The 113283-nt window shown below is 72.9% G+C and carries 102 protein-coding genes and 4 pseudogenes (1 of these 106 only partly in view); 60 read left to right on the top strand and 46 right to left on the bottom strand.

Annotated elements, in window-relative coordinates:
• The 4 genes from O7622_RS00530 to O7622_RS00515 all read right to left on the bottom strand — a co-directional run.
• A protein-coding gene (locus O7622_RS00530; RefSeq protein ID WP_282311350.1) for a hypothetical protein crosses the window boundary here: on the bottom strand, positions 1-2296 show its 5' portion. The gene continues 287 nt to the left of window position 1, outside the view; the window shows 2296 of its 2583 coding nt (coding positions 1-2296); its start codon is at positions 2294-2296; its stop codon lies beyond the left edge, outside the window.
• A 74-nt stretch (positions 2297-2370) separates the two neighbouring features.
• Positions 2371-2679 carry a cupin gene (locus O7622_RS00525; protein ID WP_013288595.1) on the bottom strand — a complete coding sequence of 103 codons (309 nt, stop codon included), beginning with the start codon at positions 2677-2679 and terminating at the stop codon, positions 2371-2373.
• Positions 2676-3626 (bottom strand): LLM class F420-dependent oxidoreductase, encoded by a 951-nt coding sequence (locus O7622_RS00520; protein ID WP_282314269.1) that lies wholly within the window; start codon positions 3624-3626, stop codon positions 2676-2678. Before O7622_RS00520 ends, O7622_RS00525 begins: the two co-directional genes overlap by 4 nt.
• A gap of 2 nt (positions 3627-3628) precedes the next feature.
• Positions 3629-4411 carry an ABC transporter ATP-binding protein gene (locus O7622_RS00515; RefSeq protein ID WP_282311349.1) on the bottom strand — a complete coding sequence of 261 codons (783 nt, stop codon included), beginning with the start codon at positions 4409-4411 and terminating at the stop codon, positions 3629-3631.
• 285 nt (positions 4412-4696) lie between these two features.
• Here O7622_RS00515 and O7622_RS00510 point away from each other — a divergent pair, with 285 nt between their 5' ends.
• Together O7622_RS00510 and O7622_RS00505 are read left to right on the top strand one after the other, a co-directional pair.
• The gene (locus tag O7622_RS00510; RefSeq protein WP_282311348.1) at positions 4697-5725 is read left to right on the top strand and encodes an ABC transporter substrate-binding protein; all 1029 of its coding nucleotides are present in this window, start codon (positions 4697-4699) and stop codon (positions 5723-5725) included.
• A gap of 162 nt (positions 5726-5887) precedes the next feature.
• Positions 5888-6658 carry an ABC transporter permease gene (locus O7622_RS00505; protein WP_282314268.1) on the top strand — a complete coding sequence of 257 codons (771 nt, stop codon included), beginning with the start codon at positions 5888-5890 and terminating at the stop codon, positions 6656-6658.
• Positions 6659-6796: 138 nt separating this feature from the next.
• Here the strand turns inward: O7622_RS00505 and O7622_RS00500 are convergent, their stop codons facing one another.
• On the bottom strand, positions 6797-7978 hold the full coding sequence (locus tag O7622_RS00500) for an ABC transporter substrate-binding protein (RefSeq protein WP_282311347.1): 1182 nt from the start codon (positions 7976-7978) through the stop codon (positions 6797-6799).
• A 447-nt stretch (positions 7979-8425) separates the two neighbouring features.
• Here O7622_RS00500 and O7622_RS00495 point away from each other — a divergent pair, with 447 nt between their 5' ends.
• The 4 genes from O7622_RS00495 to O7622_RS00480 all read left to right on the top strand — a co-directional run bounded on the left by O7622_RS00495 (position 8426) and on the right by O7622_RS00480 (position 12906).
• On the top strand, positions 8426-11479 hold the full coding sequence (locus O7622_RS00495; protein ID WP_282311346.1) for a nitrate- and nitrite sensing domain-containing protein: 3054 nt from the start codon (positions 8426-8428) through the stop codon (positions 11477-11479).
• Positions 11476-11883, top strand: a complete 408-nt coding sequence (locus tag O7622_RS00490; protein WP_013288588.1) for a roadblock/LC7 domain-containing protein — start codon at positions 11476-11478, stop codon at positions 11881-11883. The genes O7622_RS00495 and O7622_RS00490 overlap by 4 nt, the downstream gene beginning before the upstream one ends.
• Positions 11884-11945: 62 nt before the next feature.
• Positions 11946-12308: a DUF742 domain-containing protein gene (locus tag O7622_RS00485; protein ID WP_013288587.1), complete on the top strand. Its 363-nt coding sequence runs from the start codon at positions 11946-11948 to the stop codon at positions 12306-12308.
• Positions 12289-12906, top strand: a complete 618-nt coding sequence (locus tag O7622_RS00480; RefSeq protein WP_013288586.1) for an ATP/GTP-binding protein — start codon at positions 12289-12291, stop codon at positions 12904-12906. Before O7622_RS00485 ends, O7622_RS00480 begins: the two co-directional genes overlap by 20 nt.
• 11 nt (positions 12907-12917) lie before the next feature.
• On the opposite strand, the gene O7622_RS00475 is transcribed toward O7622_RS00480, so the two are convergent.
• From O7622_RS00475 to O7622_RS00460, 4 genes and pseudogenes are all read right to left on the bottom strand, one after another.
• Positions 12918-14006 carry a uroporphyrinogen-III synthase gene (locus O7622_RS00475; protein ID WP_282311345.1) on the bottom strand — a complete coding sequence of 363 codons (1089 nt, stop codon included), beginning with the start codon at positions 14004-14006 and terminating at the stop codon, positions 12918-12920.
• Positions 14006-14353, bottom strand: a complete 348-nt coding sequence (nirD, locus tag O7622_RS00470; RefSeq protein WP_282311344.1) for a nitrite reductase small subunit NirD — start codon at positions 14351-14353, stop codon at positions 14006-14008. Before nirD ends, O7622_RS00475 begins: the two co-directional genes overlap by 1 nt.
• Positions 14350-14541: pseudogene (locus tag O7622_RS00465) on the bottom strand (hypothetical protein); the annotation flags it as partial. The pseudogene O7622_RS00465 and the gene nirD, both read right to left, overlap by 4 nt.
• A 12-nt stretch (positions 14542-14553) precedes the next feature.
• Positions 14554-14790: pseudogene (locus O7622_RS00460) on the bottom strand (nitrite reductase); the annotation flags it as partial.
• A gap of 146 nt (positions 14791-14936) precedes the next feature.
• Between O7622_RS00460 and O7622_RS00455 the strand changes: the two are divergent.
• The gene (locus tag O7622_RS00455; RefSeq protein WP_282311343.1) at positions 14937-15647 is read left to right on the top strand and encodes a class I SAM-dependent methyltransferase; all 711 of its coding nucleotides are present in this window, start codon (positions 14937-14939) and stop codon (positions 15645-15647) included.
• Here the strand turns inward: O7622_RS00455 and O7622_RS00450 are convergent.
• Both O7622_RS00450 and O7622_RS00445 read right to left on the bottom strand, forming a co-directional pair.
• Entirely contained in the window at positions 15620-16219 is a 600-nt protein-coding gene (locus tag O7622_RS00450; protein WP_282311342.1) for a PIN domain-containing protein, read from the bottom strand. The genes O7622_RS00455 and O7622_RS00450 overlap by 28 nt on opposite strands.
• A gap of 40 nt (positions 16220-16259) precedes the next feature.
• Positions 16260-16727: a helix-turn-helix domain-containing protein gene (locus tag O7622_RS00445; protein WP_282311341.1), complete on the bottom strand. Its 468-nt coding sequence runs from the start codon at positions 16725-16727 to the stop codon at positions 16260-16262.
• Positions 16728-16902: 175 nt separating this feature from the next.
• Between O7622_RS00445 and O7622_RS00440 the strand changes: the two genes are divergently transcribed.
• The 6 genes and pseudogenes from O7622_RS00440 (at position 16903) to glmM (ending at position 20577) form a co-directional block, all read left to right on the top strand.
• On the top strand, positions 16903-17160 hold the full coding sequence (locus O7622_RS00440; protein ID WP_030501570.1) for a DUF6364 family protein: 258 nt from the start codon (positions 16903-16905) through the stop codon (positions 17158-17160).
• The gene (locus O7622_RS00435) at positions 17150-17443 is read left to right on the top strand and encodes a type II toxin-antitoxin system PemK/MazF family toxin (RefSeq protein WP_282311340.1); all 294 of its coding nucleotides are present in this window, start codon (positions 17150-17152) and stop codon (positions 17441-17443) included. The genes O7622_RS00440 and O7622_RS00435 overlap by 11 nt, the downstream gene beginning before the upstream one ends.
• 101 nt (positions 17444-17544) lie before the next feature.
• Positions 17545-17872 (top strand): annotated as a pseudogene (locus O7622_RS00430) (MFS transporter); the annotation flags it as partial.
• Positions 17873-18176: 304 nt separating this feature from the next.
• Complete coding sequence (gene rplM, locus O7622_RS00425; RefSeq protein ID WP_282311339.1) at positions 18177-18620, top strand: 50S ribosomal protein L13; 444 nt, start codon at positions 18177-18179, stop codon at positions 18618-18620.
• A gap of 20 nt (positions 18621-18640) precedes the next feature.
• A complete protein-coding gene (rpsI, locus tag O7622_RS00420) occupies positions 18641-19105 on the top strand; it encodes a 30S ribosomal protein S9 (RefSeq protein ID WP_030501567.1) in 465 nt (154 codons plus the stop codon).
• 116 nt (positions 19106-19221) lie between these two features.
• Positions 19222-20577 (top strand): phosphoglucosamine mutase, encoded by a 1356-nt coding sequence (glmM, locus tag O7622_RS00415; protein ID WP_282311338.1) that lies wholly within the window; start codon positions 19222-19224, stop codon positions 20575-20577.
• 44 nt (positions 20578-20621) lie between these two features.
• Here the strand turns inward: glmM and O7622_RS00410 are convergent, their stop codons facing one another.
• Both O7622_RS00410 and O7622_RS00405 read right to left on the bottom strand, forming a co-directional pair.
• Entirely contained in the window at positions 20622-21806 is a 1185-nt protein-coding gene (locus O7622_RS00410; protein ID WP_282311337.1) for a pyridoxal phosphate-dependent aminotransferase, read from the bottom strand.
• Between the two features lie 31 nt (positions 21807-21837).
• On the bottom strand, positions 21838-22749 hold the full coding sequence (locus O7622_RS00405; protein WP_282311336.1) for an MmpS family transport accessory protein: 912 nt from the start codon (positions 22747-22749) through the stop codon (positions 21838-21840).
• 272 nt (positions 22750-23021) lie between these two features.
• Here O7622_RS00405 and glmS point away from each other — a divergent pair, with 272 nt between their 5' ends.
• Positions 23022-24935: a glutamine--fructose-6-phosphate transaminase (isomerizing) gene (glmS, locus tag O7622_RS00400; protein ID WP_282311335.1), complete on the top strand. Its 1914-nt coding sequence runs from the start codon at positions 23022-23024 to the stop codon at positions 24933-24935.
• Positions 24936-25076: 141 nt separating this feature from the next.
• On the opposite strand, the gene O7622_RS00395 is transcribed toward glmS, so the two are convergent.
• On the bottom strand, positions 25077-26699 hold the full coding sequence (locus O7622_RS00395; protein WP_282311334.1) for an alpha/beta hydrolase: 1623 nt from the start codon (positions 26697-26699) through the stop codon (positions 25077-25079).
• The gene (locus O7622_RS00390) at positions 26696-26995 is read right to left on the bottom strand and encodes a type VII secretion target (RefSeq protein ID WP_282311333.1); all 300 of its coding nucleotides are present in this window, start codon (positions 26993-26995) and stop codon (positions 26696-26698) included. Before O7622_RS00390 ends, O7622_RS00395 begins: the two co-directional genes overlap by 4 nt.
• A 219-nt stretch (positions 26996-27214) precedes the next feature.
• On the opposite strand from O7622_RS00390, the gene O7622_RS00385 reads away from it, so the two are divergent.
• From O7622_RS00385 to ung, 5 genes are all read left to right on the top strand, one after another.
• Positions 27215-28684, top strand: a complete 1470-nt coding sequence (locus O7622_RS00385) for an NAD(P)H-hydrate dehydratase (protein WP_282311332.1) — start codon at positions 27215-27217, stop codon at positions 28682-28684.
• An 84-nt stretch (positions 28685-28768) separates the two neighbouring features.
• Positions 28769-29887, top strand: a complete 1119-nt coding sequence (gene alr / locus O7622_RS00380) for an alanine racemase (RefSeq protein ID WP_282311331.1) — start codon at positions 28769-28771, stop codon at positions 29885-29887.
• Positions 29884-30969 (top strand): alpha/beta hydrolase, encoded by a 1086-nt coding sequence (locus tag O7622_RS00375; RefSeq protein ID WP_282311330.1) that lies wholly within the window; start codon positions 29884-29886, stop codon positions 30967-30969. The genes alr and O7622_RS00375 overlap by 4 nt, the downstream gene beginning before the upstream one ends.
• Complete coding sequence (gene tsaE, locus O7622_RS00370) at positions 30966-31454, top strand: tRNA (adenosine(37)-N6)-threonylcarbamoyltransferase complex ATPase subunit type 1 TsaE (RefSeq protein WP_282311329.1); 489 nt, start codon at positions 30966-30968, stop codon at positions 31452-31454. Before O7622_RS00375 ends, tsaE begins: the two co-directional genes overlap by 4 nt.
• Before the next feature lie 85 nt (positions 31455-31539).
• A complete protein-coding gene (gene ung / locus O7622_RS00365; protein ID WP_282314267.1) occupies positions 31540-32238 on the top strand; it encodes a uracil-DNA glycosylase in 699 nt (232 codons plus the stop codon).
• 575 nt (positions 32239-32813) lie between these two features.
• On the opposite strand, the pseudogene O7622_RS00360 reads toward ung, so the two are convergent.
• Positions 32814-32951 (bottom strand): annotated as a pseudogene (locus tag O7622_RS00360) (helix-turn-helix transcriptional regulator); the annotation flags it as partial.
• 118 nt (positions 32952-33069) lie between these two features.
• Here O7622_RS00360 and tsaB point away from each other — a divergent pair.
• The 6 genes from tsaB to O7622_RS00330 all read left to right on the top strand — a co-directional run bounded on the left by tsaB (position 33070) and on the right by O7622_RS00330 (position 39030).
• Complete coding sequence (gene tsaB / locus O7622_RS00355) at positions 33070-33747, top strand: tRNA (adenosine(37)-N6)-threonylcarbamoyltransferase complex dimerization subunit type 1 TsaB (protein WP_282311328.1); 678 nt, start codon at positions 33070-33072, stop codon at positions 33745-33747.
• Positions 33744-34184, top strand: coding sequence for a ribosomal protein S18-alanine N-acetyltransferase (gene rimI, locus O7622_RS00350; RefSeq protein ID WP_071097785.1), 441 nt, complete (start codon positions 33744-33746; stop codon positions 34182-34184). Before tsaB ends, rimI begins: the two co-directional genes overlap by 4 nt.
• Positions 34185-34189: 5 nt before the next feature.
• Entirely contained in the window at positions 34190-35236 is a 1047-nt protein-coding gene (gene tsaD / locus O7622_RS00345; protein WP_282311327.1) for a tRNA (adenosine(37)-N6)-threonylcarbamoyltransferase complex transferase subunit TsaD, read from the top strand.
• Positions 35237-35253: 17 nt separating this feature from the next.
• Positions 35254-35508: a hypothetical protein gene (locus tag O7622_RS00340; RefSeq protein ID WP_282311326.1), complete on the top strand. Its 255-nt coding sequence runs from the start codon at positions 35254-35256 to the stop codon at positions 35506-35508.
• Between the two features lie 70 nt (positions 35509-35578).
• Positions 35579-37285 (top strand): ABC transporter ATP-binding protein, encoded by a 1707-nt coding sequence (locus O7622_RS00335; RefSeq protein ID WP_282311325.1) that lies wholly within the window; start codon positions 35579-35581, stop codon positions 37283-37285.
• Positions 37282-39030, top strand: a complete 1749-nt coding sequence (locus O7622_RS00330; RefSeq protein ID WP_282311324.1) for an ABC transporter ATP-binding protein — start codon at positions 37282-37284, stop codon at positions 39028-39030. The genes O7622_RS00335 and O7622_RS00330 overlap by 4 nt, the downstream gene beginning before the upstream one ends.
• A 50-nt stretch (positions 39031-39080) precedes the next feature.
• Here O7622_RS00330 and O7622_RS00325 read toward each other — a convergent pair whose 3' ends face one another.
• The 7 genes from O7622_RS00325 to O7622_RS00295 form a co-directional block, all read right to left on the bottom strand.
• Complete coding sequence (locus tag O7622_RS00325) at positions 39081-39818, bottom strand: DUF4142 domain-containing protein (RefSeq protein WP_282311323.1); 738 nt, start codon at positions 39816-39818, stop codon at positions 39081-39083.
• Between the two features lie 98 nt (positions 39819-39916).
• Positions 39917-41092: an ROK family protein gene (locus tag O7622_RS00320; protein ID WP_282314266.1), complete on the bottom strand. Its 1176-nt coding sequence runs from the start codon at positions 41090-41092 to the stop codon at positions 39917-39919.
• Between the two features lie 31 nt (positions 41093-41123).
• Positions 41124-42383: an ABC transporter permease gene (locus tag O7622_RS00315; RefSeq protein ID WP_282311322.1), complete on the bottom strand. Its 1260-nt coding sequence runs from the start codon at positions 42381-42383 to the stop codon at positions 41124-41126.
• Positions 42380-43192: an ATP-binding cassette domain-containing protein gene (locus tag O7622_RS00310; protein ID WP_282311321.1), complete on the bottom strand. Its 813-nt coding sequence runs from the start codon at positions 43190-43192 to the stop codon at positions 42380-42382. The genes O7622_RS00315 and O7622_RS00310 overlap by 4 nt, the downstream gene beginning before the upstream one ends.
• A 103-nt stretch (positions 43193-43295) precedes the next feature.
• The gene (locus O7622_RS00305) at positions 43296-44399 is read right to left on the bottom strand and encodes a substrate-binding domain-containing protein (RefSeq protein ID WP_282311320.1); all 1104 of its coding nucleotides are present in this window, start codon (positions 44397-44399) and stop codon (positions 43296-43298) included.
• Positions 44400-44602: 203 nt separating this feature from the next.
• Complete coding sequence (gene ybaK, locus O7622_RS00300) at positions 44603-45082, bottom strand: Cys-tRNA(Pro) deacylase (RefSeq protein ID WP_282311319.1); 480 nt, start codon at positions 45080-45082, stop codon at positions 44603-44605.
• Positions 45083-45137: 55 nt separating this feature from the next.
• Positions 45138-46370, bottom strand: a complete 1233-nt coding sequence (locus tag O7622_RS00295) for a methyltransferase domain-containing protein (protein WP_282311318.1) — start codon at positions 46368-46370, stop codon at positions 45138-45140.
• Positions 46371-46624: 254 nt separating this feature from the next.
• On the opposite strand from O7622_RS00295, the gene groES reads away from it, so the two are divergent.
• From groES to O7622_RS00280, 3 genes are all read left to right on the top strand, one after another.
• Positions 46625-46939, top strand: coding sequence for a co-chaperone GroES (gene groES, locus O7622_RS00290; protein ID WP_018222648.1), 315 nt, complete (start codon positions 46625-46627; stop codon positions 46937-46939).
• 70 nt (positions 46940-47009) lie between these two features.
• Entirely contained in the window at positions 47010-48653 is a 1644-nt protein-coding gene (gene groL, locus O7622_RS00285; RefSeq protein ID WP_282311317.1) for a chaperonin GroEL, read from the top strand.
• A 123-nt stretch (positions 48654-48776) separates the two neighbouring features.
• Positions 48777-50420: a molybdopterin-dependent oxidoreductase gene (locus O7622_RS00280; RefSeq protein ID WP_282311316.1), complete on the top strand. Its 1644-nt coding sequence runs from the start codon at positions 48777-48779 to the stop codon at positions 50418-50420.
• Between the two features lie 79 nt (positions 50421-50499).
• Here the strand turns inward: O7622_RS00280 and O7622_RS00275 are convergent, their stop codons facing one another.
• On the bottom strand, positions 50500-50883 hold the full coding sequence (locus tag O7622_RS00275; protein ID WP_013288543.1) for a WhiB family transcriptional regulator: 384 nt from the start codon (positions 50881-50883) through the stop codon (positions 50500-50502).
• Positions 50884-51134: 251 nt separating this feature from the next.
• Here O7622_RS00275 and O7622_RS00270 point away from each other — a divergent pair, with 251 nt between their 5' ends.
• Complete coding sequence (locus tag O7622_RS00270; RefSeq protein WP_282311315.1) at positions 51135-51953, top strand: response regulator transcription factor; 819 nt, start codon at positions 51135-51137, stop codon at positions 51951-51953.
• Positions 51954-51965: 12 nt separating this feature from the next.
• Here the strand turns inward: O7622_RS00270 and O7622_RS00265 are convergent, their stop codons facing one another.
• Positions 51966-52370, bottom strand: a complete 405-nt coding sequence (locus O7622_RS00265) for a DUF5319 domain-containing protein (RefSeq protein WP_194801374.1) — start codon at positions 52368-52370, stop codon at positions 51966-51968.
• Between the two features lie 197 nt (positions 52371-52567).
• Between O7622_RS00265 and guaB the strand changes: the two genes are divergently transcribed.
• From guaB to O7622_RS00245, 4 genes are all read left to right on the top strand, one after another.
• Positions 52568-54130, top strand: a complete 1563-nt coding sequence (gene guaB, locus O7622_RS00260; protein ID WP_282311314.1) for an IMP dehydrogenase — start codon at positions 52568-52570, stop codon at positions 54128-54130.
• A 30-nt stretch (positions 54131-54160) separates the two neighbouring features.
• Positions 54161-55279 (top strand): GuaB3 family IMP dehydrogenase-related protein, encoded by a 1119-nt coding sequence (locus O7622_RS00255; RefSeq protein ID WP_013288539.1) that lies wholly within the window; start codon positions 54161-54163, stop codon positions 55277-55279.
• A gap of 77 nt (positions 55280-55356) precedes the next feature.
• Entirely contained in the window at positions 55357-56754 is a 1398-nt protein-coding gene (locus tag O7622_RS00250) for a M1 family metallopeptidase (protein WP_282311313.1), read from the top strand.
• A gap of 90 nt (positions 56755-56844) precedes the next feature.
• Positions 56845-58302, top strand: coding sequence for a M1 family metallopeptidase (locus tag O7622_RS00245; RefSeq protein ID WP_282311312.1), 1458 nt, complete (start codon positions 56845-56847; stop codon positions 58300-58302).
• Between the two features lie 4 nt (positions 58303-58306).
• Here O7622_RS00245 and O7622_RS00240 read toward each other — a convergent pair whose 3' ends face one another.
• Positions 58307-59407, bottom strand: a complete 1101-nt coding sequence (locus O7622_RS00240; RefSeq protein ID WP_282311311.1) for an LCP family protein — start codon at positions 59405-59407, stop codon at positions 58307-58309.
• A 140-nt stretch (positions 59408-59547) separates the two neighbouring features.
• On the opposite strand from O7622_RS00240, the gene O7622_RS00235 reads away from it, so the two are divergent.
• Entirely contained in the window at positions 59548-61230 is a 1683-nt protein-coding gene (locus O7622_RS00235; protein ID WP_282311310.1) for a GMC family oxidoreductase, read from the top strand.
• Positions 61231-61349: 119 nt separating this feature from the next.
• A complete protein-coding gene (gene guaA, locus O7622_RS00230) occupies positions 61350-62906 on the top strand; it encodes a glutamine-hydrolyzing GMP synthase (protein ID WP_282311309.1) in 1557 nt (518 codons plus the stop codon).
• Between the two features lie 6 nt (positions 62907-62912).
• Here the strand turns inward: guaA and O7622_RS00225 are convergent, their stop codons facing one another.
• Positions 62913-63254 carry a PspC domain-containing protein gene (locus O7622_RS00225; protein WP_269704074.1) on the bottom strand — a complete coding sequence of 114 codons (342 nt, stop codon included), beginning with the start codon at positions 63252-63254 and terminating at the stop codon, positions 62913-62915.
• 144 nt (positions 63255-63398) lie between these two features.
• Here O7622_RS00225 and O7622_RS00220 point away from each other — a divergent pair, with 144 nt between their 5' ends.
• The 3 genes from O7622_RS00220 to O7622_RS00210 all read left to right on the top strand — a co-directional run bounded on the left by O7622_RS00220 (position 63399) and on the right by O7622_RS00210 (position 66658).
• On the top strand, positions 63399-64346 hold the full coding sequence (locus tag O7622_RS00220) for an NUDIX domain-containing protein (RefSeq protein ID WP_013288532.1): 948 nt from the start codon (positions 63399-63401) through the stop codon (positions 64344-64346).
• A gap of 140 nt (positions 64347-64486) precedes the next feature.
• Positions 64487-65398 carry an NUDIX domain-containing protein gene (locus tag O7622_RS00215; RefSeq protein WP_282311308.1) on the top strand — a complete coding sequence of 304 codons (912 nt, stop codon included), beginning with the start codon at positions 64487-64489 and terminating at the stop codon, positions 65396-65398.
• Between the two features lie 345 nt (positions 65399-65743).
• Positions 65744-66658 carry a CDP-alcohol phosphatidyltransferase family protein gene (locus O7622_RS00210; protein WP_282311307.1) on the top strand — a complete coding sequence of 305 codons (915 nt, stop codon included), beginning with the start codon at positions 65744-65746 and terminating at the stop codon, positions 66656-66658.
• A 62-nt stretch (positions 66659-66720) separates the two neighbouring features.
• Here the strand turns inward: O7622_RS00210 and O7622_RS00205 are convergent, their stop codons facing one another.
• From O7622_RS00205 to O7622_RS00195, 3 genes are all read right to left on the bottom strand, one after another.
• Positions 66721-67968, bottom strand: coding sequence for a phosphatidylserine decarboxylase (locus tag O7622_RS00205; protein WP_282311306.1), 1248 nt, complete (start codon positions 67966-67968; stop codon positions 66721-66723).
• Between the two features lie 156 nt (positions 67969-68124).
• Positions 68125-68526: a hypothetical protein gene (locus O7622_RS00200; RefSeq protein ID WP_282311305.1), complete on the bottom strand. Its 402-nt coding sequence runs from the start codon at positions 68524-68526 to the stop codon at positions 68125-68127.
• Positions 68523-70364, bottom strand: coding sequence for a PspC domain-containing protein (locus tag O7622_RS00195; protein WP_282311304.1), 1842 nt, complete (start codon positions 70362-70364; stop codon positions 68523-68525). Before O7622_RS00195 ends, O7622_RS00200 begins: the two co-directional genes overlap by 4 nt.
• Positions 70365-70539: 175 nt before the next feature.
• Here O7622_RS00195 and O7622_RS00190 point away from each other — a divergent pair, with 175 nt between their 5' ends.
• From O7622_RS00190 to O7622_RS00160, 7 genes are all read left to right on the top strand, one after another.
• On the top strand, positions 70540-71790 hold the full coding sequence (locus tag O7622_RS00190) for an ATP-binding protein (RefSeq protein ID WP_282314265.1): 1251 nt from the start codon (positions 70540-70542) through the stop codon (positions 71788-71790).
• Between the two features lies 1 nt (position 71791).
• Positions 71792-72469, top strand: a complete 678-nt coding sequence (locus O7622_RS00185) for a response regulator transcription factor (protein ID WP_030501521.1) — start codon at positions 71792-71794, stop codon at positions 72467-72469.
• A 586-nt stretch (positions 72470-73055) separates the two neighbouring features.
• Positions 73056-74699, top strand: a complete 1644-nt coding sequence (locus tag O7622_RS00180; protein WP_282311303.1) for an ABC transporter substrate-binding protein — start codon at positions 73056-73058, stop codon at positions 74697-74699.
• A gap of 144 nt (positions 74700-74843) precedes the next feature.
• Positions 74844-75770, top strand: coding sequence for an ABC transporter permease (locus tag O7622_RS00175; RefSeq protein ID WP_121685977.1), 927 nt, complete (start codon positions 74844-74846; stop codon positions 75768-75770).
• A gap of 75 nt (positions 75771-75845) precedes the next feature.
• The gene (locus tag O7622_RS00170) at positions 75846-76829 is read left to right on the top strand and encodes an ABC transporter permease (RefSeq protein WP_282311302.1); all 984 of its coding nucleotides are present in this window, start codon (positions 75846-75848) and stop codon (positions 76827-76829) included.
• A gap of 25 nt (positions 76830-76854) precedes the next feature.
• A complete protein-coding gene (locus tag O7622_RS00165) occupies positions 76855-77883 on the top strand; it encodes an ABC transporter ATP-binding protein (protein ID WP_282314264.1) in 1029 nt (342 codons plus the stop codon).
• A complete protein-coding gene (locus O7622_RS00160; RefSeq protein WP_282311301.1) occupies positions 77876-78892 on the top strand; it encodes a dipeptide ABC transporter ATP-binding protein in 1017 nt (338 codons plus the stop codon). Before O7622_RS00165 ends, O7622_RS00160 begins: the two co-directional genes overlap by 8 nt.
• A 65-nt stretch (positions 78893-78957) precedes the next feature.
• Here O7622_RS00160 and O7622_RS00155 read toward each other — a convergent pair whose 3' ends face one another.
• On the bottom strand, positions 78958-79311 hold the full coding sequence (locus O7622_RS00155) for a chorismate mutase (RefSeq protein WP_282311300.1): 354 nt from the start codon (positions 79309-79311) through the stop codon (positions 78958-78960).
• Positions 79312-79599: 288 nt separating this feature from the next.
• Between O7622_RS00155 and pcrA the strand changes: the two genes are divergently transcribed.
• Complete coding sequence (pcrA, locus tag O7622_RS00150; RefSeq protein WP_282311299.1) at positions 79600-81993, top strand: DNA helicase PcrA; 2394 nt, start codon at positions 79600-79602, stop codon at positions 81991-81993.
• Between the two features lie 60 nt (positions 81994-82053).
• Here pcrA and O7622_RS00145 read toward each other — a convergent pair whose 3' ends face one another.
• Together O7622_RS00145 and O7622_RS00140 are read right to left on the bottom strand one after the other, a co-directional pair.
• Complete coding sequence (locus O7622_RS00145; RefSeq protein ID WP_282311298.1) at positions 82054-82827, bottom strand: M23 family metallopeptidase; 774 nt, start codon at positions 82825-82827, stop codon at positions 82054-82056.
• Positions 82828-83077: 250 nt separating this feature from the next.
• Positions 83078-83788 (bottom strand): M23 family metallopeptidase, encoded by a 711-nt coding sequence (locus O7622_RS00140; RefSeq protein WP_282311297.1) that lies wholly within the window; start codon positions 83786-83788, stop codon positions 83078-83080.
• Positions 83789-84189: 401 nt separating this feature from the next.
• On the opposite strand from O7622_RS00140, the gene O7622_RS00135 reads away from it, so the two are divergent.
• The 3 genes from O7622_RS00135 to sucD all read left to right on the top strand — a co-directional run bounded on the left by O7622_RS00135 (position 84190) and on the right by sucD (position 87114).
• The gene (locus tag O7622_RS00135; RefSeq protein ID WP_269704087.1) at positions 84190-84594 is read left to right on the top strand and encodes a cobalamin B12-binding domain-containing protein; all 405 of its coding nucleotides are present in this window, start codon (positions 84190-84192) and stop codon (positions 84592-84594) included.
• A gap of 451 nt (positions 84595-85045) precedes the next feature.
• Positions 85046-86224, top strand: a complete 1179-nt coding sequence (gene sucC / locus O7622_RS00130; protein ID WP_282311296.1) for an ADP-forming succinate--CoA ligase subunit beta — start codon at positions 85046-85048, stop codon at positions 86222-86224.
• Between the two features lie 2 nt (positions 86225-86226).
• The gene (sucD, locus tag O7622_RS00125; RefSeq protein WP_282311295.1) at positions 86227-87114 is read left to right on the top strand and encodes a succinate--CoA ligase subunit alpha; all 888 of its coding nucleotides are present in this window, start codon (positions 86227-86229) and stop codon (positions 87112-87114) included.
• Positions 87115-87170: 56 nt separating this feature from the next.
• Here the strand turns inward: sucD and O7622_RS00120 are convergent, their stop codons facing one another.
• Positions 87171-87440, bottom strand: a complete 270-nt coding sequence (locus O7622_RS00120) for a DUF4190 domain-containing protein (protein WP_282311293.1) — start codon at positions 87438-87440, stop codon at positions 87171-87173.
• A 158-nt stretch (positions 87441-87598) separates the two neighbouring features.
• Between O7622_RS00120 and O7622_RS00115 the strand changes: the two genes are divergently transcribed.
• Positions 87599-88915 (top strand): DUF6350 family protein, encoded by a 1317-nt coding sequence (locus tag O7622_RS00115; protein WP_282311292.1) that lies wholly within the window; start codon positions 87599-87601, stop codon positions 88913-88915.
• Between the two features lie 71 nt (positions 88916-88986).
• On the opposite strand, the gene O7622_RS00110 is transcribed toward O7622_RS00115, so the two are convergent.
• Positions 88987-89523, bottom strand: a complete 537-nt coding sequence (locus tag O7622_RS00110; RefSeq protein ID WP_282311290.1) for a DUF4190 domain-containing protein — start codon at positions 89521-89523, stop codon at positions 88987-88989.
• A 35-nt stretch (positions 89524-89558) separates the two neighbouring features.
• Positions 89559-89855 carry a CD225/dispanin family protein gene (locus tag O7622_RS00105; protein ID WP_282311289.1) on the bottom strand — a complete coding sequence of 99 codons (297 nt, stop codon included), beginning with the start codon at positions 89853-89855 and terminating at the stop codon, positions 89559-89561.
• Between the two features lie 178 nt (positions 89856-90033).
• Here O7622_RS00105 and purN point away from each other — a divergent pair, with 178 nt between their 5' ends.
• The 3 genes from purN to O7622_RS00090 all read left to right on the top strand — a co-directional run bounded on the left by purN (position 90034) and on the right by O7622_RS00090 (position 92803).
• Complete coding sequence (gene purN / locus O7622_RS00100) at positions 90034-90654, top strand: phosphoribosylglycinamide formyltransferase (RefSeq protein ID WP_282311288.1); 621 nt, start codon at positions 90034-90036, stop codon at positions 90652-90654.
• Entirely contained in the window at positions 90651-92225 is a 1575-nt protein-coding gene (gene purH / locus O7622_RS00095) for a bifunctional phosphoribosylaminoimidazolecarboxamide formyltransferase/IMP cyclohydrolase (protein ID WP_282311287.1), read from the top strand. The genes purN and purH overlap by 4 nt, the downstream gene beginning before the upstream one ends.
• A gap of 146 nt (positions 92226-92371) precedes the next feature.
• A complete protein-coding gene (locus O7622_RS00090; RefSeq protein ID WP_282311286.1) occupies positions 92372-92803 on the top strand; it encodes a hypothetical protein in 432 nt (143 codons plus the stop codon).
• Between the two features lie 220 nt (positions 92804-93023).
• Here O7622_RS00090 and O7622_RS00085 read toward each other — a convergent pair whose 3' ends face one another.
• The 5 genes from O7622_RS00085 to O7622_RS00065 all read right to left on the bottom strand — a co-directional run bounded on the left by O7622_RS00085 (position 93024) and on the right by O7622_RS00065 (position 98682).
• Positions 93024-94052: a dipeptide ABC transporter ATP-binding protein gene (locus O7622_RS00085; protein ID WP_282311285.1), complete on the bottom strand. Its 1029-nt coding sequence runs from the start codon at positions 94050-94052 to the stop codon at positions 93024-93026.
• A complete protein-coding gene (locus O7622_RS00080) occupies positions 94036-95073 on the bottom strand; it encodes an ABC transporter ATP-binding protein (protein WP_282311284.1) in 1038 nt (345 codons plus the stop codon). Before O7622_RS00080 ends, O7622_RS00085 begins: the two co-directional genes overlap by 17 nt.
• A 7-nt stretch (positions 95074-95080) precedes the next feature.
• The gene (locus tag O7622_RS00075) at positions 95081-96037 is read right to left on the bottom strand and encodes an ABC transporter permease (protein WP_282311283.1); all 957 of its coding nucleotides are present in this window, start codon (positions 96035-96037) and stop codon (positions 95081-95083) included.
• An 18-nt stretch (positions 96038-96055) separates the two neighbouring features.
• On the bottom strand, positions 96056-96994 hold the full coding sequence (locus tag O7622_RS00070; protein WP_135241983.1) for an ABC transporter permease: 939 nt from the start codon (positions 96992-96994) through the stop codon (positions 96056-96058).
• A gap of 89 nt (positions 96995-97083) precedes the next feature.
• A complete protein-coding gene (locus O7622_RS00065) occupies positions 97084-98682 on the bottom strand; it encodes an ABC transporter substrate-binding protein (protein ID WP_282311282.1) in 1599 nt (532 codons plus the stop codon).
• A gap of 390 nt (positions 98683-99072) precedes the next feature.
• Here O7622_RS00065 and O7622_RS00060 point away from each other — a divergent pair, with 390 nt between their 5' ends.
• Together O7622_RS00060 and O7622_RS00055 are read left to right on the top strand one after the other, a co-directional pair.
• Complete coding sequence (locus tag O7622_RS00060; RefSeq protein WP_282311281.1) at positions 99073-99936, top strand: bifunctional methylenetetrahydrofolate dehydrogenase/methenyltetrahydrofolate cyclohydrolase; 864 nt, start codon at positions 99073-99075, stop codon at positions 99934-99936.
• Between the two features lie 98 nt (positions 99937-100034).
• Positions 100035-100985: a malate dehydrogenase gene (locus tag O7622_RS00055; protein ID WP_282311280.1), complete on the top strand. Its 951-nt coding sequence runs from the start codon at positions 100035-100037 to the stop codon at positions 100983-100985.
• A gap of 122 nt (positions 100986-101107) precedes the next feature.
• Here the strand turns inward: O7622_RS00055 and O7622_RS00050 are convergent, their stop codons facing one another.
• A complete protein-coding gene (locus tag O7622_RS00050; RefSeq protein WP_282311279.1) occupies positions 101108-101929 on the bottom strand; it encodes an MBL fold metallo-hydrolase in 822 nt (273 codons plus the stop codon).
• 138 nt (positions 101930-102067) lie between these two features.
• On the opposite strand from O7622_RS00050, the gene O7622_RS00045 reads away from it, so the two are divergent.
• Positions 102068-103285 carry an NADP-dependent isocitrate dehydrogenase gene (locus O7622_RS00045; protein ID WP_013288497.1) on the top strand — a complete coding sequence of 406 codons (1218 nt, stop codon included), beginning with the start codon at positions 102068-102070 and terminating at the stop codon, positions 103283-103285.
• Between the two features lie 314 nt (positions 103286-103599).
• Here O7622_RS00045 and galT read toward each other — a convergent pair whose 3' ends face one another.
• The 3 genes from galT to cysC form a co-directional block, all read right to left on the bottom strand.
• Entirely contained in the window at positions 103600-104673 is a 1074-nt protein-coding gene (gene galT, locus O7622_RS00040; protein ID WP_282311275.1) for a galactose-1-phosphate uridylyltransferase, read from the bottom strand.
• Complete coding sequence (locus O7622_RS00035) at positions 104670-105458, bottom strand: DeoR/GlpR family DNA-binding transcription regulator (protein WP_013288495.1); 789 nt, start codon at positions 105456-105458, stop codon at positions 104670-104672. Before O7622_RS00035 ends, galT begins: the two co-directional genes overlap by 4 nt.
• A gap of 178 nt (positions 105459-105636) precedes the next feature.
• A complete protein-coding gene (cysC, locus tag O7622_RS00030; RefSeq protein WP_282311274.1) occupies positions 105637-107166 on the bottom strand; it encodes an adenylyl-sulfate kinase in 1530 nt (509 codons plus the stop codon).
• A gap of 429 nt (positions 107167-107595) precedes the next feature.
• Here cysC and O7622_RS00025 point away from each other — a divergent pair, with 429 nt between their 5' ends.
• From O7622_RS00025 to O7622_RS00010, 4 genes are read left to right on the top strand one after another with little or no spacing between them, the layout of a single operon-like run.
• Positions 107596-108510 (top strand): ABC transporter ATP-binding protein, encoded by a 915-nt coding sequence (locus O7622_RS00025; RefSeq protein WP_282311273.1) that lies wholly within the window; start codon positions 107596-107598, stop codon positions 108508-108510.
• A complete protein-coding gene (locus tag O7622_RS00020; RefSeq protein WP_282311272.1) occupies positions 108503-109381 on the top strand; it encodes an ABC transporter permease subunit in 879 nt (292 codons plus the stop codon). The genes O7622_RS00025 and O7622_RS00020 overlap by 8 nt, the downstream gene beginning before the upstream one ends.
• Entirely contained in the window at positions 109378-110337 is a 960-nt protein-coding gene (locus tag O7622_RS00015; protein WP_282311271.1) for an ABC transporter ATP-binding protein, read from the top strand. Before O7622_RS00020 ends, O7622_RS00015 begins: the two co-directional genes overlap by 4 nt.
• Positions 110337-111047: an ABC transporter permease gene (locus tag O7622_RS00010; RefSeq protein WP_282311270.1), complete on the top strand. Its 711-nt coding sequence runs from the start codon at positions 110337-110339 to the stop codon at positions 111045-111047. Before O7622_RS00015 ends, O7622_RS00010 begins: the two co-directional genes overlap by 1 nt.
• A 73-nt stretch (positions 111048-111120) precedes the next feature.
• Here the strand turns inward: O7622_RS00010 and valS are convergent.
• On the bottom strand, positions 111121-113283 hold a 2163-nt coding region (gene valS, locus O7622_RS00005; RefSeq protein WP_282311277.1), incomplete at its 5' end, for a valine--tRNA ligase.

Here is a 113283-nt window from a genome sequence, read left to right as displayed (position 1 = left end):
CCTCGCCCGGTACGGCGGTCGCCGCCTCGGGCCGGGCGGCCGGCCTTGCCGCCTCCGGCAGGGCGGCCGGTCCCGCCGGGCGGGCGTTCGTGGCGAGCGCGTCCCAGCCGGTGCTCGCGCCCGGCTCGGGCAGGCCCCGGTGGCGGGGGCGCGGCGCCGGCTCGGCCGGAGCGGACGCCTCCGCGCCGTCCCGGGCCGGTACGTCCGGTTCGGTGGTGGCGCGGTGCGGGCGGGCCGCCGGGGTGATCGGCCAGGCCGGGCGCACCTCGCCGGGCGCTCCGGTGACGTCCTCGAACATCGGGAACCGGGGCCGGGACGACGGGTCGGGCGCCGGGTCGTCGAAGAAGAAGTCGCGTCCGGTACGCCCGGCCGGTGCGACCTCGTTCGAGTCGGTGCTCGTGTCGTCCCGGTCCGGGTTCGTGGCCTGGGGGATCGGGGCGGTGCCGGCCGGCCCGGAGTCGGGGGAGGCCGGGGCGGTGGCGCGCGGGGCCTTCGGAGTGCGGGTACGCCGGGGGCGGGTGGTACGGCCCGTCGCGCCGGTGGCTTCGGCCGGGGGCGCGGCGGGGGTGTCGCTGTCCGCGTCGGCCGTGACCGGTCCGGCGAGGGCGCCGCTGTCCGTACGCGGGCCGGGAACGTGACCGTCGGCGGTGCCGCCGGTGGCCGGTGACGTGTCCGCGCCGGCGCTCGGGGAGGTGTCGTCCCCCGCGCGGGGTGCTGTGCCGTCGGCGGGTGACACCGGCCCGTCGGTCGTCCCGCCGGGCCGGCCGGCGCGGGTACGGCGCGGCCGGGTCACCCGTGGCGAGGTTGCCGCCGCTTCCGGCTTCGACGCGGCATCGTCCGTGCCGGCTGCCGAGCCGGTGCCTGAGGCGGTGGCGGACCCGGCGCCGCTGTCCGACCGGACACCGGTCGCCTGCCCGGACGCTCCATCGGCGGGTTCGGAACCGGCGGCCGGGTCGAGAGCGGTCGCACGGTCCGTGGTGGCCGCCTCGCCGGTGCCGCCCGCGTGGGCCGTGCCCGTGCCCGGACCTTCGACCGTGCCCGGACCCGTGCCCGGAGCCGGGAGCGGGTCGGGGCGGCCCGCGGCAAGGACGTCGATGGCCGAGGTCCGGCGCCCCGGAGGCAGCAGACCCGGCATGGGCTGGCCGTGGCTCGCATCGGCGACAGCCGAGCGCTCACCCGCCGGCCGTTCCGCGGCAACGGTCGGCTGATCGACGGCGGGCAGATCCGTGAGGGCCAGTCGACCGGCGGCGGGAGGATCGGTACCAGCGGCCGGCGCCGTCGCCGTGGCCGAGCCGCCGGGCTCCGGCCAGTTCCAGTGCGCCGGCGCGGCGGCGCCGCTCGTCACCGGAGGCACGGGCGGGGCGGCCGGGACGCCCGGAGTGGACGAGTGCGGCAGCGGCGCGAGGATGTCGGTGGCCTCGACGGCGTCGGGGTCACCGGTGGCGGTGACCGGCCGGGGCAGCACGGTGGTGGCGGTCGAGCCGAGTGCACCGGCGATCACGGCGATCAGCGCGCCGTAGTAGGGCGCGACCTGGTAGCGGTCGGTCGCCGAGCCGGGACCGGCGGTCAGGTAGGCGAACGCGACGAGCACCGGGCCGGCGGCCCCGGCCGCGCCGCCGATCAGCGGCGGCCATCCGGCCCGGCGGGCGAGCACGCCGACCGCCCCGCCGGCCAGCAGCGTGAGCACCGGCAGCAGCAGCATGGACAGGCGTTGCGCCGCCTCCGGATCCAGCCAGGAGGGTTCGAGGACGCCGAGCCGTACCGTGGCCAGCGGCCGGCTGGAGACGATCGTGGGCGCGACTGAGATCAGCGCCATCAGCCAGACGATCCCGGCGATGATCGCCACGCCCCAGCCGAACGGCGGCTTGAGCAGGACGGCGATCGCGGCGCCCGCTCCGACCACCGCGCCGAGGGCGGCGCAGATGCCGGCGGCCCAGACCGGGTCGACGGACCCGCCCAGCTCGGCCGCGCGGGCCGGCTGCATGCACAGCGGGGCGACCACCATCGCGCCCAGCGCGCTGACGCCGGCGGTGGAGAGCAGTTCGGTGGTGCCGCCGGGACTGTCGTCGCGGCGGGCGAAACGCTCGGTGAGGACGGCTCCGGCGACCGTGGCGACAGCGGCGAACCAGCCCACCCAGACGAGCTGGGCGGGCCACCGGTTGACCGAGACGTCCACGAACGCGCCGTCGAGGCGTACGACTCCGAAGCCGTACGCGATGCCCAACTGGCCGGCCCCGGCCAGCACGCTCACCCCGAGCGCCGTGAGCAGCAGCCTGCCCCACGTCCGAAAGGCCATGTCGGGCACGTTACGGCCCGGTGCCCCCGATCGCCACCTTGCCGCCGCGCGGCGCGGCGAACCTGCCGGTGTGGCTACTTCAGCTCGACCAGGCGCGCGAGGTAGGTGGTGTCGCCGACGTTCGTCAGCATGTGCACCGCGCCCGGGTCGCGGTAGACCACGCCGCCGGTCGGCTCGTCGGCGTCGATGGTGGTGCCGTCGATCGTCTGCACCACGTTCTTGGCGCCCTGGATCGCCACCACCAGGTACGGGTGGTCGTGGCGGTGCAGTGGCTGCCGCTCACCCGGCTCCAGCCGGATGTGCCAGACGCGTACGCGGTCGTTCTCGTACACGATCTCCTGGCCCACCGGGCCGAGTTCGAGGTCGGCGGAGAGTTCGGTCATCGTGGTCCGTCCAGTCGGGGGAGCACCTCGGCGGCGATGAGCTCCACGTGGTCGAGGTCGTCGAAGTCGATCAGGCGCAGGTGTACCCGGGTGGCCCCGATCGCGGCGAACTCGTCGATCCGGTCGACCAGCTGGGCGGGGGAGCCGACCACCGGGTCCTCCGGCGGCAGCGCGCTCGTGACGCGCAGCGGCGCGGCCCGGCGCCGCGCCTCGGCGTCGGTGCGTCCGATCGCCACCACGATGCCGGCGGAGAGCGTCAGTGGCGCGCGGCCGGAGGCGTCCCGCCCGGCGCGGTCGCACGCCTCGCGCACCCGCTCGTACGCGGCGGCGGTCTCGGCCACGCTCTTGAACGGCATGTTGAACTCGTCGGCGTAGCGGGCGGCCAGCTCGGGGGTGCGCTTCGGTCCCCGGCCGCCGACGATCACCGGCGGGCCGGGCTGCTGCACCGGCTTGGGCAGCGCGGGCGCGTCGACCAGCCGGTAGTGCTTACCGGTGAAGCTGTACGTCTCGTCGGACGGGGTGCGCCACAGTCCGGTGACGATCTCCAGTTGCTCGGCGAGCCGGTCGAAGCGCTCGCTGACCGGCGGGAACGGGATGCCGTACGCGGTGTGCTCGCGCTCGTACCATCCGGCGCCGATGCCCAGCTCGACCCGGCCGCCGCTCATCCGGTCGACCTGGGCGACCATGACCGCGAGTGGCCCGGGGAGCCGGAACGTGGCCGACGTGACGAGCGTGCCGAGCCGGATCCGGGAGGTCTCCCGGGCCAGCGCGGCGAGCGTCAGCCAGGCGTCGGTGGGGCCGGGCGGCGCGGGCTCGTCCCCCATGGCCCGGTAGTGGTCGGCCCGGAAGAAGCCCTCGAAGCCGGTCTCCTCGACCAGCCGGGCGAACCGGAGCTGGTCGTCGTAGTCCGCGCCGCGGTGGGGTTCGGTGAACACCGAGACCCGCATCGTCATCGTCCTCCCACGGGTACGCCCGGGGCGTCCCGCTCCATCAGCAGTTCGTGCAGCTCGGCGCTGATCCGCGCGACGTCGGCCAGGTGCTCGTGGCGGCCCAGCGTGCGGGGCCGGGGAACGTTCACCCCGACCACCTCGCGGATGCGGCCGGGGCGCGGACTGAGCACGACGACCCGGTCGGCGAGCAGCACCGCCTCGTCGATCGAGTGGGTGACGAAGACGATCGTCGCCTTCGTCTCCATGTGCACCCGCTGGAGTTCGCCGGAGAGTTCCTCACGGGTGAGCGCGTCGAGCGCGGAGAACGGCTCGTCCATGAGCATCACCCGGGGCGAGCCGATCAGCGACCGGCACAGCGATACGCGCTGCTGCATGCCGCCGGACAGCTCGTGCGGGAGGCGCTTCTCGAAGCCGCCCAGCCCGGCCATCTCCAGCAGCCTGCGGGCCCGGTCCCGGTGCTCGGCGCGGCGCCAGCCGAAGATCTCCACCGGCAGCAGCACGTTGTCCAGCACCGAGCGCCAGGGCAGCAGCGCCGGCCGCTGGAACAGCATCGCCACGTCGCGGCGGGGCTTCGTGATCGGCGTGCCGTCCACTGTGATCTGACCGCCGGTGACCGGCAGCAGGCCGGCGATCATGCGCAGCAGCGTGGACTTGCCGCAGCCGGAGCGGCCGAGGACGGCGACGAACTCGCCTTCGGCGACGTCGAGGTCGATGCCACGCAACGCCTCCACCCGCCCCGAACGGCCGTCGAAGGTGCGGGACACCCCGGACAGTCGGATCATCTCCCGCCGGCTCCCTTCCACGTCGTTCCGAACGTGAGCCGGGCTAGCGTAGCGGACCTTGCTCATAGCACCGTCCGGGGTGGACGTCAGTCCGCTTTCCGTCACGCAACTTCGTTTCCGTTCCGCAACCGGGACGGCGGCGGAAGGTCATCTGCCTTCTCGTACGCTATTGCGCGCGAAGAGTCCCCTCACGACGGTCCAGTCGGCCGAACTCACCTGCCGACCCCGTCGGACCCACGACCCGACCGGCGAAGAAGTCCTGGTCGGAAAGGACATGGTGCACTGATGAGAAGGCTGACCCGTACGGTCGCCGCCGCGGCTATGGCCACCGCCCTCGCCCTGGTGGGCGGCTGCAGCAGCGACTCGGAGAAGTCCGAGAGCGGTGGCGGCAACGGCGCGGCGCTGGAGAAGGTGACGTATCTCACCTCGTTCGGCAACTTCGGGCGTGACTCCTACGCCTGGGTGGCGAAGGACAAGGGCTTCTTCAAGGAGGCCGGTTTCGACGTCGACATCAAGCCCGGTCAGGGCACCGGCTCCGTGATCCAGACCATCACCGGCGGCCAGGCCGACTTCGGCCCGATCGACCTGACCGGTGGCATCCTTCAGCTCGGCAACGGCCAGGCGAAGGACTTCGTGGCGGTGGCCGCGATCCAGCAGCGCACGATGGCCGCCATCGTCACGGTCGAGGGCAAGAACATCGCCACGCCGAAGGACCTCGAAGGCAAGAAGCTCGCGGACACCCCGACGTCGGTCGTGCGCAACCTCTTCCCGACGTACGCGCGGCTCGCCGGTATCGACGGCAGCAAGGTGACGTGGGTCAACGGTGAGGCACAGGGCCTGATCGGCATGCTCGGCTCGGGCTCGGTGGACGGCATCGGCCAGTTCGTCGTCGGCCAGCCGACGGTGGAGACGGTGACCAAGAAGAAGCCGGTCGTCCTGCCGTACAGCAACGTGATGCAGGACCTCTACGGCAACGCGCTGATCACGTCCTCGAAGATCGCCAAGGAGAAGCCGGAGATGGTGAAGAAGTTCACCGCCGCGCTGCTCAAGGGCCTGGAGTACTCGCTGGCCAACCCGGACGAGGCGGCCGAGATCCTGAAGAAGAACGTGCCGGCCGCCGTGCCGGCCGCGGCCTCCGCGGAGCTCCAGCTGATGGCCGCGTACGTCCGGTCGAGCAACTCCGGCACCGCGATCGGCACGCTGGACAGCGGCCGGGTGGCCAAGAGCATCGCGCTGCTCCAGGGCGCCGGTGCGCTGAAGCAGAACCTGACCCCGGACCAGATCATCGACTTCAACCTCGCGCCGAAGGCCTGACCGGTCCGCTCGGGCCAACGGGGGTGCGACCCGCCGGACACCCGGTGGGGCGCACCCCCTTCCCGTGCCGGTCACACCGATCGGCGCAGAGAGGAGGACACGTTGACACAGTCGACCGAGGCCCGGCCGGAGGCGCCGCCGCGCCCGGCGGTCCGGCGCGGGATCGCCGTGAGCCCGGCGGCGGCCGGATTGCCGGCGCTGGGACTGGTGATCGCGGTGGCGGCCTGGTGGCTGGTCACCTCGGGCCTGAACCTGGTGCACCCGGCCGCGCTGCCCCCGCCGCAGGCGGTGGGGAAGTCCCTCGCCGGCACCACCGAGGTGCTGTTGCCCGCGCTGGGCATCACCACCTGGATGACGGTGTTCGGCTTCCTGCTCTCGTCGGCGGCCGGGGTGCTGATCGGGATGGCGCTGGCCGCCTCCCGCCGGGTGGAGCGGATGTTCGCGCCGCTGCTGGTGGCGGTGAACGCGGTTCCGAAGATCGCGTTCGGGCCGCTGCTCGTGGTGGCCGTGGGCTGGGGGCAGAAACCCATCCTGACCATGGTGTTCCTGCTCTGCTTCTTCCCGATCGTGCTCTCCACCGCCACCGGTCTGACCACCACTGCGGCGGACCTGGCGGAGCTGGGCCGGTCGCTCAACGCCTCGTGGTGGCAGTCGTTCCGCAAGGTGCGCTTCCCGGCGGCGCTGCCGCAGATCTTCGTCGGGCTCAAGGTGGCCATGCCGCTGGCCGCGATCGGCGCGGTGATCGGGGAGTTCTATTCCGACCGCCCGGGTCTGGGTTACCAGATCCTCCAGTACAACGGCGTCGGTGACACCGCGACCGCCTGGGCTGCGATCGTGCTGGTGGCGCTGATGAGCATCGTGCTGTACGCCGGCCTGAGCCTGGTCGAGCGCCTGGCCCTGCCCTGGGTGCGGGCCACCACCTCGGCCCGCTGAGCGCACCGACAAGAGAACCTCAACCCACGGGCGGCGGCCGCCCGAGACAGGTGTGGCCCCACCGCAACCGGCGCAGGGATCGAGCTCGACCGCCCGGAGCCGGTTGCGGTGGGGCCACACCCCACCGCAACCAAGCAATCAGCCAGCCAGCCGCCAACGACCACCACGAGCCACGAGCGTCGTCAACGCCTGCGGCATCAACCCGGAGTGGTTGTCCGGCGTCATCCGGATCGGCCCGGACAGCCCGTCGAGCTGCGAGGTCTCCAGCACGTCACGCAGCGCGTCCCGGTCGACCTTGCCCGGCTCGCCGCCGGCCCGCTGCTCGGCGTCGGCGATCAGCTGGACCGCGTCCGCCGCGAACGAGGAGAAGCCGTTGTAGCCGCCGAACCGGGCGGTGTAGTCCTGGAACCACTGCCGGCGCGCGGCCTTCGCCGGGGTGGTGGCGATCACGTCGTCGATCACCATGGTCTGGGTGAAGATCAGCGTGGCCTCCTCGGTGGAGCGGGCCGACGGGCCCAGGAAGAGGTCGCCGGCGGCCGTGGCGTCGAAGAACAGCGAGCCGCGGAACTTGCTCTGCCGGGCGGTGGTGGCGGCGAGCGTCGCCTGCTCCGGCGTGGTCCACAGGACCAGGGCCTGCGGCTTGCGGGCGATCAGCTCGTTGATCTGCGTGCCGACCTCGGTGTCGGTGGCGCGCACCGACTCGTTGCCGACCAGCTTGACCGTGGTCTTGCTCAGTTCGCGGCGCAGGGCGGTGAGCCCTTCCTGGCCGTAACCCTCGGCGCTGTGCAGCAAGGCCACCTTGCGGACCCCGCGCCGGTCCAGTTCCGCGGCGAGCGCGGCGGCGCTGTCGGTGGCGTTCGGGGCGAGCTTGAAGACATATCGGCGCTCGGCCACCGGCTCGGTGACCGCGCTCGACGACGCGAGTGCGATCGTCGGAATGCGCTTCTCACCGATCGTGCGGGCCGCGCCGACGGCGCATTCGTTGCAACCGCCCATGATGACGGCGCTCACCCGCGAGTCACCGCTGAAATCATTGATGTTCCGCAAGGATTCCGCGGCGTCCGAGCGGTTGTCCTTGACCCGCAGATCGATCTTCCGGCCGCCCAGTGCGCCGGAGGCGTTCAACTGCTCGACCTTCAGTTCCAGAGCCCGTTGGTAGACCTTGCCGACGGGCGCCGACGCGCCGGAGAGTTCCAGGTCGGCGGCGATCACGATCGGGCTGGTGTCCTGCGGTTCCCCGCCGATCCCGCAGCCGGTGAGCGTGGTGGCCAGCACGGCCGATGCGAGCGCCGCGATGCTCGCGGAGCGGATGGGGCTCAACTCAGTCCTCCAGGTGCGGCGCGGGCCGACGCCCGATCACCGCCGCTCGTCCGTCCTCAGTGGAGGAACGGGATTGGTTTGCCGTACGGTGTGCGCGAAGCCTGCAAAACCTTGCCAATGCCGGGGCCTGTGGTCAAGCGGGGATGTCGAGCGCTGTTTCGGGACAGTCATCCCACATGCTGGGGACACGGAACATTAACCGACAATTACTGCACAGATGCAGGCGACCACTCTGGAGTGACATCCCCTGTTCAGGGGGTTGGAGAAAAGAAGGTATTAGGTGATCGGATCCCGGGTTGCGTCGGCCGCGACCGTTTCCTGCCCCACTGCGGCTTCCCAAACAGGATCTCGTCTGATGAAATCGCGGCCGTGCCGCGCGTGGCGCTGGCCGCTGCACCAGGCACGGGTCAGCGGGTCGCGCGTGGAAGAAACGACGGAGGCGATGTCGTGAGCACCGGACCTACGACCCTGCCCGGGAGCCCCAACGCCGAACAGCGGAACCGGCGCCGGCGCCTGCCCAGGCTGCGCGACGCGCGGATCCGCTCCAAACTCGCCCTCATCCTGGTCGTTCCGGTCGCGGCTGTCATCGCACTGGCAACTATCCGACTCGTTTCGGTCGGCCAGGGCGCGTACGAGGCGGATCAGGTCCGGTCGCTGAGCGCGGTGTCGGTCGATATCGCGGCCCTCACCCAGGACCTGCACAAGGAGCGGATGGCGGCGGCGGTCTTCCTGGCCGACCCGAACCAGAAGCCGGACGCGTACAACCTGCGGGTGCGACAGACCGACGAGCGCATCGCGGCGTACCAGGACGAGCGGGGCAAGCTCGGCGACGTGACGGGCGCGATCAGCGACCAGCTCAAGGTGATCGACGCCCACCTGTCCACGTTGAACGGCACCCGCCAGGAGGTGCTGGACCGGCTGCAGATGCCGGTGGCCGAGGCGAGCCTGCGCTACGGCATCGTGCTGGACGACCTGGTCGCGTACAGCGACGCGCTGGCCCAGCAGCCGGGCGCGGACAGCCTGGCCGACGCCCGCCGCGCGGTGGCCGCGTTCGCCCACGCCAAGGCCCAGGTGGCCGAGGAGCAGGCGGTGGCCTTCACCGCCCTCGACGGCGGCCAGGTCGGCGAGGAGCAGTTCTCGTCCTTCGTGGCCACGCTCACCGGTCAGCAGGAGGCGCTGCTCACCTTCTCCCGGTCCGCGACGCCGGGCCAGCGGGCCCTGGTGGACCGCACCGTCTCCGGTGACGCCGTCCAGCTCGCCGACCGGGTCGCCGGCGACGTCTCCCGGTCCATCGGGCGTCAGGCGCTGGTCACCCGCGACGAGGCGTCAGCCGCCATCGGCGCGGTCGACGACCTGATGCGGTGGGCCGAGATCCAGCTCCTGGACGACATGCTGGCCGACGCCGACGAGGCACGCGCCGACGTGATCCGGCAGGCGATCGTGGAGAGCCTGCTCGTGCTGCTCACGCTCGCCGTCGCGGTGACGCTCGCCGTGGTGCTGGCCCGCTCGCTCAACGACTCGCTGCGCCGGCTGCGCGAGGGCGCGCTCGCCGTGGCCAACCACGACCTGCCGGACGCGGTGAGCCGGCTGCAGAACGTCAACGCCATCGGTGACGGCGGCGTGGACGAGATCGTCCAGCAGGTACGGGATCCGATCAAGCTGAGCAACCGCGACGAGGTCGGCCAGGTGGCGGTGGCCTTCAACGTGGTCCACCGGGAGGCGGTCCGGGTCGCGGCCGAGCAGGCCGCGCTGCGGACGAGCGTCTCGGCGATGTTCCTCAACCTGGCCCGCCGCTCGCAGAGCCTGGTCGACCGCATGATCGGCGAGCTGGACGCGATCGAGCGTTCCGAGGAGGACCCGAAGCGGCTGGCGCAGCTGTTCGAGCTGGACCACCTCGCCACCCGGATGCGCCGCAACGACGAGAACCTGCTGGTGCTCGCCGGCGCCGACTCGGCCGTACCGCGCCGCGACGACGCGCTCCTGGTCGACGTGCTGCGCGCCGCGCAGTCCGAGGTCGAACTCTACAACCGGATCGAGTTCGGCACCGTCGACACCGACATCTCGGTGGCCGCGCACGCCGTCAACGACGTCGTCCGGCTGGTCGCCGAGCTGCTCGATAACGCCACCCGGTTCTCGCCGCCGAACACCATCGTGGTGGCCGACGGCCGCCGGATCCGCGACTACGTGCTGATCCAGATCGAGGACCGCGGTCTGGGCCTCAGCGACGACCAGCTCGACTCGCTCAACCGGCGACTGGCCGCGCCGCCGACCGTCGACGTGGCCGCGTTCCGGCTGATGGGTCTGGCCGTGGTGAGCCGGCTCGCCTCCCGCTACGGGATCCGCGTCGAGCTGCGCCGCAACGTCGAGGGCGGCACCGTCGCCCAGGTCACGCTGCCGAACTCGACAGTGGTGCTGCCGGCCAACCGGGGCCAGGCCCCGCTGACCCGGCCGCGTCAGCCGCTCGCCGTCGAACAGTCGCCGCTCAGCCAGGTCGGCGCCGCCGACGCGCTGGCCGGCGCCGGGCGGGGCGCGGCCACGGCGACGCTCGCCGACCAGTGGCGCGGGGCGACCACCGCTCCGCCGTCGCGGTGGCAGACGCCCGGCGAGACGCGCGACACCACGCCCGGCGTACAGCTGGGCGGGGCGACCGGCGCGCTGCCCACCGTGGCGGCGCCCGCCCCGGTGGCCGCGGCACCCGCCGCGCCGGCTCCGGTCTCCGGAGCGGGCTGGTCGGCCGGGGGACCGACGGTGGCGTACCCCGCGCTGGACCCGCTGCCCAAGCGGACGCCCGGTGTCGAGACCGCGCAACCCGCGACCCAGGCCGCACCTCCGGCCTACCAGCCGCTCGCCGCGGCGCCGGCGGTGGAGAGCACCCCGGCGACGCCGGTGGTGGCCCGGCCCGAGCAGCGGGCCGAGGCGCCGATATTCCGTGAGATGGAAGCGGTCTGGTTCCGTTCGCACGGAGAGGACGAGACCACCATCTTCACCCGTCCCACGTTCGGCGAGCCGCCCGCGCCGGCACAGCCGCCGGTGGCGCCCCCCGTGGCGCCGGCGCGTCCGAAGCTGCCCACCCGTACCCCTGGGGCCCAGGCGTCAGGGCTGACCACGTCGACCACGCCACCCGCGTACAGTCCGCCGGAGGTCCCGTCCACGCCGCCGGCGGCCGCGACGCCGCCCCCGGCGCCACCCGCCGCCCAACCCGCGCCCGCGCCGTCGATCGACCCGGAGGCCTGGCGTACGGCGGCCGACGAGGGCTGGTCCCGGGCCAACCGTGCCGCCGAGCCCACCACCGGCGGGACCACCCGCTCCGGCCTGCCCAAGCGGGTGCCGCAGGCTCAGCTCGTGCCCGGCGGGATAGAGCCGAAGAGCGGCCGGGACCGCAGCCGGCGCACGCCGGACGAGGTACGCGGCCTGCTCTCCGCCTACCACCGTGGCGTCCAGCGGGGCCGTACGGCCGGCGCCGACCTGAACAGCACCTCGACCAAGGAGACGAACCGATGAACAGGCCGGCGGCCATGCAGGACATGGGGTGGCTTCTCACCAACTTCGCCGACAGCGTTGCGGGTATCGCGCACGTGGTGGCGGTGTCCGCGGACGGGCTGCTGCTCGCCTCCTCCCGGGACCTGCCCGGTGACCGGGCCGACCAGCTCGCCGCGATCACCTCCGGCGTGGTGAGCCTGACCGAGGGCGCGGCGCGGATGTTCAGCGCCGGCGGGGTGTTGCAGACCGTCATCGAGATGGACAGCGGCTACCTGTTCCTGATGTCCATCAGCGACGGTTCCTCGATGGCCGTGCTCGCGGCGCGCAGCTGCGACGTCGGCCAGGTGGGCTACGAGATGGCGCTGCTGGTCGAGCGGGTCGGTCAGGCACTGGTCCCGCTGCCGAGAGACGCGGTCCGGTCCTGATCGGACCGGGGAGCTGACGACCGGAGCCGGTGCGGCTCCGAACGAGGGGAGGTGATCGCGAGATGGACCCGCGACGTGATCCACGTGGCGCGCTGGTGCGGCCGTACGCGGTCACCCGGGGCCGCACCGAGCCGTTGCAGAACATCGCGCTCGAAGCGGTGCTGTCGAGCACGCCGACGCAGTCGGCCGAGGCGCGCTTCGCCGGGCACGACAAGTACCGGATCTCCTCGGTCTGTGAGGGCCGGGCGCAGTCGCTCGCGGAAATCGCCGCTTACACCCGGATGCCGCTGGGCGTCACCCGGGTGCTGGTCGCCGACATGGTGGCCGAGGGCCTGCTGACGCTACACACTGCCGCTCCCGCGACGGGTTTCGCGGCGCGGATGAACCTGCTTGGAAGGGTGCTAAGTGGACTTCGCGAACTATGACCCCGACGGGGTGAACCGCGGCCGGGAGATCATCTCCGCGAAGATCGTGATCGCGGGTGGCTTCGGCGTGGGCAAGACCACGCTCGTCGGGGCGATCTCCGAGATCCAGCCGCTGACCACCGAGGCGCTGATGACAGCGGCCGGCGTGGGCATCGACGACGCGTCGAAGGTGCCGGGCAAGGAGACCACCACGGTCGCCATGGACTTCGGCCGTATCACCATGGCCGAGGACCTGATCCTCTACCTGTTCGGCACGCCGGGCCAGACCCGCTTCTGGTTCATGTGGGACGAGATCATCAGGGGCGCGGTCGGCGCGGCGGTGCTGGTGGACACCCGCCGGATCACCGACGCGTTCGCGCCGCTGGACTACTTCGAGAACCGCAAGCTGCCGTACGTCGTGGCGTTGAACCGCTTCGGCGACGCGCCGCACTACGAGCTGGAGGAGGTCCGGGAGGCGCTCGCCATCTCCCCGGACGTGCCGATGGTCCTGTGCGACGCCCGCCAGCGGGACTCGGTCAAGCAGGTGCTGGTCACGGTGGTGGAGCACGCCATGCTCCGCCTCCAGGCCGAGCACGGCTACCCGGCCTCGGTGGGCTGACCGCCTGCGGGTCAGTCGACCCGCAGGCGGTACCCCCGCTTGACCACCGTCTGCACCACGCGGGGCGCCTTCAGCCCGGCCCGCAGGCGGGCGACCGCCATCTCCACCGCGTGCTCGTCGGCGCCGCGCGGCAGCGTCCGCAGCAGTGCGGTGCGGGAGAGCACCTTCCCCGGTGACGCGGCCAGCGCCCGCAGCACCGCCATCGGCGCCGGCGCCAGCTGGCGCAGCTCCCCGTCGACCACCGCGGCGTGCCCGCGCAGCGTCAGCACGTGCCCGGCCGCCTTCACCGAGACCGTGCGCCGGGGCAGCTCCTCGACGATGGTGCGGACCAGCGCGCCCAGCCGGGCCCGGCTCGGCGCGCTCACCGGCACCCCGCGCCGCACCAGCGGCTCGGCGGTGACGGTGCCGACGCACCCGGCCAGCACGTCACCGCGCAGCGCCTTCAGCACCGTCTCGGTACGGTCCCCGGCCGCCCGCAGCAGCGCCTCGGCCGCCGGGGCCGAGGTGAACGTGACCGCGTCGACGAGACGCCCGGCCACCAGGTCGATGAGCCGGTGCAGCGGCGCCGGGTCGGCCGGCGGCGCCCACCGGTACACCGGCACCTCGATCACCGTGGCGCCGGCCGCCACCAGCGCGTCGGCGCACTCGGGCTGCCGCTCGCCGTGCAGTTGTATCGCCACCACCTGGCCGGCCACCCCACGCCGGACCAGGTGCTCGACCACCTCGTCGCAACTCTCCGAATCCGGTGACCAGTGCTCGCGCAGCCCGGCGGCACGGATCGCGCCGGTCGCCTTCGGACCGCGGGACACCACGTACGCGCGGGCGAGCGTGGTGCGCAGCGGCTCGGCCAGCCCCCAGCCCTCGGCCGCCTCCAGCCAGCCCCGCATGCCGATGCCGGTGTTGGCCATCAGCACGTCCGGCGGGTGTTCCAGGCAGGCCCGGGTGGCCTCACGCAGGTCGGTGTCGTCGGCCAGCGGGACGATCCGCAGCGCCGGGGCGAGCACCACCCGCGCACCGCGCCGCTGGAGCAGCGCGGCCAGTTCGTCGCGCCGCCGGTCGGCGGTGACGCCGATGGTGAAGCCGGCCAGCTCGTCCCGCATCATTCCTCCTGCCGCAACCGCACCTCGACCAGGCCGTCCCGGCAGCGCACCGGGTGCCGGCGCAGCGTCACGCCCGGTAGGTCCAGGCACCGTCCGGTGGTGAGCTCGTAGACCTGCTTGTGCAGCGGCGAGGCGAGCGTGGGTACGCCGCCCCGGCTGCCGACCAGGCCCCGGGACATGACGTACGCGCCGCCGACCGGGTCGAGGTTGTCCACCGCGTACAGCCCGTCTGCGGTACGGAAGACCGCCACCTGTACGCCGTCGACGAGGGCGGCCACGCCCCGGCCGGGGTCGAGCCGGTCCAGCGGGCAGACCGGGGTCCAGTCCAGCGTGACGACGGGGCTCATCGGCGTACCTCCGGCAGGCCCAGCGCGACGGGCTGGCGGCGGTGTCCGCCGCCCGGGGGTGCGCCCCGGGCCGGCACCGGCTGGCCCCGCTCCTGGATGAACGTGATGGACGGGTCGGGCACCTCGGGCGCGTTGACGAAGGAGGTGAAGCGGCGGAGCCGGTCCGGGTCCTCCAGGATGTCGCGCCACACGCCGCGGGGCCGGTCGCGCAGCAGCGGGGTGGTGAGCCGGTCCGGGTGGTCGAGCAGGTCGGCGGCGGTCCAGCCCTTCTGGCACAGCCCGCCCCGGTTGGTGGGGAAGTCGCGGGCGCCGACCTCGACACCGTCGCCGGTGGCGCGCAGCACCATGCCGCACTGCAACGCGCAGTACGGGCAGTGCGTGGCGGCCTCGACGGGGCGTGACCCCGTTCGTGTCGCCGGGCGTGCACCGTCTGTCATGTCGGAAAAGCGTGCCGTCGGGCGGTTTCCGGTCCGGGTCTGCTCTGTTTCGGTCCTGTCACGAGCGCTTCACACCGCACGCGCGTGACGAGACGTTTCGCAGGGCTTAGAATACGGGACGAGAATCTCATATATCGGGAGGCGTGATGAGCGTGGCGGACGCGTTCGACGCGGTGGCCGGCAGCTACGACCAGGCCCGACGCCGCCTGGTGCCCTGCTTCGACGCCTTCTACGGCACCGCTGTCGAGGTGGCCGCACCCCCGCTGCGCGCCGCGCTCGCCGCCGGGCGTACCCCCGAGGTGCTGGACCTGGGCGCGGGCACCGGCCTGCTGTCCCTGCTGCTGACCGCGGCCGTCCCCGGGGTCCGCCTGACGCTCGTGGACGGCGCCCCCGGCATGCTCGCGGTGGCCGCCGGGCACCTGGACGCCCGTGGCGTGGCACACCGCACCGTCCACGCCGACCTGGCCGACGCGCTGCCCGCCGGCCGGTGGGACGCGGTGGTGTCCGCGCTGGCCATCCACCACCTCGACGACGAGGGCAAGCGGACGCTGTACAAGCGGGCCGCCGACGCGCTCGTCCCCGGCGGGGTGTTCGTCAACGCCGAGCAGGTGGCCGGCCCGACCCCGGCGCTGGACCGCCGCTACGACGAGGTGTGGACGGCACGGATCGCCGAGCTGGGCTCCGACGCCGAGGAGATCGCCGGCGCCCGGGAGCGGATGCGGCACGACCGGCCGGCCCCGGTGGCCGAGCAGTGTCGCTGGCTGACCGAGGCGGGCCTGGTGGACGTGGACTGCTTCTTCAAGGAGTGGCGTTTCGCGGTCTTCGGCGGTCAGCGGCCGGGCGGATCGGCGAGGTGATTCTCGAGCCGTTCGGCGAAACGGGGTGCGCCGGCCTTCCGTAGGTGGGCGATCAACTCGACCGTGTCCTTGTCCTCTGAGACGAGGCTGCGCCGGTAGTAGTCGATCTGCCGCGCCAATGCCCGCAGAACCAGGGGCATCGAACGGTCGGCCGCCCAGTTGAGGAACTCGTCGCCGGTGAGGACCGACAGTGATTCCCGCACGCATTCCGGAGGAAAGGCGCGCCGGTCGTCGGTCACCAGGATGTCGGCGCGGCCATGGACGGCGGCGGCCAGGACATGCCGGTCGTCCGGGTCCGGCGGGCACGGCACGTCGTTCGGCGAATAGCCGGTGACGAGGCCGTACGGAAATGCCTGGACGAAACGACGCCGCTGCCCACCGATCGCCTGTTCGGAATGCTCGGGCCGCTTGCGGCGCAGGCGGTACATCCATTCCGCCAGGACATCCTCGCTGTACCGCAGATCGAAGACGGCGCAGTCGCCTTCGAGCGCGAGAAGGCTGATCCAGTCGCGAAGGGTCCTGGAAAAGAGAACGTTCGCGTCCAGGAACACCAGTGGGGCGCTGGGGATCACAGTGGACACCCTACCCAGCGCCCCTTTGCCGGTCCGGGAACTACACGTCGTCGGTGAAGCCCAGCGCGTCGGACTCCCACATCAGGGCCTCGTACGACTTCCGTCGCTCTTCCATCTGTCGTTGCCGGAAAGCGAGGACGTCGCGGAGAAAGAGGCGCCGGTGGCTCCCGACCCGGTGGGACGCTATCGACCCGTTCTCCAGAAGGCGGACGAGTGTGGGGCGGGACATACCGAGCAGCTTCGCCGCCTCGGTCGTCGTCAGTTCGCGGGAGATGGCGCTGATCGCGACGCCGTCGCCGCGGGCGAGCATCGCCGAGATCTGATGGAGGACGTCGAACATCTGGGCGGGAACCTCGACCTCTTCGCCGTCCGCCGAGACGAGGCGGGCCACGCTCCCGCCTGCGGCAAGGGGGTGCCGCACGAGGAACTCCTCCATGGCGGCTGCCTTCTGGCGCTCCGCCCCCTCGGTGGGCATGAAAGAGGCGGCCATGCCGGTTCTGAGGCTCATGACGGCTCCCTGTGGCAGACGTGGCTCGCGTCCTAACCGCTCGGACTCACACCATCGTCGCTTCCAAGTGCAATATCCGCAACCAGCTTCGGTTGTTCCACGTGATGATGTCCTAATCCCTGATCGGTGGGGACGCGGATGACTGGTGGTCATACCGATGGGTAGTCTTTCCGGCATGACCGCCAAGGTGACGCTGTCGTTCTCCGACGAGACGATCGAGGAAGCACGCCGGTTCGCCAAGCGGGAAGGGCTCTCCCTCTCCGCCTGGATGGACCAGGCCGCCCGGGAGAAGGCGCTCCGCGAGGTCTTCACCGCGCACGCCGACGCGGTCGGCCGTGCCGGTCTGGACCTGGAAGCCGCCGCCCTGGCCGACGCCCAGGAGGCCGCGCTCGTCGACGACGCCCTGTTCGGCGGGCGTCCGCGTGCTGCGTAGGGGCGAGATCTGGCGCATCTCCGGCGCCCGGGAGCGGTTCGGCCTGGTGATCAGCTCCGACGTCTACAACGCCACCGCGGTACCGATCGTGATCGTGGCCGAGGTGGTAGAGGAGTCGCTGCTGCGCGACTCGCCGCTCGCCGTGCGGATGGGCGCGTACGTGGTGATGCCCGACCGGATCTCCTCGCCGATGAAGAAGTGGTTCACCGAGTGCGTGGACGTGGCCGACACCGAGACCATGCAGCGGGTCGGCCGGGCGCTGCGGATCCTTCAGGAGCTGTGACCGCCTCACCGGCGCCGTCCGGCGGACGTGCGATCTCCGTTGCCGCGCCGACGCGTGCGGGGCACGCGGGGGAGACCACAGGCTGAGAGCGTCGCCTCGTCATCGACGAGGAGGAGCCGCCCGTCAGCACGCTCGTTTCCGCACCCACACCACCGCCGGCCACCACCGCCGGCCGGCTCACCGAATGGCGGCCGGAGGACCCGGCGTTCTGGGCGGCCGGTGGCGCCCGGGTGGCCCGGCGCAACCTGTACGTCTCGATCTTCGCCGAGCACGTCGGCTTCTCGGTGTGGAGCCTCTGGTCGGTGACGGTGCTGTTCCTGGGCCCGCTTCGGCGGCCGGAACTGGACCATCGTGAGCGCCCTGCTGCTGCTCGTGCCGGCGGTGCCGATGGCGGTGCTGATCGAGCCCGGGGTGTCGTACGCCACGCTGACTACCTGGCCTTCATCGCCTGGTACGCGCTCTGTTTCCTGGTGACCTGGGTGGTCTACCTGCGCCCCGGGCCGCGTACGCCGGTCGGCGTGTGACCTGTGCCATGACGAACCCGCAGGCCACGCGCGGCGCGACCCCGTTTTGACCTGCCGCCGGGCGGCCGGGTATCGTTGCCTGCTGTTGTACGACATTCTTAGGCGTGCCGCATCAGGTACGCTTGGTCGTTCGTGCGCGCTGGTCCGGCTGGGTACTCCTGGTCACCTCGGCGCGCGACCCCAGACCGACGACGAGACAAGGTAGACCTGTGCGTACGTACAGCCCGAAGCCGGGTGAGATCGAGCGTCAGTGGCACGTCATCGACGCCTCTGACGTCGTGCTGGGCCGCCTGGCGACCCACGCCGCCACGCTCCTGCGTGGCAAGCACAAGCCGACTTTCGCGCCGCACGTCGACACGGGCGACTTCGTCGTCATCGTGAACGCGGGCAAGGTCGCGCTGACCGGCAACAAGCGTCAGACCAAGATCGCTTACCGCCACTCCGGATACCCGGGCGGCCTGAAGCGGGTCGGCTACGACGAGCTGCTGACCAAGCGGCCCGAGCGGGCCATCGAGCTGGCCGTGAAGGGCATGCTCCCGCACAACAAGCTGGGCCGTCAGCTTCTCAAGAAGCTGAAGGTCTACGCCGGTGCCGAGCACCCGCACACCGCGCAGCAGCCGGTGCCGTTCGAGATCAAGCAGATCGCGCAGTGAGCGCGGGCGAAGGAAGCAGCATGACCGACATCACCGCCACCGAGGTCGCCCCCGAGGCCACCGAGGCGCCGGCGCCCGTCGCGCGCGCGCCCCGTGGTGACCGCCCGATCCAGACCGTGGGCCGGCGCAAGGAAGCCATCGTCCGGGTCCGGATCGTCCCGGGTAGCGGCAAGATCACCTGCAACGGCCGCGACCTCGAGGCCTACTTCCCGAGCAAGGTGCACCAGCAGCTCATCAAGGACCCGCTGGTCACCGCCGAGAAGGCCGAGGCGTTCGACGTGATCGCCAACCTGCGTGGCGGCGGCACCACCGGCCAGGCCGGCGCGCTGCGGCTCGCCATCGCCCGGGCGCTGATCGTCAGCGAGCCCGACGACCGCCCGGCCCTGAAGAAGGCCGGCTTCCTGACCCGTGACGCCCGGGTCAAGGAGAGCAAGAAGTACGGCCTCAAGAAGGCCCGCAAGGCTCCCCAGTACTCGAAGCGCTGATCACCACAAGCGTCTTGTACTTCTGACGGACGGCCGGTTCGCCTCCCCCATCCGGGAGGCGGACCGGCCGTTCCGCGTTTCTCCTCTCATCGGCAGTTCCACGGAGGTTGGCGGGTATGGGCCGGTTGTTCGGCACGGACGGCGTACGCGGGCGGGCGAACGCGGATCTCACCCCGGAGTTGGCGCTTGCGGTCGCGGTGGCCGCGGCCCACACGCTGGCCGAGACCGACAAGAGCCATCCGCCGCTCGCGGTGGTCGGCCGGGACACCCGGGCCAGCGGCGAGATGCTGGAGGCGGCGGTGGTCGCCGGGCTCACCAGCGCCGGCGCCAACGTGGTACGGGTCGGCGTGCTGCCCACCCCGGCGGTGGCGTTCCTCACCGCCGAGGCCAAGGCCGACCTGGGCGTGATGCTCTCCGCCTCGCACAACCCGATGCCTGACAACGGCATCAAGCTGTTCGCCGCCGGTGGGCACAAGCTGCCCGACGAGATCGAGATGCGGATCGAGGAGGCGGTGGAGGCCAACGCCACCACCGCCTGGAAGCGTCCCGTCGGCGCCGGTGTCGGCCGCGTGCACGACCTGCTCGACGGCGCCGACCACTACGTGCAGCACCTGGTCGGCACCGTGCCGCACCGCCTCGACGGGATCAAGGTCGTGGTCGACTGCGCCAACGGCGCGGCGGCCGACGTCGCACCGGTCGCCTACCGGGAGGCCGGCGCCGAGGTGATCGCCATCCACGCCGAGCCGGACGGGCTCAACATCAACGACGAGTGCGGCTCGAACCACATCGAGGCGCTGTGCGCCGCTGTGGTCGAGCACGGCGCGCACCTCGGCATCGCCCACGACGGTGACGCCGACCGCTGCGTCGCGGTCACCGCCGACGGGAACGAGGTCGACGGCGACCAGGTCATGGCGATCCTCGCGCTGGCCATGCGGGACGCCGGCGAGCTGACCCAGGACACCCTGGTCGCCACAGTGATGAGCAACCTCGGTCTCCGCCTGGCCATGTCCGAGCACGGCATCCGGCTGGTCGAGACCAAGGTCGGCGACCGGTACGTGCTGGAGGAGCTGCGCGCCTCCGGCCTGGCGCTCGGCGGCGAGCAGAGCGGGCACATCGTGCTGCCCGCGTACGCGACCACCGGCGACGGCGTGCTGACCGGCCTGCACCTGATGGCGCGGATGGCCGCCACCGGTGTCTCGCTGGCCGAGCTGGCCGCAGTGGTCACCAAGCTGCCCCAGGTGCTGATCAACGTGCCGGTCGGCGACCGTACCGTCGGCGCCGCCGCGCCGGCCGTCCGGGCCGAGGTCGAGCGCGCCGAGGCCGAGCTGGGCGAGACCGGCCGGGTGCTGCTGCGCCCCTCCGGCACCGAGCCGCTGGTGCGGGTCATGGTCGAGGCGGCCACCGAGGACACCGCGCGCGAGGTCGCCGAGCGCATCGCCGAGCAGGTCCGCACCGCCAGCCCGATCGCCTGAGCCACGCCGCCCGCCCGCTGGGGGATCTCCCTCCAGCGGGCGGCTCAGTTCGCGCGCAGGCGGCGCAGCCGGGTCACCGCCTCGGCCAGCACCTCCGGCCGCTTGCAGAATGCGAACCGGATCAGCCGGCGGCCGGCCTCCACGTCGTCGTAGAACACCTGCGTCGGCACCGCCACCACGCCGCAGCGCTGCGGCAGCGCCCGGCAGAACTCCACCCCGTCCCGGCCGCCGAGCGGCGTGACGTCGGCGGTGACGAAGTAGGTGCCCTCCGGCGCGAGCACGCCGAACCCGGCGTCGGCCAGCCCGGCGGCGAGCTGGTCCCGGCGGCGTTGCATGTCGTCCCGGAACCCGGTGAAGTACGCGTCCGGCAGCCCGAGCGCCACAGCCACAGCCGGTTGCAGCGGCCCGGCGTTGACGAACGTCAGGAACTGCTTCACCCGCAGCACGGCGGCCACCAGCGGCGCGGGGCCGCTCACCCAGCCGACCTTCCAGCCGGTGCAGGAGAACGTCTTGCCGGCCGACGAGATGCGCAGCGTCCGCTCCCGCATGCCCGGCAGCGTGGCCAGCGGTACGTGCGGCGCGGCGGCGTCGGTGAACACCAGGTGCTCGTAGACCTCGTCGGTGACCGCGTACACGTCGTGTTCCCGGCACAGCTCGGCCACCGTCGTCAGCTCGTCGGCGGTGAAGACCTTGCCGGTCGGGTTGTGCGGTGAGTTCAGCAGCACCAGCCGGGTACGCGGCCCGAACGCGGCGCGCAGCTCGTCCGGGTCGTACGCGTACCGGCCGTCGGCGCCGGGCCGCAGTGTCACCGGGCGGCGTACCGCACCGGCGAGCGCGATCGAGGCGGCATACGAGTCGTAGTACGGCTCGAAACAGATCACCTCGTCACCCGGCTCGCAGAGCGCGAGGATGCTCGCCGCGACCGCCTCGGTGGCACCGGCCGTCACGACGATCTCGCCGTCCGGGTCGTACTCCAGACCCCAGAACCGGCGCTGGTGCCCGGCGACGGCGGCGCGCAGCGCGGGGATGCCGGGGCCGGGCGGGTACTGGTTGTGGCCGGTGCGCAGCGCCTCGGCGGCGGCGGCGAGCATCTCCGGCGGGCCGTCGGTGTCCGGGAAGCCCTGCCCGAGGTTGACCGCGCCGGTGCGCACGGCGAGCGCGGACATCTCGGCGAAGACGGTGGTGCCGAACGGCCGCATCCGGGCCACCAAGGGATCGGTCGTCGTCACGGCGGCCAGCCTACGGCCCGCCACCGAGTGCTCACCAGCCGAAGCAGGTCGCGCCGTACGCGCCCGAGTCCTTGGAGACGACCTTGCCGTTGACGGTGATCCGGCAGGTCACGTCGCCGGACTCGACCGGGCTGGCGATGATCTGCACCCGCTCGCGGTCGTTCGCCGTGAAGCTCAGCCGCCAGGGCGTGTCAACGGCGCCGGGCTGGTGGAAGTTCGCGTCCGCGTCGTAGAACTGCACCTCGGCCTCGCCGTCGGTGGCTGTCACCTCATAGAGAACGGTGAACCTGCCGGGTCCGCCGGACGGGGTGGTGACCGGTCTGGCCGGGGGACGGGTGGGATCGTCGGCCCACCCGCCGGGCTCGCCGTACAGCGGCTCGCCGTACCGGTCGCCGGAGGCCGTCCCCTCGTTCAGGGATCGGCCGAGGAAGGACAGCCCGACGCAACCGCAGACGATGAGCGCCAGGACGGTGACGATGCCGATCACCAGGCCGACCACCCAGCCACCGCCGCCACCGCGGCGCGGCGGCATGCCCGGATACGCGTACGGCGGCGGGTAGGGCCCGGGCGGGTAGGACCCGGATTGGTAGGGGCCGGGCGGATAGGCCGGGAAGCCTGGGGCATGCGGAGCGCCGGAGGCCGGTGGGACGGCCGGGCGTGGCGTGGCGGCCGGGTCGGCCGGAGCCGCCCACCCCGGTTCGCCCACCGGCCGGCCCGTGCCGCTCGGGGACGTGGCCGGGTCGGTTCCAGACGCGGTCTCCGGGCCGGCTGCCGCCGACGGGCTCGGTGCCGGGGGCGGCGACCAGGGCGCGGGCGGCGTCCACGGCTGCGGGGCGGCCAACGGGTCCGGCGGCGTCCAGGACGAGGGCTGCGGCGTGGCCGGCGCGGCGGTCGGGTCGCTCGGTCCGGGGGCCGGTTCGGGGGCGGGGGTCGTCTCGGACATGGGCTCAGCTCACAGGGGTACGGCGCGGACGACCGCGGAACGGTGGGCCCGGGGGACGGCGCCCGGCCTCAATGTAGGCGGTGGCGGCCAGCCGCGCGGACCCGGCCGGCGGTCCGCGCGCCGCGTCCCGAACCGGTCCGGACGGGCGGAACGAGCTGGATGGTGCTTTGTCCGGTAATGGCTACCCCGGCGTTCGGTTCGCTCAAATTCAGTGATCGTTAACCGGCTTTCCGAGCACGCACGATGAGCGAAACTCGGTTAGGCTGCGGACCATGTGTGGAATCGTGGGTTACGCCGGTGCGCGCCCGGCGCTCGGCATCGTGCTTGACGGACTGCGGCGTCTCGAATACCGCGGCTACGACTCGGCCGGCGTCGCCGTGGTCTGCGAGGACGAGCTGCTGACCGAGAAGAAGGCCGGCAAGCTCGCGAACCTGGAGAAGGTCCTCTCCGAGCGGGCGGCCGACAACCCCGAGGACTGCGCGGCCAGTCCGATCGGCATCGGCGACGGCACGACCGGCATCGGCCACACCCGCTGGGCCACGCACGGTGGCCCGACCGACCGCAACGCCCACCCGCACCTCTCCCCGGACGACCGCGTCGCGGTGATCCACAACGGCATCATCGAGAACTTCGCGAAGCTGCGCGCCGAGCTGGAGGACGAGGGCGTCGAGTTCGCCAGCGACACCGACACCGAGTGCGCCGCGCACCTGATCGCCCGCGCGCTGGCAGACCTGCGCTCGGCCGGTGAGACCGACAGCCCGCAGCTCCTCGCCGCCGCCATGCGCGTGGTCTGCGCGCGCCTGGAGGGCGCGTTCACGCTGCTCGCCGTCGACGCCGGCATCCCCGGCGCGGTGGTCGGCGCCCGGCGCAACTCGCCGCTGGTCGTCGGCCGGGGCGACGGCGAGAACTACCTGGCCAGCGACGTCGCCGCGTTCATCGAGCACACCCGGGACGCGGTCGAGCTGGGGCAGGACCAGATCGTCCTGATCACCCCGGACAGCATCGACATCACCGACTTCCACGGTCAGCCGGCCAGCGGTACGGACTTCCACATCGACTGGGACTCGTCGGCCGCCGAGAAGGGCGGCTACGACTGGTTCATGCTCAAGGAGATCGAGGAGCAGCCGCAGGCCATCGCCGACACGCTGCTGGGCCGGCTCACCGAGACCGGCGAGATCGCCCTCGACGAGGTCCGCCTCAGCGAGCAGGACCTGCGCGACGTCGACAAGATCTTCATCGTCGCCTGCGGCACCTCCTACCACGCCGGCCTGGTCGCCAAGTACGCCATCGAGCACTGGACCCGCATCCCCTGCGAGGTGGAGCTGGCCAGCGAGTTCCGCTACCGCGACCCGGTGCTGGACCGCTCCACGCTGATCGTGGTGATCTCGCAGTCCGGCGAGACGATGGACACGCTGATGGCGCTGCGCCACGCCAAGGAGCAGAAGGCCCGCGTGCTGGCGATCTGCAACACCAACGGCTCGACCATCCCGCGCGAGTCCGACGCGGTGCTCTACACCCACGGCGGCCCGGAGATCGCCGTCGCCTCCACCAAGGCGTTCCTCACCCAGGTCGTCGCCTGCTACCTGATCGGCCTGCACCTGGCCCAGGTGCGCGGCATCAAGTTCGCCGACGAGGTGGGCGCTGTGGTGGCCCAGCTCCAGGAGATGCCGGGCAAGCTGCGGGAGCTGCTGGACCGCATCGAGCCGGTCCGCGAGCTGGGCCGCGAGCTGAAGTCCGAGCCGACGGTGCTGTTCATCGGCCGGCACGTGGGCTACCCGGTGGCGCTGGAGGGTGCGCTGAAGCTCAAGGAGCTGGCGTACATGCACGCCGAGGGCTTCGCCGCCGGCGAGCTGAAGCACGGCCCGATCTCGCTGATCGACCAGGGCACCCCGGTGATCTGCATCGTGCCCTCCCCGGTCGGCCGGGGCATGCTGCACGACAAGGTCGTCTCCAACATCCAGGAGGTCCGCGCCCGCGGCGCCCGCACCATCGTGATCGCCGAGGAGGGCGACCAGGCGGTGGTCCGCTACGCCGACCACCTGATCTACGTGCCGCGTACGCCGACACTGCTGGCGCCGCTGGTGACCACGGTACCGTTGCAGGTGCTGGCCGCCGAGATCGCCGCCGCCCGCGGGCACGACGTCGACCAGCCCCGGAACCTGGCCAAGTCGGTCACTGTCGAGTAGCCGATCTCGCCCACGGTCCCTCCGCCCGTCCACCGGGCGGAGGGACCGCACCGTCTCCGGCCTGCCTCGCCGACGGTCGCCGGAGGACCGCGGGCGGCCGCCGGATCGCCTCGGGCGGTCGCCGGACGGTCGCCGGGCGGGTCAGCGGCCCAGCACGATCCGGGCCATGCCGTCCAGCGCCGGGTTGTCCGGATCCCAGTAGCCGGTGTGGCCGTGCGGAGCGCTCGGAAAGCGCCTCCCGCCGAAGCCCGGCGCGCTCGGGTCGGCGCCGAACCAGAGCCGCTCGCCGTGCGGGTCGAGCACGGCGAGTGCCGGACCGAGCGGCGTACCCGCGAGCAGCGCGCGGCGGGCCAGCTCGTCCGGCGGGCGGGCGAGCCGGATCACGTCGTCCGGCGCTGTCGACGACCAGACCTGACCGGCCGGCATCCGCAGGTCGGCGGCGTGGTCGACGCCGACCCCCGGCGAACCGACGAAGACCAGCGCGTCGGCGCCCAACCCGTGGTCGCGGGCGGCGGTGCCGACCACGAGCGAGCCGTAGCTGTGCCCGAGCACCGTCTGCCGGGCCGGTGGGCCCTCGTGCGCGGCCCGCAGCCCGTCCTGGAACCGGTGCAGCGCCGGGCCGGCGTCCTCGGCCTGCCGGGTGCCGGCCGCCTCGGTGAGGAAATCCGGCGCGTCGTAGTCCAGCCAGAGCACCGCCGCCGCCTCCTCACCCGGCCCGAGCGCCGCGCACCGCTGCAACACCCGTGCTGCCCGGCCCAGCTCGGCCGGCGCGTCGGCGAGATCCGAGGTCATGCCCGGGACGTAGGTGAGCACCGAGGCGACGCGGTCCGGGTTGCCGAGCGCCACCACCGCGCGGCCGTCGCCGGCCGGGTCGAGCCCCAGCAGATACGCCCGGGGCGTCCCGCCCGCGGCCAGCCGCTCGCCGAGCCCGTCCAGCCCGCGCAGCGCCGCCTCGACGGCGGCGAGCCGGACCCGCCGGGAGGCCTCCAGCGGCCCCGCTGGGAGTGGGTGCAGCAGGGCGAGCCGCCGCGCGAGCAACTGCTCCCGCCGGTCGCCGAGCAGCAGCCGGTTCGCCTGGTCCCGGGCGGCGGCCGGAAGCCCGTCGAGGCGGCCGATCCGGCCCGGTTCCCGCCCCACCAGCCAGCGCTGCTCGGCCGCGCTCAGACCGGCCCACCACCGGCTCACCTCGGCCGGCCCGGCGCCGGGCCCGGGTCGCCACGCGGGCGGGACGCTCACCCAGCCGCGTACCGAAGCGGTGGTCAGCTCCGCCAGCCGGCCGGCCGCCTCCCGGTCGGCGGCACCGGCGAGCGTCAGCGCGCCCCGGATCCCGGCCCGCGCGTCGACCACCGCCGCCCCGGTCTGCGCCACCGGCCGTGCCGGGTCGGGCCGGACCGCACCGGTGCGGTCGACGAGCAGGCCACCGGACTCGGCGCGGGCCACCTCGGCGCCGAGCCGGGCCTTCGCCGCGCGCAGCCGGGCGCCGAACTCGGCGAGGACCTGGTCGACCTCGACCAGTGCGGGCAGCACGTCGGTGAGGTCGGTGCGCAGACCCCCGATGCGCCGCTGCGCGGCAGTCGAGGCCGCACCCGACCAGCCGGGGCGGAGCGTGCCGATCCGGGCGGTCAACGCGTCGGCGCGCTGCCGTACCGGCGTGGTGAGGCCCCGCCACGCCGCCCCGGCGGTGGGCCAGGCGCCCGGGTCGGCGCGCCAGAGCTGCGCGTAACCGACCGGCACGTCCACGGCGTCGGCCGGACCGCCGCTCACCGGAGCACCCCGGTGAGGCGGCGGGCGGCGCGTTCGTCGACCGCCTCGTAGCCGTCCGCGCCGCGGCGCAACGCCTGAGCGGTGTCGGCCACCCGGGCGCCGAGCGTGCCGGACCAGCGCCGCACGGCCGACTCCAGTTCGGTCAGCGCCACCGCGGATCGCCAGCCGTCCGGCACCGTCACCAGCAACGACTCCGGTGCCGCGCCCGGCCCCCGGGCCAGCCGGTACGCGTCGTCGGCCAGCTCGCGCGCCACCGATCGCAGCAGCTCCGGATCGACGTCGAACGGTTTCTCCACCACGTGCCCTCCCTCGCCCGGCGCCACCGGCCGGCTCCGGACACCGGGACGCTAGGCGGCACGCGGCAGTGGCCGCCGACCCCTGTGGACAACGGTCCGGGTTATCCACAGGGCTTGTCCGCCAGCCGGTCCCGGGCGCGTACCGCCGGTAGGGTGAGGCCGTGATCGGGGGAGCCGCGAGCGGATGCTGAGCCGGCGCGACGAGCGGGGCGGGGTGGCATGAGACAGGTGTGGCGGGTCGCGGACGTTCGCGCGGCGGAGGCGGGCCTGATGGCCACCCTCCCGCCCGGTGCGCTCATGCAGAGGGCCGCGGCCGGGCTGGCCCGCCGCTGCGCGTTGCTGCTCGCCGACCGGGGCGGCGTCTACGGCGCCCGGGTGCTGGTGCTCGCCGGGTCCGGCGACAACGGCGGCGACGCCCTGTTCGCGGGCGCGCATCTGGCCCGCCGGGGCGTGGCGGTGACCGCGCTGCTCCTCACGCCGGGCCGGGCACACGCCGAGGGCCTGGCCGCCCTGCGCGCGGCCGGCGGGCGCGTGGCCGACCGGCCGCCCGCTGTGGTCGACCTGGTGCTCGACGGCATCGTGGGCATCGGCGGCACCGGAGGGCTCCGCGAGACGGCCGAGCAGCTGGCCGCGAGCCTGACCGGGCAGCGCGGGCGCGACGGCACGCCCGCCACGGTGGTCGCTGTCGACGTGCCGAGCGGCGTCGCTGTCGACACCGGCCACGTCCCGCTCACCGACGCCGGGCGGCCCCGGTCGGTCTGTGCCGACGTGACGGTCGCCTTCGGCGCGCTCAAGCCCGCACTGGTCGTCGGCCCGGCCGCCGAGCTGGCCGGCGAGGTCGAGCTGGTCGACATCGGGCTGACTCCGTGGCTGCGCGGCACGCCTGCGCTTCAGGTGATCGAGCAGACGGACGTGGCCGGCTGGTGGCCGGCGCTGGGCGCGTCGTCGGAGAAGTACACCAGGGGGGTGGTGGGCGTCGCCACCGGGTCGGCCACCTACCCCGGCGCCGCCGTGCTCTCGGTCGCCGGGGCGCTCGCCGGTCCCACCGGCCTGGTCCGCTACGCCGGGAGCGCCAAGGGCGAGGTACTGCACCAGCACCCGTCGGTGATCGCCACCGGCCGGGTCGCCGACGCCGGCCGGGTGCAGGCGTGGGTCTGCGGCTCCGGGCTCGGCACCGGCGAGGACTCCGCCGCCGAGCTGCGCGCGGTGCTCGCCGCGCCGGTGCCGGTGGTGCTCGACGCGGACGCGCTGACGCTGCTCGTCGACGGCAAGCTGGCCGACCGGCTGCGCGGCCGGGACGCGCCGATCGTGGTGACGCCGCACGACCGGGAGTACGCCCGTCTCTGCGGCGAGATGCCGGGGGACGACCGGGTCGCCGCCGCGCTGCGGCTGGCCGCCTGGATGAACGCGGTGGTGCTGCTCAAGGGCGACCACACGATCATCGGCACGCCCGACGGCCGCGCGTACGTGAACCCGACCGGCACCCCGGTGCTCGCCACCGGTGGCACCGGCGACGTGCTGGCCGGGCTGCTCGGCTCGCTGCTCGCCGCCGGGCTGGCCCCGGAGCGGGCGGCCGCCGCGGCGGCGTACCTGCACGGGCTGGCCGGTCGGGAGGCGGCGCGCGGCGGTCCGGTGACCGCGCCCGACGTGGCCGCGGCGTTGCGTCCGGTACTGGCCCGGCTGGGCTGATCGGGGCGGCGGCGCCCGGTGGCGACAGGCACCGCCCGCACGGCTCACGGCGCTGATGATCACTGACGGAAGTAGGCTGAGGACATGTGGCAGTCGGAGGTGCGCGTCGACCTGGACGCGATCCGGGAGAACGTGACCCGGCTCAAGGCCGGCACCAGCGCCGAGCTGATGGCTGTGGTCAAGGGCGACGGGTACGGCCACGGCATGGTGCCGGCCGCCCGCGCGGCGCTCGACGCCGGGGCGGACCAGCTCGGCGTCTGCACGCTGGACGAGGCGTTGCGGCTGCGCGAGGAGGGCATCACCGCGCCGGTGCTGGCCTGGCTGCTCAGCCCCGGGCTACCGCTGCACGACGGGATCACCGTCGGCGTCGACCTCGGCTGCGCCGGCCTCACCCAGCTCGACGAGATGATCCAGGCGAGCCGCCGGGCGGACCGCCCGGCCCGGCTGCACCTCAAGATCGACACTGGCCTGGCCCGGGGTGGCGCCACCGTCGCCGACTGGCCGGCGCTGCTGGAGGCCGCCGCGAAGGCCCAGGCCGACGGTCTGGTCGAGGTGGTCGGCGTGTGGAGCCACTTCGTGTACGCGGACTCGCCCGGCCACCCCACCACCGACCGCCAACTCGTCGTGTTCCAGGAGGGGCTGGAGATGGTGGCGCGTGCCGGTCTGCGTCCGCGCTACCGGCACCTGGCCAACTCGGCCGCCACGCTGACCCGGCCGGACACCCACTTCGACCTGGTCCGACCCGGCATCGCCGTCTACGGCCTGTCGCCGGTCGCGGGCGAGCAGTTCGGCCTGCGTCCCGCCATGACCGCCCGCGCCCGGGTGATGCTCACCAAACGGGTGGCGGCCGGCACCGGCGTCTCCTACGGCCACACCTACCTCACCGAGCAGGAGGCCAACCTCGCGGTGGTGCCGCTCGGCTACGCCGACGGGGTGCCGCGGCACGCCTCCAACACCGGCCCGGTGCAACTCGCCGGCAAGCGCCGCACCATCTCCGGGCGGGTCTGCATGGACCAGTTCGTGGTCGACTGCGGCGACGACGAGGTGACCGACGGCGACGTGGCGACGCTGTTCGGCAGCGGCGCGGACGGCGAGCCCACCGCCGACGACTGGGCCGAGGCGGTCGGCACCATCAACTACGAGATCGTGACCCGCTTCGGCGGTGTGCGCGTGCCCCGCGTCTACGACGGCGAGCGCGCATGAGTGTCCGGTTGCCGCGACCGCGTACCGCCGCCGGCAAGGTGGCCGGGCTGGTCGGCGCCGCCGTCGGCGTTGCCGCCGCCGGGCTCGCGGCGGGCGTGGTCAGTGAGCGGGTGCTGGTCCGCAGACTCAAGAACGACCCCACCGACCGGTACGCCGACGAGGTCTTCGGCGAGCAGCGCTACGACGAGGCGTACCGGCTGGAGATGCCGGACGGCACCGACATCCACGTCGAGGTGGTCGAGCCGACCCGCCCGGTCCCCGGGCACCCGACGGTGGTGCTCGTGCACGGGTTCTGCCTGGACATGGGCACGTTCCACTTCCAGCGCAAGCGGCTCGCCGAGCGCGGCGACTACCGGGTGGTCGCGTACGACCAGCCGGGGCACGGCCGTTCCGGCCGGCTGGAGAGCGGCGAGTACGACCTGACCGCGCTGGGCAACACGCTGCGCCGGGTGCTCGACGAGGTGGCCCCGGAGGGTCCGCTGGTGCTGGTCGGGCACTCGATGGGCGGCATGACGATCATGTCGCTGGCCGAGCTGTACCCGGAGATGTTCGGTGACCGCGTGGTCGGCACCGTGCTGATGGCGACCTCGGGCGGCCTGGCGGCGGAGACCAAGCTGGTGGCGCCCGCGCTGCTCGGCCGCGTCGGCTCGCCGGTGCTCTACATGATGAGCAACGCCACCCGGTACGGCGGCACCGTTATCGACCGGGCCCGCCGGTCGACCTCGAACGTGGCCTGGCTGCTCACCCGCAAGTACGGCTTCGGCACCTCGAAGCCGAGCCCGGCCCTGGTGTCGTACGTCGAGATGATGAACTCGCTTACCTCGGCCGACACGGTCACCCGCTACCTGCGCACGATCGCGACCCACTCCCGGTTCCCGGCGCTTGCGGCGCTGGCCGGCACGCCGGTACTGGTGATCGTGGGCGACAAGGACATGATCACGCCGGTGACGCACTCCGAGGAGATCGTCCGGCGGCTGCCGCACGCCGAGTTCGTGAAGATCGACGACAGTGGGCACGTGGTGATGCTGGAGCACGCCGACGAGGTGAACGTGGCGCTGGAGAGGTTCCTGGACTCGCTATGACAGTGGTCGTGGAGCTGAAGACGGTCGACGACACCCACGAGTTCGGGCGGCGGCTGGCCGGTGTGCTGCGCGCGGGTGACCTGTTGTTGCTCAGCGGCCCGCTCGGCGCCGGCAAGACCGCGCTGACCCAGGGCATCGGCGCCGGTCTCGGCGTACGCGGGGACATCACCTCGCCCACCTTCGTCATCGCCCGGGTGCACCGGCCCGACCCGGCGCGGGGCGGCCGGGTGACGCTCGTGCACGCCGACGCGTACCGCCTGGGTGAGGCCGCCGACCCGCGCGCGGAGATCGACGACCTCGACCTGGACGCCTCGGTGGACGAGGCGGTCACCGTGGTGGAGTGGGGCGAGGGCATGGTCGAGCAGTTGGTCGACGCGCACCTGCGGGTACGCATCGACCGCCGCGACGACGACACCCGGGCGGTCACGCTGGAGCCGGTCGGTGGCGACTGGGCCGCCCGGGTCGCCGAGCTGTCCCAGGGCTGAAGGGGCCAGTTCCCGGCCCTGCCGCCGCCCGGGAGTGTCGGTCGCGGCTGGTATGAAGATGGCGACCGACGAGGAGAGGTTGCCGATGCCCGACGCCCCCACCCTGGACCTGCCGGCGCTGCTGCCGGAGGCCTGGCGTGCCGTGCTCACCCCCCACCTGGACCCGGCCCGCACCGCGGCGCTGGCCGAGTTCGTCACCCGGGAGTACGCGACAGCCACCGTCTTCCCGCCGCTGGAGGACCTCTTTTCCGCCTACCGGCTGTGCGGGCCCGCCGACACCCGGGTGCTGATCCTCGGGCAGGATCCGTACCACAAGGCGGGTCAGGCGCACGGGCTGAGCTTCAGCGTGCGCGAGGGGGTGGCGGTGCCGCCGTCGCTGCGCAACGTCTTCAAGGAGCTGGGTGAGGACCTGGGCGTGCCGAAGCCGCGCAGCGGCAACCTCGACGGCTGGGCCGCACAGGGCGTCCTGTTGCTCAACTCGGTGCTGACGGTCCGGCAGGCCACGCCCGGCTCGCACGCCAACAAGGGCTGGGAGGAGTTCACCGACGCCACCATCCGGGCACTCGACGCGCTCGACCAGCGCGTGGTCTTCCTGCTCTGGGGCGGCTACGCGCGCAAGAAGGCGGCGCTGGTGACCAACCCGCAGCACATGGTGCTGGAGGCCGGGCACCCGAGCCCGATGAACCCGCGCGGCTTCCTCGGCAGCCGCCCGTTCAGCGCCGCGAACAAGGCGCTGGCCGACGCGGGGCTGCCCACCGTCGACTGGGAGCGGTCAGCCGGCTGATCCGTCCGGCGCCTCGCCGCTGCGGCGAGGCGCCGGCGGTACCGGGACGGCAGCTCGGCCGTGCGCCGGTCGGTCACCTCCACCTCGACCAGCGCCTCGACCGGGTACGTACGTTCACCGAGGCGGACCTCGATGGGCTCGGGCAGTTCCTCGCACATCCGGGCCCGCAGCTCGCCGTAGCGGGTCAGCCAGCGGTGCCCGCCCGGCTCTCCGGGCTCGGTGTGGATGCCGCCCCACACCTGCCGTCGGGCGTCCCAGCGCTGCGCGTAGATCCGAGCGAGGAGCGCGCTGAACTGCGGCGAGTCCCGCCAGTGCACCGCAGTCTCGACCGCGTCCACCGGCAGCGGCGCGCTCTGCAGCAGTGCCGCCATGCCGCCCGACAGCACGTACGGCAGGTCGCCCAGGGCGTCCATGATCCGGTCCAGCCGGAGAACGTCGATCCGCTCGGCAAGCACCGTCCCGGCCATCTCGTCCAGCGCGGCGTCCAGGTGGCTGTCCAGCGGCTCGACCTCGAACCGCAGGTGCCGGTCGAGCGCGGCGAGCAGGCGTTCCGCGGTGGTCAGGTTCGGCAGCCGGTCGCCGCGTTCGATCCGGGCGATGGCGGCCTGACCGAGCCCGGACCGGGCGGCCAGCGCCTGCTGGGTGAGCCCTGCTTGTTCGCGTTCACTCCGCAGGGTGCGGGCGATTTCTCGAACGAGGCGACTCTCCGTCATCTCCGGAGGATGGCAGTCCTCGTACCTCTTCTCTTTGATCCGGGCGCTACGCACCGTGACCGGGCGAGCGGCGAGGGCGTGCCGGGGCGGGCGGAGCGGACGGCTAGGCTGGCTTACCGTGCTCGTACTCGTGGTGAACTCCTCGACGCCCGCGGTGACCGCGGCGCTGGCCGAGGTCTCGGCGGACGGCGTCGCGGTCCGCGCGTCCCGGTGCACTGTCGACGCCCGCGCCCACGGCGAGCTGCTCGCGCCGCAGGTCGACGCCGTGCTGGCGGACGTCGGTGCACGGCCCGCCGACCTGGCCGCGATCGTCGCCGGCCTCGGCCCCGGCCCGTTCACCGGGCTGCGCGTCGGGCTGGTCACCGCGGCCACCATGGGTCAGGTGCTCGGCGTACCCACGTACGGCGTCTGCTCGCTGGACGGGCTCGGCCACCCGGCAGCCGCCGGCGAGCCGGTGCTGGCGGCGAGCGACGCGCGGCGCCGGGAGATCTACTGGGCCGTCTACGACGGCGCCGGCCGGCGCCTGGCCGGGCCGGAGGTGGCGGCCCCGGCGGTTGTCGCGGAGCGGGCACGCGACCTGGCGGTCACCGTCGCGGTCGGCGACGGCGCGCACCGGTACGCGGACGTGCTGGGGCTGCCGGTACGCGACGAGCCGCGCTACCCGGACCCGCTGGCGCTGGCCCGTCTCGCCGCGTCGCGGATCCGCGCGGGCGCGCCCGGCGAGACGCTCACCCCGCTCTACCTGCGTCGCCCGGACGCGGTCGCGGCCACCGGCCACAAGCCGGTCCTGCCATGAGGCTGGGCCGGTTCCGCTGGTGGCACATCGACGAGGTGCTGCCGATCGAGGCGGACCTCTTCGGCGCCGAGCAGTGGTCGGCGGCCATGTTCTGGAACGAACTCGCCAACGGGCACTTCTACCTGGTCGCCACCGACGACGGCGCCGTGCTCGGCTACGCCGGGCTGGCCGTGTCCCCGCCCGACGAGGCGTGGGTGCAGAACGTCGCGGTCCGCCGGGACGCCCACCGCCGGGGGATCGGCCGGCTGCTGCTGGAGGCGCTGCTCGCCGAGGCGGCCCGGCGCGGCGCCCGCAGCACGCTGCTGGAGGTCGCCGCGGACAACGCGCCCGCGCAACGGCTCTACGCCACCTACGGCTTCGAGCCGATCGGCGTACGGCGCGGCTACTACCAACCGAGCAACACCGACGCGCTGGTCATGCAGCGCAACGAGGACTGACGCGCATGGCTGACGAACCCCTGGTCCTCGGCATCGAGACCTCCTGCGACGAGACCGGCGTGGGCATCGTGCGCGGGCACACGCTGCTCGCCGACGCGCTCGCCTCCAGCGTCGAGGAGCACGCCCGGTTCGGCGGCGTGGTGCCCGAGGTGGCCAGCCGCGCCCACCTGGAGGCCATCGTGCCGACCATGGACCGGGCGCTGCGCGAGGCCGGCGTCACCATCGCCGACATCGACGCCATCGCCGTGACCTCCGGGCCGGGCCTGGCCGGCGCGCTGCTCGTCGGGGTCGCCGCCGCCAAGGGGTACGCGGTCGCGGCGGAGAAGCCGGTGTACGGCGTGAACCACCTCGCCGCACATGTGGCGGTGGACACGCTCGAACACGGCCCGCTGCCCGAGCCCGCGATCGCGCTGCTGGTCTCCGGCGGGCACTCCTCGCTGCTGCGCGTCGACGACCTGGCCCGCGACGTGGTCCCGCTCGGCGCCACCATCGACGACGCGGCCGGCGAGGCGTTCGACAAGGTGGCCCGGCTGCTCGGGCTGCCGTTCCCCGGCGGGCCGTACGTCGACCGCGAGGCGCGCGCCGGTGACCCGGCGTCGATCGCCTTCCCGCGCGGGCTGACCGCCGCGAAGGACCTGGCCGGCCACCGGTACGACTTCTCCTTCTCCGGCCTGAAGACGGCTGTGGCCCGCTGGGTGGAGGCGCGGCAGCGGGCCGGCGAACCGGTGCCGGTCGCCGATGTGGCCGCGTCCTTCCAGGAGGCGGTCTGCGACGTGCTGGTCGGCAAGGCGATCGACGCCTGCCGCACCAGCGGGATCGACACGCTGGTCATCGGCGGAGGCGTGGCGGCCAACTCCCGGCTGCGGGCGATGGCCGAGCAGCGGGCCGGCAGGCACGGCATCCGGGTGCGTACGCCCCGGCCGAAGCTCTGCACGGACAACGGCGCGATGGTGGCCGCGCTCGGCTCCCACCTGGTCGCCGCGGGTGTCGCGCCGAGCCGGCTGGACCTGCCGGCCGACTCGGCGATGCCGCTGACAGTGGTCAGCGTGTGAGCGGGGAGGGGACCGACATGATCGTCCGGATGTGGGAGGCCAAGGCCGAGCCGTACGGCTTCGCCGACCTGATCACCTGGGTCTGCGAGACCGCGCTGCCCGAGTTCGAGCACGACCCGATGCACGTCTCCAGCGAGGTCTTCTCCTCCACCGACCACCGCCTCGTGGTCATCTCGAAGTGGCGCAACAACCCCCGGGAACTGCCCGAGCCGCCGGCACGGCTGATCGCCCGCCCGCCGCACGGCTGGGACTTCACCCAGGTCGACCGCTGACGCGACGGTCGTCACGACGGCCGGAATTGGTTGGCGCCCGGATCGCCCCGGCACCTAGCGTCGGTGGGTCATGCGCTTCTCACCGGCCGGCGATCCCGGCACTCCCGACGCGCGGTCCGCCACCCGATACCTCGTGTGGCTCGCCGGGCGGCACCCCGTCATCTTCGGCGCCGGTCTCGCGCTCGGCGTGATCTGGATGCTGGCCCAGGCGCTGGTGCCGGCCGTGCTCGGCCGCGCCGTGGAAGCCGGCCTGGCCCAGCGCGACCCGGACGCGCTGGTGCGCTGGAGTCTGGCCCTGCTCGGGCTGGGTCTGGTGCAGGCGGTCGCCGGGATCCTGCGCCACCGCTGCGCGGTGCACAACTGGCTCGGTGCCGCCTACCGCACCGTGCAGGTCACTGTGGACGCCACCAACCGGCTCGGCGCCGCGCTGCCCCGGCGGGTCGCGGCGGGCGAGGTGGTGAGCATCGGCACCGCCGACATCGAGCACATCGGCAGCGCCATCGACATCACCGCCCGGGGCGCCGGTTCGGTGGTCGGCATCGTCACCGTCGCGGTGATCCTGCTCAGCGCCTCCCAGCCGCTCGGCCTCGTCGTGGTGCTCGGGGTGCCGCTGCTGATGGCGCTCGTGGCGTTGCTGATCCGCCCGCTGCACCGGCAGCAGGCCGCGTACCGGGACTCGACCGGCCGGCTCACCGCCCGGGCCGCGGACATCGTCTCCGGCCTGCGCGTGCTGCGCGGAGTCGGCGGCGAGCCGGTGCTGTCCGAGCGCTACCGGCAACGCTCGCAGGCGTTGCGCGCGGACGGGCTGCGGGTGGCCCGGGTCGAGTCGCTGTTGCAGGCCGCGCAGGTCCTGCTGCCCGGCGTCTTCGTGGTGCTGGTGACCTGGCTGGGTGCCCGGTTCGCGCTGCGCGGCGAGATCAGCGCCGGCGAGCTGGTCTCGTTCTACGGCTACACCGCCTTCCTGGTCAGCCCGCTGCGCAACCTCACCGAGGCGGCCGACAAGCTGACCCGGGGACACGTCGCGGCCCGCCGGGTGGTCCGGTTGCTGCGGCTCGCGCCGGAGTTCACCGACCCGGTGAGCCCGGTGCCGGTGCCGGCCGGGCCGGGCGAGCTGGCGGACGTACGGTCCGGACTGGTGCTGCGACCGGGCCGGCTCACCGCGCTGGCGGCCGCCACCCCGCAGGACGCCACCGAGATCGCCGACCGGCTCGGCCGGTACGCCGACGGGGACGTCACGCTGCACGGCGTACCGCTGCGGGACGTGGCGCTGGCGACGGTGCGGGAGCGGATCCTGGTGGCCGACAACGACGCGCAGCTGTTCAGCGGCGTGCTGCGCACGGAGCTGGACCCGCACGACCGGGCCGAGCCCGGCGCTGTGGCGGCGGCGCTGGCCGCGGCGAGTGCCACCGACATCGTCGAGGCGCTGCCCGGCGGCCTGGACGGCGAGGTCGCCGAACGCGGCCGGGAGTTCTCCGGCGGGCAGCGGCAACGGCTGCGGCTGGCCCGCGCGCTCGTCGCCGACCCGGAGACGTTGATCCTGGTCGAGCCGACCAGCGCGGTGGACGCGCACACCGAGGCACGCATCGCCGAGCGGCTCGGCCCGGCCCGCCGCGGCCGCACCACGCTCGTCTGCACCACGAGCCCGCTGATGCTCGGTCACGCCGACCACGTGGTCTTCGTCGAGGACGGCAAGGTCGTCGCCGAGGGCCGGCACGAGGAACTGCTCGCCGGCGAGCCGCGCTACGCCGCCACGGTGAGCCGGGAGGAGGACCGATGAGCAACGCGCTGCCCGTCGCCGACGTCGCCCAGGTCCGCCGGTACGTGCGCGAGCTGATCCGCCGTCACCCGCGTGGCCTGGCCGCCGCGCTCGGCCTGCACGCGCTCGCCGCCGGCGCCGGGCTCGTCGCCCCGCGCCTGCTCGGTGACCTGGTGGAGGGGATCTCCCAGGGCATCGCCGCGACGACCGTGGACCGGGTCGTGGCGGCCATCGCCGCGTTCGTGGTGGTGCAGGCGGTGCTGGTCCGCTTCGCGCACCTGGCCTCGGCCCGGCTCGGTGAGCGGGTGCTCGCCGAGCTGCGGGAGGAGTTCGTCGACCGGGTGCTCGCGCTGCCGCTCGCCACTGTGGAGCGGGCCGGGACCGGCGACCTGCTCACCCGCACCTCGCGGGACGTCGCCGCGCTGTCCCGCACGGTCCGGTTCGCCGGGCCGGAGACGCTCATCGCCGCGCTGACCGTGCTGCTGATCCTGGGCGCGCTGGTGCTGACCGGCCCGCTGCTGGCGCTGCCCAGCCTGCTGGCGGTGCCGGTGCTGTGGGCCGGCACCCGCTGGTACCTGCGCCGCGCGCCGCAGGGCTACCTGCGGGAGAACGCCGCCTACTCGGACATCACCGACGGGATCAGCGAGACGGTCGAGGGGGCGCGGACCACCGAGGCGCTGCGGCAGGCGGCCCGTCGCCGGGCTCGCGGCGACGCGGACATCCGCCGGTCGTACGCGGCCGAGCGCTACACGCTCCATCTGCGGACCGTGTTCTGGCCGGTGGCCGAGTTCGGCTACCTGGTGCCGATGGTGGCGACCCTGCTCATCGGCGGCTGGTTCCACCTGAAGGGCTGGGCCAGCCTCGGCCAGGTCACCGCCGCCACGCTCTACGCCCAACAGCTCACCGACCCGATCGAGCGGCTGCTCGGCTGGCTGGACGAGTTCCAGGTCGGCGGCGCCTCGCTGGCCCGGCTGCTCGGGGTGGCCGCCGAGCCGGACGAGCGCGCCCCGGCACCCGCCGCGCCGGGGCGTGCGGGCGGCGCGGGCCGGCTCGCCGCGCACGACGTCCGGTACGCGTACCGCCCGGGTCACGACGTGCTGCACGGCGTGACGCTGGAGCCCCGGCCGGGGGAGCGGCTCGCGATGGTCGGCCCGTCCGGGGCGGGCAAGTCGACGCTGGGCCGGCTGCTGGCGGGCGTGCACGCGCCGAGCGCCGGCACCGTGACAGTGGACGGCCGTCCGCTCGCCGGAATGCCCCTGGCCGAGCTGCGTACCCACGTCGCGCTCGTCAGTCAGGAGCACCACGTGTTCATCGGCACGCTCGCCGACAACGTGGCGATGGTCCGGCCGGACGCCGACCCGGCGCGGGTACGCGCGGCGCTGGCCGCCGTCGACGCGCTGGACTGGGCGCTGGCCCTGCCGGACGGGCTCGACACGGCGGTCGGCGCGGGCGGCCACCCGCTCACCCCCGCGCAGGCGCAGCAGCTCGCGCTGGCCCGGCTGGTGCTCGCCGACCCGCACACGCTGGTGCTGGACGAGGCCACCTCGCTGATCGACCCGCGGGCGGCCCGGGCCCTGGAACGGTCGCTGGCGGCGGTGCTGCACGGCCGTACCGTCGTCGCCATCGCGCACCGGCTCTTCTCGGCGCACGACGCGGACCGGGTGGCGGTGGTCGCCGACGGCCGGATCACCGAGCTGGGCTCACACGACGAGCTGGTCGCGGCCGGTGGCTCGTACGCCGCGCTGTGGCGCTCCTGGCACGGCTGAGGACGCGCGACGGGCCCCGGCGACGTGCCGGGGCCCGCTCGACGGCCGGGTCACGAACGGCGGGTCAGCCGCCAGGTCGCGTACCCGCCGGTGCCGAGCGCGATCAGGAACACCGCCCACACCACACCGGTGCCGACCTGGAGCCCACCGCCGCTGCCCACGTTGGCCTGGGCGGCGGCGACGAGCGAGTCGCTCTGCGCGGGCGGCAGCGCGGCCGGCGGCAACTGCTGCCAGCGCACCAGCCCGGTGCTCTCCAGCATGGTCATGTGGTCGTTGACGAACTTGTTCGAGTCCTCGGCCAGCTTGCGCACGATCGGGTCGCGGGTGCTGGCCCGGACCGCGCCGATCACCGGGAAGATCTTGCCGTGGGCGACCCGCAGCCGGGTGACGAAGATCTGGTCGAACCGGGCGCCGGTGGCGTTCTGCATCTCGGTCAGCCACCCCTTCTGCTCGGCCGTCGGATCCGTCGGCAGGGTGGCGCCGAGCTTGTTCGCGGCCTCGACCACCAGCTGGTCCAGCTGCGCGTGCTGCTTGGCGATCTCCGCGCCGACCTCGCGTACCCGGGCGGACTGGCCCTTCTCGGCCGCCATCTGCCCGGCCGGCATCTCCCACAGCCCGGCCAGCCGTACGCCGTTGAGCAGCGTCATGTCGGCGGCGTTCATCTGCACGCCGGGGTTGGGTGCGGCCTGCGCCGTCCCGGGAACGACGCCGATCCCCGCGCCCAGCGCGGCGAGCAGCAGTACCACCCGGTGCGCCAGCTTGCGGCGTGCGGATTCCAGCGATGCCATGGTTGCGGTGCCTCCTCGGTCCGGACCGGTACGCGGGGTCGTGGACGACCGCGCAAGCCGGCCGCCCGTCCGCACACTGGTACGGATCGGCGGGCCGATCAGTTCAGCGGGTCGGCGAGGAGTCGTTCGAACGCCAGCTCCGCGGCGCCGATCAGCGCCGCGTCGTCGCCGAGCTTCGGGGTACGCAGCCGCACGTGCTCCAGGCACGCGGGCAGCCCGTTCGAGTTGAGCCGGCTGCGCACCTGCGCGGCGGAGGCCAGGTAGAGGTCGCGCATGGTGCCGCCGAAGATGACCATCTCCGGGTTGAAGATGTTCACCAGGTTCGCGATGCCGAAGCCGAGCCAGTCGCCGGCCTGCCGTACCGCGGTCTGGGCGCGGGCGTCACCGCGGTCGGCGGCGTCGAAGACGGCGAGCAGTGCCTCCCGGCCGCGCGCCTCGGACCGGCCGGCGGCGCGCAGCAGCCCGTGCTCGCCGATCTCGGTCTCCCAGCAGCCGCGCCGGCCGCAGTCGCAGCGCACCCCGTCGCGGACCACCACCATGTGGCCGACCTCGCCGCCGTAGCCGCCGTGCCCGGTCAGCCGCCGCCCTCCGGCGATGATGCCCGCGCCCACACCGACGTCGCCGTAGAGGTAGATGACGTTGTCGCAGCCGACCGCCGCACCCCGGGCGTGCTCGGCGTAGGCGGCCACGTCGGCCACGTTGCCCACCGTGATCGGTACGTCTATCCCCAGCTCGACGGCGAGCGCCGCGCCGATCGGCTCGTCCACCCAGCCGGTGGTCGGGCTGAGCCGGACCAGGCCGTCCTCCCGGCGGACCATGCCGCAGACCGCCAGCCCGGCGCCCACGCAGACCGTGTCCGCCGGCACCGACTGGTGCATCTCCTTGACCGCGCCGGCGAGCAGCGGGGCGGCCTCCCCGGCGACCAGGTTGCGCGGCCGGTCCATCTCCCGGCGGTCGAGCACCTCACCGCCGAGTCCGACCCGCGCGGCCCGCAGCCGGTCCACCTCGACGCTGTACGCGTACGCGTAGACCCGCCCCGACTCGGGCCGGACGACGAGCGACGGTCGTCCGGCCCGGCCGGTCTCCTTCGGCGTCCCCTCGCTGACCAGACCGGCGCCGGCCAGGTCCGCGGTCAGCGCGCCGATGGTGCTGCGGTTGAGGCCGAGCGCCGTGGTCAGCTCGGCCCGGGTGGTGGCCCCGTGCACGTGCACGTAGCGGAGCAATGCGCCCAGGTTCTGCCGACGGATCTCGTCCTGACTGGGCCCCGCGCGCATTGCCACTGCCATGGTGTGCCCGTACCCCTGCTCAGCGGTTGCCGGTGGCGGCGGCCCGCCGACGCGACAGCGCGTCGATGGTCGCGGCGGCGAGCAGCACCACGCCGGTGACCACGTACTTGACGCCCGAGCTGTATCCCATCAGTCCCATACCGTTGTCGATGACCGCGACCACCGCGCCACCGAGCACGGCGTCGAGGACCCGGCCCTTGCCGCCGAAGAGGCTGGTGCCGCCGATCACCGCCGCGCCGACGGCGTAGAGCAGTACGTTACTGCCCCCGGTGTTGGGGTCGACGGAGTTGCCCCTGCTGGCGGCCACGATGCCGCCGATGGCGGCCATCGAGGAGCAGATGACGAAGACGGAGATGCGGATGCGGTCGACGTTGATGCCGGCCCGGCGGGCCGCCTCGGCGTTGCCGCCGACCGCGTAGATGTGCCGCCCGTAGCTGGTGCGCTGGAGCACGAACGTCCAGACGATCAGCAGCACCGCGATGATCGGCACCACGATCGGCACGCCCTTGAGCGAGGTGATCAGCACGTTGCGGCTGCGCTCCAGGTTGAGCACGTAGACCGCGACGCCGAGGATCACCGCGAGGCCGGCGATCCGGGCGGCGACCACCGCGATCGGGTCGGTGAGCAGGCCGCGGGCGGCCCGGTTGCGGTAGCGCAGCAACTGCACGGCCGCGTACCCGGCGACGGCCACCGCGGCCAGCGCCCAGCCCAGCGCGGGGGTGAGGTTGCGGTTGGCGATCGCGACGAGCACGTCGTCGCGGATCGCGATGTTGGCGCCCTCGTCCATGAGCGTCAGCACGACGCCCTGGAAGGCGAGGAACCCGGCGAGCGTGACCACGAAGGACGGGATGCCGACCTTGGCGACCAGCAGGCCCAGCACGGTGCCGATCACCACGCCGGTGACGACGGCGGCGAGCACCGCCACGTACCAGGGGTAGCCGAGCACCGTGACCACGTTGGCCAGGATCGCGGCGCAGACGCCGCTGGCGAAGCCGGCGGAGAGGTCGATCTCACCGAGCAGCAGGACGAAGACCAGGCCCATGGCGATGAGCGTGACCGCCGCGCCCTGGGTGAACAGGTTCGCTAGGTTGCCGGCGGTGAAGAACGACGGGCGGGCGATCGAGAAGCCCACCGCCAGCGCGACGAGCATGACCACGGCGGGGAGCGCGCCGATGTCGCCGCCGCGTACCCGGCGCCAGTAGTTGTTCACGTGGCTGCCCATGGTCGGTGTCGGTGTGACGCCGGCCGGGCCTTCCTTCTTCACGACGATGGCGGTCATCGGACGGCTCCTGGGGTGGTGTCGGCGGGCGTGGCGCCGTTGCCGCCCGGCTCGCCGGTGAGGCCGAGGCTGCCGGAGCGGCCGGCGGTGATCAGCTCGACCACCTGCGAGTGGGTGATGTCGGTGGTCTTCACCTGGGCGACCATCTGGCCGAGGTAGAGCGCGGCGATCCGGTCGGAGACGGCGAAGACGTCGTTCATGTTGTGCGAGATGAGCACCACGGCCAGGCCGTTGTCGGCCAGCCGGCGCACCAGCTCCAGCACCTGGGCGGTCTGCGCGACGCCGAGCGCGGCGGTCGGCTCGTCCAGGATGACGAGCCTGCTGTTCCAGAGCACGGCCTTGGCGATGGCGACCGTCTGCCGCTGGCCGCCGGAGAGGCTGGCCACGTGCTGGCGCAGCGACTTCACGGTGCGCACGCTCAGGCCGGCGAGCGTCTCGGCGGCCATCTGCTCCATGGTCGGCTCGTCGAGCACGATGCCGCTGCGCTTCTCCCGGCCGAGGAACATGTTCTGCACGATGTCGAGGTTGTCGCAGAGCGCGAGGTCCTGGTAGACGACCTCGATCCCGAGCGCGGCGGCGTCGCGGGGACTGTTGATGGTCACCGGCCTGCCGTCGAAGAGGAACTCGCCGGAGTCGGTGGGGTGGATGCCGCTGATGCATTTGACCAATGTCGACTTGCCGGCGCCGTTGTCGCCGACGAGCGCCGTCACCTCGCCGGGGTGCGCGGCGAAGGCGACGTCGCGGAGCACCTGGACGGGACCGAAGCTCTTGTCGATCCCGCGTAGCTCCAGCAGGGGAGTTGCGGACACGGGGTTCTCCTTTGGGCGGAGGGAGGTCTCGGATCCCGTCCGGCGCGGGCGCCGCCCGGCACGGGTCTCCCCGTGCCGGGCGGCGCCGCCTGAGGCGGGTGGGTCAGCTCACGCCGGCGTCGGTGCAGAGCTTCGCGAAGGCACCGGTGCAGAGCTCGTCCTTGGTGACGTAGCCGTCGGCCACCACGTCCTTGACGTTTTCCTTGAAGATGGCCTTGGGCTCCAGCAGCACGGCCGGCACGTCCCGGCTGCCCTCCGGGTCCTTGACCGTCTGGCCGGTGTCCTTCCTCTCGCCCTTGGCGAGCGCGATGGCCAGCTCGGCGGCGGCGTCCGCCTCCTTCTTGACCGCCTTGTAGACGGTCATGCACTGGTCACCGGCGAGGATGTTCTGCAGGCCCTCCTTGGTGGCGTCCTGACCGGTCACCGGGACCTTGCCGTTGAGCTTGTTCTTCTTCAGCACCGAGATGGCCGCGTTGCCGAGACCGTCGTTGGCGGCGAGCACGCCGTCGATCTTGCCGCCGGCCTTGGTCAGCTGCTGCTCGAAGATCGTGGCGGCCTGCGCGTTGTCCCAGGCGGGTACCGGGTCGTCGGCGACCTTGGTGTACTCCTTCGAGTCGAACTTCGGCTTGAGCACCGAGTCGTACCCGTTCTTGAACAGGGTGGCGTTGTTGTCGGTCGGCGAGCCGTTGAGGTACGAGATCGACGGGTTCTTGACGCCCTTGTCGGTCAGGCACTTGCTCAGGCCCTCGCCCTGGAGCTTGCCGACGGCCTCGTTGTCGAAGCTGACGTAGTACTGGGCGGAGCCGCCCAGGGTCAGCCGGTCGTAGTCGATGGTCGCGACGCCCTGCGACTTGGCCTTGTCGAGCACGGCCTTGCCGGTGCCGGAGTCCAGGTTGACGATCATCAGGACGTTGACGCCGCTGGTGATCATCTGGTCGGCGATGGTCTGGAACGCGGTCTTGTCGTTCTGCGCGTTCTGGATGTCGGACTCGACGCCGGCCGCGTCGAACGCCGCCTTGAGGTACTTGCGGTCCGCGCCCTCCCAGCGGGCGGAGGACTTGCTGTCCGGCAGGATCACGCCGATCTTCGGCTTCTTGGCGTCGGAGCCGCCGGCCTCGTCGGAAGAACCGCCGTTGTCGCCGCAGGCGGCCATGCTGCCGGTCGCGAGAAGACCGACGGCCGCGAAGGTGAGGAAGCCCTTGCGCATGTGCAGGGTCCTTTCGGAGGTGGGGGAGTGGTGATGTTTTGTTGTGCCCGGCAACGTATTCCCCGCTTCCCATGCGCCGCAAGGCTGCCGAGGTCAGAAGTTTGTTGGCGGCGGTAACAATTCAGCAACGCGGTTGTCACCTGCGGGACATCGCCAGGAGAGCGCGTTCCGGAAACGCTCCCACACGTACCGTCACGAGCCGCTCAGGCGGCGGCGATCGATGCCGTCGTCGCCCCGGTGAGCGCCACCAGATCCGTCGGCGCGAGCTGCACCTGCAGCCCCCGGCGACCCGCCGAGACGTACACGGTCGGGTGCGTCAGCGCGGAGGAATCGATGACGGTCGGTAGTCGCTTGCGCTGCCCCAGCGGGCTGATGCCGCCGCGGACATATCCGGTCGCCCGCTCGGCCGCCGTCCGGTCCGCCATCGTCGCCCGCTTGCCGCCGGCCGCGGCGGCGAGCGCCTTCAGGTCCAGCTCGCCGGTCACCGGCACCACCGCCACCGTCAGCCCGCCGTCGATCTCGGTGACGAGCGACTTGAACACGCGCTCCGGCGCCACCCCGAGCGCGGTCGCCACGAGCGCGCCGTAGTTCGGCGCGTCCGGCGAGACGTCGTAGGTGTGGGTGCTGTGGGCGATCTTCCGCTTGCTCAGCAACGCGATCGCCGGAGTGCCAGGGCCCGCCACGGGCTCAAGCTAACCCGTGCGCCGCGACACCGCGAGCCGGAGACGTGCGCCGGGGTCAACCGCCGGCCGGAACCGGCCGGCAGACGAGCACAGTGGGGTCGCCGGCCACCCGGGTCAGCGCCAGGCCGGCCGCCTCGTCACCCGAGAGTCGCAGGTCGCGGCGCAGCTTCTCCGGCTCCAGCGCCGAGCCGCGCTTGCGGATCTCGACCCGGCCGACGCGCCGCTCCCGCAGCAGGGCGCGCAGCCGCTTCAGCGAGAACGGCAGCACATCGGTGATCTCCAGGCAGCGGGCGAACGGGGTGGGCCGGGCCTCGTCGGCGTACAGGTAGGCGATCGACGGGTCGGCGAGCGTGGCGTCGAGGTCGGTGGCCAGCTCGGCGACCAGGTGCGCGCGCACCACAGCCGGATCCGGGTCGTAGAGGAACCGCCGGACCGGTCCCACCGGCGCCTCCTGCGTACCGGTCCCGGTGAGGTGATAGGAGGGGGCCCTTTTACTACCGGAGGCGTTAAGAAGGGGCCCTTCCTTCTCCCGCAGCAGGGTGGCGCGGCGGGGGACCTCGGCCAGCCCACCGCACCAGAGCGCGGCCTCGACCAGGTCGCCGTCCACGCTCACCCACTCCGCCTCGGCACCGGCCGGGATCAGCGCGTGGTCCAGTCCGGGCGCCACCTTCACGACCGCGCGCGGCACGCGCGCGGCCAGGCCGGTGACGAAGTCCCACGGCGGCGAGTAGGCGTTCGGGTCGAACACACGCCGCCCGGTGCCGGCCCGCCGCCGGGCCGGATCGCAGAACACCGCGTCCACCCCCGTCACGTCGAACGCCGTGGCGTCGCCGCAGGAGACCGTCACCAGATCGGCGAGCCCGGCCGCCTCGGCGTTCGCTGTGGCCATCGCGGCGGTCACCGGGTCGGCCTCCACCGCGTACACCCGGATGCCGGTGCGGGCCGCGGCGAGCGCGTCGGCCCCCAGGCCGCACCCCAGGTCGGCCAGCGTGGTCACGCCCCCGGCGCGCAGCCGTGCCGCGCGCCGGTCCGCGACCGCGCGGCGGGTGGCCTGCTCCAGCCCGGCCCGGGTGAGGAACATCCCGGCCGCCGCCGCCCCGAACTTGCCGGCCGCCCGGCGGCGCAGCTCCGCCTGGGTGAGTGCCGCCGCCGCGAGCCCGCCGGGGATCCCGGCCGAACGCAGCGCGGCCGCCGCCGCCAGCGGGTCGCCGCCGGCCACCCGCTCGGCCGCGGCGAGCGCCGCCGACCCCTCGGGGGTACGCAGCGCGGCGAGCTGGTCGAGATCCACGCGCTCATTCTCCCGGCCCGGTTCCGGCGCGACACGGAGGGCGACGCGTTGGCACTCTCCTTGACGGAGTGCTAGCCGAGGAATAACCTGCGATTAGCACTCTCACCCTGAGGGTGCCAATCCCCGAGCCTCGTGCCCGGGGGTTGAGCGCCAGGCGGACCGGCACCCGCGACGACGGCCCCGCCCGGTGGCATGTGGCAGATTGACGCTGGTCGGCATGCCGGCCGGCAACGACACCAAGTACCCGGGAGGGTATGCCCGTGACTACCGCGACCAAGGTTGCGATCAAGCCGCTCGAGGACCGCATCGTGGTCCAGGCGAACGAGGCCGAGACCACCACCGCCTCGGGCATCGTGATCCCCGACACCGCCAAGGAGAAGCCGCAGGAGGGCACCGTCCTCGCTGTCGGCCCGGGCCGGATCGACGACAAGGGCAACCGCGTGCCGATCGACGTGAAGGTCGGCGACACCGTCCTCTACTCGAAGTACGGCGGCACCGAGGTCAAGTACGCCGGCGAGGAGTACCTGGTGCTCTCCGCCCGCGACGTCCTCGCGGTCATCGAGAAGTAAGCAACCGATCAGTGTCGTTGCCCCGGTCCGGCTCGCCGGGCCGGGGCAACGTCGCTTCGAAGGGATACTGATGGCGAAGATCCTCAGCTTCTCGGACGACGCCCGGCACCTGCTCGAGCACGGTGTCAACGCCCTCGCGGACGCGGTGAAGGTCACCCTCGGCCCGCGCGGGCGCAACGTCGTCCTGGACAAGAAGTTCGGTGCGCCCACGATCACCAACGACGGCGTGACCATCGCCAAGGAGATCGAGCTCACCAACCCGTACGAGAACCTCGGCGCGCAGCTGGTCAAGGAGGTGGCGACCAAGACCAACGACGTCGCCGGCGACGGGACCACCACCGCCACCGTGCTGGCCCAGGCCATGGTCCGCGAGGGCCTGCGGAACGTGGCCGCCGGCACCAACCCGACCGGCCTGAAGCGGGGCATCGACGCGGCGGCCGCCAAGGTCTCCGAGGCGCTGCTCGGCAAGGCCGTCGAGGTCGCCGGCAAGGAGTCGATCGCGCACGTCGCGACCGTCTCCGCGCAGGACGCCGCCATCGGCGAGCTGATCGCCGAGGCGATGGAGAAGGTCGGCCGCGACGGCGTCATCACCGTCGAGGAGGGCTCCGCGCTCACCACCGAGCTGGAGGTGACCGAGGGTCTCCAGTTCGACAAGGGCTTCATCTCGCCGAACTTCGTCACCGACCTGGAGGCGCAGGAGGCGGTCCTGGAGGACCCGTACATCCTGATCACCACCCAGAAGATCTCGGCGATCGAGGAGCTGCTGCCGCTGCTGGAGAAGGTTCTCCAGAACAACAAGCCGCTGCTCATCGTCGCCGAGGACGTCGAGGGTCAGGCCCTGTCCACGCTCGTGGTCAACGCGCTGCGCAAGACCGTCAAGGTCTGCGCGGTCAAGGCCCCCGGCTTCGGTGACCGCCGCAAGGCGATGCTCCAGGACATGGCGATCCTGACCGGCGCCGAGCTGGTCGCCCCGGAGCTGGGCTACAAGCTCGACCAGGTCGGCCTGGAGGTGCTCGGCACCGCCCGTCGCGTCGTGGTCGACAAGGAGAACACCACGGTCGTCGACGGTGGCGGGCAGGCCTCCGAGGTCGCCGACCGGGTCGCGCAGATCCGCAAGGAGATCGAGGCCTCCGACTCCGAGTGGGACCGGGAGAAGCTGGCCGAGCGGCTGGCGAAGCTCTCCGGCGGCATCGCCGTGATCAAGGTCGGTGCGGCCACCGAGGTCGAGATGAAGGAGCGCAAGCACCGCATCGAGGACGCCATCGCCGCGACCAAGGCCGCGGTCGAGGAGGGCACGGTCCCGGGTGGCGGTGCCGCCCTGGCCCAGATCCTGCCGGCGCTCGACGACGACCTGGGCTTCACCGGTGACGAGAAGGTCGGCGTCTCGATCGTGCGCAAGGCGCTCGTCGAGCCGCTGCGCTGGATCGCCCAGAACGCCGGCCACGACGGCTACGTGGTGGTGCAGAAGGTCGTCGCCCAGGACTGGGGTCACGGCCTCGACGCCGCCACCGGCGAGTACGTCGACCTGGCCAAGTCCGGCATCATCGACCCGGTGAAGGTGACCCGCAACGCGGTCAGCAACGCCGCCTCGATCGCCGGCCTGCTGCTCACCACCGAGAGCCTCGTGGTGGAGAAGCCGGCCGAGCCGGAGCCGGCCGCCGGTGGGCACGGCCACTCGCACGGTCACGGCCACCAGCACGGCCCGGGCTTCTGACCCGACCGCACGGCCCGACGTCAGGGCACACCGCCGACCCGGTGGTGTGCCCTGACGCGTATGCCCTTACGGAACGCCGACGACATTGGCAGCCGGGCCGGCGGGTCGACCAGACTGGACGCCGTGAGCACCCTCTTCCGCCGCCGCGCGGCACTGGCCGGTGTCGTCGCCGCCGTGGTGGCACTCGGCACCGCCGAACCCGTGGCGGTCCTGACCGGTCCCCGGTCCGCGTCGCTGGTCGCCGTCGGCGGACTCGTCGTCGACCTGGTGCCCGAGCCGCTCAAGCAGCTCGCCGTCGACGTCTTCGGCACGTACGACAAGATCGCCCTGCTGGTCGGGACGGCGCTGCTGCTGGCCGCCTTCGGGGCGCTGCTCGGCCTGGCGGCGGCCCGGCGGCTGGTGATCGGCCTGGCCGGCGTCGCCGCGTTCGCCGTGCTCGGCGTCGCCGCCGCGCTGACCCGGGCCGGCGCGAACGCGTTCGACGCGCTGCCCTCCGTGGTCGGCGGCGGGCTCGGCGCGCTGACGCTCCGGGCGTTCGTGGCCGGACCGCTGGGCGCCGGCCCGGCACGCCGGGAGCAGGCCGGGCGCGACCGGGCCGACGCGGCGGACCGGCCGCCGTCGACGCCGCCTCCGGTGGTCGCCGCGCTGGCCCGCGAGGGGGAGACCCCGGCCGGGTGGGAGCCGGTACGGCACGACGACGCGGAGTCGCGGCGACGGTTCCTGCGTAGTGCCGGGCTGCTCACCGGCGCGGCGGCGGTGGCCGGACTGGGCGGGCACTGGCTGGCCGGGCGGCGCGGCGTGTCGGCGGCCCGGGAGGCGGTGACGCTGCCCGCGCCGGCCGCGCCCGCCCCGCAGGTGCCGGCCGGAGCCGACCTGTCGCTGCCCCGGCTCGCGCCGTACGTGACGCCGAACCGGGAGTTCTACCGGATCGACACGGCCCTGGTGGTGCCGCAGGTGGACCCGGCCACCTGGCGGCTGCGGATCCACGGGCGGGTGCGCAACCCGATCGAGCTGAGCTTCGACGACCTGCTGGCCCGCCCGATGGTCGAGCGGTACGTGACGCTCGCCTGCGTCTCCAACGAGGTGGGCGGCGACCTGATCGGCAACGCGCGCTGGCTCGGCGTATCGATCGGGGAACTGCTCGACGAGGCCGGCCCGGAGGAGGGCGCGGACCAGGTGGTCGGGCGCGCGGTCGACGGCTGGACCTGCGGCGCGCCCACCTCGGTGCTGCGCGACGGGCGGGACGCGCTGCTCGCGGTCGGCATGAACGGCGAGCCGCTGCCGATCCAGCACGGCTTCCCGGTGCGGATGGTGGTGCCCGGCCTCTACGGGTACGTGTCGGCCTGCAAGTGGCTCACCGAACTGGAGCTGACCAGCTTCGCCGACTTCGACGCGTACTGGGTGCCGCGCGGCTGGTCCGCGCAGGGCCCGATCAAGACGCAGTCGCGGATCGACACGCCCCGGCCCCGCAGCCGCCCGGCCGCCGGCCCGGTGACGGTGGCCGGTGTGGCGTGGGCGCAGCACCGCGGCATCCGTGGCGTGGAGGTACGCGTCGACGGCGGCCCCTGGCGGGAGGCGACGCCGGCCCCGGCGGTGTCGGCGGACACCTGGGTGCAGTGGTCCTGGCGGTGGGACGCGACGCCGGGCGAACACACGCTCCAGGTGCGGGCGACCGACACGACCGGTGAGACCCAGACGGAACAGCGGGCCCCGGTCGCCCCGGACGGCGCGACCGGCTGGCACACCGTCACGGTCACCGTCTCCTGACCCGCCGTCCGGCGGGTGCCGACACGACGACGCCGCACCCCGGGGGTCCGGGGCGCGGCGTCGGGGGTCGTGAAGCCGGTCAGGCGACCTTGCGCTGGTCCGGCACTGCGGTGTTGTGCGGCCGGCCGAGGCGCGCCTCCAGCCGGGCGATGTCCACCTTGGTCTGCCGGCGGTCGGCCAGGTCCTCCCAGCCGAGGGCGAGCAGCCGCAGCCGCTCGGACTCGCTGAACCCGCCCCAGACGCCGTACGGCTCGCGTACGGAGAGCGCGTGGGCGGCGCACTCGGCGCGTACCGGGCAGGCGCGGCAGACCGACTTGGCGCCCATCTCGCGGCGCAGCCGGGAGGAGCCGCGCTCGCCGTCCGGGTGGAAGAACTGCGCGCTGTCGCGGCCACGGCAGGCTCCGAGCCGCTGCCAGTCCCAGAGTTCGTCGATCGGTCCAGGCAGCCTACGTACGTTCGACATCAGCACCCCTCCTCCCGCGCGGCACCGCGGAGAATGTTCGTTGCCAGCTACCGGGCGGCGGTCCGCGCGGGATGCCGGTTCCGGATGAACCCTCGGTACCCGAGCGGTCCGCGCCTCACACATCTGTGATCGAAAACCTCGGACACTCGGCGGCATATGCCCCATCTGTCGGAAAAGTTCGGATGATTGCCCGGAACCCTCTCCCGAGCCCACCTCCGCATGGTCTGCTCTGAGTCGGAGAGGAGACCACTGTGCGTAGTGTTCTTGTGTGCGTTCGGACACCATTGGCGGCCCAGCATCTGACCTCCGCGGCGGCGCGGCTCGGGCTGTCCGGCGTCGTCCGGACGGCCGTCTCCGACCCGGAGGTGATGTTGCGGCTCGCCGAGCGACAGGTGGACGTGGTGCTCGCCGACACCGCCCTGACCCGCCCGGACAGCGCCGGCTTCGTCCGGCGGGTGCTGGCCCGCGCCCCGCAGGCGGCGGTGCTGCTGCTCGGCGCCGAGGAGCCGGAGTCGGCGGCGGCCACCATCAGCGCCGGGGCGCGCGGACTGATCCAGAACGCCGACCACGACCTGACCAGCGCGGTCGCCAAGGCGCTGCTGCTGCTCTCCGCCCCCGGGCGGAGCAACAGGCACCGGGTGGCGGACACCGCCCGGGACGCGGCGGCGGTGGGCGGGCCGACCCGGCCGACGGCGCCGGGGCGTACCCAGGGTGGACCCGGCTGGCCGGCGACGGCGCCGGTGGACGCCGCGGGCCTGCCCACAGTGGTGCCTGTGCAGCGGGGCGAGGACCCGGACGACCCGGCGGCGGCCGACGGCGCGGAGGCGCCCCGGCCGGGCGCGGCCCAGCGGCCGGCGCGGACGCCGCGCAGCGCGATCGGGCTGACCGAGCGGGAGCTTCAGGTGCTGCTCGGCATGGCCGAGGGCAAGAGCAACGCGGAGATCGGGCGGGAGCTGTTCGTCTCCGAGGACACGGTCAAGACGCACGCCCGGCGGCTGTTCCGCAAGCTCGGCGCGCGCGACCGGGCGCACGCCGTGGCGGCCGGGTTCCGGGCCGGCCTGGTCGCCTGACCCGCGTGGGGATCACTCCTGCGCGGAGTCGTCGGTGCCCTCGGTGAGCGTGTCGTGCACGCCGTCGGCGTAGCCGCGGGCGTAGTCCCAGCTCACGTAGTGGTCGGGGTCGGGGTCGTAGGCCGGCTCGTGCACCCGGGGACGCCCCGAGTTGAGCAGGTGGCGCAGGTTGCCGCGCAGCAGGTCCCAGTCGAAGTAGTGCGGCTCGCGGCAGTCCTCGCACTCGATCACCAGGCCGCGCACGCCGATCGGCTGGAGCAACGCCTGGTAGATCTCCAGATCGGCGAGATCCTCCAGGACGTCCTGGCGCTCGACCTCGGTCAGCGGGTCGAGCGCGTCGTCGTCGCCGGGATCGTGCAGGCCGGCAGCCGGATCGGCCGGGTCGCCGTTGAACGGGTCGATGGGCTCGTCGTGCACCCCCTCACCGTAGACCCCGCGCCGCCGGAAAGCCCGCCCCAGCCCGTGCTGTGGCCTGGCCTACCCTCGGGCCCGCCGCTGCCCGGACGCGGACGGGCGAGTGGGTACGATGAGGCGGCGCGCCGTCACCGGGCGCCCGCCGGTGCCCCCGCGCGCCGCCTCGCTGCAGCCCGTTCGACCAGCTCAGGGGAGCAATCGTGGAGAATTCGCCCAGCACCGAGATCCCGGCCGGCACCGACGGCGGGGAGCTGGGTGGCCATCTGCCCGAGCTGCCGGCCGGTTCGGCCCGGGTGGTGCCGCTCGGGCTGACCTTCGACGACGTCCTGCTCCAGCCGGGCGAGTCGGACGTCGTGCCCAGCCGCGTCAACACCCGCACCCGCCTCACCCGCAACATCGAGCTGACCGTGCCGCTGCTGTCCAGCGCGATGGACACGGTCACCGAGGCGCGGATGGCGATCGCGATGGCCCGCCAGGGCGGCATCGGCGTGCTGCACCGCAACCTCTCCGTGGATGACCAGGCGCTCCAGGTCGACCTGGTGAAGCGCTCCGAGTCCGGCATGATCACCAACCCGGTGACCGCCAGCCCGGACGACACGCTGCGCGAGGTCGACGCGCTCTGCGGGCGCTACCGCATCTCCGGCGTGCCGGTGGTGGACGGGCAGGGCCAGTTGGTCGGCATCGTCACCAACCGCGACATGCGGTTCGTCTCCGACCCGGCCACGCCGGTGCGCGAGATCATGACCCGCACCCCGCTGATCACCGCCCCGGTCGGCGTGAGCAAGGACGACGCGCTCGGCTTGCTGCGCCAGCACAAGATCGAGAAGTTGCCGATCGTGGACGCGGGCGGCAAGCTGCGCGGCCTGATCACGGTCAAGGACTTCACCAAGAGCGAGCAGTACCCGAACGCCACCAAGGACGACGCGGGCCGGCTCCGGGTCGCCGCCGCGGTCGGCGTGGGCGAGGACGGCTACAAGCGGGCCCGTGCCCTGGTCGACGCCGGGGTGGACGTCGTCATCGTCGACACCGCGCACGGCCACCAGCGCGCCGTGCTGGAGATGGTCGCCCGGCTCAAGCGGGACGTCACCATCGACATCGTGGGCGGCAACATCGCCACGTACGCGGGCGCGAAGGCGCTCGTCGAGGCCGGCGCGGACGGCGTGAAGGTGGGCGTCGGCCCGGGCGCCATCTGCACCACGCGGATCGTGGCCGGGGTGGGCGTACCGCAGATCACCGCGATCATGGAGGCGACCCGCGCCGCCCGCCCGGCCGGCGTGCCGGTCATCGGCGACGGCGGCATCCAGTATTCCGGCGACATCGCCAAGGCGCTCGTCGCCGGCGCCGACACGGTGATGCTCGGCAGCCTGCTCGCCGGCTGCGAGGAGAGCCCCGGCGAGCTGATCTTCGTCAACGGCAAGCAGTACAAGGCGTACCGGGGGATGGGCTCGCTCGGTGCGATGCAGTCACGCGGCCAGGTCAAGTCCTACTCCAAGGACCGCTACTTCCAGCAGGACGTGACCAGCGACGAGAAGCTGGTCCCGGAGGGCGTCGAGGGTCAGGTGCCCTACCGCGGCCCGCTCTCCCAGGTCGCCCACCAGCTCACCGGTGGCCTGCGTCTCGCCATGGGGTACGCGGGCGCGGAGACCATCGCCGATCTGCACCAGCGTGGCCAGCTCATCCGGATCACCGCGGCCGGGCTCAAGGAGAGCCACCCGCACGACATCCAGATGACCGTCGAGGCGCCCAACTACCACACCCGCTGACCCACCACCCCCAACCACCTGGAGTCCCCCATGCGTGACGTGGTCGAGATCGGGCTGGGCAAGACCGCGCAGCGCGGCTACCACCTGGACGACATCGCCATCGTGCCGAGCCGCCGCACCCGGGACGTCGACGACGTCTCCACCGCGTGGCAGCTCGACGCGTACCAGTTCGGCATCCCCTGCGTCGCGCACCCCTCGGACGCGACCATGAGCCCCGCCTCGGCGGTCCGGCTCGGCCAGCTCGGCGGCCTCGGCGTGCTCAACGTCGAGGGCCTCTGGACCCGGTACGAGAACCCGGCCAAGATCCTGGAGGAACTGGCCGGTCTCGGCGAGGACGCGCGGGCGACCAAGCGCCTCCAGGAGGTCTACGCCGAGCCGATCCGGCCCGACCTGATCGCCGAGCGGGTACGCGAGCTGCGTGAGGGCGGCGGCACGGTGGCGGTGCGCGTCTCCCCGCAGCACACCCTGGCGCTGGCCCCGGTGATCCTCGACGCCGGCGTGGACATCCTGGTCATCCAGGGCACGCTCGTCTCGGCCGAGCACGTCTCCACCACCGACGAGCCGCTCAACCTCAAGGAGTTCATCGCCGACCTGGACCTGCCGGTCGTCGTCGGCGGCTGCACCGACTACAAGACCGCGCTGCACCTGATGCGTACCGGCGCGGCCGGCGTGATCGTGGGCATCGGCGGCGACGACTGGTCGACCACCGAGTCGGTGCTCGGCATCCGGGTGCCGATGGCCACCGCCATCGCCGACGCCGCCGCCGCCCGCCGCGACTACCTGGACGAGACCGGCGGCCGGTACGTGCACCTGATCGCCGACGGCGACATGCAGACCTCCGGTGACATCGCCAAGGCGCTCGGCTGCGGCGCGGACGCGGTGATGCTCGGCGAGCCGCTGTCGCTGTGCGAGGAGGCACCGGCCGGTGGCGCGTGGTGGCACTCCGCGGCCAGCCACCCGTCGCTGCCCCGTGGTGCGTTCGAGGTGGCCGGTGAGCCGCTCGGTTCGATGGAGAAGCTGCTGTTCGGCCCGGCCGACGAGCCGGACGGCCAGCTCAACCTCTTCGGCGGCCTGCGCCGCGCGATGGCCAAGTGCGGCTACCGCGACCTGAAGGAGTTCCAGAAGGTCGGGCTGGTCCTCGACCGCTGAGCACAGCGTGACGGCGCGGGCGGCGGCGCGGACGTGTTCCGGCCCCGCCCGCGCCGCCGCGCGTCTAGGCTCGCCGGGTGAGACGGGGGCGGGTCTGGGCGGCAGGGCTGGTGACGGCGGCGCTCGCGCTGAGCGGGTGCACCGGCGGCGACGACGGCAACGGGTTCCGGCCGGGCGCGGCGGACGCCGGTGACCCGTACGTGCCGGGGGCCGGCAACGGCGGCTACGACGTGGGCCACTACGCGCTGGACGTGCGGTACGACCCGGCCGGTGACCGGCTCACCGGCACCGCGACGCTGACCGTCACCGCCACCCGGGCGCTGTCCCGGTTCCAGCTCGACCTGGCCGGGCTGGACGTCGAGCGGGTGCGGGTCGACGGCGAGGCGGCGAAGCACCGCCACGACGGCGCCGAGCTGATCGTCACCCCGTCGGGCGGGCTGCCGTCCGGGCGGCGGTTCACGGTCGAGGTCGCGTACGGCGGGGTGCCGAAGCCGCTGCCGAACGCCGAACTGGGCGACGGCGGCTTCCACGCCACACCGGACGGTGCGATAGCGCTCGGTCAGCCGGAGTCGGCCAGCACCTGGTACCCGGTCAACGACCACCCGTCGGACAAGGCCACCTACGACCTCGCCGTCACCGTGCCGGACGGCCTCGCCGCGCTGTCCAACGGCGTGCCGGAGGGGAGGACCTCACAGGGCGGCTGGACCACCTGGCGCTGGGCGGAACGCGCGCCGATGGCCAGCTACCTGAGCACGCTGGTGATCGGCGACTACCGGGTCAGCAGCGGCACGCACGCCGGCAAGCCGCTGGTCACCGCCGTCGCCGCGGCGCTGCCCGCGGACGGTCCGGCCGCCGCGTCGGTGGCCCGCACCGGCGAGGTCGCCGACTTCCTGGCCGCGCGCTTCGGCCCGTACCCGTTCGACTCGTACGGCGGCGTGGTGGTCGCCGACGAACGCATCCGGTACGCGCTGGAGACGCAGAGCCGTCCGGTCTACGGGCCGGCGTTCTTCCGCGGGGACCGGCCCAACACCGAGGTGGTCGCGCACGAGCTGGCGCACCAGTGGTTCGGCGACAGCGTCTCGGTGGCCCGGTGGAGCGACATCTGGCTCAACGAGGGCTTCGCCACGTACGCCGAATGGCTCTGGGCCGAGCACGACGGCGGGCGCACAGTGGCGCAGACAGTCATCGAGCGCTACGCGGCCACCGACTGGTCGAAGCCCACGGTCGACCCGGGCCGGGCCGGGATGTTCGGCGACGCGGTCTACCAGCGGGGCGCGCTCGCGGTGCACGCGCTGCGCCGCGCGGTGGGCGACGAGACGTTCTACCGGGTGCTGCGCGGCTGGCTGGCGCAGCACCGCGACGGCAACGTCACCACCGCCGACTTCGTCGGGTACGCCGAACGCACGTCCGGGCGGCCGCTGCGGGCGCTGCTGGACGCCTGGCTGGTCGGGGGCACGCCACCGGGACTGCCGTGACGCACGCGTGACCGCCGCTGGGTAGGCTGCCGCGGTCGGAGCGGCCCAGTGGGCGGGGCCGCCGAACGGGCCCCCGGAGGGATCGAGGCGATGACGCGGCGCGGCGCACGACGACGGCTCGGGTTGCTGACCTGCGGCACGCTGCTGCTGGCCGGCTGCGGTTCGGCCGAGCCGGACCCGGGCCCGTCGTCCCCGGCCGGTCCCGCGCCGGCGACCCCGCGCAGCTTCGTGCCGGGCGCGGCCGGCGCCGGCGACGCGTACTTCCCGAGCTACGGCAACGGCGGGTACGACGTCGCGCACTACACGGTGAAGGTTCGCTACGACCCGGAGACGGACAAGCTCAGCGGCACCACCACGCTGCGGGCCACCGCGACCGCCGACCTGTCCGCGTTCAACCTGGACCTGGCCGGGCTGACCGTCCGCTCGGTGACTGTGGACGGCGCCGCCGCCCGGCACAGCCGCACCGAGGACGAGCTGGTGATCACCCCGGCGATCGGGCTGACCTCCGGCAACGGGTTCACCGCCGAGATCCGGTACGACGGCCGGCCGGAGCCGCTGCGTACCGAGGCGCTGGGCGAGGGCGGCTGGCTGCACACCGTCGACGGGGCGATCGCGCTCGGGCAGCCGGAGTCGGCGAGCACCTGGTTCCCGGTCAACGACCACCCCTCGGACAAGGCCACGTACGACATGGAGATCACCGTCCCGAAGGGACTGACGGCGGTCTCCAACGGCGTGCCGAAGGGAAAGGCGACCAGCGGCGCCTGGACCACCTGGAAGTGGTCGGAGACCGCGCCGGCCGCCAGTTACCTCACCACCGTGGCGATCGGGAAGTTCCGGGTCACCACCGGGCAGCACAAGGGACGGCCGGTCTACAACGCGGTCACCACGCAGGTGGCGGAGGGCGCGCCGGACCGGTCCGTCGCGCGCACCATCGAGGTCGCCGACTACCTGGAGAGCGTCTTCGGGCCGTACCCGTTCGACTCGTACGGCGGCGTGGTGGTCGCCGACGAACGCATCCGGTACGCCCTGGAGACGCAGAGCCGGCCGGTCTACTCGGCGAGCTTCTTCCGGCAGGGCGACAACACCGGCGTGGTCGCGCACGAGCTGGCCCACCAGTGGTACGGCAACAGCGTGTCGATCCAGCGCTGGCAGGACATCTGGCTCAACGAGGGGCTGGCCACGTACGCCGAGTGGCTGTGGGCCGAGCACAGCGGCTCGACCACGGTTCAGCGCATGTTCGAGCAGAAGTACGCGAACGCCGGCGGTCAGGTGTGGCGTACGCCGCCGGGCAAGCCGGGCGTGGCGAACCTGTTCAGCCGCTCGGTCTACGACCGGGGCGGGATGACTGTGCACGCGCTGCGGGTGGCGGTGGGCGACACCGCGTTCTTCGCGATCCTGCGCACCTGGGCGGCGGAGCGGAAGAACGGCAACGCCACCACCGCCGACTTCGTGGCGCTGGCCGAGCGGATCTCCGGCAGGAAGCTGGCGAAGGTCTTCGACCCGTGGCTCTACGGCACCGAGCGCCCGCCCACCCCGAAGCCGCTGTAGGGCGTCAGTTCTTGACGCGCAGCGACGGGTGGGCGGCCAGGAACGCGTCGGCCCGCCCGCCGCGCAGCGCGGTGAGGAAGTCGCGGCCGAGCGGCTTGAGCTGCTCACCGCGGTACGCGCCGCCGCTGCCCACCCCGGCGCCGGGCAGCACGACGAGCGTGAGCCGGTCCGCCGGCAGGCCACCCAGGGCGTACGCGAAGTCGACCAGTTTCCGGCCGCCCCCGGCGTACACCAGGGTCTTGCCCAGCGCGGCCACCACCTGCTCGACCCGCTGCGGGTCGCGGGCGGTGCCCTGGTCGAGGATCTTGCGGGCCAGCGCCCGGAGCAGTTGCTGCTGGTGCCGCTGCCGGGTGTAGTCGCCGCCCGCTGTGTAGCGCTGCCGCGCGTAGTCGAGCGCCTGCCAGCCGGTCAGGTGCCGGGTGCCCTTCTCGTAGACCATCTGCGGCCCGGTGTACCCGCCGCCGGTCAGCGTCCGCATGGCGCCGTCCGGGCGGCGGTGCCGGGACTCGACCCGCTGGTCGACGTAGAGGTCGACCCCGCCGAGCGTGTCCACCAGCCTGTCGAAACCGCCGAACGTGATCACCGCACCGGCGTCGATGCGCAGCCCGGTGTAGCGGGAGACGGTGGTGCGCAGCAGCTCGTACCCCTGGGCGGTGCTGGGGTTGCGCTTGTCGCCCGGCACCCGGCTGCCGTAGCTCATCGCGTGGGTGAGCTTGGTCCGGCCGCCCGGGTAGCGGGCCTTCGGGTAGGCGGGGATGTCGACCACCAGGTCGCGGGGCAGCGAGAACAGGTACGCCCGGTCCAGCCCGGCGGGTACGTGCAGCAGCAGCACGGCGTCGGCGTGCGGCTCCCAGCCGGGGATGCTGACCCGGGTGTCGACGCCGACGAGCAGCAGGTTGAGCGGGCCCTTCAGGTCGGCGCCGGGCGGCGGTGTCGGGCTGGCGGTGGTCGGCGCGGGCGTGGGCGAGGCCGGTGGCGCGGTGCTGGGGCCGGCGACCGGCGCGGCGGGGCGGTTCGCCACCAGCCGTGTGGTCACCACCGCCCCGGTGGCCACCAGCAGCGCCGCCACCAGCGCGGCCAGGCCCAGCAGACGTCGTCTCGTCACGTTCGTTCCTCCCCGTGGAGTGCGACGCGCCGGGGCCGCCGGAGGTTGCAGCGGCGGGAATCCCGGCGAATCGAGCGCTCTGCATGATCTGCGAAAAACACTCGCTGGCGCCATAGCTACCGGTCGGTAATGATGCGTTCATGCGTTACGACGTGCTCGTCATCGGTTCGGGCTTCGGCGGTAGCGTCACCGCGCTCCGGCTGGCCGAGAAGGGCTACACGGTGGGCGTCCTGGAGGCGGGGCGGCGCTTCGCCGACGACGAGTTCCCGCGTACGTCCTGGCGGGCGCGACGGTTCCTCTGGGCGCCCCGGCTCGGCTGCTTCGGGCTCCAGCGGATCACGCTGCTGCGCTCGGCCGACCGCAGGGCCGGCGGCGGCGTGCTGGTGCTCTCCGGCGCCGGTGTGGGCGGCGGCTCGCTCGTCTACGCGAACACGCTCTACGAGCCGCTCGCCGCGTTCTACGCCGACCCGCAGTGGCGGGACATCACCGACTGGCGCGACGAGCTGGCCCGCCACTACGACCAGGCGAAGCGGATGCTCGGCGTCACCACGTACCCGATCGACACCCGCGCGGACCAGGCCGTCCGCGCGGTGGCCGAGCGGATGGGGGTGGCGCACACCTACCACCCGACGCCGGTCGGCGTGCACATCGGGCGGCCCGGCGAGCGGGTGGCCGACCCGTACTTCGGCGGGGCCGGGCCGGACCGCACCGGGTGCAGCCACTGCGGGTCGTGCATGACCGGCTGCCGGCACGGCGCCAAGAACACGCTCGTGAAGAACTACCTCTGGCTGGCCGAGCGCCTCGGCGTGCAGGTGCACCCGCTGACCACTGTGACCGCCGTCCGCCCGGACCCGGCCGGTGGGTACGCGGTGCACACCGAACGCACCGGCGCCTGGCTGCGCAAGCGGCGCGAGGTGATCCACGCCGACCAGGTGGTCTTCGCGGCCGGCGCGCTCGGCACCCAGCGGCTGCTGCACGAGATGAAGGCGACCGGTGCGCTGCCGGCGCTCTCGCCCCGGCTGGGCGAGCTGACCCGGACCAACTCCGAGGCCATCCTCGGCGCCTCGGTGGCGCCCGGCGCGGCCCGCCGGCGCGGCCTCGACTTCACCGAGGGGGTGGCGATCACCAGCTCGTTCCACCCCGACCCGCAGACCCACATCGAGCCGGTCCGCTACGGCAAGGGCTCCAACGCGATGGGCCTGCTCCAGTCGCTGCTCGTCGACGGCGGTCCCCGCCGGGCCCGGCGCTGGCTGGGCGGCATCGTCCGGCAGCCGGTGCTGGCGGCGCGGATGCTGTCCGTACGCCGCTGGTCCGAGCGCACAGTGATCGCGCTCGTCATGCAGTCGGTCGACAACTCGCTGACCACCCGCCTCCGCAAGGGGCGGCTGGTCTCCGGCCCCGGCCACGGCGCGCCCAACCCGACCTGGATCCCGGCCGGCAACACGGCGGTCCGGCTGCTCGCCGAGGAGATCGACGGCACCCCCGGCGGCGCGGTGACCGAGCCGTTCAACATCCCGATGACCGCGCACATCCTCGGCGGCGCGGTGATCGGCGCCACCCCGGACGCGGGGGTGATCGACCCCTGGCACCGGGTGTACGGCCACCCGGGGCTGCACGTGGTGGACGGCGCGGCGGTCTCGGCGAACCTGGGCGTCAACCCGTCGCTGACCATCACGGCGCAGGCCGAGCGGGCCATGTCGTACTGGCCGAACAAGGGCGAGGCGGACCCGCGTCCGGCGCTCGGCACTGCGTACACCCGGGTCGATCCGGTGCCACCGCGGCGGCCGGCCGTCCCCGCGCATGCCCCCGCCGCCCTGCGGTGAAAGGAAGGGCCCCTTCTTAACGCCTCCGGTAGAGGAAGGGCCCCTTGTTAACACATTCACCCCGCAACACCGCCGGGGCGCGTCCGCGCGGCCGGTGACTGTCGGTAGGCTTTGCGCACATGAGCACGCCTCGCCCCGTCCTCGTGGTGGACTTCGGAGCCCAGTACGCCCAGCTCATCGCGCGCCGTGTCCGCGAGGCGAAGGTCTACTCGGAGATCGTCCCGCATTCCATGCCGGTGTCCGAGATGCTGGCCAAGAACCCGGCCGCGATCATCCTGTCCGGCGGCCCGTCCAGCGTCTACGCGCCGGGCGCGCCGCAGATCGACGCCGGGATGTTCGACGCCGGCGTGCCGGTCTTCGGCATCTGCTACGGCTTCCAGGCCATGGCCCAGGCGCTCGGCGGCACCGTGGCGCGCACCGGCAACCGCGAGTACGGCGGCACCCCGCTGCGCCCGCGCCTGACCGAGCCCGGTGTGCTGCTGCGCGACCTGCCGGCCGACCTGCCGGTCTGGATGAGCCACGGCGACTGCGTCACCGAGGCGCCGGACGGCTTCACCGTGACCGCCGAGTCGGCGGGCGCCCCGGTCGCCGCGTTCGAGGACCTGGCCGGGCGGCGGGCCGGCGTGCAGTTCCACCCGGAGGTCGGGCACACCGCGCACGGCCAGGAGATGCTCAGCCGCTTCCTGTACGACATCGCCGGCATCGCACCGACCTGGACGCCGTCGAACATCATCGACGAGCAGGTCGCCCGGATCCGCGAGCAGGTGGGCGACAAGGAGGTCATCTGCGGCCTCTCCGGCGGCGTCGACTCGGCGGTCGCCGCGGCGCTCGTGCACCGTGCCGTGGGCGACCAGCTCACCTGCGTGTTCGTGGACCACGGTCTGCTGCGGGCCGGTGAGGCCGAGCAGGTCGAGAAGGACTACGTGGCGGCGACCGGCATCAAGCTCAAGGTGGTCGACGCGCGGGAGCGGTTCCTCGGCGCGCTCGCCGGGGTGACCGACCCGGAGCAGAAGCGCAAGATCATCGGCCGGGAGTTCATCCGTGTCTTCGAGGCCGCCGCCCGGGAGATCGCCGCGCACGGCGACGTGGAATACCTGGTGCAGGGCACGCTCTACCCGGACGTGGTGGAGTCCGGCGGCGGCACCGGCACCGCCAACATCAAGAGCCACCACAACGTCGGCGGCCTGCCCGAGGACCTGAAGTTCGCCCTGGTCGAGCCACTGCGCACGCTGTTCAAGGACGAGGTCCGCACGATCGGCCTGGAGCTGGGACTGCCCGAGGCGATGGTGTGGCGGCACCCGTTCCCCGGTCCGGGCCTGGCCATCCGGATCATCGGCGCGGTCGACGAGGAGCGCCTCGCCGTGCTCCGCAAGGCCGACCTGATCGCCCGGCAGGAGCTGACCGCGGCCGGTCTGGACCGGGGCGTCTGGCAGTTCCCGGTGGTGCTTCTGGCCGACGTCCGCAGCGTCGGGGTGCAGGGCGACGGGCGCACCTACGGCCACCCGGTGGTGCTGCGCCCGGTCTCCAGCGATGACGCGATGACCGCCGACTGGTCCCGGCTGCCCTACGACGTGGTGGCGCGGATCTCCACCCGGATCACCAACGAGGTCGCCGAGGTCAACCGCGTGGTCCTGGACGTGACGAGCAAGCCGCCGGGCACCATCGAGTGGGAGTGACGCGGCTCAGGCCGCGGGCGGCGTCTGCGGTCCGGCCCCGGGCTGCGGCGTAGCCGGCGGGACCGGCGCGGCCGGCGGGACCGGCGGCCAGCCCGGCGCGGTGCCCGGCGGGTGCGGCCAGGCGGGCGCGCCGGCCGGCTCCTCGGGCATCAGGAACCACATGATCGGGTACGCGAGCGCGGCGAGCCCGCCGGTGAGCACGGTGGCGGTCGCGAAGATCACCCGGATCAGCGTGGGGTCGGCGGCGAAGTAGCGGCCGAGGCCGCTCGCCACACCGGCGATCATGCGGTCGCTGACCGGTCGGCGGAGCTGCTTGTACGGGGCCTGGGAGGGGTTCGGGAAGGTCATGTGTCAACGGTCCCGCGCGCCGTGGTGGGCGACCTCGGTGACCGCCCGGACGCTTACCCTGAGCTGCCCCTGAGACGCCAGCGGAGAGTCAGGAATCTGACTCTTTTCGATGTCGGTAACCCGCTACGGGGAGAATTTGCTCCCGTGACCACCTCGCTGGAGCCGCTCCGCAGGATCGCGGCATACGCAGTTTGTGCTGACTCGAACGGCCGAGTGTTGCTGGTCCGCGCATCGGAGCGCTCCGGCACCCCCGGCACCTGGTCGCTCCCCGGAGGAGCGGTCGATCACGGTGAGGACCCCAAACACACGGTCGTCCGGGAGACCGCGGCCGAGACCGGGCTCTCGGTGGCGGTCGCCGGTCTCCAGGACGTGCTCGCCGACATGCGAGCGCTGCCCGAGCGGCACATCACGATCCACACCGACCGGCTCCTCTACACCGTGTCGGTCCGCGGCGGGACGCTCACCGAGCGGGTCGACCGCCCGACCGACCTGGCCCGCTGGTTCACCCTCGACGAGGCCCGGGAGCTGCCGCTGCGGTCGTTCACCGCACGTGCCCTGGGCCTGCCCACCTCCACCGACGACATCGTGCCGGAGGAGGTGCCCGAGTTCCCCTCGTTCTACGCCGTCCCCGGCCCGGACGGGCTGCACCGGGCGCAGCGTTTCGCCGCGTACGCGGTGGTGACCGACCCGGAGGAGCGGGTGCTGCTGACCCGGGTGTCCGACGGCTACCCGGGCGCCGGCTGCTGGCACCTGCCCGGCGGCGGCACCGACTACGGCGAGCAGCCGGGCGCGGCGCTGATCCGGGAACTGGTCGAGGAGACCGGACAGACCGGCCGCCTGGTCGAGCTGCTCGGGGTGGCCAGCCACCGGGACGCCGCCTCGCTCGGCCCAGAGGGCTACCCGATCGACTGGCACGGCGTACGCGCCTTCTACCGGGTGGTCGTCGACCAGCCCGCGCCGCCCACCGTGGCCGACATCGGCGGTTCGACCTGCGAGGCCCGCTGGTTCCGCCGCGAGGAACTCGGCGCCCTCCCCACCGACCGCCTCACCGAGGTGACGGCCGAAGCAGTCCAGGCCGCCCACCTCCTCTGACCCCCCACCCCGGGCCCTCACCCCGGCGATCATGAAGTTGACGGCGCGAATTGTCCGCCTCGGTGCCGCTAACCTCATGATCGACGGAGTGGGGCGCGGGGTGCGCGGGAGTGCGCCGCGTGCGGGCGGGGGAGGGTGCTGTGGAGCAGCTGCGGCGGGTCGGGGCCTACGGGGTGCTACGGGACTCCGACGGGCGGGTGTTGCTGGCGCGCGGTTCGGCGAGGTGCCCGTACCCGGGGGTGTGGCAGTTGCCCGGCGGCGGCGTCGAGCACGCCGAGCACCCGGCCGACACGGTGGTACGCGAGTTCGCCGAGGAGACCGGCCTGACCGTGGCGCCCGGCGCGATCCGGGCCGCGGTGGCCGACGTGGCCGCGTTCGCCGACCTGGGGATCGCGCTGCACACCGATCGGCTGATCTTCGAGGTGGAGGCGCGCGGCGGGCGGCTGCGGCCGGAGCCGGCCGGCGGCAGCGACGAGGTCGGCTGGTTCACGCCCGAGGAGGCGGCCGCCCGGCCGCTGATGCCGCTCACCGCCGAGCTGCTCGGCCTGCCGGTGACTCCGCTGCCGGCCGACCTGCCCCGGGCGCTGCCCGCCGAGCCGGCCGGGCCGTCCGTCGACCGCCGGCAGCGCTTCGCCGCGTACGGGCTGGTCACCGACCCCGCCGAGCGGGTGCTGCTCACCATGATCGCCGACGGTTATCCGGGCGCGGGCCGGTGGCACCTGCCCGGTGGCGGCACCGACCACGGCGAGCAGCCGGCCGCCGGGCTGCTGCGCGAGCTGGTCGAGGAGGCCGGGCAACTGGGCCGGGTGGTCGACCTGGTCGCCGTGGATAACCTGCACAACCCGGCCGCGCTCGGCCCGGAGGGCCGTCCGCTGGACTGGCACGGCGTCCGGGTGATCTACCGGGTACGCGTGGACGCGCCGACCGACGCGGTGGTGACCGAGTTGGCCGGCGGCTCCACCGCACGGGCCGCCTGGTTCGCCCCGGAGCAGGTCACCGGCCTGTCGATGACCGACGTGGCGGCCCGGGCCACCGGGCAGCGCGTGACCTGAATCGCTCGCCGAGCCGCCCTGGGTGACCTCCGGTACAGTCGGCAGTACGGCTGACCGACGAAAACGGGCGTTGAGGCCCGACATGGGAATGAGTGGGCGGTTCGCGCGGTTAAGGGAGATATAAGTACCGCCGGCAGCTATCGCCAAGCCCCTGTCCCCTGTGCAATGGTGTACTCCGCAAAAGGGCTGCCGGACCCGAAAGGTCCGGCACGAGACAGCCGGACACCCGCCCCGCAGTGGGCGGCCAGCCGATCCGGTGATGGAGGAAACGTGCCGAGAGCCCCATGGCGCCGGCGTCGTACGACTGACAGTCCGCGCCCCGCAGGGCGTCGCTGGGCGGGCAGGTTGCGCCGCAGCAGTACGTTCGCCCGCCAGGTGCTGCTGGTCCGGGTGGGCCGCCGGGACGGCGCGACCGTCTCCGGGACCGACCTGGTCACCCCCGACCACCGTTACGCCGACCGCCAGCGCCTCCGCTACGGCCGGCTCGACACCGACATCGAAGCGGTACGGCCCATCAGCCCGGCCCTCGCCCCGGCGACACCCGTCGACGACGAGTCCCCGGCGATGTCGATCCCGCTCCTGCCGGGTGAGCGCACCGCCGCCCGCCGGGCCAAGTTCGCGCTCGTCAACGCGTGCACGCTGAGCAGCCTCATGCTCGGCATGCTGGCCATCTTCCTGGCCATGCGCGGTGAGGTGCAGATCGCCGCGATCTGCCTGATCGCGTGCGTCGCGTTCGACGGCCTCGACGGCGCGCTGGCCCGCAAGCTCGGTGTGGCCAGCCCGTTCGGCGCGCAGATGGACTCGCTCGCCGACATGTGCTCGTTCGGCCTCGCCGCGCCGGTCGTGGTCTACGCCTCGCTCGCCGGTTCGGCGCCGCCGGCGGCCGCCGCGGTGTCCTGCGCGCTCGTCGCCGCCTGCGCGGCGATCCGGCTCGCCCGGTTCAACGTCTCGCCGAAGGACGGCCGCTTCTTCTGCGGCGTGCCGACCACAATGGCGGCGGCCGTGCTCGCCCTGACCGTGGCGATCGGCGTGCCGGTCCCCGGCCTGGTCATGGTGGCCGGCGTGGCGCTGCTCGCCTTCGCCATGGTGTCCAGCTTCCCGTACGCGAAGCTCGCCCGGCTGCTGAAGCTGCCGCCGTGGCTCTGGCTGGCCCCGGTGGTCGGCGCGCTCGTCGACATCCGGCTCACGTTCGCCCTCGTGGTGGTGGGCTACCTGGTCAGCGGGCCGCTGCTCTGGCTGCACCAGCGCCGTACCGCCTGACCCGGGAACGACACGAAGAAGGGGCGCCGCGAGAGCGGCGCCCCTTCTGTCATGTCCGACGCTCAGCGCCAGCGGGCGATCACCGTGGCGCCGCCGACCACCTTGTCGCCCGGACCGACGAGCGGGTCCGCGGCGTCGGCCGGCAAATAGACGTCGGTACGCGAGCCGAACCGGATCAGGCCGAAGCGTTCGCCCCGGGCCAGCAGCGAACCCACTGGCGCCCGCTGCACGATCCGGCGGGCGATCAGCCCGGTGCGCTGCGCCACCACCACTGTGCCGTGGTCGGTGTCCAGCACCGTGTACGCCGCCACGTTGTGCTCGGCGTCCGGCTTCATGGCGTTGACGAACCCGCCGTCGGCGACGAAGTAGTCGACCACCTTGCCGGCCACCGGGGCGCGGTTGACGTGCACGTCCAGCACCGACAGGAAGACAGCGATCCGCAGCCACTCGCCGTCACCGAAGCGCTCGTCCTGCAGGCGCTGCACGGACAGCACCTGACCGTCCGCCGAGGCGACCACTGCCGACGGGTCCTCCGGCACGTCCCGCTCCGGGTCGCGGAAGAACGCGGCCACCGGCGCGGCGGCCAGCGCCGGCAGCAGCCAGAGCTTCGACTTCGGCCGCGCGGCCCGGGCCAGCGCGGCCAGGCCGAGCGTGATGCCCGCAGCGGCCACCCCGTTCGAGTCGATGTGCATGCCCCGGGTCAACGGCACGCTCGACGGCCGGTACGCGGGGGACAGCGAGGCCGCGAGCGCGACCGGCGCCGGGGTGAACCGCAGGTGGTGCACGCGTACCGGCGGGGTGTTGCGCAGCACCAGGTCGGTGCGTACGCCGTGCAGCACGCCCTGCCGGTCCAGCTCGCCGTCGGCGCCCTCGGTCCGGAACAGCGGCGCGGCGACGCTCAGCACCGCGCCCTCGGCGAGGTATTTCGCCAGCCCGTCGATCGCGACGCGCGCCTCGTCCGCGGTGCCGGTGAACGGCTCGGCGACGACCACCACCGCGGCGGCGTCCGCCTCGGCGAGGGTGTCGGCCACGCGTACCCGGTCGGCGACCCAGCGGCCCTGCGCGGTGACGTGTTCGCGCAGCGCGGCCGCCGCGGCGCCCTCCGCCGGCACCACTGTGAGCCGGTCGCCGGGGAGCAGCGCCTCGATCGCGGCGGCCAGCACCGCGGACTCCGGGGTCGCGCCGACCAGCAGGCCGGCCTTCGGGTCGTTACGCCGGGCGAACTCGCTGACGAGCGTGCGGGCGGCGCGCTCGCCGATGCGGACCGCACCGGAGGGACCGGTGACGCGCACGGCGGGGGACTGGGTCATGTCGGGCGGGCTCCTGACGAGATAGCGAACGGACGGGGCGGCTCCGGCGACCCGACCGGCGGCTCCGGCATGGTCGGGGTGCGCGGGCCGGCCGGCGGAGGCGAGATCTCCGCCAACCAGCATAGGCCGCGTCCGGAGGGCGCCGCAGTGGCGCGGTCAGGCCGGATCCCCCGGCGTACGGCGTTGCGGAGCCGCCTCGTCGGCCGGTGGATCGAGCGGCGGCAGTTCGCGGGTGGCCGGTTCCGCGGGGTCGGTCGTGGCTCCGGTGGCCCACTCGTCGGCGCTGTCGGGCGTCTCCGGGCCGGCGGCCGGGGAGCCGTACGGCGCCGAGACCGTGGCGTCCGGCGCGGGCTGCGGCGCGGGCTGCTCCGGGGGACGGCCCGAGCGCAGCGCGCCGATCAGTCCGAGCAGTCCGATCAGCACCAGCCCGCCGGCCAGGAACCAGCCGACCGGGGGTACGGAGAGGCCGAGGATCCGGGCCAGCAGCCACCAGACGGACAGGCCGAGGAAGACGAGTCCGAAAGCGAACGACACGACGTCGGTACGGTGTGCCTTCACCGGGTCACCTCCAGCTTGCCGGCGTTCACGTGGACGAAGAGGCGCAGCTTGCCCCCACCGGGACCGTCGGCGCCGACGTCGGTGGTCTCCCACTGGCGACCGCCGAGCCCGCCGCTGCGCCGGCCGAAGACAGTGGCCTCGCCGGCGTTCACGTCGGCCACAGTGGTCACGTCGACGTCCGGCGGTACGACGACTGTCGCGTTGCCGAGGTTCACGTCGACCGTCACCTGCACGTCCTGCTTGTCGAAGTCGATCCCGCGCAGGTCGAGCGTGGCGTCACCGAGGTTGTTCTCGTACCGGTTCGCCAGGTCGCGCAGGTCGGTCGGGGCCCAGGTGACGTTGCCGTCGATGCCGCGTACCCGGTCGTAGGACTCGGCGACCGTGGCGATGCCGAGCGCCGCCGCTGTCACCAGGCCCAGGGCGATCAGCCAGCGCGCCCGGCCGAACCAGGTGCCGACGAGCAGGCCGAGGCCGATGGTCGCGAGTACCGCGGCGAAGTAGCCGGCGGCGCCGACCGGGAAGACGTCGAGCAGGTCGAGCATGGCCACCACGCCGAGCGCCAGGAAGATCAGCGAGAACGTGATCGCGCCGAGCGGCGAGCGCTCCTTGGGCCGCTTCGGCGGTCGCGGCGGCCGGACCGGTGGCGGGACGGGTGGCGATCCGGCGTAGGGGCCGTGCGGGGCGAACGGCGGCCGGTACCCGCCGGGCGGCAGCGGTGCGCCCACCGGCGCGGGCGGCGGCACGGCGGCCGGCTCGTCCAGCCGGGCACCGGCGTCGCGCGCGCCCGGCCAGGCCGGGTTCCCGCCGTACGCGGGCCAGGCGGCGGTGTCGGCGACCGGCCCGGTCACGTGCTGCATCGCGACGGTCGTCGGCTCGGACGGGCCCGGCCGGGTGCCGGCCGCGGCGGGCCAGCCCGGCGCCGGCAGCGTCGGGTAGCCGGTGGCGGGCCCGGAGGGGCCCGGCTCGCGCTCCGCGCCGGACGTGACCGGGTGCCCCGGCTCGTGACCGGGCTCGGCCGGGGACGCCGGCGGGTAGCCGGGCTCGGGGGCGGGTGCCGGCGGGTAGCCGGGCTCGGCGGGCAGGCCGCCGGACGGCGCGGCGCCGGGGTGTGCCGGTCCGGCGGGCGTGCCGGTCCACGGGGCCGCGGGGGGAGCCGGGGTCCAGGTGCCCGGCGCCGGGGCCGGCGGCGCGGGCCAGGCCACCGGTGGTACCGGACCCGGCGGCGGGCCGTGCGGCGGCGCCGGCTGGGCCGGCCGCTGCGCCGGCTGGGCCGGCCGCTGCGCCGGGCCGCGCTGCTCGCGGTTGAGCAGGAGCGCGCCGCCGATCAGGATCACCGCGCCGAGCAGGATCGCCCGGAACCCGTCGGTGACGACGTAGGCGAAGCCGAGCGCCACCACGATGCCGAGCACGATCACCGTGATCGGGGACATGCTGGACCGGCCCCGGCCGAGCATGGCCTCCACCGGCGAGGCGGTGTCGCCCTCGCCGGGGATGACCAGCCAGCCGGCGACGTACACGATGATCCCGATGCCGCCGAAGAAGCCGAGCACGGCCAGCAGCACGCGCCACAGCACCGGGTCGGTGTTCGTGGCCCGGCCGATGGCGGCGCACACCCCGGCCAGGTAGCGGCCCTCGCGGGGGCGTACCAGGCCGTACCGGGTGGTGAAGCCGGCGGCGCCGGGCGGTGGGGCGGACCCACCGGGTGGCGGACCGCCGAACGGCGTGCCGCCGCCGGGCGGCGGGGTCGCCTGGTCGGTGGGTGCCGCTCCCGGCGGGGGCGGCGGGGCGTCCTGTGCTGCCGCCCAGGGGCGGGGCGGACGGGCAGCGTCCTCGTTCATGCCTTCGATACTGCTGCCCGGCCGCCCGCGCAGCCTCCGGACCCGACCCTGACCGCACCCTGAGATCCTCCGCCGGTGAAACTCCGGGGCGTCCCCGTGGTCCCGGGCCTCGCGGCCGTGTGACGATCGGGGCGTCGGCGCCGCCGGCACGTCCGCCTCGACCTGGGAGCCTCCGATCAGCAGCACCCCCGCCCCGCACGCCCCGCGCCTCTACCGGGCCACCGACCACCGGCTGGCCGCCGGGGTGGCCGCGGGCATCGCCGAGCACCTGGGCATCCCGGTGCTGCGGGTACGCGTGGCGTTCATGGTGCTGCTCGGGCTGAGCGGTCTCGGCCTGTTGCTCTACGCAGCCTTCTGGGCGGTGGTCCCGCCCCGCCCCGGCGACACCGCCGTCCCGCCCCGCCGCGACCTCGCCCAGCTGTTGCCGTTCGTGGTGATCGGGCTCGGCGTGCTGCTGCTCCAGGTGGTCGCGTTCAACTCGGTGGGCGCGGCCGGCACCGCCGGCTGGCTGGTGGCGATCATCGCGGTCGGCGCGGGCGTCATCTGGCACCAGGCAGCCCCGGAGCGCCGCCGGCAGTGGGGCGACTCGGCGGTGCCCTGGCTGGGCGCGGTGGTGGAGGAGAGCGACAGACGCGCGTTCGTGCTGCGCTTCATCGGCGGCGGCGTGCTCGTCGCGGTCGGCATCATCGGCGTGGCGGCGGTCTACTCGCCGGCGCAGAACTTCGACGCGGTGCTCAACGGCGTGATCTTCGCGCTGGTCGGGCTGGCCGGCGTGGGTGTGGTCACCGGTCCGGTGCTCTGGCGGACCTGGAACCAGCTCCGCTCCGAGCGGGAGGGCCGCATCCGGGAGCAGGAGCGCGCCGAACTGGCCGCGATGGTGCACGACCAGGTGCTGCACACGCTGGCCCTGATCCAGCGCAACGCCAGCGACGTCAAGACGGTGCAGCGGCTGGCCCGCGGCCAGGAGCGCTCGCTGCGCAGCTGGCTCTACAAGCCGACCGCCTCGCCCACCGAGCGCTTCGCGGCCGCCCTGGAGCAGGCCGCCGCCGAGGTGGAGGACACGTTCGCCATCACCGTCGAGGTGGTGCTGGTCGGCGACCGGGGGACCGACGAGCGGGTGGGCGCGATAGTGGCCGCCGCCCGGGAGGCGCTGGTCAACGCGGCCCGCCACGCCGGTGTGCAGACCGTGTCGCTGTACGCCGAGGTGGAGCCGGAGCAGGTGAGCGTGTTCGTCCGGGACCGGGGCAAGGGCTTCGACCCGGATACGGTGGAGAATCACCGGCACGGCGTCCGGGGCTCGATCATCGGACGGATGAAGCGGCACGGCGGCCGGGCGGAGATCCGGTCCGAGCCGGGGGAAGGGACCGAGGTCCGGCTGATCCTGCCGATCAGCGGCTCCGGCTCCACGGCGGAAAGGGACAGGTGACATGTCCGAGCAGGAACCGGTCGAGGGTACGGCGCCGCGCGGGCCGCTGCGGGTGTTCCTCGTCGACGACCACGCGATGTTCCGGGCCGGGGTCCGCGCCGAGCTGGGGGCGCGGGTGGAGGTGGTCGGCGAGGCCAGCTCGGTGGCCGAGGCGGTGACCCGGATCGCGGCCACCGCGCCGGACGTGGTGCTGCTCGACGTGCACATGCCCGACGGCGGCGGCCGCGCGGTGCTGGAGGCGATGCGGCGTACCCACCCGCAGGTGCGGTTCCTGGCACTGAGCGTCTCTGACGCCGCCGAGGACGTGATCGGCCTGATCCGTGCCGGCGCGCGGGGTTACGTCACGAAAACGATCTCGCCGGAGGAGCTGACCGACGCGATCCGGCGGGTGGCCGACGGCGACGCGGTGTTCAGCCCGCGGCTGGCCGGGTTCGTGCTCGACGCGTTCGCCTCCCGGCCGGACGCGCCGGTGGCCGACCCGGAGCTGGACCAGCTCACCAACCGCGAGCGCGAGGTGCTGCGGCTGCTCGCCCGGGGGTACGCGTACAAGGAGATCGCCAAGGAGCTGTACATCTCGATCAAGACGGTCGAGACGCACGTCTCCAACGTCTTGCGCAAGCTCCAGATGTCCAACCGGTACGAGCTGTCCCGCTGGGCCGCCGACCGCCGGCTGGTCTAGAGACCGGCGCCCGCCCGGGGGCGGGGCCTCGGCGACCTCGTACCCAGGGGGTGCCGGTGCTGCCCGCTCAGTCGGCATGGCATCATCCGGACGGACAAAAAACCCGGCAGTCGGGTGCCCGCGAAGGGGGCCGACGCCGGCGCGGTGAACGTCACAGCCTCCCGCGCCGCAGGGACGTCTGTCGACCTGTCTGTGCCCGTCTTGCCTGTTCAGGGCCCTATCGTCCGTGCGCTTTATGATCTTTTCTCAAGTATCGGCAACGTGGCGAGCAACTAACGTCTTGATAACGGCACCTTCACGGAAAGGGCCGGTGGGTGTCACAGTGGCAGCACCTCACCCCCCGGTGTGAGGCATCTCGTCGGGCCTGCCGACCACGTGACGCCGTCTTTCGCGCCGCTGCGTGGTCGCCGACCCTGCGCGGTGTCTCGTCCAGGGTGTGGCGCCCGGCGGATCGGTACCCCTGGGGTGTCCCGAATTCCTCTGCGGTAAACCGGCGTCCTGTGGTCCGGGTCGCCGGTGGTGTCACCCCCAATGGCGTGCGTGAAACTCACGACGGAACCAGGTTAGAAAGAGGAGGCCCCTCGGAATGAGAGTCTCGAAGCGGGCGAGCGGCGCGCTCGCGGTGGGCGCGGCATTCGCGCTCGTCGCGTCCGGCTGCTCCAGCGGGAACAACGACGGTGGCGACGCCGGCGCCAGCAAGGACGGCGCGATCGTCATCGACGGCACCCAGCCGGAGAACCCCCTGGTTCCGGCGAACACCACCGAGACCGGTGGCGGCGCGGTCATCGACTGGCTGTGGAGCGGCCTGGTCGAGTACCCCAACAACGGTGGGGCGCCGCAGAACCTGCTCGCCGAGTCGATCGACACGAGCGACTCGAAGGTCTTCAAGATCAAGATCAAGCAGAACACCAAGTTCCACGACGGCACCACCGTCAAGGCCGAGAGCTTCGTCAAGGCCTGGAACTGGGCGGCGTACGGCCCGAACGGCGCGCAGAACGCCTCCTTCTTCTCCGACATCCAGGGCTTCGACGAGGTCTACACCGAGGACCCGGACGGCCCGGACGGCCCGCAGAAGGCCCCGGAGCCGAAGGCCAAGGAGATGTCCGGCCTGAAGGTCGTCGACGACTGGAACTTCGAGGTCACGCTCTCCGCGCCGACCGCCGTGTTCCCGACCAAGCTCGGCTACAGCGCCTTCGTGCCGCTGCCGGACGCGTTCTTCTCGTCCACCCCGGCGGACTTCGGCAAGAAGCCGATCGGTAACGGCCCGGTCGAGCTCGTCTCCTGGCAGGACGACGTCGAGATCAAGCTGACCCGCTTCGACGACTACAGCCTGCGCGACAAGATGAAGATCAAGGACGTCACCGTCAAGATCTACCAGGACGACACGGCGGCGTACAACGACCTGCTCGCCGGCAACCTGGACTTCCAGCAGCAGGTTCCGGTCTCCGCGCTGGCCGGTGAGAAGTGGAAGACCGACCTGGCCGAGCGGGCCATGGCCTCGACGACCCCGTCGACCGGCATCATCGCCTTCCCGATCTACGACAAGCGCTTCCAGAACCCGAAGCTGCGTAAGGCGATCTCGCTGTCCATCGACCGGCAGTCGATCACCGACAAGATCTTCTTCGGTACCCGTAAGCCGGCCGACAGCTGGGCCAACCCGCTGACCCCGGGTGCCGAGCCGGGCAACTGCACCGCCTGCAAGTTCGACGTGGCCCAGGCCAAGCAGCTCCTCCAGGAGGCCGGTGGCTTCCAGGGCAAGCTGACCCTGTCGTACAACGCGGACGCCAGCCACAAGGAGTGGATGGAGGCCGTCGCCCAGCAGATCAAGACCAACCTGGGCATCGACGCTGTTGCCGTCGGCGTGCCGACCTTCGCGGTCTTCCGCGCCAACATCAACGCCTACAAGATGACCGGTGCCTACCGGGCCGGCTGGCAGCAGGACTACCCGGACGTGGAGAACTGGATCAACCCGCTCTACGTCACCGGTGGTTCCTCGAACGACGGCAAGTACAGCAACCCGCAGGTCGACGCCCTCTCGAAGGAGGCCTCCGCGGCCCCCAGCATCGAGGAGGCCCACAAGAAGTTCGCCGAGGCCGTCAAGCTGATCGACCAGGACGTCCCGTCCATGCCGATCTACTTCGGTGGCCAGCAGTCCGGCCACTCGGAGAAGATCAAGAAGCTGGAGCTGACCAACGTCGGTGAGCTCGACATCACCTCGGTCGAGCTCTGATCCGAACGGTCTGACCCCGGGTCGGGCTCGCCTACCGGTGAGCCCGACCCGGGGCCGTTCCGCGAGGGGGTGTACAACGAACCCCTCGCACGTTGTCGCCGCCGCGCCGACTCACCCGGCGCTCCCTGTCTGGAGGACCACCCCATGGGCCGTTATCTCTTGAGACGGCTGCTGCAACTCGTGCCGGTGTTCATCGGCACGACGTTCCTGATCTACTGGCTCGTCTGGTCCGTGCCCGGTGACCCCTTCGCCGGCAAGTGCGGTGACCGCGGTTGCCCCCCGAACTACCGGGCCATGATGACCGAGAAGTACAACCTCGACGAGTCGATCTGGGTGCAGTACGCCAGCTACATGAAGAACCTTCTGCAGGGTGACTTCGGTATCACGTTCGGCGGTCGCGAGATCAGCGACATCATCGCCACGTCGTACCCGAACACCCTGAAGCTGGCGGTGGTCGCCCTCGCCATCGAGGCCGTGATCGGTCTCGGCGCGGGCATCCTGACCGGTCTGCGGCGCAACGGCTTCCTGGACAACCTGGTCCTGGTCTCCACCCTCTTCCTGATCGCCCTGCCGGTCTTCGTCATCGGCTTCGTGCTGCAGTGGCTGCTGGGCGTCAAGTGGGGCATCATCAACCCGACCGTGTCGAACGAGATGCGGTTCAGTGAGCTGATCGTGCCGGGCTTCGTGCTCGGCAGCGCATCGATGGCGTACATCGCCCGGGTGGCGCGTACGAGTATCGCCGAGAACCGGCGTGCCGACTACGTCCGTACCGCCATCGCCAAGGGCCTCCCGATGCGCCGCGTGGTCGGCGTGCACCTGCTGCGCAACTCGCTCATCCCGGTGGTCACCCTGCTCGGCACCGACCTCGGCGCCCTGATGGGTGGCGCGATCGTGACCGAGGGCATCTTCGGCATCAACGGCATCGGCCGGCAGGTGCTCCGCTCGATCGTCACGAAGGAGAGCGCTACCGTTGTCGGCATCGTCGTGGTGCTGGTGCTCGTCTATCTCGTGATGAACCTGGTGGTCGACCTGCTCTACGCCGCCCTCGACCCGAGGATCCGTTATGAGTGACCGCCGCAGCGAACGAATCGTCCCAGCAGTCTGCGCGGGCAACCACGCCCGCGCCGAGCGCAACGAGGTGCGGGCATGAGTGACCCGAGTACCGCGTCGATCGTGTCGACGCCGCCCGCGACCATGCCCACCGCGGCCGGGTCGGGCGCGCCCACCAACGCCGGCCTGCCGGAGAACGCGAAGCAGCAGAAGCCGCGTGGCCTGCTCGGCGACGCCTGGATCGACCTGCGCCGCAAGCCCTTGTTCTGGATCTCGGCGACGATCATCGTGGTGTTCCTCGTGATGGCGGCCTTCCCGTGGCTGTTCACCTCCGGCGACGCGGTCAACGGCACGCTGGACCGCAGCCGGGTCGAGCCGTCCTCCGCCGCCTGGTTCGGCTACGACGTGCAGGGCCGCGACGTCTACGCCCGGGTCATCTACGGCGCCCGCGCCTCGATCGTGGTCGCGGTGGTCTCCACCGTCCTGACGCTGCTCGTCGGCGGCACGATGGGCATCATCGCCGGCTACCGCGGCGGCTGGGTGGACGCACTGCTCTCCCGCATCGCGGACATCTTCTTCGGCCTGCCGTTCGTGCTCGGCTCGATCGTCATCCTGACCACGTTCAACGGGTCCGGCACCGACAACGGCGAGTGGACGATCATGGGGCTGGTCATCCTGTCCCTGAGCGTGCTGAGCTGGCCGGTCGTGATGCGGCTGATGCGCTCCTCGGTGCTCGCCACCAAGGAGGCCGACTACATCGTGGCGGCCCGCGCGCTCGGCGCCGGCACCGGCCGGATCATCCTCAAGCACCTGCTGCCGAACTGCCTGGCCCCGCTGCTGGTCTACGGCACGATCATGGTCGGCTCGTTCATCGGCGCGGAGGCCACGCTCTCGTTCCTGGGCATCGGCCTGAAGAGCCCGGTCGTCTCCTGGGGCATCATGATCAGCGAGGCGCAGAACTACATCCGGGTCTCGCCGTTCCTGCTGTTCTTCCCCGCCGCGTTCCTCGTCGCCGCCGTGCTGAGCTTCGTCATGCTCGGCGAGGCGGTCCGCGAGGCCCTCGACCCGAAGCTCCGATAGGGGAACTGAGTTGTCCGACATTCTCGTGTCCGAGCAGTCCGCCCCGGGCGCCGACGGATCCGGCCGCCCCTCGGGCCGCCTGCTGGAGGTCGACGACCTTCGGGTGGAGTTCCGCACCCGGGACGGCGTCGCCAAGGTCATCAACGGAGTCACATACCACGTCGACGCGGGGGAGACCCTCGCCGTGCTCGGCGAGTCCGGCTCCGGCAAGAGCGTCACCGCGCAGACCATCATGGGCATCCTGGACACCCCGCCCGGCTTCGTCACCGGCGGAAGGGTCCGCTTCCACGGCAAGGACATGCTCACCATGTCCCCCGAGCAGCGGCGGCGGATCCGGGGCGAGGGCATCGCCATGATCTTCCAGGACTCGCTCTCGGCCCTCAACCCGGTTTTCACAGTCGGCTTCCAGATCGCCGAGCAGTTCCGCATCCGCCGCGGCATGAGCCGCTCGGACGCCAAGAAGCGCGCGATCGAGATGCTCGACCAGGTGAAGATCCCCAACGCCAAGGGCCGGTTCAGCAACTACCCGCACCAGTTCTCCGGCGGTATGCGGCAGCGCGCCATGATCGCCATGTCGCTGGCGCTGGACCCCGAGGTGCTGATCGCCGACGAGCCCACCACCGCGCTCGACGTGACGGTGCAGGCCCAGATCATGGACCTGCTCGGCGAGCTCCAGCGGGAACGGCGGATGGGCATGATTCTGATCACCCACGACCTCGGCGTGGTCGCCGACGTCGCGGACCGGATCGCGGTCATGTACGCCGGCCGGATCGTCGAGGAAGCCGACGTCTACGACCTGTACCGCAAGCCGGCGCACCCGTACACGCTCGGCCTGCTCAACTCGATCCCGCGGATGGACGAGAAGGGGCAGGAGCTCCGCACCATCAAGGGCCTCCCGCCGAACCTGATGAACATCCCGACGGGTTGCGCGTTCAACCCGCGCTGCCCGATGGCGCAGCCGGTGTGCCGGGAGAAGGTCCCGCCGCTGCTGCAACTGGGCAGCGGCCGGGCCAGCGCCTGCCACTTCGCCGAGGAACTGGTGAACCGTGACTGAGAACATCATCGAGGTTCGTGACCTGGTCAAGCACTACCCCGTGACCCGGGGCGTGGTGTTCAAGAAGACCATCGGTCACGTCAAGGCGGTCGACGGCGTCTCCTTCGACCTCAAGGCCGGCGAGACGCTCGGCGTGGTCGGCGAGTCCGGCTGCGGCAAGTCGACGCTGGCCCGGGTGCTGATGAACCTGGAGAAGCCGACCGGCGGCCAGGTGCTCTACAAGGGCCAGGACATCTCCAAGCTCTCCGGTGGCGCGCTGCGGCGGCTGCGCCGGCAGATCCAGCTGGTGATGCAGGACCCCTACACCTCGCTGAACCCCCGGATGACTGTGGGTGACCTGATCGGCGAGCCGTTCGAGATCCACCCCGAGGTGGCCCCGCGCGGCAGCCGGCGCAGCAAGGTGAAGGAACTGCTCGACCTGGTCGGTCTCAACCCGGAGCACATCAACCGCTACCCGCACCAGTTCTCCGGCGGTCAGCGGCAGCGCATCGGCATCGCCCGGGCGCTGGCGCTGCGGCCCGAGGTGATCGTCTGCGACGAGCCGGTGTCGGCCCTGGACGTCTCGATCCAGGCCCAGGTGATGAACCTGCTGGAGAAGCTCCAGACCGAGTTCGGGCTGTCGTACGTCTTCATCGCCCACGACCTGTCGGTGGTGCGGCACCTCTCCGACCGGGTCGCCGTGATGTACCTGGGCAAGATGGTGGAGGTCGGCACCGAGGACGAGATCTACGAGCGGCCGACCCACCCGTACACCCAGGCGCTGCTGTCGGCGGTGCCGGTGCCGGACCCGACCGTGCGGGAGAGCAAGGCCATCATCCGGCTCCAGGGCGACGTGCCCTCGCCGGTAAGCCCGCCCTCGGGCTGCCGGTTCCGCACCCGCTGCTGGAAGGCGCAGGACGTCTGCGCCCAGGAGGTGCCGCTGCTCCAGATCCGGCCGGGCTCGGACCACCCGAGCGCCTGCCACTTCGCGGAGAAGCGGGAGATCGTCGTCACCCACGAGGCGGCCTGATCCGAACCGGACCGCCTGCCGGCGTCAGCCCGACGCCGGCAGGCGGTTCGTCGTCTCCGTGGCCGTCACAGCGGGCCGCGGCCGGCGCGCAGCAGCAGGAGCGCGAGCTGGGTGCCGTCGGCGCCGAGTTCGGACCGGAACCGCTCCAGGATCTCCCGCTCGCGGGAGAGCACCAGCCGGGTGCCGCCGGACGCCAACCGGGTCGCCCCGACCTCCTGGGAGAGCGCTGCCCGCTCCTGCCAGAGCGCGACGAGGGTGTTGTCGATCTCGTCGATCCGCCGCCGGATCTCGCCGATCCGTTCCGCCGCCGCCGCGTCGTCGGTACCGGTCCGGGCCGCCGCGGCACCGGTCGGGTCGCCGCCGGCCGGCCGGTCGTGCCGCGCCAGGCTGCCGCTGGACTCCACCACGTCAGTCATCATCGTCGTCCCTCTCGGGGCTCGGGCCCGGTACCCGGATCCCGGGACGGAAAAGCCCCGGGCTCGGGGAGCCCGGGGCGTTTCGCAGGTCTGTGATCAGGCGCGACCCACGGCTGCCGGACTCCCGGTGCCGTAGTAAAAGGAGAAGCGCTGATCGAACACGTCGTCGAGTATGCCGACCACCTGGGCGGGCGCGCAAGAAGACGCACCAACAGGTGAGACGTGACGGCGCGCGCCGAGCGGTGGCGCGGGCGGGGAAGTGTCCGCCCGGCGGCATAGACTCGGGCTGCGATGCATCCTCTCTTCGACATTCCCGCGTCCCCGCCCGCGCCGGAGTCCCGGCCGACCCCGCCGCGCCGTCCCGGGGGCGCCGGGCCGGATCCGGGCGCCCTCCTCGACGGCCTGAACGGCCCCCAACGGGACGCGGTGACCCACGCCGGCTCCCCGCTGCTGATCGTGGCCGGCGCCGGGTCCGGCAAGACCCGGGTGCTGACCAACCGGATCGCCTACCTGCTCGCCGCCCGCGACGTGCACCCCGGCGAGATCATCGCGATCACGTTCACCAACAAGGCCGCCGGCGAGATGAAGGAGCGGGTGGCCGCGCTGGTCGGCCCGCGCGCCCGGCTCATGTGGGTCTCGACGTTCCACTCCGCCTGCGTACGCATCCTGCGGGCCGAGCACGAGCACGCCGGCCTGAAGTCGACGTTCTCGATCTACGACGCGGACGACTCGCGCCGGTTGATGCAGATGGTCGCCCGCGAGCTGGATCTGGACCCGAAGCGCTACCCGGCCCGGGGCCTGGCCGCCCAGGTGTCGAACCTGAAGAACGAGCTGGTCGACCCGGAGGAGTTCGCCGGCCGGGCCAAGGGGCCGAACGAGCGGGCGCTGGCCGAGGCGTACACGCTCTACCAGCGGCGGCTGCGCGAGGCGCACGCGCTGGACTTCGACGACTTGATCATGACGACTGTGCACCTACTCCAGTCGCACCCGCACGTGGCGGAGAGCTACCGGCGCCGGTTCCGGCACGTGCTGGTGGACGAGTACCAGGACACCAACCACGCCCAGTACGTGCTGATCAAGGAGCTGGTCTCCGGGACCGAGGGGATCCCGTCGGCGGAGCTGTGCGTGGTCGGTGACGCCGACCAGTCGATCTACGCGTTCCGCGGCGCGACCATCCGCAACATCCTGGAGTTCGAGCGGGACTTCACCGACGCCCGCACGATCCTGCTGGAGCAGAACTACCGCTCGACGCAGACCATCCTCAACGCCGCCAACGCGGTGATCGACCGCAACACCTCCCGTAAGCCGAAGCGGCTGTGGAGCGACGCCGGGTCCGGCGAGCAGATCGTCGGGTACGTCGCCGACACCGAGCACGCCGAGGCCGACTGGGTGGCCCGGGAGATCGACCGGCTGGTCGACGACGGCGAGACCCGCCCGGGCGACGTGGCGGTGTTCTACCGCACCAACGCCATGTCCCGTGTGTTCGAGGAGGTGTTCATCCGGGTCGGCCTGCCCTACAAGGTGGTCGGCGGGGTGCGCTTCTACGAGCGCAAGGAGGTCCGCGACGCGCTCGCGTACCTGCGCGCCGTTGTCAACGACGACGACACGGTCAGCCTGCGCCGGGTCCTCAACACCCCGCGCCGGGGCATCGGCGAGCGGGCCGAGGCGTGCGTGGAGGCGCTGAGTGCCCGGGACCGCATCTCCTTCGGCGCCGCGCTGCGCCGGGCCAAGGACGCGCCGGGCATCTCCACGCGGGCGGCGAACGGCATCGCCGAGTTCGTGGCGTTGCTCGACGCGGCGCGGGAGCTGGCCGACACCGGCACCCCGGAGGAGGTGCTGGAGGCGGTGCTGACCCGCTCCGGCTACCTGGCCGAGCTGGAGGAGAGCCGCGACCCGCAGGATGCCGGCCGGGTGGACAACCTCCAGGAACTGGTGAGCGTCGCCCGGGAGTACACCGAGCGGATCGAGGCGCTCGGTGCCGACGACGAGCGGGCCACGCTCGCCGGTTTCCTGGAGCAGGTGGCGCTCGTCGCCGACGCCGACCAGATCCCCTCCGACGACCCGGACCACCAGGGTGTCGTCACGCTGATGACGCTGCACACCGCCAAGGGCCTGGAGTTCCCGGTGGTCTTCCTGACCGGCCTGGAGGACGGCGTCTTCCCGCACCTGCGTTCGCTCGGCGACACCCGCGAGCTGGAGGAGGAGCGGCGGCTGGCGTACGTGGGCATCACCCGGGCCCGCCAGCGTCTCTACCTGTCCCGCGCGGTGACCCGGTCGGCCTGGGGCGCGCCCGCCTACAACCCGCCGTCGCGGTTCCTGGAGGAGTTGCCGCCCGAGCTGGTCCGCTGGGAGCGCACCGAGGGGGCGTACACCTCGTGGGGCGGCGGAGGCGGCGGCGTCGGTGGCCGGGCGGACCGGCTGGGCCGCGGCGGCTTCGCCGGCGGCACGCCCAAGGCGACCGAGCTGGCGAAGCGGCTGGGCGTGGACGCCAGCCGGCTGGCCACCGCGAGCGAGCTGAAGCAGACTCCGAAGGTCGCGGTGGGCGACCGGGTCAACCACCAGCGGTACGGCCTGGGCCGGGTGCTGGCGGTGGAGGGGGCCGGGCCGGGTGCCCGGGCCCAGATCGACTTCGGCGACCAGACCATGTGGCTGGTGCTGCGGCACGCCCCGATCGACAAGCTCTGAACGCGGGCGGGCCCGGTCCGGCTCGTGGCCGGGCCGGGCCCTCCTCGTTTCGTAGTGCTGTCAGCAGGCCACGTCGATGCCCCGGGCACGCAGGAACGGCGCCGGGTCGATCTGGTTCCACATCGCGCCCTGGTGCACCTCGAAGTGCAGGTGCGGGCCGGTGGAGTCGCCGGTGGAGCCCTCGTACCCGATGACCTGACCGGCCTTGACCGTGTCGCCGACGCCGACGGCGAGCCGGCTCTGGTGGGCGTAGTGGGTCAGGTAGCCGTTGTGGTGGTCGATGAAGACCGAGATGCCGTAGCCGTCGCCCACGTCACCGGCCTTGACCACGGTGCCCGCCGCGGCGGCGTGGATCGGCGTGCCGGCCGGCATAGCGAAGTCGATGCCGGCGTGCTGGGTGCCCCAGCGGGGCCCGTAGCAGGACGTGATGTCGGCGCCCTTCATCGGGATGACCCAGGTCGGCTTCTTCGCCACTGTCGTCTTCTTCGGCTTCGGCTTGGGTTTCGCCGTCGCCGTCTTCCTCGGTGCCGGGCTGGTCGCGCTCGCGCTCGGGCTCGGCGACGGGCTGGCCGGTAGGGCGGACGGGGTGACCGGCTCGCGGGCCGAGCGGTCGGCGCGGGCGGCTTCGTCGGCGCGGGCCGCTACGCCGAGGTCGACGGCGGCCGGCATCGGGTCGGACGGGGCGGTGGTGACGACCACGCCGCCGATGCCGAGACCGAGCAGGGCCACCGCGCCGGTGACCACGTAAACGGTGCGCCGGGCGCGGCGCGGGCGCCGGTGCCGGGCGGGAGCGTTGTCCGGGGTGGGGCTGATGTGCTGCACGGGATCCTTCATCGGTTTCGAGGGGCACGTGACCTCGAAATACTGGTGTCGGTGCAGGTCGCAGCGGGTATCGGGGTGCGGACGCGGTGGCCCGCGCCGCCACCGCGCGTCCGGTTTCGGACCGGCCGGCCGGTTCGGTCGAAGAGACGATCATTCGTCGATGTGCTCTCGCTCACACCGACCGGTGTGACGTGGCAGACATCGGCGCAGACGAAACCGCCCGGACCGTGTGGTCCGGGCGGTGACGGGGCGGTACAGAGCGTCAGGACGCGGCTACGTCGCTGTAAACTGCCTCGACTTCGAGCTGAATGTCCACTCCGCGATCCTTGAGGAACGCCACCGGGTCCTGCGGCTGGCCCTTGACATGGATCTCCAGGTGCAGGTGGGAGCCGTAGGAGTGGCCGGTGTTGCCGACCAGGCCGAGCTGGTCGCCGGCCTTCACCTCCTGGCCCTCCTTGACCGTCACCGCGGAGGAGTGGCCGTAGATGGCCTCGCTGCCGTCGGGGTGCTGGACGATGACGGCGTAGCCGTAGCCGCCGAACCAGCCGGCCTTGGTGACGGTGCCGGCGTGGACCGCCTTGTAGGGCGTGCCCTCCGGGGCGACCAGGTCGATGCCGGTGTGCAGCTTGCCCCAGCGCATGCCGTAGGGGGACTTGAAGTCGTAGCCGTGCAGCGGCAGGAGCCAGGGGTCCTGCTCGGCGGCCTTGCTGTCGGAGCGGTCGGCGCGGGACGGGCGCTCCGCGCTGTCGGCGCGGGCGGCGGCGTCCTGGCTGGCGACCGAGGCCTGCCGGAGCTCGTCGAGGACCGACGGGCTGACGCTCTTGGCGTCGGGGAGGGCGTTCGCGCCGATGGCGACGATGCCGGCGCCGACGAAGGCGGTGGTGACCACCGCGGCGTAGCGGCTCCGCGGGGGGGTGGGTACGCGGCGGCGGCCGCGATAGCGATCGGGCTCAGACGACAGGCGCTGACGCACGCACACCCTCCGTTGTCGGGGATCCGATGCGACTCCGGACCGTTCGGTGAAGCTGGGTCGAACCTCCGGTGCCGCGTCGTCACCCGTCCGTGGACCTGATGACAACCGTGGACACGTTAGCCAACCGCCACTCCTGTCACAAGCCGAAGCGCCGAAATGCCGATTCGTTATGTCCAATTCCATCCGACCTTGTCATAGCTCGTGCCGCCGGTCGGACGGTATGTCGACTGCCCATTCGTCGCGGACAGTGACCGAACGGCGGAGGTGTCCGGCTTCCCGCGTATCCGGGTGGGCGGTAGTGGTGCGGCTCGTCTGTGGCAAGGTCCGGCCCGGCTTCCCGCCTCCCGTCCGGCCGGGTTACCGTTCGTTCAGGTCAGAGTGCCGGTGAAAGGTGTGCGCAGATGAGCTCTCGTATCCGGGTCGTCGTCGCGAAGCCCGGCCTGGACGGTCACGACCGGGGGGCGAAGGTGGTCGCCCGCGCCCTGCGTGACGCGGGCATGGAGGTCATCTACACCGGCCTGCACCAGACGCCGGAGCAGATCGTCGAGACCGCGATCCAGGAGGACGCGGACGCGGTCGGCCTATCGGTGCTCTCCGGCGCGCACATGACGCTGTTCAAGCGCGTCGTCGAACTGCTCACCGAGCGGGAGGCCACCGACATCGTGGTGTTCGGCGGCGGCATCATTCCCGAGGCCGACATCCCGGAGCTGGAGCGGCTCGGCGTCGCGAAGATCTTCACCCCGGGCGCCACCACCGGCTCGATCGTCGAGTGGGTGCGGGAGAACGTCGCCCAGCCGGTCGGCTGACCCGCCCGGTTCCCGGCCCCTGCGTGCCCGGCCCGCGTTTCCGGCTCCGGGCACGGGGGAGGGGCCGGACGCACCCCTCACACGCCCGGCCCCTCTATGCACGATGCCCCGCCGCCACCCCTCGACCGACAGGGCATCGGCCGCTCCCGTCGCCGCGCTTGACCAGCGCGCCGACATCACACTCAACGACGCCCCCGACGGGCGGTTACGCCCGGGCCCGGACATCCCCCGGACGGCTGACGCCCGCGTGCGCCGGCGCCGCGGTGATCGGCCCGGCCGACCCCGGCCTGTGCATTACCGCACACCCCGCACCCGCTCGGTTGCCGCCCGTTCCCATCTCGTTAGGCTGCGGCAAATGGCCTGTCTCATCTGATGACAGGCGTCAAACTGATTTTCCGAAGCTGGTGGCGGCGCGACGGCGCGCCGCGGAGACGGGACGGGACGCGCAATCGTGGACCTGTACGAGTACCAGGGGCGGGACCTGTTCGAGCGGCACGGCTTGCCCGTGCTCGCCGGCGGCGTCGCCACTACCCCGGAGGAGGCCCGCGCGATCGCCGAACGCCTCGGCGGCCGAGTGGTCGTCAAGGCGCAGGTGAAGGTCGGTGGCCGCGGCAAGGCCGGCGGCGTGAAGCTGGCCGAGGGCGCGGAGGAGACGGTGGCCCGGGCCACCGACATCCTCGGCATGGACATCAAGGGTCACACCGTCCACAAGGTCATGATCACCGTGACCGCGGACGTGGCCGAGGAGTACTACTTCTCGTACCTGCTCGACCGGGCGAACCGCACCTTCCTCTGCATCGCCAGCGTGGCCGGCGGTATGGACATCGAGCAGGTCGCGGCCGAGACCCCGGAGCGGGTCGTGAAGGCGCCGATCGACGCCAACACCGGCGTGGACGAGGCGAAGGCGCGCGAGATCGTCACCGCGGCGGGCTTCCCGGCCGGGATCGCCGACCAGGTGGTCGAGGTCGCGGTCAAGCTGTGGCAGGCGTTCGTGGCCGAGGACGCCACGCTCGTCGAGGTGAACCCGCTGGCCACCACCAAGGACGGCAAGCTGCTGCTCCTGGACGCCAAGGTCACCCTGGACGAGAACGCCGCGTTCCGGCACCCGGACCACGAGGCCCTGGTCGACCAGGCGTCGGTGGACCCGCTGGAGCAGGCCGCGAAGGCCAAGGACCTCAACTACGTGAAGCTCGACGGCGAGGTCGGCATCATCGGCAACGGCGCGGGCCTGGTCATGTCCACGCTCGACGTGGTCGCGTACGCGGGGGAGCGGCACGGCGGCGTCAAGCCGGCCAACTTCCTCGACATCGGCGGCGGCGCGAGCGCCGAGGTGATGGCGAACGGCCTGGAGATCGTCCTGTCCGACCCGTCGGTCAAGAGCGTCTTCGTCAACGTCTTCGGCGGCATCACCGCCTGTGACGCGGTCGCCAACGGCATCGTGCAGGCGCTGGCGCTGCTGGAGCAGCGCGGCGAGAAGGCCACCAAGCCGCTCGTCGTGCGCCTCGACGGCAACAACGCCGAGGCCGGTCGGGCGATCCTCGACGGTGCGGCCAACCCGCTGATCCAGCGGGTCGACACCATGGACGGCGCGGCCGAGCGGGCCGCCGAGCTGGCAGCTGCGGGGGTCTGACAATGGCTATCTGGCTGACCAAGGACTCCAAGGTCATCGTGCAGGGGATGACCGGTTCCGAGGGTTCCAAGCACACCCGGCGGATGCTCGCCGCCGGCACCAACGTGGTCGGCGGCGTGAACCCGCGCAAGGCCGGCACCACAGTCGACTTCGACGGCACCGAGCTGCCCGTCTTCGCCTCCGTCGCGGACGCGATGAAGGAGACCGGCGCGGACGTCACCGTCATCTTCGTACCGCCGCAGTTCACCAGGGCCGCCGTGGTGGAGGCGATCGACGCCGGCATCGACCTGGCCGTGGTGATCACCGAGGGCGTGCCGGTGCACGACACCGCCGCGTTCTGGGCGTACAACCGGGCCAAGGGCGAGCGGACCCGGATCATCGGCCCGAACTGCCCGGGCATCGCCTCGCCGGGCGCGTCGAACGCCGGCATCATCCCGGCCGACATCACCGGCTCCGGCCGGATCGGCCTGGTCAGCAAGAGCGGCACGCTGACCTACCAGATGATGTACGAGCTGCGCGACATCGGCTTCTCCACCTGCGTCGGCATCGGCGGTGACCCGATCATCGGCACCACCCACATCGACGCCCTGGCCGCCTTCGAGGCGGACCCGGAGACCGACGCGATCGTCATGATCGGTGAGATCGGCGGCGACGCCGAGGAGCGGGCGGCCGAGTTCATCAAGGCCAACGTCACCAAGCCGGTGGTCGGCTACATCGCCGGCTTCACCGCCCCGCCCGGCAAGACCATGGGTCACGCCGGCGCGATCATCTCGGGCTCGGCGGGCACCGCCGACGCCAAGAAGGCGGCGCTGGAGGCGGTGGGCGTCAAGGTCGGCAAGACCCCGACCGAGACCGCCAACCTGATGCGGGAGATCATGTCCGGCCGCTGAGCGGCCGAGCGACGTGGCGAGGGGGCCGACCGGGGAACCGGTCGGCCCCCTCGCGTTCAGCGATACCAGTACGGGTAGTACGAGTTGCCCCGGGCGCGCACGATGGCGCTGGCGACGATGTTGATCACGCCGAACGCGATGGCCAGCCAGCCGAGCAACTGCGACCTGCTGTTGCGCCGGGCGTCGCGGATCGACAGCGCGCCGAAGACGATGCCCAGGATCCCGCAGCAGAGCAGGCCGAAGACGATGCCGAGGACGCCCCAGAGCGTGGTCCGGTCCCGGCCGACGGCCGGTGGCGGCGGTGGCGGCGGATACGGAGCGTGCACGGCTTCCTCCGAGCGGTCGGCGCCGCGACGGGAACTGTCGCGTCTGAGGCCGAGGCTAGACCGGATCACCGCCGCCGGGCCGGGGTTCGGCGAACTCGCCACGCTACCGACCCGGTATCGGACTGCCGTCCTTCCCGCGGCGTGCCAGAGTAGACACGATGTCACGCGTCACCCCTGACCAGCCCCGCCGTCCGGCCACCGGTCCCCCCGCCGGTGCCCGGCCGCCCGGCCGTGCCCGCCCGGCCGCGCGGGTGCCCGCACCCCGATCGGGCGATGAGGCCCGCAGCCGGGCCCCGCTGCCGGTCGCCGCCGGGGTGGCCGCGCTCTGGGCGGCGCTGACCTCCTGGCTGCCGGTGTCCGCCGTGCTGGGCCTCGCCCAGCTCAGCGAGGACGCCGGATCGTTCGGCGGCGCGATGCGCGCCGGCCTGGCCGGCTGGCTGCTCGGGCACGGGGTGCCGCTGGGCACCACCGCCGGGCCGCTCGGCCTGGCGCCGCTCGCGCTCAGCGCGCTCGCCGTCTGGCGGCTCACCCGCGCCGGGGTGCACGTCAGCCGGGCCGTCGGCGCGCGCGGGGCCGGCTCGCCCCGCCAGGCGCTCACCGTCGCGGTCGCGGTCGGCATCGGGTACGCGCTGCTCGGCGCACTCGCCGCGTTCGCCGTCGACGCGGGCGGCCTGCGCGTCTCCCCGGTCACCGCCGCGCTCACGTTCGCCGCGTTCGGCGTACCCGCCGCCCTGGTCGGCGCGCTGCGCACCACGGGTGTCTGGGCGCTGCTGGCCGAGCGCTGCCCACCGCCGGTGCGCGACGGCCTGCGTACCGGACTGGTGGCGGCGCTGCTGCTGTGCGGCGCGGGTGCCGGTGCGGCCGGGCTGGCGGTGGCCACCGGCGGCGGCGACGCGGCCGACATGATCGGGGCGTACCGGACCGGGGTGGCCGGTCAGGCGGGCATCACACTGGTCAGCCTCGCCTACGCGCCGAATGCGACCGCCTGGTCGGCGAGCTATCTGCTCGGTCCCGGGTTCGCGGTCGGCACCGACACCGCCGTCCGCACGAGTGAGGTCTCCGTGGGCGCGCTGCCGGCCGTACCGCTGCTGGCCGGCCTGCCGCGCGGCCCGATGGACGGGTTGGGTGGCGCGCTGCTGGCAGTGCCGGTGCTGGCCGCGATGGCGGCCGGCTGGCTGCTGGCCCGGCGGCTGCTGCGCGCGGCGGCTGAGGAACGCGCCGAGGTGGGCTGGCCGGCGCTGCTGGTGCCGGCCGTGCTCGCCGGACCGGTCGCCGGCGCGTTGCTGGGGCTGTTCGCGGCGGCCTCCGGCGGATCGCTCGGTGGTGGCCGGCTGGCCGAGGTGGGGCCGTCACCGTGGGCGGTGGCCGCGGTGGCCACGCTCGTGATCGGGGTGGGCGCGGTGCTGGGCGCCGCCGCCACCCGCACCCTGACCCGCCCGACCCCTCCGCCCCGCGCCACCCCGGCTCCCCGCTGACCTCGCGGCGTGGCTCGGGGAACGCGCGAGGGGCGCCCACCGGATGATGGACGCCCCTCGTCGGACGCCGGTCAGGCGCCGAAGTTGTTCATGTTGATCGCCGCGCCCGCGATGGCGCTGATGATGCCGACGACCACGCCGACGGCACCGCAGATCAGGGCGGCCCGGGCCTGGCCGGCGTTGCTGGCCTCACCCGCCTGGACCTTCTTCTGGCCCAGCACGCCGAGGACGACGGCGACGATGCCGGCCGGGACGCCCAGCAGCGGGCAGCACAGGCCGAGCACGATGGACGCGATGCCGACGATCATGCCGGCCAGGCCCATAGTGTTGTTCTGCCCCTGCCCCGGGCCGCTGGGGTAGCCGGCGCCCGGGTACTGCGGCGCGGCGCCGTACGGCTGCTGCTGCGCGTACGGGTCCTGGCCGTAGGCGGGCTGACCCGACGTGGGCTGGCCGTACGGCTGGCCCGAGGTCGGCTGCTGCCCGTACGGGGGCTGCTGGCCGTACTGCGGGGCCTGCGGCGGCTCGGCGTACGGGTCGTGCGGCTGGGCGTTCGGGTCCTGGTTCGGCTGCTGGCCGTACGGGTCCTGTCCGGGGTAACCGGGCTGCATGTCTGGGTGCTCCTCAGGTCGGTTCGGGTTGTCGGTCAGTTGGTGCCGCTGCTGCCGCCGACGAGGCTGGCCAGGCCGCCGAAGAGGCAACACACCACGATGATGCCGATCCAGACCAGGCCGACGATGACGGCCCACTTGGACCACTTCTTGGACTCGGCGGCGGCAGCCTGCGCGCCGGCGTAGTCACCCTGCTGGATCAGCGGGTTGACCTTCGACGCGTTGATGATGGCCGGGATCGCGAGCGGCCAGAACAGGAAGATCGCGACGATGGACATCGTCATGTTGTTGTCGATCTGCTGCGGCTGCTGCGGGGGGTATCCGGGCTGCATGCGACGTACTCCTCGGTGCGGTGGCACGCGGCGTGCCGGGTTCACTGGGGGTGCGGGCCGGGCGCGAGGCCGGACACCGGGCGACCGGCAGCGTACCGCGATCACGCCACCCGGGAGGTCACCCGATGAGCCGCCGCCCCGCGGCCGGGCCGCCTGACCTGCCCGATAGGGTTGCCCGGTGACCGAGCCCGCGTCCGTCGCCCGCCTCGTCGTCCTCGTCTCCGGTTCCGGCAGCAACCTCCAGGCGCTGCTGGACGCCACCGCCGAACCCGGGTACGGCGCCCGGGTGGTCGCCGTCGGCGCCGACCGGGACGGGATCGCCGGCCTGGACCGGGCCGCCGCAGCCGGTGTGCCGTCCTTCGTCGAGCGGGTCAAGGACCACCCCACCCGCGCCGACTGGGACAAGGCGCTCGCCGCGCGGGTCGCCGAGCACCGGCCCGACCTGGTCATCAGCGCCGGGTTCCTCAAGCTGGTCGGTCCGGAGTTCCTGGCCGCGTTCGGCGACCGCTACCTCAACACGCACAACACGCTGCTGCCGGCGTTCCCCGGCATCCACGGCCCCCGCGACGCGCTGGCGTACGGCGTCAAGGTCACCGGGGCCACCCTGTTCTTCGTCGACGCCGGCATGGACACCGGCCCGATCGTGGCCCAGGTCGCCGTGCCGGTGCACGACGACGACGACGAGGACACGCTCACCGAGCGCATCAAGTCCGCCGAGCGGCGCCAGCTCGTCGAGCAGGTCGGCCGCCTGGTCCGTGAAGGTTGGACGATCACCGGCAGAAAGGTCACCATCCCGTGAACGCCACTGAGGACGCCGGCCGCCGCCCGATCCGGCGCGCGCTGGTCAGCGTCTACGACAAGACCGGCCTGACCGAGCTGGCCCGCGCCCTGCACGAGGCCGGTGTGGAGATCGTGTCGACCGGGAGCACCGCGTCGACGATCTCCGGCGCCGGGGTGCCGGTGACGCCGGTCGAGCAGGTCACCGGCTTCCCGGAGATCCTCGACGGGCGGGTCAAGACGCTGCACCCGAAGATCCACGGTGGTCTCCTCGCCGACCTGCGCAAGGACGCGCACGCCGCGCAGCTAGACGAGCACGGCATCGCGGGCATCGACCTGCTGGTCTCCAACCTGTACCCGTTCCAGGCCACCGTCGCCTCCGGCGCCGGCGCCGACGAGTGCGTCGAGCAGATCGACATCGGCGGTCCGGCGATGGTGCGGGCCGCGGCGAAGAACCACGCATCGGTGGCGGTGGTGACCGACCCGGCCGCGTACCCGGCGGTGGTGGCCGCGCTCGCCGAGGGCGGCTTCACGCCGGCCCGGCGCCGGGCGCTCGCGGCCCGCGCGTTCGCCGACATCGCCGACTACGACGTCGCGGTGGCCGACTGGTTCGCCGCCACCGTGTCGCCGGCCGAGGACGGCTGGCCGGAGTTCGCCGGGCTGGCGCTGCGCCGCCAGGCGGTGCTGCGGTACGGCGAGAACCCGCACCAGGCGGCGGCGCTCTACACCGACCCGGGCGCGCCGGCCGGACTGGCCCAGGCCGAGCAGCTGCACGGCAAGGAGATGTCCTACAACAACTATGTCGACGCGGACGCCGCCTGGCGGGCCGCCAACGACTTCCCGGACCAGCCGGCGGTGGCGATCATCAAGCACGCCAACCCGTGCGGCATCGCTGTCGGCGCGGACGTGGCCGAGGCGCACCGCAAGGCGCACGCCTGCGACCCGGTGTCCGCGTTCGGCGGCGTGATCGCGGTGAACCGGCCGGTCGACGCGGCGATGGCCGGGCAGGTCGCGGAGATCTTCACCGAGGTGCTCGTGGCGCCCGGATTCGACGAGGACGCGCTGGAGCTGCTCCGGGCCAAGAAGAACCTCCGGCTGCTGCGGGCGCCCGAGTTCGCCGTGCGACCGGCGGAGTGGCGGCAGGTGAGCGGCGGCGTGCTGGTGCAGACGCGGGACGCCGTCGACGCGCCCGGCGACGACCCGTCCGGCTGGACGCTCGCCACCGGCGACCCGGCCGACGAGGCGACGCTGCGCGACCTGGCGTTCGCCTGGCGGGCGGTCCGCGCGGTCAAGAGCAACGCCATCCTGCTGGCCCGCGACGGCGCCACAGTCGGCGTCGGCATGGGCCAGGTCAACCGGGTGGACTCGGCGCGGCTGGCGGTCAGCCGCGCCGGTGACGAGCGGGCCCGCGGCTCGGTCTGCGCCTCGGACGCGTTCTTCCCGTTCGCCGACGGCCCGCAGATCCTCGTCGACGCCGGGGTGCGGGCGATCGTCCAGCCGGGCGGGTCGATCCGGGACGAGGAGACCATCGCGGCCTGCAAGGCGGCGGGCGTAACCATGTACCTCACCGGCACCCGGCACTTCTTCCACTGACGAGTCCGGCCTCCGGGTGCGTCGGCCGTCCAGCCGGCGACGAACGCACCCGGACGTCGTGCCGTTGCCGCCGCGGGAGGCGGTTGCTAGCGTGTGCGCGGCGACGTTCGAGCGTCTCCGCTGTCTGTGAGCCCGGCAGGTGTGCCATGCGCGTTCGCGACCGGTTGACCGCCGTCGTCGTCACGCTGGCGTTCGTCCTGGCCGGGCTGGGAGCGGCCGCCGTGCCCGCCCTCACCGCACCGGCAGTCGCCCCGATCGCCGAAGCACTCGCCGACGCCGCACCACCCGCCGAAGCGCTCGCCGGCGCGCCGCCCGCCGCCTCGGCGAGCGGAACGAGCCCGGCCGCGCTGCGTGCCGCGTACCCCCGAATCTCCTTGTCGGAGCTTGCCGCCGGGCCGTGGCACGACCACGGCGGCGGTCTCGGCTACGCCGACGGACCGGATGACCTGGCCCCGGCCGCGCTCCCGCGCGTGGCCGGTCCGGCCGTGCCGGAGCCCGTCGTGCCCGCGCCCCGGCCGCCGGTCGTGCCGCTGCCGCCGCGCGGCCCGCTCGCCGCGCGCGCCCCGCCGCCGGTCTGAGCCGCACCGGACCCGCAGCCCGCACCGGGACACCGCGCTCGCGCCGCACCAGGGACCGCCGCGTCGACCCGGCGGTCTCCGCAGCGAGCTGCGTCCACCGGTACGGCGGCGCGCCGCACGCCGCCGGGCCGTCTCGGGTTCGTCCCGGGTCCGCCCTCCGCACGCGTGCCCGCACCGGAGGCCCCGCCCCCTCTTCCTCCGGGGGACGGGGCCTTCGTCGTCACGCCTCGCTGCGTACCTCCGCGAAGTGGCAGGCGCTGGGGTGCGGGTCCGCCGCGCGGGGTACCGCCTGCGGGTCCTGGGTCGCGCAGACCTCCTCGGCCTTCCAGCAGCGGGTCCGGAAATGGCAGCCGGACGGCGGCTCGGCCGGGCTGGGCACGTCGCCGGTGAGCCGGATGATGGTCCGCCGGTCGCGGGCCTCCGGGTCGGGCACCGGCACCGCCGACAGCAGCGCCTGGGTGTACGGGTGGGTCGCGCGCTGGTAGATCTGCTCCTCGGTGCCGATCTCCACGATCCGGCCCAGGTACATCACCGCCACCCGGTCGGAGATGTGCCGGACCACCGACAGGTCGTGGGCGATGAAGACGTACGACAGCCCCAGCTCGTCCTGGAGCTGTTCGAGCAGGTTGATCACCTGGGCCTGGATGGAGACGTCCAGGGCCGACACCGGCTCGTCGCAGACGATGATCTCGGGCCGCAGCGCGAGCGCCCGGGCGATGCCGATGCGCTGGCGCTGACCGCCGGAGAACTGGTGCGGGTAGCGGTTGACGTGCTCCGGGTTGAGTCCGACCACGTCCAGCAGCTCCTGCACCCGCTGCCGCCGGCTGCGCTTCGGTGCCGCCTCCGGGTGGATCTCGAACGGCTCGCCGATGATGTCGCCGACTGTCATGCGCGGGTTCAGCGAGGTGTACGGGTCCTGCATCACCATCTGCATGTTCCGGCGCAGCCGGCGCAGGCCGGCACCGGTGGCCCGGAGCAGGTCGCGCCCCTCCAGCGTGACCCTTCCGGCGGTCGGCGTCTCCAGGCGCATCAGCAGCCGGGCCAGCGTGGACTTGCCGCAGCCGGACTCGCCGACCACCCCGAGCGTCTCGCCGCGCCGTAGCTCGAACGAGACGCCGTCGACCGCCTTGACCTGGCCGATGGTCTTCTTGAACAGCACGCCCTGGCTGATCGGGAAGTGCTTGACGAGCTGGTCGACGGCGAGGATCGTCTCGCCGCGCACCTTGGCGGGTTCAGCCGTCGCGGTCATCGTGCACCTCCTGGGCGAAGTGGCACGCGCTGGTCCGCCCGTCGCCGAGCACCAGGTCGTGCGGCACCTCGTCCACACAGACCTGCTGGACGTACGGGCACCGGGGGTGGAACGGGCAGCCGGACGGGATCGCCATCAGGTTCGGCGGCAGCCCGCGGATGCTGGACAGCGCCTGGCCGCGCACGTCCAGTCGCGGGATCGACTCCAGCAACCCCTTCGTGTACGGGTGGGCCGGCGCCCGGTACAGCGCGTGCACGTCGGCGTGCTCGACGATGCGGCCCGCGTACATGACCGCGATCCGGTTCGCCACACCGGCGACCACGCCCAGGTCGTGGGTGATCAGGACGAGCGCCATGCCGAGATCCCGGCGCAGGTCGGCCAGGAGGTCCATGATCTGCGCCTGCACCGTGACGTCCAGCGCGGTGGTGGGCTCGTCGGCGATCAGCACCTTCGGGTCCAGCGCCAGCGCCATCGCGATCATGACGCGTTGCCGCATCCCGCCGGAGAACTGGTGCGGGTAGTCGCCGAGCCGCTTCGCCGCGGCCGGGATCCGGACCAGGTCCATCAGCTCGACGGTGCGCTTGCGCGCGTCGGCCCGCGACATCCCGGCCCGCTCGCGCAGCGACTCGCCGATCTGCCAGCCGACCGGGAAGACCGGGTTCAACGCCGACAGCGCGTCCTGGAAGATCATCGCGATCTCGGCGCCGCGGATCTGCCGGCGTTCCTCCGCCGGCCGGGTGAGCAGGTCCCGCCCCTGGTAGAGGATCTGCCCGGCGCGCACGTACGCGGGCGGGGTGTCCAGGATGCCCATGATCGCCTGCGCGGTGACGGACTTGCCGGAGCCGGACTCGCCCAGCACCGCGAGCGTCTCACCGGCGTCCAGGTGGTACGTCACCCCGTTGATCACCCGGGCCACGCCCTCCCGGGTACGGAACTCGACGTGCAGGTCCCGTACCTCCAGCAGGTGCCCGCCGGGCGGGGTGGGTGAGGCCGGTGTGGGCCGGACCGCGTTCTGCGTCATGGGAGAGTCACCGCAGCTTCGGGTCGAAGGCGTCGCGGATCGCGTCGCCGAGCATGATGAAGGCGAGCACGGTCAGGGCGAGGAACGTCGACGGCACGATCAGCGGGGTGGCCGACTCGCGCATGTGCACCCGGCCGGCGTCGATGTCGATGCCCCACGAGATGGTCGGCGCCTTCAGGCCGATGCCGAGGAAGCTCAGCGTCGCCTCGGCCGCGATGAACGACCCGAGCGCGATGGTGAGCACCACGATGGCCGGGGCGAGCGCGTTCGGCAGGATGTGCCGCCACATGATCCGGCCGTTGCCGGCCCCGAGCATCCGGGCGGCGGCCACGTAGTCCTGCTCCCGGGCGGTGATCACCGAGGAACGGACCACCCGAGCCGCCGTGGTCCACCCGAGCAGCGCCAGGACGAGGATCACCGCGAACAGGCGTACCGTCTCGCCGCTCGTGCTCACCCGCTTGAGCAGCACGATCGCGGCCAGCAGCAGCGGGATGCCGAGCACGATGTCGATCACCCGGGACAGCACCGCGTCGACCCACCCGCCGAAGTAGCCGGCGAGCATGCCGACGACGAGCGCGATCACGCCGGTGATCAGCGCGGAGAACGCGCCCACGAGCAGCGAGGCACGGGCGCCGTAGACCGCCCGGGCGAACGTGTCGCAGCCCTGGAAGTCGTACCCGAAGACGGCCCCGCCGGACGGCCCGGCGTGCTGCCGCGACAGTACGCAGTCGCGCGGGTCGTTGGCGGCGAACAGCCCGGGCGCCACTGCCATCGCGGCGACCAGCACCACCAGGAGCAGGCTGATCCAGAAGACCGGGTTGCGGCGCAGGTCCCGCCAGGCGTCACCGGCCAGGCTGCGGGAGCGGTCCGGCCGCCCGGCCCGCCCGGGCGTACCCGGTTCACCTGACACGCCGCGCCGCGCGGCCTGGTTCTCGGTCGCCGCCACCGTCTCGAAGTCGCTCACGGCCGCACCTCGCTGCGCTCACTCATAGCGGATCCTCGGGTCGAGGACGGCGTAGAGCACGTCCACCACCAGGTTGGACAGCAGGTAGACCACGACGAGCACGCTCACGATGCCGACCACCAGCGGGCCGTCCTCGGTGCGGATGCCGCGGAACAGGTTGAAGCCGACGCCCGGGACGTTGAACACGCCCTCGGTGATGATCGCGCCGCCCATCAGGTTGCCCAGCTCGACGCCGAGGAAGGTGACCACCGGGATGAGCGAGTTGCGCAGCACGTGCACGCCGACGATGCGGCGCCGCCGCAGGCCCTTGGAGCGGGCGGTGCGGACGTAGTCGGCGCGCAGGTTCTCGGTCACCGAGGTACGAGTCAGCCGCAGCGCGGTGGCCAGCGACAACGAGCCGAGCACGATGCCGGGGAGCAGCAGCGCGTAGAAGGAGGGCTGGGCTCCGGCGGTGGGCGGGAAGATCGGCCAGCGTACGCCGAGGAAGTACTGGGCCAGCGGGGCCAGCACGATGGTGGGGATGCCGAGCACCAGCAGCGTGAGCACGAGCGTGGCGTGGTCGAACACGCCGGAGCGGCGGATGGCCGCGATCACGCCGGCGGTGACCCCGAAGATCACCGTCACGGCCATCGCGATCACTGCGAGCTTCACGGTGACCGGCCAGGCGGCGGCGAGGATGTCGCTGATCTGCCGCCCGGTCAGCGACTGCCCGAGGTCACCCTGGACCAGGCCGCCCAGGTAGTCGAAGTAGCGGTAGAAGAAGCCGCCGACACCCGTCGCGTCCAGGTGGTACTTCTCGGTCAGGTAGGCCCGCTGCGCGGCGGTCACCGGCCGTTCCCCGGCGAGGGCCTGGATCGGGTCGCCCTGCCCGGCGAACATCAGCGCGTAGACGATCAGCGTGGTCCCGAAGAAGGCGAGGACCATCTGGAGCAGTCGCCGCAGGATGAACCGGAGCATGCTGGCAAGTCTGCCGAAACAGGGCTAAATACGTGCCAATGCGAGGGCCGGGCCACCCGGTGGGGGTGGCCCGGCCCGTCGGCGGGGTGTCAGGCGCGTTCGATCTTCAGCAGGTCCACCCGGTCGAAGAGGTCCACGTGGACGTTCTTGACCTTGGTCGAGTGGCCGAAGTTGTTCTGCCCGTACCGCAGCGGGATCACCGGCATGTCCTGCGCGAGCAGGTCCTCCGCCGCCTGGTACTTCTTGATCGCCTCGTCCTCGGTCGCCGCGCGGGCGCCCTCGGCGAGCAGCTTGTCGAACTCCGGGTTGCTGTAGCCGTAGTAGTTCGACGAGCCGGTGGTGCTGTACAGCGGGCCGAGGTAGTTCTCCATGGACGGGTAGTCCATGACCCAGCCCATCCGGAACAGGCCGACCGGCTGCTTCTGCTTGACCTTGGTCAGCAGGTCCGCGAACTTCGGCTCGGCGGTGCCCACGCACTCCACGCCCAGGTTGGCCTTGAGCTGGTTGCAGGTGGCGTCGATCCAGTCCTTGTGACCGCCGTCGCCGTTGTAGGACAGCTCGATCTTCTTCGGGCCGCCCGCGGCCTCGTACATGGCCTTGGCCTTGACCGGGTCGAACGCGCCCGCCGTGCCGATGGTGTTCTCCCGGTAACCGGCGACCACCGGCGAGACGAACGAGCGGGCCGGCTGCTGCGAGTCCTTGAAGATCGACTTGGTGATCTCGTCCCGGTCGATCGCCATCGAGATCGCCTTGCGCACCTCGGGCTTGCTGAACTCCTCCTGGAACGTCGGGAAGGCCAGCACCTGCAGCGACGAGGCCGGGCTCTGCTGGAAGCGGTCGCCCAGGTCGGTCGCGGCGGTCGACAGGTTCTCGGTCGGGATCGTCTTGATCACGTCGAGGTTGTCCGACAGCACGTCCGCGTACGCGGCGGTCGGCTGCTGGTAGATGCGGAACTCGACGCCGCCGACCTTGGGCTGCTGGCCCGGGAACGCGTCGTAGCGCTCCACCTCGACCTTGGCGTCGTGCTGCCAGCTGCCCTTCATCTTGAACGGGCCCTGGCCGATCGGCGCCTGCTCGTAGCCCTCGGCGAGCACGCCCGGCGCGGAGAAGGCCGCCTTGGGCAGCGGGTAGAAGGCGGTGTAGCCGAGCATGGACTTGAAGTCCACGTACGGCTGGCTGAGCGTGACGGTGAAGGTCAGGTCGTCGACCTTCTTCAGGCCGCTCATCGTCGTCGCCTTCGGGTTCTCGCCCTGGAGGTCGTCGTAGCCGGCCACCTTCTCGAAGAAGTAGCTGGAGTTCTGACCGTTCGGCGCGTACGCGCCGTAGTTCCAGGCGTCGATGTAGTTGTCGGCGGTGACCTTCTCGCCGTTGTGGAACGTGTAGCCGGGCTTCAGCTTGATCGTCCAGACCTTGTTGTCCGACGTCGTCACCGAGTCGGCCGCCACCTCGTGCGGCTTGTTCGCCTCGTCGTAGTCGACGAGCGGGCTGAACAGGGCCGACAGGACCTGGGAGCCGCTCGTCTCGTTGGTGTTGGTCGGCACGAGGTGCTGCGGCTCGGCGATCTCGATCCGCACGGCCGCGTCGGAGTCGCCGGCACTGCCGCCGCCACCGCCCGAGCCGCAGGCCGTCAGGCCCAGCGTCACCGCGAGCGGGAGCGCGGCCCAGGCCGCGAGCCTACGAACACGCATGGAGTCTCCTCATCTCCTCACGCTGCGAGGTCGTCCCGGCGCTGGGTGACTCTGCGCAACGAGCGGTAACGGTAGGTCGCGATCCGGTCCGTCGACAACTAGTGCGTGGTCAACTGATGACGGATCGTGTTCGGCGCGACTTGCCGCTGCCGCCCGTGCGTGCTACACCCCGCCCCTTCCTGCGCTTATCTTCGTCACCGATGGCCGGGTCGCGGCGTGGCCGGGAGTGTCTGAGGCCTCTGGCTCGTCTGTCCGGTCCCTGCCTCTCCGGGTACGCCAGGCCGCTGCGTCACGGTGAGTGGTCACTCTCAGTGACTTAGGGCACGTTGCGCAGCGTGATCGTCGGCCGTCGTCGTCCGGGCCCGCCCGCAGCCGTGAGACGATCACGACGTGACGGCGACGATCCTGGACGGCAAGGCCACCGCGGCGGAGATCAAGGACGAGCTACGGGCCCGGGTGAAGGCGCTCGCGGAACGCGGCGTCACCCCCGGGCTCGGCACGGTGCTGGTCGGGGAGGACCCCGGCTCCCAGGCGTACGTCAACGGCAAGCACCGCGACTGCGCCGAGGTCGGCATCGCCTCGCTGCGGGTCGCGTTGCCGGCCAACGCCACCCAGGAGCAGCTCGACGCGGCGCTGGCCGAGCTGAACGCCGACCCGGCCTGTCACGGCTACATCGTCCAGCTCCCGCTCCCCGGGCACCTCGACACCCAGCGCGCGCTGGAGTCCATCGACCCGGACAAGGACGCCGACGGGCTGCACCCGGTCAACCTGGGCCGGCTCGTCCTCGGGTACGACGCGCCGCTGCCCTGCACGCCGCGCGGCATCGTGGAGCTGCTGCGCCGGCACGACGTGCCGCTGCGCGGCGCGAACGTGGCTGTCGTCGGCCGGGGCAACACGGTCGGCCGCCCGCTGGGCCTGCTGCTGACCCGGCGCAGCGAGAACGCCACCGTGACGCTCTGCCACACCGGCACGCTCGACCTGGCCGCGCACACCCGCGCCGCCGACGTCGTCATCGTCGCCGCGGGCGTGCCCGGCCTGCTGACCGCCGACATGATCAACCCGGGCGCGACGGTGGTGGACGTCGGCATCACGCGGGTGATCGGCGAGGACGGCAAGGGCCGCTACACCGGCGACGTGGATCCGGAGGTGGCCGAGGTCGCGGGCAAGCTGGTGCCGATGCCAGGCGGCGTCGGCCCGATGACCCGGGCGATGCTGCTGACGAACGTGGTCGAACGGGCCGAGCGGGCGGGCTGACACCCACCCAGGTCATAACCGTCCGCCCCTGGCCCGATCGGTGCCAGGATGGCTGATACGGTCCGGAAAACCGACTGGTATCAGGGAGTGGGACGACCATGGGTAAGAAGGTCACTGTCGTCGGCGCCGGCTTCTACGGCTCGACCACCGCACAGCGCCTGGCCGAGTACGACGTCTTCGACACCGTCGTCATCACCGACATCGTGGAGGGCAAGCCGGCGGGTCTCGCGCTCGACCTCAACCAGTCCCGCGCGGTCGAGGGCTTCGAGACCACTGTCGTCGGCGTCACCACCGGCCCGAACGGCGAGGGCTACGAGGCCATCGAGGGCTCGGACGTCGTCGTCATCACCGCCGGCCTGCCGCGCAAGCCGGGCATGAGCCGGATGGACCTGCTGGAGACCAACGCCAAGATCGTCCGGCAGGTCGCCGAGAACGTCGCCAAGTTCGCCCCGAACGCCGTCGTCATCGTGGTGTCGAACCCGCTCGACGAGATGACCGCGCTGGCCCAGCTCGCCACCCAGTTCCCCAAGAACCGGGTGCTCGGCCAGGCGGGCATGCTGGACACCGCCCGCTTCACCAACTTCGTCGCCGAGGCGCTGAGCGTGCCGGTGAAGTCGGTACGGACCCTGACGCTCGGCTCGCACGGCGACACCATGGTCCCGGTGCCGTCCAAGAGCACCGTGAACGGCAAGCCGCTGCGTGACGTCATGCCGGCCGAGCAGATCGAGGAGCTGGTCGTCAAGACCCGCAACGGTGGCGCGGAGGTCGTCGCGCTGCTCAAGACCGGTTCCGCGTACTACGCCCCGTCCGCCGCCGCGGCCCGGATGGCTAAGGCCGTGGCCGAGGACTCCGGCGCGGTCATGCCGGTCTGCGCCTGGGTCGACGGCGAGTACGGCATCTCCGGCGTCTACCTGGGCGTCGAGGCCGAGATCGGCGCCGAGGGCGTGAAGCGGGTCGTCGAGACCGACCTGGACGCCGACGAGCTGGCCGCGCTGAAGGAGGCCGCCGAGGCCGTCCGCGCCAAGCAGGGCGACGTCGCCAGCATGTGACACCCGTACCACCGCGCAGAAGGCCCGCCGGCTCCGCCGGCGGGCCTTCTGCCGTCCCGCCCGGTTCTCCCCGTCGATCATGAAGTTGACGGCGGAAATGGAGACCGACCAGGCGGTCAACCTCATGATCGACGGGGCGAGGGCGAGGGCGAGGGGTGGGGGTGGGGGGTGAAAGGGGCGGTCAGGTGGGGGGTGGCCAGGACGGCGGGGGAGAGGGACCTGAGCAGGTGCTGGCGGGAGTGGCGGGCCGTGGCCTGGTCCTCCTCGTGGGCGTACGCCAGCTCCGGATCGACCAGCTGGATCGCGTGCACCAGCAGGTCGCCGGTGATCAGGAGGCGCTCGTCGCCCGCCTCGACCAGCACCGACTGGTGACCCGGCGTGTGGCCGGGCGTGTGCAGCAGCCGTACCCCAGGGGTGAGAGGCGTCTCGCCGTCGACCACCCGCAGCCGGCCGGCGGCGCGCAACGGCGTCAGCAGCCGGGCCGGCAGTTCCGGGTGGAACAGCTCCAGCGCGTCCACCTCGGCGCGCTGGACCAGGTGGTCCGCGTTCGGGAACATCGCGCCGGCCCAGCCCACGTGGTCGGTGTGCAGGTGGGTGAGGACCACGGTGCGCACGTCGGCCGGATCGATCCCGGCGGCGGCCAGCTCGGCCGGCAGCCGGCCCGGCACCGGCACCGGCGCCCAGCTCGCGGCGAGCGAGTCGGCCGGGCCGATCCCGGCGTCGACCAGCGTGACCGGCCCGTCGCCGACCCGCACGGCGAACGCGCGGAACCGCAGCCACCACCGGCCGTCGTCGGTGACGGCGCCCGGGTCGAGCCGGTCGGCTGCCGCCCAGTGCGCTTCCGTGGCGTCGGGAAACGCCTCGCCGCGGGGCTGGAAGAAGGGCCCCTCGCCGTCGCAGAGCGCGGTGACCGTGATAGACCCGAGGGTGCGGCTGCGCGGCATCGGACGATGATGCCAGCGGGCCGAGGCGCGGCGCAGCCCGCTTTCCGTCGGTCCACCCGGGCCGCCTGGGGACTGCCGGCCAGTTTCCAGTACGCTCGTACTGCTTGAGCACGTGTCCCCCGAGAGGAGCGCCGGCCGATGGCGAAGATCAAGGTAAACAACCCGGTCGTGGAGATCGACGGCGACGAGATGACCCGGATCATCTGGAAGCAGATCCGGGAGCAGCTGATCCTGCCCTACCTCGACGTCGACCTGCACTACTACGACCTGTCGATCCAGCACCGTGACGCCACCGACGACCAGGTCACCGTCGACGCCGCCAACGCCATCAAGGAGCACGGCGTCGGCGTCAAGTGCGCCACCATCACCCCGGACGAGGCCCGGGTGGAGGAGTTCGGCCTGAAGAAGATGTGGCGGTCGCCGAACGGCACCATCCGCAACATCCTCGGCGGCGTGGTCTTCCGCGAGCCGATCATCATGTCGAACGTGCCGCGGCTCGTCCCGGGCTGGACCAAGCCGATCATCATCGGCCGGCACGCGCACGGCGACCAGTACAAGGCCACCGACTTCGTCGTCCCCGGCCCGGGCACCGTGACCATCACCTACACCCCGGCCGACGGCGGCACGCCGATGGAGATGGAGGTCGCCAACTTCCCCGGCGGCGGCATCGCCATGGGCATGTACAACTACGACGAGTCGATCCGGGACTTCGCCCGCGCCTCGTTCCGGTACGGCCTGGACCGCGGGTACCCGGTCTACATGTCGACCAAGAACACCATCCTCAAGGCGTACGACGGCCGGTTCAAGGACATCTTCGCCGAGGTGTTCGAGAACGAGTTCAAGGCCGAGTTCGAGGCCGCCGGCCTCACGTACGAGCACCGGCTGATCGACGACATGGTCGCCGCCGCGCTCAAGTGGGAGGGCGGGTACGTCTGGGCCTGCAAGAACTACGACGGTGACGTGCAGTCCGACACCGTCGCGCAGGGCTTCGGCTCGCTCGGCCTGATGACCTCGGTGCTGCTCTCCCCGGACGGCCGCACCGTCGAGGCCGAGGCCGCCCACGGCACCGTCACCCGGCACTACCGGCAGTACCAGAAGGGCGAGAAGACCTCGACCAACCCGATCGCCTCGATCTACGCCTGGACCCGGGGCCTGGCCCACCGGGGCAAGCTGGACGGCACCCCGGCGGTCACCGAGTTCGCCGACACGCTGGAGAAGGTCATCGTGGACACCGTCGAGGGTGGCCAGATGACCAAGGACCTCGCGCTGCTCATCTCGCGGGACGCCCCGTGGCTGACCACCGACGAGTTCATGAACGCGCTCGACGAGAACCTGGCGCGCAAGCTCGCCGCCTGACGTGCAAGGAAGGGCCCCTTCTTAACGCCTCGCGTTGTAGAAGGGGCCCTTTTTAACACCTGGAGCCCGCCGGGACGGCGTGACCTCGTTCGGTGCGCCCTCGTTGACAGGGTGGACGAGATGCCAGTCGCGTCCATGAAGGTGGGCCGTGGCCGCGCGCCGGCGACGCCGACCCTTCGAGGCTGCCGAGCGCAGCCAGCCGTCCCTTCCCTGCGGGGGGTCCTGTCCCGGGCCCCCCGCGCCCCATGCGCGGGCCGCGGTTGTTAAGAAGGGGCCCTTCCTCTACCGCAGGCGTTAACAGGGGGCCCTTCCTTTCATGCGGTGCGGAGCAGTTCGGCGGCTCGCTCGGGGGCGATGTCGTTGATGAACACGCCCATGCCGGACTCCGACCCGGCCAGGTACTTCAGCTTGTCCTTGGCCCGCCGGATGCTGAACAGCTGAAGGTGCAGGTGGCCCAGCTCCCGGTCGATCCGCACCGGTGCCTGGTGCCAGGCCGCGATGTACGGCATCGGCAGGTCGAACAGTCCGTCGAAGCGGCGCAGCAGGTCCAGGTAGAGCGGCCCGAAGGCGTCCCGCTCGGCGTCGTCGAGCGCCGGGATGTCCGGCACCGGCCGGTGCGGCGCCACGTGCACCTCGAACGGCCAACGGGCCGCCGCCGGGACGTACGCGGTCCAGTGCTCGTTGCTCGTCACCACCCGCTCCCCGGCGGCGCGTTCGGTGGCCAGCACGTCGGCGTAGAGGTTGCCCCCGGTGCGGTCGGCGTACCGCCGGGCGGCGGCCAGCATGGTCCGGGTGCGCGGCGTGACGAACGGGTACGCGTAGATCTGCCCGTGCGGGTGGTGCAGCGTCACCCCGATCTCCACGCCCCGGTTCTCGAACGGGAAGACCTGTTCCACACCGGGCAGCGCGCTCAGCGCGGTGGTGCGGTCGGCGAGCGCGTCCAGCACCGTCCGCACCCGGCGCGGGGAGAGCCGGGCGAACGAGGCGTTGTGGTCGTCGGTGAAGCAGACCACCTCGCACCTGCCGTGTCCGGGGCGTACCGGGGTGAACGGCGTGATCTCGGCCGGTTCGTCGGCCACCCGCTGGCTCAGCGACGGGAACCGGTTCTCGAAGACCGCCACGTCGTAGTCGGGCGCCGGGATCTCGCTGTGCCGCTCGGCCCGGGACGGGCACAGCGGGCACTGGTCGGCCGGGGGCAGGAACGTGCGGGTCTGCCGGTGTACCGCCACCGCCACCCACTCGTCGGTCAGCGGGTCGTACCGCAGCTGCGAGGCGGGCGGGGGAGGGGGCAGGTCCCGCCGGTCCGGCTGGTCGCGGACCGCGTCGTCCCGCTCGTCGAAGTAGATCAGCTCGCGGCCGTCGGCCAGCGCGATCTGCGTACGCTTCACTCCGCTCCCCTCGTCGTGGGCACCGTCACCAGCTCACCCACCCTGTCGTCGAGTACCCGTCGGGCCTCGGGTGCCAACCGGTCGTCGGTGACCAGCACGTCCGCCGCCTCCAGCGGCACGATCGACGAGATGCCGACGGTGCCCCACTTGGTGTGGTCGGCGAGCACCACCAGCCGGTCCGCCGCCGCCACCAGCGCCCGGTTCGTGTCCGCCTCCATCAGATTGGGGGTGGTGAAACCGGCCCGTTCGCTGATCCCGTGCACGCCGAGGAAGAGCAGGTCCAGGTGGAGCGCGGCGATCGCGGCCACGGCGAGCGGGCCGACGAGCGCGTCCGACGGCGTGCGGACGCCGCCGGTGAGCACCACTGTCTGGTCGGGCCGGCCACCGACGTGCAGGGCCTCCGCCACCGGCAGCGAGTTGGTGACCACAGTGAGGCCGGGCACGTCGACCAGCCGCCGGGCCAGCTCGGCGGTGGTGGTGCCGGCGGAGAGCGCGATCGCGGCGCCGGGCCGGACCAGCCCTGCGGCATGCTCGGCGATGGCGGCCTTCTCCGCCGACTGGCGGACGGACTTGGCGTGGAAGCCGGGCTCGTCGGTCGAGCCGGGACCGGCCGGTGTCGCGCCCCCGTGCACCTTCGCGAGCAGGCCCTGCTCGTGCAGCGTGTCCAGGTCGCGCCGGATGGTCATGTCGGAGACGCCAAACTCGGCCGCCAGCTCGGTGACCCGGACGCCGCCGGCACGGCGCAGTCGTTCCAGGATGGCCGTCTGCCGCTGCCGCGCCAGCATCCCCGGCTCACCTCCACGCCTCACCGACCCACGCGGGCACTCCACGCGGTCGAACGTGTTCCAACAAAGGCGAACACTACCGCGCAGCGAGGGGTGATGCGAGACCGCCGCCGTCCGGCAGGCCGGACGACGGCGGTCGAGGTGCTGGGGTGCCGGGACGCGGCCGGCGGTCAGGCGGTCACGCGGGCTGGAGGCGGGGCTCCACCCAGCCGGTCTCGGTCAGGTGCTCCATCACCTTCCCGATGGCCTCCTCGACGCTCAGATCCGAGGTGTCGACCACCAGGTCGGCGTCGGTGGGCTCCTCGTACGGGTCGTCGATGCCGGTCATCCCGGTGATCAGGCCGGCCCGGGCGCGGGCGTACAGGCCCTTGCGGTCGCGCTGCTCACACACGGCCAGCGGCGTCGCCACGTGGACCAGCAGGAAGCCCGCCCCGGCCGTCTCCGCCATCTCCCGGGCGGTGGCGCGGGCCGCCGCGTACGGCGCGATCGGGCAGCAGATGCCGACGCCCCGGTGCCGGGCGATCTCGGCGGCCACCCAGCCGATCCGGCGCACGTTGAGATCCCGGTCGGCCTTGCTGAACCCCAGCCCGGCGGAGAGTTCCCGCCGCACCACGTCACCGTCGAGCAGCGTGATCGTGCGGTCCCCCTGCTCGCGGAGCACGTCGGCCAGCCCTCGGGCGATCGTCGACTTGCCCGAGCCGGACAGGCCGGTCAGGAAGATCACCAGCCCTCGGTGCCGCCGCGGCGGGCGCGCCCGGGTCAGTTCCTTCGCCACCGCCGGCGGGGTGTGCCACTCGGGCAGCGGGAAGCCCCGGTCCAGCAGGTCGTCGATCTCGCGCGCGCTCAGCGCCAGCCGCCGGTTGCGCGGCGGGATGTCCTCGCGCCAGCGCCACTGCCCGTCCCGGTTGTCGTAGGCCAGCTCGCGGGGGACCAGCACGCGCAGACCGGCGCCGGAGAGCATGCCCTCGGTGGAGAGCAGGTGGGTGACGCCGTACGCGGCGGCGACCCGGGCCCGCAGCAGCGCGTCGCTGATCTCGTCACGCCGCCGGGCCAGCGGCACCGCCACGAGCGTCGCCGGAGGCATCCGGTCGCGGGCGGCGAACACGCTGCGCACCAGCGCCTCGGCCGGCAGGCCGCCGATCGACTCCTCGCCCACCGGGATCATCACCAGCAGGTGCGCGCCGAGCGTACGGGCCGCGTGCGCGATCTGCGCCAGCTGCGGCCGGTGCAGGGGACGGTCGGCGAACACGCCGAGCACCCGGCCCGGCGGCAGCAGCCCGCGTACCTCGTCGGGGCCGCGCCGCAGCCGCTGGAACGGCCCGTGGCCGCCGTCGCCCAGGCGGCGCACCGTGCCGCCGGCACCCACCATGCCCTCGCGGCCCGGCCAGACGTCGGTCACGTCCATCGCCGCCACCGGCGCGCCCTCGCCGTCGGTGAGCACCACCGCCCGGCGGGCCGGGTCGGCCGGGTCCAGCCCGTCGGCGAGCGCCGCCGGCACCTGGAGCGTCACCGGCACCGGCCACGGCGTGCCGTCGGCCAGCCGGCCGCGCCGGTTCAGCGAGGCCAGGTCGGCCCGGCTCATGAAACCGGTGAGCGGTGTGTACGCCCCGCTCAGCAACAACTGGAGATCGGCCAGCTCGGCGGGCCTGGGCGCGTACGACGGCGCATCCCGCAGAACGTCCTCGGGCAGCAGCCACCCGTTGCTCATCGAACCCCCAACTCACCGGCCGGCACACAGTTTCGCAGCCCACCGGCGATCGGTCGAGAGCGCCACCCGGCCTCCCGGTGATCGCCTGTTCCGGCGACCGGGCCGAGGACGAGTCGGGGTCACCGAATCCTTACCGGCGGGCCGCGGCCGGTCGATCGTGCGAACGGCTGCCCGCGCGCGCCGACCGGCCGAGCGCGCGGTCCCGTATCCGCCGGACCGCCGGCAGCCCCCTGCCGCGGCAGCGACGCGACGCGCGGATCGAGGTTCCCGCCGCAGTCGAGTCGGCCCTCACCCGGTGGCGGCTTCCCCGAGCGGTCGTCACCCCGTCACCCCGCTCCCGCCACCTAGGGGCCGCGGAGGCCGAGGATCAGGGGATCGCAGGGGTCAGGAGAGGCTCCGGCCCGGCACCGGAGTTCTACGCTGAACGGCGTGACACTGCTCGCGACCGAGTCGCTGACCAAGACGTACGGAGGCCGGGTCACCGCGTTGGCCGACCTCACCGTGTCGGTCGAGCCGGGGATCATCGGGCTGGTGGGCGCGAATGGCGCCGGCAAATCCACTCTGATCAAGATCCTGATGGGTCTGCTCCCGCCGACCAGCGGCCGGGTGCAGGTGCTCGGCCTCGACCCCACCACCGACCCCGCCGCGGTCCGCGCCCGGGTCGGCTACATGCCCGAGCACGACGCCCTCCCGCCCGACCTGTCCGCCGCCGAGCTGGTCACCCACCTGGGCCGGATCAGCGGGCTGCCGCGGACCGTCGCCCGGGAACGGGCCTCCGAGGCGCTGCGCCACGTCGGTCTGCACGAGGAGCGGCACCGGGCCGTCGGTGGCTACTCCACCGGTATGAAGCAGCGGGTCAAGCTCGCCCAGGCGCTCGTGCACGATCCCGACCTGCTGCTGCTCGACGAGCCGACGAACGGCCTCGACCCGGCCGGCCGGGACGCCATGCTCGCGCTGATCCACCGGATCGGCACCGAGTTCGGCATCTCGGTGGTGGTCTGCTCGCACCTGCTCGGCGAGGTGGAGCGGATCTGCGACACGCTCGTCGCCATCGACGGCGGCCGGCTGCTGCGCGCGGACCGGGTGTCCGCCATGACCACCGCCACCGACGTGCTGGCCGTCGAGGTGAGCGAGGGCACCGAGGAACTGGCCGCCCGACTCACCGCGCTCGACCTGCCGGTGACCCGCGACGGGCGGCTGCTGCTCGTCCCGCTCGCCGACGACGCCACCTACGACCAGATCCTCGGCGCGGTCGCCGAGCTGGACCTGCCGCTGCACCGGCTGGACCAGCGGCGGCACCGGGTGGCCGAACTCTTCGCCGCGAGGGAGCCCAGCCATGTCTGACGCGACCGGGGTCATCCACGACATCGGCTACCAGCGCTACACCGGTCCGCGGCTCGGCCGCCGGCAGGTCTTCGGCGCGCTCTACCTGCACGGTGTGCGTACCGTCTTCGGGCTGGGCCGCAGCGCCAAGGCCAAGATCTTCCCGTGGCTGGTCGTCTCCGTGGTCACAGTGGTGGCCGCCGGGGTCACGGCGGTACGCAGCCAGATCGGCGAGGTGGTGATGACGTACGCCCAGTTCGCCGACGCGATGAGCTGGCTGGTCATCTTCTTCGCCGCGGTGGCCGCGCCCGAGCTGGTCTCCCGCGACCTGCGCAGCGGCGTGTTGCCGCTGTACTTCTCCCGGCCGCTGCCGCGCGGCGACTACGCGCTGTCCAAGCTGCTGGCGCTCGTCACCGCGCTGTGGCTGCTGCTCGGCGGCCCGCAGCTGGTGATGTTCCTCGGTGCCGCGTTCACCACGAACCGGGGCGTGCGCGGAGTGTGGGACGAACTGCTCGACCTGGTGCCCGGGCTGCTCTACGCCGGGCTGTGGGCGGTGGTGTTCGCCTCGATCGCCCTGCTGGTCGCCTCGCTCACCGGCAAGCGCGCGTTCGCCGCCGGCGGCATCGTGGCGGTCTTCCTGATGACCACGCCGGTCGTGGGCGTGCTGTCCATCCTCCCCTCGCGGACGATCAACGAGCTGGCCTTCGTGGCCTCTCCGCCGACGCTCGTCGGCGGCGTGGGCAACTGGGCGCTCGGCGACCGGCTGACCCAGGGACGGGGCGGCATGCCGATCGGCGACTTCGGGCCGGTCTACGCCGTGGTCGCCGTGCTGCTGGTCGCCGCCTGCGTCAGCCTGCTGCTCCTGCGATACCGGAAGGTGGCCGCCCGATGACGGCGATCAGCACCCAGTCGACGGCCGGCGTGCCCGCCGCCGCGACGAGCACGCTCGACCTGGCGGGCGTCTCCCGCTGGTACGGCAACGTGGTGGCGGTCAACGACGTCACCATGCGGCTCGGTCCCGGCGTGACCGGCCTGCTCGGCCCCAACGGCGCCGGGAAGACCACGCTGCTGCACATGATGGCGGGCTTCCTGTCCCCGTCGCGCGGCACCGTGACGCTGGACGGGGAGCCGACCTGGCGCAACCCCGCCGTCTACCGGCGGCTCGGCCTGGTCAGCGAGCGCGAGGCGGTGCACACGTTCCTCAGCGCGTACGAGTTCGTGCTCGCCAGCGCCAAGCTGCACCGGCTGCCCGACCCGGAGGCCGCCACCCGGCGGGCGATCGAGCTGGTCGAGATGGAAGACGCGCAGGCCCGGCGGATCGGCACCTACTCCAAGGGCATGCGGCAGCGCACCCGGGTCGCCGCCGCGCTCGTGCACGACCCGCAGGTGCTGCTGCTCGACGAACCGTTCAACGGGATGGACCCGCGCCAGCGGCTGCACATGATGGCGCTGCTGCACCGGCTCGGCGACGCGGGGCGGACCATCCTGTTCAGCTCGCACATCCTGGAGGAGGTCGAGCAGGTCTCCGGCACGGTCCAGGTGATGGTGGCCGGCCGGCTCGCCGCCTCCGGCGACTACCGGACCATCCGCCGCCTGATGACCAACCGGCCGCACGTGTTCGGGGTGCGTTCCACGGACGACCGGGCGCTGGCGGTGGCGCTGATGGCCGAGGCGTCGGTCTCCGGCGTCGAGCTGGACCGAACCGGCCTGACGGTCAAGGCCGGCGACTACGGTGCGTTCACCCGGGCACTGCCCCGGATCGCGCTCCGGCACGGCATCCGGGTCCGGCAGCTCCTGCCGGAGGACGAGTCGCTGGAGAGCGTCTTCTCGTATCTGGCGGAGGCATGATGTCGACAGTCACCTGGATCACCGCACGCGGCCTGTTCGGCCGGAGCCGGTTCCTCATGCTGCTGCCGTTGCCGCTGGTCCTGATCGGCCTGGCGGTGCTCTGCCGGTCGCTCGGCGTCGACCCGGGCCAGTGGGGACCGCCGGTGCTCGTCGGCCTCGGCCTCGCGGTGGTGCTGCCGGTGGTGGCCCTGATCGTGGGCACCGGCGTGCTCGGCGCGGAGATCGACGACGGCACCGTCGTGCACATCCTCACCAAGCCGCTGCCGCGCTGGCAGATCGTGCTGCCGAAGCTGGCGGTCGCGGCCGGCGTCACAGCGGTCACCGTCGGCGTCCCGATCTACGTCGCGGGCGTGCTCGCCGATTCGGTACGCCTCGGACTCGCACTGGTCGCCGCCTCGGCGGCGGGCGCGCTGGCGTACTCGGCGCTGTTCCTCGCGCTGAGCCTGGTGACCCGGCGGCCCGTGCTGCTCGGTCTGGTCTACGTGCTGATCTGGGAGGGGCTGCTCGGCCGGTTCGTCGGCGGCACCCGGGTCCTGTCGATCCAGCAGTGGGTGATCGCCCTGGCCGACCGGATGGCGCCGACGCCGCTGCTCGGCACCACCGTCTCGGTGCCGGTCGCGGCGGTGCTCACCGCGCTGGTGGCGATCGGGTTCACGGTGCTGGCGATCGACCGCCTGCGCTCGTTCAGCGTGGCCGGCGAGACGAGCTGACACTCGGCACGGGCGGCCGGCGCGACGCCGGCCGCCCATCCGGTCAGCACGTCGCGAGGCGATGACCGGTTCGTCAGAACGCGCAGGCGATGACCAGTTCCGTGGTGCGGTCCGGCAGCAGGTCCAGCTTCGCGATCCGGCCCGCCGCGCGCAGGTCGTCGGCGACGGCGCCGAGCTGGTCGAGCACTGCCGCCGGTCCGAGCGCCTCGGCCAGCGGCACGTCCGCCTTCATCGACAGCTTCCGTTCCGACTTGGCGCGGCGCACCTGGCCCAGCGCGTCCGCGGCCAGCCGCAGCAGCTCCGGGTCACCCGGCGCCCCCATGGCGCGGCCCACCTCGTACGTGGTCGGCCACGGCGAGCGGTGCACCGAGCCGTACCGCCACCACGACCAGACCTCCTCGGTGACGAACGGCAGCACCGGCGCGAACAGGCGCAACTGCACCGACAACGCGGTCGCCAGCGCCGCCCGGGCCGAGTCGGCCGCCGGCCCGGTACCGTAGGCGCGCTCCTTCACCAGCTCGATGTAGTCGTCACAGAACCGCCAGAAGAACGCCTCGGTGGCCATCAGGGCGGCCGTGTGGTCGTACCCGTCGAAGGCGGTGGTCGCGGTCGCGACCACGCCGGACAGGTCGGCGAGCATCGCGGTGTCCAGCGGTTGGGTCGCCGCGGCTCGCAGCGCGTCGGCGGCGCCCAGCCCGAGCGCGAACCGCGACGCGTTGAGCAGCTTGGTGGCCAGCCGGCGCCCCACCTTGACCTGGGCCGGGTCGAAGGCGAGGTCCATGCCCGGCTTGCCGTTGGCGGCCCAGTAGCGGACCGCGTCGGACCCGTTCCGCTCCAGCAACGCCATCGGCGTGACCACGTTGCCCTTGGACTTCGACATCTTCTTGCGGTCCGGGTCGAGGATCCAGCCGGAGAGCACCGCCGTGTGCCACGGCAGCGCGCCGTGCTCCAGGTGGGACCGGGCCACTGTGGCGAACAGCCAGGTACGGATGATGTCGTGCCCCTGCGGGCGCAGGTCCATCGGGAAGACCCGGGCGAACAGGTCCGGGTCGGTCTCCCAGCCGCCGACGATCTGCGGGGTCAGCGACGAGGTGGCCCAGGTGTCCAGCACGTCCGGGTCGCCGCTGAAACCGCCCGGCTCGCCGCGCTGCGACTCCTCGTATCCGGGCGGCGGCTCGCTCGTCGGATCGATCGGGAGCATCGCCTCGTCCGCTGTGAGAGGGTGGGACCAGTCCGGCTCGCCAGCGTCGTCGAGCCGGTACCACACCGGCACCGGCACGCCGAAGAACCGCTGCCGGCTGACCAGCCAGTCACCGGTGAGACCGCCCACCCAGTGCTCGTAGCGGTGCCGCATGTGTTCCGGCACCCAGCGCAGCTCCCGCCCCCGGGCCAGCAGCTCCTCGCGCAGACCGGCGTCGCGGCCGCCGTTGCGCAGATACCACTGCCGGGTCGAAACGATCTCCAGCGGCCGGTCGCCGCGTTCGTAGAACTTCGCCGGGTGGGTGATCGACCGCGGCTCGCCGACCAGGTCGCCCGCGTCCGCCAGCAGCTCCACGAGCGTCCGCCGGGCGCCGTTGACGGTCTGCCCGGCCAGCGCCGCGTAGGGCTCCGCCGGCACGCCGGCCGGCGGCTCCGGCAGCAGGCGCCCGTCCCGGCCGATCACCACGCGGGTGTCCAGCCGCAGTTCCCGCCACCAGGTCACGTCGGTCAGGTCACCGAACGTGCAGACCATCGCGATGCCCGTCCCCTTGGCCGGGTCCGCCAGCGGGTGCGCGCGCACCGGCACCTCGACCCCGAAGACCGGGGTACGCGCAGTCGCGCCGACCAGGTCCGCGTACCGCTCGTCGTCGGGGTGGCAGACGAGCGCCACGCAGGCCGGCAGCAGCTCGGGCCGGGTGGTGTCGATCAGCACCTCGCGGCCGTCCGGCCCGGTGAACCGCAGCCGGTGGTACGCGCCGGGCCGCTCCCGGTCCTCCAGTTCCGCCTGCGCGACTGCGGTGCCGTACCCGACGTCCCACAGCGTCGGCGCCTCGGCCTGGTACGCCTCGCCCCGGGCCAGGTTGCGCAGGAACGCGCGCTGGCTCGCCGCGCGGGCCGCCGACCCGATCGTGGTGTACGTCAGCGACCAGTCCACCGACAGCCCGAGCCGCCGCCACAGCGCCTCGAACGCCTTCTCGTCCTCCACGGTGAGCAGCTCGCACAGCTCGATGAAGTTGCGCCGGGAGATCGCCGTCGG

The sequence above is a fragment of the Micromonospora sp. WMMD1076 genome (genome assembly GCF_029581475.1).
GTDB lineage: Bacteria > Actinomycetota > Actinomycetes > Mycobacteriales > Micromonosporaceae > Micromonospora > Micromonospora aurantiaca.
Note: the sequence above shows the minus strand (reverse complement) of the source record. Positions and strands in the feature narration are given on the sequence as shown.

What these genes read in the sequence shown, in the direction of transcription:
- O7622_RS00525 (WP_013288595.1), bottom strand. Translation starts at nt 2,679, where the DNA reads ATGACCGAACTCTCCGCCGACCTCGAACTCGGCCCGGTGGGCCAGGAG.
- O7622_RS00520 (WP_282314269.1), bottom strand. Translation starts at nt 3,626, where the DNA reads ATGCGGGTCTCGGTGTTCACCGAACCCCACCGCGGCGCGGACTACGAC.
- O7622_RS00515 (WP_282311349.1), bottom strand. Translation starts at nt 4,411, where the DNA reads ATGATCCGACTGTCCGGGGTGTCCCGCACCTTCGACGGCCGTTCGGGG.
- O7622_RS00510 (WP_282311348.1), top strand. Translation starts at nt 4,697, where the DNA reads ATGAGAAGGCTGACCCGTACGGTCGCCGCCGCGGCTATGGCCACCGCC.
- O7622_RS00490 (WP_013288588.1), top strand. Translation starts at nt 11,476, where the DNA reads ATGAACAGGCCGGCGGCCATGCAGGACATGGGGTGGCTTCTCACCAAC.
- O7622_RS00485 (WP_013288587.1), top strand. Translation starts at nt 11,946, where the DNA reads ATGGACCCGCGACGTGATCCACGTGGCGCGCTGGTGCGGCCGTACGCG.
- O7622_RS00475 (WP_282311345.1), bottom strand. Translation starts at nt 14,006, where the DNA reads ATGCGGGACGAGCTGGCCGGCTTCACCATCGGCGTCACCGCCGACCGG.
- nirD (WP_282311344.1), bottom strand. Translation starts at nt 14,353, where the DNA reads ATGAGCCCCGTCGTCACGCTGGACTGGACCCCGGTCTGCCCGCTGGAC.
- O7622_RS00455 (WP_282311343.1), top strand. Translation starts at nt 14,937, where the DNA reads ATGAGCGTGGCGGACGCGTTCGACGCGGTGGCCGGCAGCTACGACCAG.
- O7622_RS00445 (WP_282311341.1), bottom strand. Translation starts at nt 16,727, where the DNA reads ATGAGCCTCAGAACCGGCATGGCCGCCTCTTTCATGCCCACCGAGGGG.
- O7622_RS00440 (WP_030501570.1), top strand. Translation starts at nt 16,903, where the DNA reads ATGACCGCCAAGGTGACGCTGTCGTTCTCCGACGAGACGATCGAGGAA.
- rpsI (WP_030501567.1), top strand. Translation starts at nt 18,641, where the DNA reads ATGACCGACATCACCGCCACCGAGGTCGCCCCCGAGGCCACCGAGGCG.
- glmM (WP_282311338.1), top strand. Translation starts at nt 19,222, where the DNA reads ATGGGCCGGTTGTTCGGCACGGACGGCGTACGCGGGCGGGCGAACGCG.
- O7622_RS00405 (WP_282311336.1), bottom strand. Translation starts at nt 22,749, where the DNA reads ATGTCCGAGACGACCCCCGCCCCCGAACCGGCCCCCGGACCGAGCGAC.
- glmS (WP_282311335.1), top strand. Translation starts at nt 23,022, where the DNA reads ATGTGTGGAATCGTGGGTTACGCCGGTGCGCGCCCGGCGCTCGGCATC.
- O7622_RS00385 (WP_282311332.1), top strand. Translation starts at nt 27,215, where the DNA reads ATGAGACAGGTGTGGCGGGTCGCGGACGTTCGCGCGGCGGAGGCGGGC.
- alr (WP_282311331.1), top strand. Translation starts at nt 28,769, where the DNA reads ATGTGGCAGTCGGAGGTGCGCGTCGACCTGGACGCGATCCGGGAGAAC.
- O7622_RS00375 (WP_282311330.1), top strand. Translation starts at nt 29,884, where the DNA reads ATGAGTGTCCGGTTGCCGCGACCGCGTACCGCCGCCGGCAAGGTGGCC.
- tsaE (WP_282311329.1), top strand. Translation starts at nt 30,966, where the DNA reads ATGACAGTGGTCGTGGAGCTGAAGACGGTCGACGACACCCACGAGTTC.
- ung (WP_282314267.1), top strand. Translation starts at nt 31,540, where the DNA reads ATGCCCGACGCCCCCACCCTGGACCTGCCGGCGCTGCTGCCGGAGGCC.
- rimI (WP_071097785.1), top strand. Translation starts at nt 33,744, where the DNA reads ATGAGGCTGGGCCGGTTCCGCTGGTGGCACATCGACGAGGTGCTGCCG.
- tsaD (WP_282311327.1), top strand. Translation starts at nt 34,190, where the DNA reads ATGGCTGACGAACCCCTGGTCCTCGGCATCGAGACCTCCTGCGACGAG.
- O7622_RS00340 (WP_282311326.1), top strand. Translation starts at nt 35,254, where the DNA reads ATGATCGTCCGGATGTGGGAGGCCAAGGCCGAGCCGTACGGCTTCGCC.
- O7622_RS00335 (WP_282311325.1), top strand. Translation starts at nt 35,579, where the DNA reads ATGCGCTTCTCACCGGCCGGCGATCCCGGCACTCCCGACGCGCGGTCC.
- O7622_RS00330 (WP_282311324.1), top strand. Translation starts at nt 37,282, where the DNA reads ATGAGCAACGCGCTGCCCGTCGCCGACGTCGCCCAGGTCCGCCGGTAC.
- O7622_RS00325 (WP_282311323.1), bottom strand. Translation starts at nt 39,818, where the DNA reads ATGGCATCGCTGGAATCCGCACGCCGCAAGCTGGCGCACCGGGTGGTA.
- O7622_RS00320 (WP_282314266.1), bottom strand. Translation starts at nt 41,092, where the DNA reads ATGCGCGCGGGGCCCAGTCAGGACGAGATCCGTCGGCAGAACCTGGGC.
- O7622_RS00315 (WP_282311322.1), bottom strand. Translation starts at nt 42,383, where the DNA reads ATGACCGCCATCGTCGTGAAGAAGGAAGGCCCGGCCGGCGTCACACCG.
- O7622_RS00305 (WP_282311320.1), bottom strand. Translation starts at nt 44,399, where the DNA reads ATGCGCAAGGGCTTCCTCACCTTCGCGGCCGTCGGTCTTCTCGCGACC.
- groES (WP_018222648.1), top strand. Translation starts at nt 46,625, where the DNA reads ATGCCCGTGACTACCGCGACCAAGGTTGCGATCAAGCCGCTCGAGGAC.
- groL (WP_282311317.1), top strand. Translation starts at nt 47,010, where the DNA reads ATGGCGAAGATCCTCAGCTTCTCGGACGACGCCCGGCACCTGCTCGAG.
- O7622_RS00275 (WP_013288543.1), bottom strand. Translation starts at nt 50,883, where the DNA reads ATGTCGAACGTACGTAGGCTGCCTGGACCGATCGACGAACTCTGGGAC.
- O7622_RS00255 (WP_013288539.1), top strand. Translation starts at nt 54,161, where the DNA reads ATGCGTGACGTGGTCGAGATCGGGCTGGGCAAGACCGCGCAGCGCGGC.
- O7622_RS00245 (WP_282311312.1), top strand. Translation starts at nt 56,845, where the DNA reads ATGACGCGGCGCGGCGCACGACGACGGCTCGGGTTGCTGACCTGCGGC.
- O7622_RS00235 (WP_282311310.1), top strand. Translation starts at nt 59,548, where the DNA reads ATGCGTTACGACGTGCTCGTCATCGGTTCGGGCTTCGGCGGTAGCGTC.
- guaA (WP_282311309.1), top strand. Translation starts at nt 61,350, where the DNA reads ATGAGCACGCCTCGCCCCGTCCTCGTGGTGGACTTCGGAGCCCAGTAC.
- O7622_RS00225 (WP_269704074.1), bottom strand. Translation starts at nt 63,254, where the DNA reads ATGACCTTCCCGAACCCCTCCCAGGCCCCGTACAAGCAGCTCCGCCGA.
- O7622_RS00205 (WP_282311306.1), bottom strand. Translation starts at nt 67,968, where the DNA reads ATGACCCAGTCCCCCGCCGTGCGCGTCACCGGTCCCTCCGGTGCGGTC.
- O7622_RS00195 (WP_282311304.1), bottom strand. Translation starts at nt 70,364, where the DNA reads ATGAACGAGGACGCTGCCCGTCCGCCCCGCCCCTGGGCGGCAGCACAG.
- O7622_RS00185 (WP_030501521.1), top strand. Translation starts at nt 71,792, where the DNA reads ATGTCCGAGCAGGAACCGGTCGAGGGTACGGCGCCGCGCGGGCCGCTG.
- O7622_RS00180 (WP_282311303.1), top strand. Translation starts at nt 73,056, where the DNA reads ATGAGAGTCTCGAAGCGGGCGAGCGGCGCGCTCGCGGTGGGCGCGGCA.
- O7622_RS00175 (WP_121685977.1), top strand. Translation starts at nt 74,844, where the DNA reads ATGGGCCGTTATCTCTTGAGACGGCTGCTGCAACTCGTGCCGGTGTTC.
- O7622_RS00170 (WP_282311302.1), top strand. Translation starts at nt 75,846, where the DNA reads ATGAGTGACCCGAGTACCGCGTCGATCGTGTCGACGCCGCCCGCGACC.
- O7622_RS00155 (WP_282311300.1), bottom strand. Translation starts at nt 79,311, where the DNA reads ATGATGACTGACGTGGTGGAGTCCAGCGGCAGCCTGGCGCGGCACGAC.
- pcrA (WP_282311299.1), top strand. Translation starts at nt 79,600, where the DNA reads ATGCATCCTCTCTTCGACATTCCCGCGTCCCCGCCCGCGCCGGAGTCC.
- O7622_RS00145 (WP_282311298.1), bottom strand. Translation starts at nt 82,827, where the DNA reads ATGAAGGATCCCGTGCAGCACATCAGCCCCACCCCGGACAACGCTCCC.
- O7622_RS00135 (WP_269704087.1), top strand. Translation starts at nt 84,190, where the DNA reads ATGAGCTCTCGTATCCGGGTCGTCGTCGCGAAGCCCGGCCTGGACGGT.
- sucD (WP_282311295.1), top strand. Translation starts at nt 86,227, where the DNA reads ATGGCTATCTGGCTGACCAAGGACTCCAAGGTCATCGTGCAGGGGATG.
- O7622_RS00115 (WP_282311292.1), top strand. Translation starts at nt 87,599, where the DNA reads ATGTCACGCGTCACCCCTGACCAGCCCCGCCGTCCGGCCACCGGTCCC.
- O7622_RS00110 (WP_282311290.1), bottom strand. Translation starts at nt 89,523, where the DNA reads ATGCAGCCCGGTTACCCCGGACAGGACCCGTACGGCCAGCAGCCGAAC.
- O7622_RS00105 (WP_282311289.1), bottom strand. Translation starts at nt 89,855, where the DNA reads ATGCAGCCCGGATACCCCCCGCAGCAGCCGCAGCAGATCGACAACAAC.
- O7622_RS00090 (WP_282311286.1), top strand. Translation starts at nt 92,372, where the DNA reads ATGCGCGTTCGCGACCGGTTGACCGCCGTCGTCGTCACGCTGGCGTTC.
- O7622_RS00085 (WP_282311285.1), bottom strand. Translation starts at nt 94,052, where the DNA reads ATGACCGCGACGGCTGAACCCGCCAAGGTGCGCGGCGAGACGATCCTC.
- O7622_RS00080 (WP_282311284.1), bottom strand. Translation starts at nt 95,073, where the DNA reads ATGACGCAGAACGCGGTCCGGCCCACACCGGCCTCACCCACCCCGCCC.
- O7622_RS00070 (WP_135241983.1), bottom strand. Translation starts at nt 96,994, where the DNA reads ATGCTCCGGTTCATCCTGCGGCGACTGCTCCAGATGGTCCTCGCCTTC.
- O7622_RS00065 (WP_282311282.1), bottom strand. Translation starts at nt 98,682, where the DNA reads ATGCGTGTTCGTAGGCTCGCGGCCTGGGCCGCGCTCCCGCTCGCGGTG.
- O7622_RS00055 (WP_282311280.1), top strand. Translation starts at nt 100,035, where the DNA reads ATGGGTAAGAAGGTCACTGTCGTCGGCGCCGGCTTCTACGGCTCGACC.
- O7622_RS00050 (WP_282311279.1), bottom strand. Translation starts at nt 101,929, where the DNA reads ATGCCGCGCAGCCGCACCCTCGGGTCTATCACGGTCACCGCGCTCTGC.
- O7622_RS00045 (WP_013288497.1), top strand. Translation starts at nt 102,068, where the DNA reads ATGGCGAAGATCAAGGTAAACAACCCGGTCGTGGAGATCGACGGCGAC.
- O7622_RS00035 (WP_013288495.1), bottom strand. Translation starts at nt 105,458, where the DNA reads ATGCTGGCGCGGCAGCGGCAGACGGCCATCCTGGAACGACTGCGCCGT.
- cysC (WP_282311274.1), bottom strand. Translation starts at nt 107,166, where the DNA reads ATGAGCAACGGGTGGCTGCTGCCCGAGGACGTTCTGCGGGATGCGCCG.
- O7622_RS00020 (WP_282311272.1), top strand. Translation starts at nt 108,503, where the DNA reads ATGTCTGACGCGACCGGGGTCATCCACGACATCGGCTACCAGCGCTAC.
- O7622_RS00015 (WP_282311271.1), top strand. Translation starts at nt 109,378, where the DNA reads ATGACGGCGATCAGCACCCAGTCGACGGCCGGCGTGCCCGCCGCCGCG.
- O7622_RS00010 (WP_282311270.1), top strand. Translation starts at nt 110,337, where the DNA reads ATGTCGACAGTCACCTGGATCACCGCACGCGGCCTGTTCGGCCGGAGC.